Below are 115,343 nucleotides of genomic sequence, written 5' to 3' on the forward strand. Positions count from 1 at the left end.
TCTCCCGCCGCGACGTGACCACCGAACAGCCGCCGACTGTTGCCGCTCACAACGAAGATGTGGCGCAGACCACTACCTGAGGCCTGTTGCCTGCGGCCACCACCGGCGTGTCGGCCGTTCACAGCAAGGAAATCCGCGGTCCGACGCTGACGGCAACTTCTGCCTGCTGAGACGCGAGTCCATCAAGTGAGATCGATGCCACCTCCCGCGGCGCGCGCTCCGGCGAGATGGCGCGACGTGAGGCAGGATGGTGCCGTGGACCTCGGACTTCGCGATCGCATCTATATCGTCACCGGCGCCAGTGGCGGACTCGGCTACGCAACAGCGAAAGCCCTGGCCGCGGAGGGCGCCAAGCTGGTGATCTCCAGCCGCAGCGAGCAAGCGATCTCGCGGGCGGCCGCGGAGCTCGGCGAGAACGTCGTCGGCATCCCGGTGGACAACGCCGACCCGGAGAGCGCCGAGCGGCTGGCCGCGACCGCGATCGCCAAGTGGGGTGCTCTGAACGGCGCCCTGATCAGCGTCGGCGGGCCCCGGCCCGGCACTGCGATGGACACCGAAGAGGACGACTGGCGTGCAGCCTTCGACAGCGTCTTCCTGGGCGGCCTGCGGATCGCCCGCTCGGTCGCCCGGGCCGGCACCGACGGTACGTCGATCGCCTTCGTACTGTCGTCCTCGGTGAAGTCGCCGATCAACGGCCTGGCGATCTCCAACGGCCTGCGCCCCGGACTCGCGATGATCGCCAAGACCCTGGCCGACGAGCTCGGCCCGAACGGTGTCCGGGTGAACGGGTTGATGCCCGGCCGGATCGCGACCGACCGGCTCAAGGAGCTCGACGGCAGGTCGGCCGACCCGGACGCGGCCCGGCGTACGGCGGAGAAGACCATCCCGCTGCGCCGCTACGGCAAGCCCGACGAGTTCGGCCGGGTCGCCGCCTTCGTCCTCTCCCCTGCCGCGTCCTACCTGACCGGCGCCATCATCCCGATCGACGGCGGCGCGCTCCGCAGTCTCTGACGGCCGGAGTCACTCCTCCGAATCCGGCGCTGGGTCCTTGGGCCGGTCCCGGTCCTTCGATGGCTGGACGCGCTTCGGCTCGCCGGGCATCTTCGGGTACTCCGGTGGGTAGGGCATGTCGCCCTCGCCGAAGTCGCGTTCGTGCTTGGCGGACAGCTCCAGGAGCGATTCGAGTGAGAATGCCTTCTCGCCGACGGCCGCATGCAGGTCGCCGACCTCGGCGAACCGGGCCGGCATGGTGAGCACATCGAAGTCGTCAGGCACCACCTCGGAGACCTCCTCCCAGCGCAACGGCGCCGAGACGCGGGCCCGCTCGTTGGGACGGACCGAGTACGCCGACGCGATGGTGCGGTCGCGGGCCATCTGGTTGTAGTCGATGAAGACGCGCTCGCCGCGCTCCTCCTTCCACCAGTTGACCGTCACCTGGTCGGGCATCCGGCGGGACAGCTCGCGGCCGACGGCGATCACGGCACGACGGGCCTGGATGAAGTCCCAGCGGGGCTCGATCGGGACGTACACGTGCAGCCCGCGGCCACCCGAGGTCTTCGGGTAACCCTCCAGGCCGTGCTCAGCCAGCAGCTCACGCAGTACCGGAGCGACTAGCGCGGCGCTCTTGAAGTCGGTGCCGGGCTGCGGGTCGAGGTCGATCCGCAGCTGGTCGGGCGAGTCCAGCTCGGGGCGGCGTACGGGCCAGGGGTGGAAGGTCAGGGTGCCGAGGTTGACCGCCCAGGCGACCACGGCCAGCTCGGTCGGGCAGACCTCGTCGGCGGGCCGGCCGCTGGGGAACTTGATCGTCGCGGTCTCGACCCAGTCGGGGGCGCCCTTGGCGACCCGCTTCTGGTAGAACGCGTCGCCCTTGTTGTCCATCCGGGTGGACAGCTTCGCGCCCTCGAACCAGCCGCCGGGCCAGCGCTCCAGCGTGGTCGGCCGGTCCCTGAGCGCGCCCAGGATGCCGTCGCCGACCGCGACGAAGTAGTTCACGATGTCCAGCTTGGTGAGGCCCCGGTCCGCGAAGTACGGCTTGTCCGGGTTGCTCACCCGGACGGTCCGTCCCGCGATCTCCAGCTCGATTGCCTTGGTCGCCGCCATGGCGTGACGCTATCGCCCGGCGGGGACAAAATGCCGTCCGCAGCACAGGAAAGGGAACTTTTCTCAACCCCTGGCCACCCTGGGTAACTGGGCGGTAACGTGCCAGCACCTCGTTCCTGGGGCGTGAGGCCCCCGGGACACCCTTGAAGGAGCGCGAGGATGAACAAATCCGCCCTGCTCGCCGCTGCCACCGCAGTGGCGACCGCAACCGCCCTCGGGCTCACCGGCGCCACCACGGCCACCGGCGCGCCCACGGCCGACCCGGCCCCGACCCCCGCCACCGCGGTCGTCCGGGCCAAGGCTGCGATCTCCGGGAATCTCGGCACCCTGAAAGCCACCACCGCCGACGCCTTCATGGTGAAGGACGTCATCGTGGACGCCGACGGCTCCAGCCATGTCCGGCTGGACCGGACCATCGGCGGCCTGCCGGTGCTCGGTGGCGACGTCGTCGTGCACCAGGCGAAGGACGGCGCGTGGAAGGGCGCCAGCCTGACCCTCGACCGGTCCGCGAACGTCGGCCGGACCCCCAAGATCAGCAGCACCACCGCCCTTGCCAAGGGCGTCGCCGGCAGTCTCAAGGCCGAGGGCAAGCCGTCCCTGGTGATCGAGGCCCGCAAGGGCGCGCCGCGGCTGGCCTACCTGGTCACCAGCGGCGGCACGCAGGCCGACGGCACCCCGAGCCACATCACCACCACCGTCGACGCGCTGACCGGCGCCAAGCTGGTCAGCGAGCAGCACATCGAGACGGCCACCGGTGACGGCAAGAGCCTGTACTCCGGCACCGTGCCGCTCGACACCACCGCAGTGACGGGCGGGTTCAACCTGACCGACGCGGTCCGCGGCGGTGGCACCACTCTCGACGCGCAGAACAAGACCGACTCGATCTTCTGCCAGATCCTGCAGATCGGCTGCCCGGTCGCGGCCAAGTTCCTGGACGCGGACAACCACTGGGGCACCGGCCTGAACACCGACCGGGCCTCGGCCGCGGCGGACGCGCACTACGGCGCGGCGACGACGTTCGACTACTACAAGCTGGTGCACGGCCGGAACGGCATCTTCAACGACGGCAAGGGCGTCCCGAGCAGGGTGCACTACGGCACCAACTACGTGAACGCGTTCTGGGACGGCAAGAAGATGACGTACGGCGACGGCGACGGCGTCGTCGCGGGCCCGCTGGTCTCGATCGACGTGGCCGGCCACGAGATGTCGCACGGCGTCACCTCGGCCACCTCAAACCTGACCTACTCCGGTGAGTCCGGCGGCCTGAACGAGGCCACCAGCGACATCTTCGGCACCGCGGTCGAGTTCTACTCCAACAACGTCAACGACCCGGGCGACTACTACATCGGCGAGGAGATCATGAAGGACCGCCCGGCCCTGCGGTTCATGGACAAGCCGAGCAAGGACGGCAACTCCAAGGACTGCTACTACGCCGGCATCGGCGACATCGACGTGCACTACTCCTCGGGGGTGGCGAACCACTTCTTCTACCTCGCCTCCGAGGGCAGCGGCGCCAAGGTGATCGGCGGCCTGCAGCACAACTCGCCGACCTGCAACGGGTCGACCGTCACCGGCATCACCCAGGCCAAGGTGGCCAAGATCTGGTACCGCGCGCTGACGACGTACTTCACCACCGGTACGACGTACGCGCAGGCCCGGGCCGGCACGCTCAGCGCCGCCACCGACCTGTACGGCGCCAACAGCCCGGAGCGGGCCGCCGTGGCCGCTGCCTGGTCCGCGGTCAGCGTCAACTGATCCGCTGATGTCGCCGGGGCCTGTCCCACTGGGGCGGACAGGCCCCGGCGATTGCGGCTGTCTCGATTGCGGCTGTCTTACGTCACACCGGCCCGGCGGGGTTTTGGTTGACCGGCCGCCGATACTGGGGACATGACTGATAGCACCAGGCAGTACGCAGTACAGAAGTCCGATCAGGAGTGGCGGGCCACCTTGTCGCCGGCGGAGTTCCAGGTGCTTCGCAAGGCCGGGACCGAGCGGCCGTTCACGGGTGAGTACACCGACACCAAGACCGTCGGCGTCTACAAGTGCCGGGCCTGCGACGCGGAGCTGTTCCGCAGCGAGAACAAGTTCGACTCGCACTGCGGCTGGCCGTCCTTCTTCGCCCCGCTGGCCGAGGACCGGGTCGAGTACATCGAGGACCACGACCTCGGCATGAAGCGGGTCGAGGTCCGCTGCGCCAACTGCGGCTCGCACCTCGGCCACGTCTTCGAGGGCGAGGGCTACGGCACCCCCACCGACCTCCGCTACTGCATCAACTCGGTCAGCCTCTCCCTGGCCCCGGCCGAGTAACACCCCGCTGGCACATACTGTGCGCCATGTGGATCGAGAAGATCAGTGGTTTGCTGCCCGAGGTGACCTTTCGCGAGCCGGCTGAGGCCGAGGCGTTGGCGGCCTGCGAGAAGGCCCTCGGGCACGAGTTGCCTGATGCGCTCAAGGAGTTGTTGCTGGCCAGCGACGGCGTCCAGGGCGCGTGGAGTCTCGACGTCGTCTGGCCGGTCGAGCGGATCCAGGCCGACAACCTGTACTTCCGCGGCGACGCCGACTTCGCCGAGCTGTACATGCCGTTCGAGCCGTTGATCTTCTTCGGGGACGACGGCGGCGGCGACCAGTTCGCGTTCGTCCGCCGGGGTGGGCGGTCTGACGTGTTCCGCTGGAACCACGAGGACGACAGCCGCAAGTGGGTCGCCAACAACCTCGAGGACTACCTCAAGCGGGTCGGCGACGAGACGATCGAGGACTGACGGCTCAGATCGGGGTCGCGAGAGCGACCGGGTTGTTGTCGGGGTCGGTGACGTAGGCCTGGCGTTCGCCCCAGGGCATGGTGGCCGGTTCCTGGAGGATCGGGTGGCCGGCGGCGCGGAAGGTCTCGACGGTGCTCTCGACCGAGTCGACGTAGACGAACAGCTCGAAGCGGGCGGCGGTGCCGACGTTGATGCCGAGCTGGGCCTCGGGCCAGCTGGAGTCAGCGATGCCCAGCGATGACTCGCCGCGCTCGAGGCCGACGTAGTGCGGGTCGCCTTCCAGCGGGAACTGGTAGCGCGACTCGTAGCCGAGCAGGGCGTAGAACTCGACCGATCGCCGGACGTCGGTGACGTACAGGACCGGGAACGCCTTGCGCTCGGTGGTCACGCCAGGTTCGCGATCAGGTCACTCAGCTCGGTCCGCTTGCCGGTGTAGAAGGGGACCTCCTCGCGGACGTGCCGCCGGGCCGTCGACGCGCGCAGGTCGCGCATCAGGTCGACCATCCGGTGCAGCTCGTCGGCCTCGAAGGCCAGCATCCACTCGTAGTCGCCGAGCGCGAACGACGCCACCGTGTTCGCCCGTACGTCGGGGTACGAGCGCGCCATCTTGCCGTGCTCGGCCAGCATGAACCGGCGCTCCTCGTCCGGCAGCAGGTACCACTCGTACGACCGCACGAACGGGTAGACGCAGATGTAGCCGCGCGCCTCCTCGTCGGCCAGGAACGCCGGGATGTGACTCTTGTTGAACTCCGCCGGCCGGTGCAGCGCGAGCTGCGACCAGATCGGCGCCAGGTGCTTGCCGAGCCGCGAGCGGCGCAGTACGTGGTAGGCCTGCTGCAGCGCCTCCGAGGTCGGCGCGTGCCACCAGACCATGAAGTCGGCGTCGGCACGGAAACCCTCGACGTCGTACCAGCCGCGGATCACCACGTCCTGGTCGGCGCCGAGCTTGGCCAGCTGCTCGTTCAGCTCCGCGGCCAGCTCCTCGCGGTCGACCTCACCGAGTGGCGACTCCACCTTGAACACCGACCACATGGTGTAGCGGATCACATTGTTCAGCTCGCGCGCCTTCGGCTTCGTCTCGGTCACGCTGCCATTGTCGCCAATGCGTTCACGCCGCCTTGCACCCGGGTTGGCCCTAGGCTCCGCCAGTACAGGTACACGAGAGGAAATCTCCATGAGCAGACTGCCCAGAGCGGCGTCGGTCCTGATCTGGCTGGCCACCCTCGCCCAGGTTCTGCTCGCAGTCGCCGACTGGCGCGACTATGCGGTGTACGCGGACAATCCCCAGGACTGGGACTGGGAAGCCATCCGCGCGGCAGACGTGATCCCGAGCGCCGCCACCTTGGTAGCGGCCGTCGTGTTCATCGTCTGGCTGCGCCGGGCCCGCGACACCTCGGAGCGGCTCAGCACGGCGCCGCACCGGCACGGCCGCGGCTGGGTGATCGCCGGCTGGCTGATCCCGGTCATCTCGCTCTGGTATCCCAAGCAGATCGTCGACGACATCATCACCGCCAGCACTCCGGCGAATGAGGAGTCGCAGGCGGATTCCCGCGGGATCCAGATCTGGTGGGGCACCTGGGTCGCCACCGTGCTGCTCACTGCGCTCCCGCTCGACCCGTCCAACGAGCCGACCACCCGGGACCTCCTCCTGGCAGCACTGAACTCAACCGTCACAGCCGTCCTGACCGTGGTCTGTGCGGTCTATGCCGTCCGGGTGGTCCAGCTGATCACGAACCTGCAGACCGAGAGGCCTGCAGATGTGCCTGCACCCGGCCTGCAGCCTTTCCAGCACTAGCCACGCAGGCAGCGATCCCCACACCCCGGTACGCCGCTCCGCACACCGCAAGCCCCGGCTGATCGGCAACAGCCGCCTCTACTCGGGCAACCCGGTCCAGGTGCCCCACCGCGTACTGCGGAAGCCCACCACCCCACCTGGTCACCAGTGACCCAACTACCGGCGTCTGCAGGCCCACAGCAGTGCGCAGGTCAGCAGCAGCGAGTGCAGTCAGCTCTTCATCCGACCGCTGCAACACGTACTCCTCACCAAGCCGCCCGACCGAGCAGCGCAGTACTGCGAGGTCTCCCCCGGCGTCAGCGGACCACTGCCACTTGGCATGCGAGTAGGTGGACGCCTTAATCGTGCGCCCCTCCACCGACGGCACCAGGAAGCCAGAGCCAGTAGCCGTCTCCGGCCAGCCCTCCTTGCGTACTGCGAGCGTGACAATCGCCATACTCGCGTACTCGATCGCTCCCAGCTCCGCAGCCGCCTGCGGCACCACCTCGGCCAGCATCCGACCCGCTGGTGAGGCAGGGACGGCTACGACCACCGCATCCCCCTGCAGCAACGTCGGGGCCGGCACCGGTCCGGTCTCCAGCTCGTAGCCGCCTGCAGTACGACGGATGCGCCGTACCGTCGCGTTGCGATGGATCTGCACACCGCGGGCCAGCAGATCAGTCTCCAGCGCACTGATCAGCCGGTTGATCCCACCCTTGATGCCGGCGAAGACCGGAGTACCAGCAGCATTCCGCCTGTCCCCGGCCTCGCGCAGCTCAGCCATTGCCGCCAGCAAGCTCGGCGCGGTCCGCAGCTTCGCATACAGATCCGGTACCGCCGCCGCCAGCGAGATCTCCTCGGCGCGACCGGCATAGACCCCGCCCAGCAGCGGATCGACCAGCTTGTCGGTGACGGCTGCACCCATGCGCTCGGCAACGAACCGCCCGATCGACACGTCCTCGGTCAAAGCAGGTGCCGTCAGCTCAGGCTCCTGCGCGACTGCCGCAGCGCCGTCCTCCCCGAGGACATCGACCGTCGCGGCGGCATCCGACGGCACGCCCATCACCGTGGGCGGGATGACCCGGATGCGGTCGCCGATCCACAGCCCGGCCGAGATCGTTGCCGGGTGCACCACGTCGTCGCCCAGCCCAACGGCTCGGATCAGCTCGACAGCCTCCGGGCGGCGAGCGAGTACCGACTCAGCCCCGAGGTCGACCGGAATGCCCTCCAGCGAAGCGCCGGCCAGCTTCCCGCCCAACCGCGGCGACGACTCCAGCACGGTGATCTTCGGCGGATTCGCTCCGGTCGCCAGCGCGTGCGCCGCGGCCAGCCCGCTGATCCCGCCACCTACGACAACTACCGACTGACGCTCCACGACCCCATCAGATCAGACGGTCAACGACCGGCTGTAGGTGAGGCCCGGGCGACCGCCGTACTCCTTCTCCCCGACCTCGACGAAACCCGCCCGCGCCAGCACCGCGCGAGAGGCGGCGTTGGTGAGGTTGGTCCCCGCGCGCAACTCCTTCAATCCGTACTCACGCGCAGCCAGCTCGCACACCGCGAGCACACCTGCCGTGGCCAGCCCGCGACCGGTGGCGTGCTCAGCGATCCGGTAACCGAGCTCGGCCGAGCCGTCGGCGACGTCGACCAGATTGACCCGCCCGACCACCCGGCCGTCGTCCTCCACCAGAACGTGGAAGTGCAGCTCGCCCGCATCCTGATCGGCCAGCAGCTCGGCATGCCGGGTGACGAACTCCTCGAAGTAGGCGTCACCGCGATCGGAGACGTGCGAGGCGAAGTACGCCCGGTTCTCCAGCTCGAAGGCCAGCAGCGCGGGAGCGTGGTCCACCCGGAGCCTCTCCAGCTCAGGCACGCTTCGACTTCTGCTGGACCGCCTTGACGATCTTGTCCAGCACCTCGGGGTCGGTGGTCGGCGGGACACCGTGGCCGAGGTTGAAGATGTGCCCGGGCGCCGCCTTGCCCTCGGCCAGGATCCGGTCGATCTGCGGCTCGATGGCGTCCCAGCCGGCGATCAGCAGGGCCGGGTCGAGGTTGCCCTGGACCGGCTTCGGCGCGCCGCTCGCCGCCGTGATCCGGCGTACGGCCTCGTCCAGCGGCACCCGCCAGTCGACGCCGACGACATCCGCGCCGGCCTCGCTCATCAGGCCGAGCAGCTCGCCGGTGTTCACCCCGAAGTGCAGCCGCGGTACGCCGTACTGCGCGAGCGCGTCGAACACCTTCGCCGAGTGCGGCTGGACGAACTCCGCATAGTCGCGCGCCGACAAGCCGCCGGCCCACGAGTCGAACAACTGGATCGCCGAGGCACCAGCCTCGATCTGCACCGACAGGTAGGCGATCGCGACATCGGCCAGCCGGTCGGCCAGCGCGTGCCACAGCTTCGGGTCGCCGTGCATCATCGCCTTGGTCTTGGCGTGGTCCTTGCTCGGCCCACCCTCGACCAGGTACGACGCGACGGTGAACGGCGCGCCCGCGAACCCGATCAGCGGAGTACCGCCGAGCTGCTGGACCAGCTCCTGCACCGACTCGGTGATGTAGGAGACATCGGCCGGCGTCACCGGGCGGACCGGCTCGAGGTCGGCCAGTGACTTCACCGGCGAGGCAACCACCGGGCCGACGCCCGGCTGGATCTCGAGGTCGACACCGACGGCCTTGAGCGGCAGCACGATGTCGGAGAAGAAGATCGCCGCGTCGACGCCATAACGGCGTACCGGCTGCAGCGTTATCTCTACGACGAGGTCGGGCCGCATACAGGACTCGAGCATCGTGGTGCCTTCGCGGATCGCCCGGTACTCCGGGAGCGAGCGACCCGCCTGGCGCATGAACCAGATCGGCGTGTGCGGGACCGGCTCACCTCGGGCGGCCCGCAGGAAGGCGGACTGCGTGGCAGCCGAGGAAGGCTGCGGGAGAGCATCGGTAGCGGTCAGTGAATGAGCAGGTTGCGTCGCGGGCACAAGGACGATGATCCCATGCCCGCAAGCTGTTACCGGCGCGTCGTCACCGGCGTCGGTGAGTAATCAGTCGTAGGCTGCGAAGCATGGGTGCCCGCAAGCAGGTCGACGCGCCACCCGCGGAATTTGCCGAGGCGCTCACGCAGTTGCGTGAGGCCCGGTTCAGGCCCGAGGTGTTCGTCGAGGAGATGCCCGCCCCGCAGCGGATCGCACCGCATGCGGCAGCGGTCAGTGCTGACGTGACTGTCGATGGCGACGATGTCGCCACCGGCCGCTTGGTCGTCCTCTACGACCCGGCCGGCAACGACGCCTGGCAGTCGACCTTCCGCTGTGTCGCCTACGTGCGCGCCGCGGTCGAGCCGGAGATGGTCACCGACGCGCTGCTCGGCGGCGTCGGCTGGACCTGGCTGATGGAGGCCCTGGCCGACCAGGGCGCGGAGTTCGTCGCCCCGAGCGGTACGGTCACTCGCGTGGTGTCCGAGAGTTTCGGCGGGATGGCCGATGACGAAGCGACGGCGGAGATCGAGATCCGTGCGTCCTGGAGCCCTGTCCCGGGCCCGGACGGGATGGCCGACGTGAGTCACCATGCCGAGGCTTGGGGCGAGGTGCTCTGTACAGCCGCGGGACTCCCGCCGGTTCCGCCGGGGGTGGTCGCGATGCCGACCCGGCGCGGTCAGCGGGGCAGATGAGCCCGGCCGATACCCAGCAGCAGCCCACGCCGGAGGATCCGGCCGAAGACCTCCCCCTGCTCGAACTGCGTGACGGACTGTCCGAGGTCATCGACACCGACCCGGCCCTGGCCGAGGTGGTCGAAGCCTTCCGGGCCGGCACCGGTCCGGTGGCCGTCGACGCCGAGCGCGCGTCCGGCTACCGCTACTCCCACCGTGCATACCTGGTCCAGCTCCGCCGCGAAGGTTCCGGCTCGGCACTGGTCGACCCGATCCCGTTCGGCGACCTGTCCTCGCTCGGCGACGCGATCATCGACGCCGAGTGGATCATTCACGCCGCGAACCAGGACCTGGCCTGCCTGGCCGAGGTCGGCATGGTGCCGCGCACCGTCTTCGACACCGAACTGGCCGGCCGCCTGCTGGGATACCCCAAGGTCGGACTGGCCTCACTGGTGGGCGAGGTCCTCGGCTACACGATGCGCAAGGAGCACTCGGCGGCCGACTGGTCGACCCGTCCGCTGCCGGGCCCGTGGCTGATCTACGCCGCGCTCGACGTCGAGATGCTGATCGAGCTGCGGAACGCGATCGAGGCCGAACTGCGCCGCGAAGGCAAGTGGGAGTGGGCCCAGCAGGAGTTCACCGCGATCCTCAACGCGCCGCCCCGTGAGCCGAAGGCAGACCCCTGGCGGCGTACGTCGGGCATGCATCGCGTGCGGAACCGCCGCAGCCTGGCCGTGGTACGGGCGTTGTGGGAGGCGCGCGACCAGATCGCGGCGTCGGCCGACATCTCCCCCGGCCGCATCCTGCCGGACGCGGCGATCGTCGAGGCCGCGGCAGCGATGCCGGTCGACCGCGACGCGTTGCAGCGCCTGACAGCCTTCAAGGGCCGCGGCGCGCACCGCCACATGCGCACCTGGTGGGAGGCGATCGAGCACGCTCGCCGCCTGCCCGACACCGAACTCCCCAAGCAAGGCCCCCGGTACGACGGACCGCCGCCGGCTCGCGCCTGGGCAGACCGTGATCCCGACGCGGCAGCACGCCTCTCGGCAGCCCGCTCGGCTGTCAGCGAGATCGCCGAGGCACACCGGCTGCCGACGGAGAACCTGCTCTCCCCCGACACGATCCGCCGGCTGGCCTGGACTCCCCCGGCCGAGGTGGACCTGACCTCGGTGACGACGTTCCTGCGCGAGCACAACGCCCGCGAGTGGCAGATCGGCCTGACCGGCGAGATCCTCACCGACGCGATCGCGACGGAAGCAGCACCGGCCACACCGCTCGAAGAAGAAGCCGACGACCCCACCGAATAGGTGACGCCGCCGGCCTCAGGCTGGTGGGTCAGGCGGGGAGCTGGGCCTCGATCGCGCTGACGACCTCGTCGGACTCCGGCAAGGTCTGTGGGCGGAAACGCGCCGCGACAGTGCCTTCCGGGGTCACCAGGAACTTCTCGAAGTTCCACTGCACGTCACCAGCGGCGCCGTCGGCGTCGGGAGTCGCGGTCAGTTCGGAGTACAGGGCGTGCCGGCCGTCGCCGTTCACCTCGAGCTTGTCGAGCATCGGGAACGTCACGCCGTACGTCATCGAGCAGAAGCTCTCGATCTCCTCGTTCGTGCCCGGCTCCTGGCCGCCGAACTGGTTGCAGGGCGCGCCGAGCACGGTGAAGCCGCGGCTCTCGTAGCGCTTCTGCAGGTTCTCCAGCCCCTCGTACTGCGGGGTCAGGCCGCACTTGGACGCGACGTTCACGACCAGCACTGCCTTGCCTTGGTAGTCGGCGAGCGAGGTGTCGGCGCCGTTGAGGGTCTTCAGCGAGATGTCGTACAGGCTCATCAAAATCCTTCGGTGGTAGGCAGGTGGCGGTTCAGGAAGGTTTCGGTGCGGTTCCACGCGAGTGCTGAGGACTCGGCGTGGTGGAAGGCGGGCATCGGGTTGTCGAAGGCGTGCCCGGCTCCCGGATAGCGGTAGATCTCGTTGTCCGGCCCGTCGACGGCCGCGATGATCTGGTCGACCTCGGCAGGCTTGAGGTACTCGTCGGCGTCGCCGAAGTGGTGCAGGCTGACCGCGTCCACGTCAGGTGCGAGCTCCAGCAACTGCGGCAGGGCAGATCCGTAGTAGCTGACCAGCAGATCGGCGGACGACGCGGCAGCCACGTTGAACCCCAGGCCGCCACCGAAACAGAGGCCGATGATCCCCACGCCCTGCTCGCGGCTGCGCAGGTAGTCCAGCGCGGCGACCGAGTCCGACACGGCCGTCGGCCAGTCGAGCCGCTGCACCAGACCGACCGCCTGGTCCAGGAGATCGGGCGCGGACTCGTCCAGCTCGGCGTCGTCCAGGCGCCAGTAGATCTCCGGCGCGACGACGTAGTACCCGAGGGTGGCCAGCTCGAGGCCGCGCTGCTGGATGTAGTCGGAGACCCCGAAGATCTCCTGGAGCAGCAGCAAACCCGGCCCGGTGCCGTCGGCAGAACCAAATTCCTGGGCGGGCATCAGCCCCGAGCCGGTATCAATCTCCAAGGTCACCCTTGGAGCCTACTGCGCTCTCAGCGACTCCCGCTGGTCAACCACCGCAGGTGCGGGGATCCACGCCTTGCACTCCTCGATGGCCGCGTTGAGCAAGTCGTAGAGCCGCCCGTCCGGGTTGGACACGCAGGCCTGCGAGATGCCCTCGACAGCGCAGGAGACAGCCCGTGGAGCCGTCCGGCGCGCGTAGTCCGGCGTACCGCGGTGTGGTCGGGCGGTGAACGTCCGGGCCCACTTCGCAGCCGCCGGCACTGCGTCGAGCGCCGCCTGGGCATCTGGGCGCAGACTGTCGAGTGGCCTGCCGTCCAGCGCAGCCAACTCGCGCTCCCCAACCAGCAGCGCGACAGCCAGGATGTACTGCCGCTCCTGCGACACCACCGGCAGCGCGTGCTCGATACAGATCGCCGTCACCCGCGGTACGACGTGTAGGTCGTCCGGGGTCAGACCGATCACCGATGGGATCAGTGGCGCCAACCGAGCTCGGCCGGCATCCGTGGTGCAGTCGTTGACGTCGCGGGCCACTCCGGCCAGCAGCGGATGGGTGCAGGCCGGGTGATCCGACCACGGCTCCCCCGCCAGATAGGACGCGAACTCCATGAAGCAGGCGCCCTTACGCGGATTACGGTGTTTGCCCCGCGACAGGACCGGGACGGAAAGTTCGATGTGATTCATCTGCGGCTCCAGAGACGCTCTTCGTCCCAGAATGCGCCCGATCGCCGCCCGATGCCACGGGTTGCGGCGATCTGCTTGTGAGCAGGGGCACAGGCGTGGCGGGTTGGGGTGATGTGTTACCGACGGGTAGCATCGTTCCTGCTCCCAGTCCTGAAGCACAGAGGAGGGCCTCGTGCCCCGTGAGATCCGCGATGTCGTCTTCGTCGACGGCGTTCGCACCCCGTTCGGAAACGGCAAGGCCACCGGTCTGTACGCCGAGACGCGCGCCGACGACCTGGTGATCAAGTGCATCCGGGAAATTCTCCGGCGCAACCCGTCGCTGCCGCCGGAGAAGGTGGAGGAGGTCGCCATCGCGGCCACCACCCAGATCGGCGACCAGGGCCTGACCATCGGCCGGACCGCCGCCCTGCTGGCCGGTCTGCCGAACACCACTCCGGGCTACTCGGTCGACCGGATGTGCGCCGGCGCCCTGACGGCGGTGACGACGCTCGCCTCCGGGATCGCCTTCGGCGCCCAGGACGTGGTGATCGCCGGCGGTGTCGAGCACATGGGCCGGCACCCGATGGGCGAGGGCGTCGACCCGAACCCGCGGATCATCTCCGAGAAGCTGGTCGACACCAGCGCGCTGGTGATGGGCTCCACCGCGGAGAACCTGCACGACCGGTTCCCCTCGATCACCAAGGCGCGCACCGACGCCTACGCGGTCGCCTCCCAGGAGCGCGCCGCCAAGGCGTACGCGAACGACCTGATCCAGCCGGACCTGGTGCCGATCGCGATCCGCTCGGCCGAGCACGGCTGGGGTCTGGCCACCGCCGACGAGCCGATGCGCCCGGGCACCACGCTGGAGGACCTGGCCAAGCTGAAGACCCCGTTCCGGCCGCACGGCCGGGTCACCGCGGGCAACTCCGCCGGGATCAACGACGGCGCCACCGCCGCCCTGCTCACGTCGGCCGAGGCCGCCGAGGAGCTCGGCCTGAAGCCGAAGATGAAGCTGGTCTCCTACGGCTTCGTCGGGGTCGAGCCCGAGGTGATGGGCTTCGGTCCGGTGCCGGCCACCGAGAAGGCGCTGAAGCTGGCCGGCCTGACCATCGACGACATCCAGGCCTTCGAGGTCAACGAGGCGTTCGCCGTCCAGGTGCTGGCCTTCCTGGAGCACTACGGCATCGCGGACGACGACAGCCGGGTCAACCCGTACGGCGGCGCGATCGCCTACGGCCACCCGCTGGCCTCGTCCGGCATCCGGCTGATGACGCAGCTGGCCAAGCAGTTCGAGCTGCGGCCCGAGGTGCGCTACGGCCTGACCACCATGTGCGTCGGCCTCGGCATGGGCGGCACCGTCATCTGGGAGAACCCGAACTTCGAGGGGAACAAAGCATGAGCGACCTGCAGAGCCTCATCGACGAGGCCGTCGCGATCGAGAACGACGAGCTCGTCACGCTCGCGCCGAGCCGCGACGTGGTACTGCCGAACAAGGCCGGCCTGCTCGCGCTGATCACCCTCGACAACGGTCACGACCACACCAAGCCGAACACCTTCGGCCCCAAGGGTCTGGCCGAGCTGAACAAGGCCATCGACGCGGCGCTGGCCCGTGAGGACGTGGTCGCGATCGGCGTCACCGGCAAGCCGTTCATCCTGGCCGCCGGCGCCGACCTGAGCGGGGTGCCGAAGCTGGCCGGCCGCGAGCAGGCGCTCAACCTGGGCAAGATCGGCCACGGCGTGATGCGCAAGCTGGTCGACGGCGGCAAGCCGTCGTTCGCCTTCGTCAACGGCGTCGCGCTGGGTGGCGGCCTCGAGGTCGCGCTGCACGCGCAGTACCGGACTGTCTCGGTGGCGGCGGGGATGCTCTCCACCCCGGAGGTCTTCCTCGGTCTGCTGCCGGGCTGGGGTGGCAACTTCCTGCTGCCGAACCTGATCGGCGCGGACAAGGCCGTCAAGGTCGTGGTCGAGAACGCGCTGAACCAGAACAAGATGCTGAGCGGCCCCGAGGCGGTCAAGCTCGGGATCGGCGACGTGCTGCTGGACTCGGCCGACTTCCTGGAGCAGTCGCTGATCTGGGCCAGCAAGGTGCTCACCGGCGAGATCACCGTGGAGCGACCGGAGATCGACCGCGGCGAGGCGTGGGACGCGGCCGTTGCCCGCGGCAAGGCGTTCGCCGACCTCAAGGTGAGCGGCGCGGCGCCCGCGCCGTACCGGGCGCTGGAGCTGATCGCGGCGGCCAAGGACAACGACCGTGATCGTGGTTTCGCGGCCGAGGACGAGGCGCTCGCCGACTTGATCATGAGCGAGGAGCTGCGCAGCGGCCTCTACGCCTTCGACCTGGTCAACAAGCGCGCCAAGCGGCCGGCCGGGGCGCCGGACAAGTCGCTGGCCCGCCCGGTCAACAAGGTCGGCGTCGTCGGCGCCGGTCTGATGGCGGGTCAGCTGGCGCTGCTGTTCGCGCGCCGGCTCGAGGTGCCCGTGGTGCTGACCGACCTCGACCAGGAGCGGGTCGACCGCGGTGTCGGCTACGCGCACGGCGAGATCGACAAGCTGCTCGGCAAGGGCCGGATCCGCCCCGACAAGGCGAACCAGCTGAAGGCGCTCGTCACCGGCTCGGTGGACCGCGCGGTCTTCGCGGACGCGGACTTCGTGATCGAGGCCGTCTTCGAGGAGCTGCAGCTGAAGAAGACGATCTTCGCCGACCTGGAGAAGATCATCCGGCCGGACGCGATCCTGGCTACCAACACCAGTTCGCTGTCGATCACCGAGATGGCGGCGGACCTGGCGCACCCGGAGCGGGTGGTCGGGTTCCACTTCTTCAACCCGGTCGCGATCCTGCCGCTGCTGGAGATCATCCGCGCCGGCCAGACCGACGACGCCGCGCTGGCGACGGCGTTCGCGGTCGGCAAGAAGCTGAAGAAGTCCTGCGTGCTGGTCAAGGACGCGCCGGCCTTCGTGGTGAACCGGCTGCTGACCCGCTTCCTCGGCGAGGTCAGCGCGGCGGTCGACGAGGGCACGCCGATTCCCGAGGCGGACAAGGCGCTCTCGGCGCTCGGCCTGCCGATGCCGCCGTTCGTGCTGCTGCAGCTGGTCGGCCTGCCGGTCGCGCTGCACGTCGCGGAGACGATGAACCGGGCGTACCCCGACCGGTTCGCGGTCTCGGAGAACCTCGCCAAGGTCGTTGCCGCTGGCAAGAGTTCCTTCTACACCTGGAGCGCCGAGGGCAAGCCGTCGGTCGACCCTGAGGTCGCGGCTCTGGTGACTGTCGGCGACAAGCCGTCCGGCGCCGAGGAGCTGCGCAGCCGGGTGCTGACGGCACTCGCCGAGGAGATCCGGATCATGCTCGACGAGGGTGTCGTGGCCGAGGCGCAGGACATCGACCTGTGCCTGCTGCTCGGGGCCGGCTGGCCGTTCCACCTCGGCGGCATCACGCCGTACCTGGACCGCAGTGGGATCGCCGAGAAGGTCAACGGCAAGCGGTTCCTGGCCAAGGGCGTCGCCGGCGTCGCGTAGTACCTCAGACTGCTGGGGGTCGGTGCGGTGCCGGAAGCCCGCTCCGGCCCCCAGCATTTTCTTCTCATCGCAACACTGTGTGCGGAACTTCCACGGTCGGTCACCAGTTGTCTCTTGTGGACGTCACCACAGCTGGGGAGAAGATGAGCAAGCGCGAGGAACAGAAGTCTCAGGCTCGGGAGAAGGCGGCCGCACTCGCGGCCACCCAGGCGCGGGCCGAGCGCCGCCGGCGGTTGATCCTCGCGATCGGCGCCGTCGTGGTCGTGGTCGTGGTGATCGGCGGACTGGTCGCCGTCCGCCTCGCCGGTGGCGGCAAGAAGGACGAGGCGGCCAAGCCCTCCGGCACGGCCGACACGAACCTCATCTCCACCATCGCGGGCATCCCGGCCGAGACCTTCGCCGCGGTCGGCAGCGACGGCGTACAGGCTGCGCCGGCGGCCATCACCGCCCCGGCCCTGACCGCCGGCGGCAAGCCGAAGGTGCTCTACATCGGCGCCGAGTTCTGCCCGTACTGCGCCGCGGAGCGCTGGCCCGTCACGGTCGCGCTCTCCCGCTTCGGCACCTTCAGCAACCTCGGCACCACCCACTCGGCCGCCGCCGACGTCTTCCCGAACACGGCGACGCTGTCCTTCCACGGCGCGAGCTACACCAGCCAGTACCTGTCCTTCACCGGTGTCGAGACGACCACCAACGAAGAGGTCAACGGGCGCTACGCCCCGCTGGACACGCCGACCGCCGAGGACCAGAAGACCTTCGACACCTACAACAAGCCGCCGTACGTGCAGAGCGGCGGGTCGATCCCGTTCGTCGACCTCGGCAACAAGTTCGTCTCCTCCGGCGCGACCTACACCCCCGAGGTGCTGGCCGGGAAGACGCAGGCCGAGATCGCAAACGCGCTCAAGGACGCGAACAGCCCGATCGCCAAGGCCATCGACGGCTCGGCGAACGTCTACACCGCCGCCCTGTGCAACCTGACCAACAACCAGCCCGCCGCCGTCTGCTCGACCGACGTGGTCAAGGCGGCGGCCGGCAAGCTCGGGAAGTCGTGAGCTCGACCGCCCGGCTCACGACGGGTCGCAAGCCGCTGGGCTGGATCTCCTGGGCCACCTTGGTGCTCTCGATCGCGGGAGTCGCAGTCGCGGCGTACCTGACGTACGAGCACTTCACCGCCGGTACGACGCTCGCCTGCCCCGACACCGGGGTGGTCAACTGCATGAAGGTCACCAGCAGCGAGTACTCCAAGCTGTTCGGCATCCCGGTCGCGCTGCTCGGTCTGGGGTTCTTCGTCGGGATGACCGCGTTGTCCGTGCCACCGCTGTGGCGGACGGCGTCACCGTGGCCGAGCCGGCTGCGGCTGGCGGCGGTCGTCGTGGGCGTCGTCTTCGTCTGCTACCTGATCTGGGCCGAGCTGTTCCAGATCGACGCCATCTGCCTGTGGTGCACGGTGGTCCACGGACTCACGCTCGTGCTGTTCGGCCTGGTGGTCATCCGCCAGGCGCTGCCACCGCTCGAGGACTAGCCCCGGAACTTCTTGACCGCGTTGACCAGCTCGGCCGGCGTCTTGCCCGTGTGCTTCTTGATGATCGCCGCGTACGCCGCCGGGCTGGTGTCGTGCAACGCCAGATCGGTGTAGAGCGACGCCATCCCCTTCACCCCTTCGGTCGACACCAGGTACTCCGTCGCCCACCAGGCCTGCCCGTACGACCGGTCGCCGTCCGCGTCGAACTGGGCCTCCCCCGGCAGCACCTTCATCGACGGCAGGTACTTCGTCCTCACCGTCTTGCGATACGGGTCGACCGTCCAGTTCGGGTCGTCCTCGATCGACCGGGCCCGCACGTACTCCGCGACGCCCTCGACCAGCCAGACCGGCGTCCGGACCCCGATCGGCACCGTCGCGACATGGGTCATCTCGTGCACCAGCAGGTCCTCGTCGAGGGTCTTGCGGACGGCCGGGTTGATGACGATCCGGCTGCCGACCGGCGCGACCGCCTTCACGCTGAGCGGCTCACCGTCGTACAGGGTGACGGCCTTGGCCGCGATCGTCCAGCCTGCGCCGGTACCGGCGGTCCACAGCATTGACATCACGTTCGGCTCGGACATCGCGACCACCATCACCGCGCCGTTCCAGGGTCTCGGCCAGTGCCGGCGGACGGCGGCGACCGCGGTCTGCGAGACCCCGCCGATCGTCCGGCCGAGCGCCGACTCGGTCTTGTCGACCACCACGACCACCTTGCCGCGGCGGATCACGGCGATCGGCTGGAAGTCCCACGGCTGCCGATGGCCGTCCTCGCTCAGCGTCTCGTCGATCGCGTCGTCGGCGACCAGGATCCAGCGATTGCCCTGGGCTACAAAGGTGTAGCCGAGATCGGTCTGCACCGGCTTGGGATCCAGGCCGGCCAGCTGGTAGCGCATCATCACCCGGGTGGAGAAGGCGCTCTTGCCGTACTTCGCCACCATCGCGGGCGCGGGCCGCTCGTCGGCGGCGAAGTACCGCAGGGTGGTGAAGCGGAACTGCCTGAGGTTGCCGAAGAGGACGCGCTGCTCGGCCACGAGTTTGGGTTGCCTGGGGTCGACCGAGGCGAGGAACGCCTTCAGATCCCCTTTGAGGACGGCGGTAGCGCGCTGGGCGAGGATCGCGTCGAGCGCGCTCTTGCGCGACTTCGCCGGGCCGGCGCTGATGCTGCCAGGGGCTTCGGCGGCGGCCGCAGTACCGCCTGGGACTGCGCCGTGATCCGGCCTGGTCGCGACGACGACACCGGCGGCACTCGCCAGCACCAGCGCGGCCGCGCCCGCGAACAGGCGTCCCCGCTGCATCACCATGCCCCGCTCCTCACCCCCAGGCCGGTCGGACGATATTACTCCCCGAACGACCGAAAAGGCCGCGTCCCCGGAACGAGGACGCGGCCTTTCAGAAGCGGTCGAGCGTCAGGCCTTGGTGCTCTCGCCGGTCCGCTCGGTGTGGCCGACCCGGCTCTTGCGGTAGCCGTAGACCGCGTAGACGATGAAGCCGAGCGCCATCCAGACCAGGAACCGGATCCAGGTCTCCAGCGACAGGTTCAGCATCAGGTAGATGCAGATCAGCGCCGCCAGCAACGGCACCACCGGGTTGCCCGGGACCTTGAACGAGCGCTGGATGTCCGGCCGGCTCCGGCGCAGCAACGGCACCGCGATCGAGACCAGCGTGAACGCGGCCAGGGTGCCGATGTTCACCATCTCCTCCAGCTTGCCGATCGGGGTGACGCCGGCCACGATCGCGACCGTGACGCCGATGCCGATCGTCAGCCGGTACGGCGTACCGAACTTGGGGTGCGTCTTGCCCAGCTTGGCCGGCACCAGGTGGTCGCGGCTCATCGCGAACACGACCCGCGCGGCGCCGATCATCAAGGTCAGCACCACGGTGGTCAGACCGGCCACCGCGCCGGCCGAGATGAGCGTCGCGAAGCCCGGCTTGCCGACCGACTTGAACGCCTCCGCCAGCGCCGCCTCGCTGCTGATGTCGGTGTACTTCACCATGCCGGTGATGACGATGCAGACCAGCACGTAGAGCACCGTGCAGATCGCCAGCGAGCCGATGATGCCGCGGGGCAGGTCGCGCTGCGGGTTCTTCGCCTCCTCCGCGGTCGTCGCGACCACGTCGAAGCCGATGAACGCGAAGAACACCAGCGAGGCGCCCGAGATCAGGCCCATCACGCCGAACGTCGACGGCGCCCCGGTGATCCACTGGATCAGCGGGGTGGTGATGTCGGCCTCGCCGCTCTCGGCCGGGATGCCCGGCGGGATGAACGGGCTCAGGTTGGACGCCTTGACGTAGAACAGGCCGGCGATGATCACGAACAGCACCACGAAGAGCTTGACCGCGACCAGCACCAGGTTGACCCGCAGCGACTCCTTGATGCCGATCGTGGCCAGGATCGTCAGCACGATCACCAGCAGCATCGCGAGCACGTTCACGTGACTGTCCGGGCCGATCGACTCGGGCCAGCCCAGCCCGATCTGCTCCAGGAACAACGCGGCGTACGTCGACCAACCCTGGGACACGACGCTTGCCCCGAGCATCAACTCGAGCAGCAGGTCCCAGCCGATGATCCAGGCGAAGATCTCGCCCAGCGAGAAGTAGGAGAACGTGTACGCCGAGCCGGAGACCGGCACGGTGGAGGAGAACTCCGCGTAACACAACGCGGCCAGCCCGCAGCAGATCGCCGCGAACACGAACGACAGCGCGATGCCCGGACCGGCGAACGCGTGCGCGGCCCGGCCGGTCAGGGTGAAGATACCGGCGCCGATGATGACGCCGATGCCGAAGACGGTCAGGTCGAGGGCGGTGAGGCGTTTCTTGAGCTGGTACTCCGGCTCGTCGGTGTCCGCGATCGACTGCTCGATCGTCTTGGTTCGCAACAGACTCATCTGTACGCCTCCTCAAACTCGGACGGAACCCCCCGAGCCTGCCAACCTGACGGCCCGAGGTCAAACCGCCACTCAGCGTTGAGGCTCGTACTCCTTGAGGTAGATCCAGAGTGTCGCCTCGGTGAACCCGGTGCGGGTCAGCAGGATCCGGTCCCGCGACGCCTGATCGGTACCGTGCCTGGCCAGATCCTCGTACAGCTCCTCGACGTCCGCCAGCCCCAGGCGCTTCACCAGGAAGCGGACGGCCAGCCAGCTCACGCCGTACACGTCGGTGGTGCTCTGGTAGAAGCCCGCGTCCGACGGCAGGGCCGTGAGCAACGGCAGCGCGTCGTCGATGACCTCCTGCTCCCACTTGCCGACCTCGTTGGGTCCGCTGATGGCTTCGATGCCACGCCAGGAGACGTACTCCGCGGCGCCCTCGGCCAGCCAGAGCGGCTCGTAACCGCCCAGGTCGGCGGTCGCGACGTGGGTGATCTCGTGCGACAGCAGGATCTCGTCGACGTCGTCGCGCTGGTTCGGGTTGATCACGATGTAGGCGCCGGCGACCGTACCGTCGGCGGTGTCCTGACCGGGCAGCGAGGAGAAGGTCGAGCCGGCGCTGGCCGCGGACTCGATGTCCTCGTCGGCGAACCGCGCGTCCCGGACGTCGGTGTCGTCGAGGGCCGCGATCAGCACGGTGCCCCGCCACTTGCGCGGCCAGTACGCGGTCACCTCGCCGAGCGCCTCGGTGGCCTCGGCAACGATCGACCGGCCGCGCTGGGTGTCGCCCTTGTCGACCAGGACCAGGACGCGCGGCGCGCGATGCACCTCGAAGCGGCCGAGGTCCCACGGCTCCTGATGCGCGCCCGGCCCGAGGTCCTTGTCAAGGTCGTTGTCGTCGGCCATGATCCAGCGGCCGCCACGGTGCACGAAGGAGTAGCCGAGCTCGGTGGTCACCGGGGCCAGGTCGACCTCGTGGATCTGGTAGCGCATCAGCACCCGGACCAGGTACGTCGTGGGACCGTGCTCGCGGACCGCCGCCTGGTCGAACCGCTCCTCGGCCTGGCTGTAGCCGATCTCGTCCAGGCCGAGCTCGACCAGGTTCGCGAACAGCACCTTCTGCGCCTGCCGCAGTTTGGTGTTCGCCGGGTCGACGTCCTGCAGAAACAGCTTCTCGTCGACGGTCCGGACGGCCTTGGCGCGGCGGAGCAGGATCGTGTCGACGGCCAGCCGGCGAGCGGCGATCGCGGCGGCCGTCTTGGACTGCGGCCGGCCGGTCTGGCTCGGCTTGGTCGTCGGCGGCTTGGTGAAGGGCGCGCTCGGCCTGGCCCGGGCATCCCGCTCGCGGTCGTCGACCGCGTAGATGACGCCGGCGGAGACCACGGCCACGGCAACAAGCAGGCCCAGCCAGCGGCGGGGCCCGTGGGGCGGAGCCTCAGCGCCGGACGGAGCGGCGCTAGGTGGTGTCGAACTCACGTCGGGTCGATTCCTCCGGTCCGCCCGTCTGCTACAGCCCGGCTACCCTACTCGGTCCTGCGAATTCCACCACCGACACGCCGGGTATACAAGTTGCCCCAGTTTGCCCCGACCTGCCCTAGCGCTTGGCGGCGGCTTTCTTGAGCTCCAGGAAGAGGCCTGCCTCGGTGATTCCGAGGTGCTCGATCATGATCCGGTTGCGCTCGGCCTGGGTGGCGCCGAGGGCGGCCATCTCCTGGTACAGGGTGCCGAGCTCGGTCCCGCCGTACTTCGTGAAGACGTAGTCGACCGCCAGCCAGGACATCGGGTAGGAGACGGCCGAGTTCTTGAAGAACACTCCGTCCGCGGGCAGCGCCTTGGCCTTCGCCAGGTAGCGCGTCTCGACCTCCTTGCGGTACTTGTCCAGCGCAAGGTCCTTCGCGCCGTCCATCGGCAGGAACTCGACGTACGTCGCCGCGCCCTCGACCAGCCAGCGCGGCGCGTAGGCCCCGTACGGCGCGGTCGCGACGTGGGTGAACTCGTGCGCCAGCGTCCGGGCGTCGACCTTGGCCCGGTTACGCGGGTTGATCACGACGTACGAGTCGGCCCGCTCCCCCAGCGCCGTCTTCTCCCCCGGCAGCGTCCGGTAGACCCAGGTCGCCATCGCGAGCGCGTCCTCGGCGTTCTTCGGCAGGGTGTAGTCCGCGCCGCGGACGATCTTGTCGTCCAGCGCGATCACCACGCCGGAGCCAGTCCAGCCGCCGGGCCAGCTCTTGCTCACCGCCTGGACCGCGCTGAGCGCCTTCGCGGCCAGCCCGTCGGCGAGCTTGTCCTGGTCGCGCTCGACCACGATCAGGACCCTCGGCACCCGCTTGACCAGGATCTCGCCGAGGTCCCACGCCTCCTGGTGCGAACCGCGCGGCAGCAGCCGGTCCATGTCCGAGTCGGAGACCAGCAGCCACTCGCCGTTGGCCTTCTGGGTGAACGTGTAGCCGAGCATCGTCCGGACGGGCTGCGGGTCGATGCCCTTGATCTGGTACGTCATCGCCACCCCGACCAGGTACGTCGAGGGGCCGTACTTCTCGACCAGCCGCTCGTCGAACTGCTCCCGGAGCTGGTCGTAGCGCAGGCTCTGGAAACCGAACTGCTGAAGGTTCTGGAACAGCAGCTTCTGCCGGGCGACCAGCAGCTTGTTGGCCGGGTCGACGTCGCGCAGGAACTCGGCGGCGTTGTTCTGGCTGACCGCTTGGGCACGGCGGACCAGCACCTTGTTCACTCCGGCGGCGCGCGCGGTCTCGTCGACCTCGGGCGCGCCGGTCTTGGCCGACGTGACGCCGGCACCGCCGGCCTTGTCGGCGCTGGACCTGTGCAGGGCAAGACCACCGGCGACAGCACCGGCTACGAGAACCAGCGACAGCAGCACCGGCCAGAGCCGGCGCTTGCGGGGAGCCGCGGAGTGACGTCCCCTCGCTGGTCCTCCGTCAGGCCCCGCTCGGCCTGCCGCTCGCGGTGTCTGACTCACTGGTGATCGCGTCCCCTTGCTTGGCGATCATCTCTATCACGTCACGGGCCAGCCCTTGGCCCGTCAATCCGATCCGCTGCAGGATGACGTCCCGCTTGGCGTGGTCGAGGAACTCCTGCGGGATTCCGAAGTCGCGCACCGGGGTGCTGACCCCGGCGTCGCGCAGCGCCTGCGAGATCGCCGCGCCGCAGCCGCCGGCCCGGCCGTTGTCCTCGATCGTGACGACGAACTTGAACTTGCCCGCCAGCTCGATCAGCTTCGGGTCGACCGGCTTCACCCAGCGCGGGTCGACGACGGTGACGCCGAAGCCCTGTTGTTGCAGCCGGGTCGAGACGTCGACGGCGGTGGCGGCCATCGAGCCGATGCCGATGATCAGCACGTCGGTGCCGGTGCGCACCAGCACGTCGCAGTCGCCGACCCGGTCGATCGCGTCGATGTCGGGGAACACCTCGCCCTTCGCGTACCGCAGTACGGTCGGGGCGTCGTCGACCTCGATCGCCTCGTTCAGCAGCTCGCGCAGGCGGCTGCCGTCGCGCGGCGCGGCCAGCCGCAGACCCGGCACGATCTGGAGCAGCGACATGTCCCACATGCCGTTGTGGCTCGCGCCGTCGTCACCGGTGACCCCGGCCCGGTCGAGCACGAAGGTGACACCGCACTTGTGCAGCGCGACGTCGAGCAGCAGCTGGTCGAAGGCGCGGTTCAGGAAGGTGGCGTAGAGCCCGACGACCGGGTGCAGGCCGCCCATCGCGAGGCCGGCGGCACTGGTGACCGCGTGCTGCTCGGCGATCCCGACGTCGAAGATCCGGTCCGGGAACTCCTTGGCGAACGGCGCCAGGCCGGTCGGGTGCAGCATCGCGGCGGTGATCGCGACCACGTCGGGCCGGCGGTGGCCGATCTCGACGATCTCGTTGGCGAACACGTCGGTCCAGCCCCGCGGCTTGGTCTTCGGCCGGACCTGGTGGAAGTTGTCCTCCTCGTCCTGCTCGGCGGCGGCGTACCCGAAGCCCTTCTGGGTGACCGCGTGCACGATCACCGGGCCGCCGAACGCCTTCGCCTTGGCGAGCGCGTCCTCCATCGCCTGCCGGTCGTGCCCGTTCACCGGGCCGACGTACTTGAGGCCGAGGTCCTCGAACATGCCCTGCGGGGCCAGCATGTCCTTCAGCCCCTTCTTCACCCCGTGCAGCACCTCGTACATCGGCGGACCGACGTACGGGGTCCGGCCGAGGTTGGTCTTCACCAGGTCGAGGATCTTCTCGTACCGCGGGTTGGTGCGCAGGCTGGTCAGGTGGGTGGCCAGGCCGCCGACGGTCGGGCTGTAGGACCGCCCGTTGTCGTTGACGATGATGACCAGCTTGAGGTCCTTGGCCGCGGCGATGTTGTTCAGCGCCTCCCAGGCCATCCCCCCGGTCAGGCCGCCGTCGCCGATCAGCGCGACCACGTGCCGGTCCTCGCCCCTCAGCCGGTACGCCTTGGCCAGGCCGTCGGCGTACGACAACGAGGTCGAGGCGTGGCTGTTCTCCACCACGTCGTGGTCGGACTCGCTTTGACTCGGGTACCCCGAGAGGCCGTCCTGCTGACGGAGCGTGTCGAACTTGCCCGCTCTACCGGTCAGCAGCTTGTGCACGTAGGTCTGGTGCCCGGTGTCGTAGACCAGCCGGTCACTGGGCGAGTCGAACACCCGGTGCATCGCCAGCGTGATCTCGACCATGCCCAGGTTCGGCCCCAGGTGCCCACCGGTACGAGACACCGTCTCGACAAGGACGTCACGGATCTCCGAGGCCAGCTCACGCAGCTGAGAATCGGTCATTCCTTTGAGGTCCGCCGGGCCATCGACGGTCTCCAGAACGCGCATCGAGCTCCTCCGCAGGTTGTCCTCGAAGTCTTGAGTCTATGCACGGACAGCGACGATTCCGAACTCAGCCGGGGCGAGAGGTGCATTTCTCACACTCCTCCAGGCTCACCGACTCAGCTTGCTCGCTTGTGATGCGGGGGTCACCTAAAGTCATCCTCATGAAGATGGTGAGGACACTCTTCTGCAAGTACGACCGCACACCCCACCGCCTCCTGGACTCCATCCACCTCGGCGAGGACGAACACGGCCTCTGGGTAGGCTCCCTCCCCGGCTCCCGCGGCCAACGCGCCGACGGCACCTGGGTCACCATCGACCACCACCGAGTCCGCCTCTACCCCCGAGGCCAATGGTGGAGCGCCCTCTTCAACGACACCCCCCACCCCACCCAGATCTACTGCGACATCACCCTCCCCCCGGAGTTCGGCGTCGACTCGGTCACCGCCGTAGACCTCGACCTCGACGTCCGCCTACTCCGCGACGGCACCATCAAGGTGATGGACGAAGACGAGTTCCTCCTCCACCAAAAGCTCTACGCCTACCCACCCCAGGTAGTAGCCACCGCCCAGGCAACCTGCGACTGGGTAGTCGCCAACATCGCGGTCACGGAACCGTTCACCACGACATACAAGACCTACCTGGAGAAGCTCCGCGCGCTGGCCGTCTGACCTCCACGGCGTCAGATGGCCAACAGTTTCTCGTCGTACCAACATCCTCATGACCTGGCGCGATTAAGAACCGCCACCCCGGCGGCAACGCCAGTTACTTCGACACCTCCGGCCGCCACGCCCTCGGATGCACCCATCAACCTCCACCGGCTGTGCTCCAAACCGCCAGCACAGGTCACTCGCCTGGTCCCTTTGAGACCAGGCGCACGTTCTTCTTCATTGAACAACGCGGAAGTCAGGCACCTCCACAGTTCCCCATAAAACTCGCACACCACCATCTGCAACGAGCGCCTTATTTGAACCCAAGCCCCACAAGCAACAGTCGCACCAGAACCAGGCCAGACCAATATCGTCACTCATTGATTCCACCTCGAAGTACAAGTGTAAATTATGGTGAAAACAATTCGGGCACACTAATTCGTCGACCAGGGACGGCGCCAGATACGCAGCCTGAAAGCTCTCCATCCAGGCATCGCGGTCAGCGCCGCGCCCTACGCACAAACAATCGCTAGTGATTGTCCCACCACCGGTTCTCAAAGTTTGGCGGCCTTCTCGTACGCATCCCTCTGCCCGGCTCCCGCAGCCAACGCGCCGACGGCACCTGGGCCACCATCGACCACCACTGAGTCCGCCTCTATTATGATGATTCCCCGGCACCCGCTCGGTCGAGATTCCGGTCAGGGCGAATAGCGACTTCCAGCAAGATCTCAACAGCTTGGTGCAGCACCAGGAGCATGTGCATCTCAGTCAGTGCCCCTATCCGTTTTTCAGACGGCACGGCACATTGTCTCCATACTCGCCCGCACCATCTTTCCCGCGCGCGAACCCAATGCAGCCTACGACAAGGGCATCACCACCAGACTGAAGGGCCAACGAAGTACTCAACGCGACGACTCCGCTCGACATTCGGCATGTCCTCCGCACTGCTGCCAAGCGTCGCATACAAGTCGACATCTAGATCGTTGGCCGCCGAATCTCATTTGAAGATGTCGATTGACGCCGCCCGCCCCGGACCACTGCCTTTCATGACGGCCCACCTAGCGGCCTCTGCACGGACACAAGCAGCGTCACCAATCGCTTACTGGCCCGGCCTATGGGCGCAGGCCTACCCGCCTGGCCCGCAGTCGAGACTTCGGCGCCCTGTCCGCAACAGTCCTCCCGGGAGAGGATTCGCCCGGCTCTTTGCATGCTGCGTTCGCCGCATGGGTAGCGCTGGCAACTCCTCGGTGTTCAAGAGTTGGGTATCCAGCCGGCTCTCCCAACCTACAATGAATGCCAAACGTTCAGCGCGATGAACTACATGATCGGGTCACGGGGGGGCAGTAGCACATCCGCTACAGGCGGGAATATCTGGTTCGAGTCTCAAGCTAACTTATATAGCCGACGACATCTATAAACTACTGTCGTCAATACGAAGATACTTCAATCGCTATATTTAATCCTTCAGCGTCAACAGGCTCTCGTCGTACCAAACGTCCTCATAATCCGGCGCAATCAAAAAACGCCATCCCGGAGGAAGAGCGAGGTACGGCAAAGCCACAGGACACCAGTCAGCTAGGTGACTAATATGCAAAGGCAGGAAGAAATCGGCGTCCGTCGAGAATTCCTCACCGGCCCAAATGTACCAGCCGCTAGTATCTCCTTCGAGCGGATGCCGAAGGCCGTTCAGCGGCAGTACGGACTTACTGCGCACATTCTCCGAGATACCAACTTTAAGATGCACGGGCGCCGCGACCGGCTGAACATTAAATCGCCGACAGACAGCCAACTGCTCCGGGAATACGACAAGATCACTCAAAGTCCCAAACCTCTCGCATGCCCATCGAATACTTTCTCATCTCGACACTCTGAATGCCGGAACACGCCGGACACTGCGGCTGAACCGCATCAACACTTCGCATTCTCGCTAGATCAATGGTACCAGTCTCATACCACTCTTTCACTAGCGGATACTTGTGGTCGGCTATCATCTTACCGGTTCTACCACAGTCGACACATGTCAAGCCCTGAACAATTCGCCGCTGCGTATTTCCCGTAGCGCTCGGTGGGCGCGAGTACTTGCCGGGCGGTCGAATACCATTCAGATCTGTCGCGACTCCGCGACTGTCTACCGCAAACCGCGAGGCAAGCTTTGCTGCAGTCTCTGTGGCGGCTGCCGCTTCTGAAGCAGTTCCTGCGGTGCGGGCAGCAGCGGAGGCAGTCGTGCCGATGCCTTTACTGCCGGCCAGAATCTCTGCACCGAGCCAGATGACCTGGCCGGTGGCTTGGCCCCAGTTGCCGGACTTGGCGTTCAGGATGATCGGGTCGGTGGTTCCCTTCACCAGCGTCTGCCCGAGCATCTGTGGGGTGCGGCTGATCGCCACGAAGTTCTGGATGCTTGCCGAGCAGACGGCGCCGGTGAAACTCATGGTGCACTCGTGAGTCGCCCGGACCATATCGATGCTGCCACTTACGGAACCCAGCATCCCGGTGCCGATGCCGCGGCCGATCTGGCTTTGGACGTCCGGGCGGCTGCCGTCGTCGAGCCGCTTCTGGAGCTTCTTGAAGAAGCCAGAGACGCCACCGCCACCGTCGTTGTTGTGGTCCGATCCGCCGGCGCCGTGGTCGGAGCTCTGGTCACCGCCGGTACCACTTTGGTTTGTGCCGCTCTGGCTGCCGCTGGTCGACGTTCCGCCGGTGCCATCACCGGTGCCCTCACCATCGCCAGTGCCATTGCCGGCCGAGGTCGATGTGCTGGGAGTGCCGTTCTCGCTCTTGACTATCAGACCGGTTGGGTCCGACATCGAGGTTGGGTTGTTGTTGCCGTAGGTGTAGCCGAGCATCTGCTGCGGGTCGCCGGTCGACATCACCGGGTCGACGCTGATGAAGCGGCCGATTGTCGGGTCGTACTCCCGGGCTCCTACGTGCGTCAGGCCCGTGACTTTGTCCAGCGGCTTGCCAAGGAAGCCATGGTTGTCCGGCCAGTTGGTCGGGTCGATGCCGCGGGACTCACCGAAGGGAGTGCTGTAGCGGGTGACCGTCGCCAGGGTTGTCGAGTCGACCGAAACCTGAGTCGTCTCGTGGTGATCGGGGATCAGCCACTTGCGGTCGGTGACAGTTGACTTCACGGCAACCGCCTGGCCGCCGAGGGAGTACTCGCGCTTGGAGGTCACTGCCTTTGTCGCCGTATCCAGCGTCAGCTCCAACGAGCCGATGTAGAGCGTTGTCTTTCCGGGGCTCTTGCGGAGGAGCAGACTGCCGTCGGCGTCGTAGACGTATGACGTGTCGCCGGCCGTGGTGCTGAGCTTCTCGAGCTTGCTGTCCGCGTTCCAGGTCAGCGTCTGTGCAGGTGTGCCGGTCGGGCCGGGCCTGGCCGTCGTGTTTCCACCAGCGTCGTACGCATAGGTTGCAGCCGGTTTCGGTGCAGCGCCCGTTGTCGCGATCGACTTCACCGTGTGCGGCTGAGCGGTGTCGTAGGTATACGTCTCCACTGTGTCGCCCAGCGAAGTGTGATCGGTCTGCGTCTTCCGCAGGCCGTTCGCGGTGTAGCTCCACGACTGCCAGTACTCCGCCGGGCCGCCGAGCGCCGCCGTCGACCGAGGAGCGGCGCAGTTGGCGTCGGCCGGGGTCCAGGCCTCGGTGAGGCGCCGGTGACCGTCATAGGAGTAGCACTGCGCGTCTCCGCCGATCAGGTTGTTGTCCTTCAGCAGGTTGCCGGCCGGGTCGTACTCGTAGTTGTGGTTGGCAACGATGTTCACATCGCCGGCCAGCGTCTGCGTCAACCGACGCGTGCCCATCTCAAACGCGTTGACGACATACATGTCCTCGTTCGATCCCAGCTCGTACCGCTCGGGATCGCCCAGTTCCGTGTACTTCACGTCCTTGACGTAGACGCCGTCGCCGCTCTTCATCGAGACCGGCAGACCCTGCGAGGTGTAGGTGTAGTTCAGAATCTCGGAACCGAGCGTGCCGCCACCCGGTACGTCGGTGAAGTCGATCGTCGACGCGTCCGGCGCGTAGCCGATCATCGTGTCGTAGATGCCGTCGAGTTCGCGACCCTCCGCGGCCGGGATCATCACGCTCGTCTGCGTAGGCTTGTACAGCACGTTCCGGGTGGTGATCGTCGACTTGTACGCCGGTCCTGTCTTGCCGGTGGGATACCGGGCCGACTGGTAGAGCTGGCCCAGGCTGCCCGCCGCGTCGTAGATCCAGCTCGACCTCAGGTTGGCGTCGGTCTTCGATCCCTCGTGCAGCGCGACCTTACGATTCAGGTTGTCGTAGGTCGTGAGCTGCTTCTTCTGATTCGCGTTGGTCACTGAGGTGACCCGGTCGACCGCGTCGAACTCATAGGTCGTGGTTCCGGAATCGGGGTCGTTGACCGTGGTCTGGCGTCCCAGAATGTCGTGTCCGTAGGTCCAGGTAGCTCCCGCGCTGGTCAGTGCGGTGAGCTTGCCGGATACGTCGTAGGCGTAGTTGGTCTTGATGAATCCAGGCGTCTGGACATTGCTGTCGTACTCCCGCCGCTCGACCACATGGCCGACCGCGTCCTTGATCTCCGTGGTCGCCGCCGCGCCATTCGGCGGCAGTGTGGTGATCGCGTCACCGCTGTAGAGCGTTCTGGTCGACCACTTTGCCTGCCGCGAAACGGCGAAGGTGGACATCGTCACTCGTCCGACGCCGTCGTACGTCGTCTCGGTCTCGTTCGGGACCTCGGCGTCGAGGACGCTGAGCATGGTGCCGGCGGGCGCCGAGTTGTTCCACAGATCCTTGTTGTTGATGATCGCCAGACCACGCGAGTTGTACTTGGTCTCGCTGATCAGCCGACCACCGTTCGCAGCGACTTCCTGACTCTGCCGCGGCCGCAGCAACGAGTCGTAGATCGCGTACCCGGACAGATAACCATTCGCCAGAATATTGAGTGAGTCCGTCCGCACATACGACGGCGCGGTGCTCGACAGGCTGTAGACGTACTTCGTGTTCGGCAGCTTGTTGTCGGCCTTCGACTGGTTCGGCAACCACACGCTGGTCAGACGTCCGAGGACGTCGTACTCCAAGCTCGTCAGCTTGCCGTTCGGGTCGGTGACCTGCGACGCACTCCCCCATTCAGGCAGGAAGGTAGTCTTCGTCTCGAGACTCTTGGTCCCCGCATCGGGCGTAACCACGGGCGGTGTCTTGCTGATGGTCTGCGTCAGCGCCCCAGCGCCGGCCGGTGTGTAGGCCACGGTCGAGACGCGTCCGATCGCGTCGGTCGTCGAGGTGGTCCGTCCCAAGGCGTCATACGTCGACGTCCCCACCGTCTGGTACGTCGGCTGCCCCGACTGGTAGCCACTCAGGCGCTGAGTAGTGGTGACCTCACCCTTGGTCGGCGCCGCGCCGAGTGCGCCACCGTCGTAGAAGGTCCGGTTGTCGACCATGGCCCGGCTCTCCGGCGGGAATGCCGAGGCGGCATCACACCGGCCTTCCGAGGTGACGATTCTCGACGGAACGACCATCCCCGTCGTGGTGTTCTTCGCGTACGACGTGAGCGTGCAAGTCTCGTCGACCTTTGCCGAGTCGCCTTGATCCTCGGTCTGCGTCACGAGGCCCGTGGCCGGGTCGTATTCGGTCAGCGCTATGTGGACGAGGTCCGTCCGGCCGGCATCACGGGCGATCCGGCCCGCTACCGCAGAGGGCTTGGCAAAGTTCGCTCGCCGGACCAAGCCGGTCTCGACAGTCTGAGCGGCAGTCTCCTGGACCCAGTAGTCGGTCAGATTGCCGGAGATCTCGGTATTGCTGCCGTCCGCCGCATAAGTGATCGCCTCGCGGACGAGTCCGTTGAGTGCCGGTAGATCGGCGCGGGTTCCACCGAGCGTGTCGGCCACACTGACCGATTTCGTACCGCCCGCCTTGAGCTTGTCACCATGCATGCCGCGGAAGTACGACGTCACGACTCTCGACCGTGGGCCGGGCTGGGACGGGTCTCCGGACGACGTCGTCACCGTACGGAAGCCACGCCAGTCCGACCAGTTGCGCTCCTTGACAGGAACCAACGGGCTTTCCGAGTAGTGCCAGGCAGCGCCGCCGCCGTAGGTGTAGTTGGTTACCACTGCGTCCGCGCCACCGGTGATGTCATTGACCCGAACTTGGGTCACCACGTGCCGGTGGAACCAGTCTTCGCGCTCAGCCTCGAGCGGCGGCGCCCACTTCACCGGATAACAACGCATGGTGTTCGTGTCGGCAGAGGCCGGCATATGCCCGGCCGCACACTCGGGATCGGCGTAGTTGACGGTGACCTGTGCGCCGGTCTCGGTCCAGATGTTCCCGACCCTGATCTTCATCATCGGCCCGATGCCATCGGTGTCGGTGTCGACCCGGTTCGGCAGCGGCTTCTTCCCGAAACTCACCGTCAACGGCACCGCAGCCGTCGGCGCGACAGCCTTGCCCGTATGCGTAATCGACTGCAACCACAACGCCCGACCCGACATCGGATCCCCCGGCGACGGGAAATCCTGCGACAGCGTCCAGCCATCAACACTCTGGTACGCCGTACCCTTCAGCACCTGCGTCGTCACCTGCGTCAACCGACGCCGCGAGAAGAAGCTCGGTGAGGTCTTGGTACAGGTCGCACCCGACGCGCAGATTTGATCTAACGGCACATCAGGCCAGTTCGCCTTCGTCGCGGCCGTCAACGACGTGCAGTTGGTCAGACAACGCTCCGCGGTGTCGAACAGCACCTGCATCGGTGCGAGCGCGGTCATCGTGTCCGAACGCTGCCCATACAGAACCTTGCTCAGGTAACCACCACGGTCGTAGACCTTCGTAGCGGTCGTCGCACCGTTCTTCGCGTAGAAGTTGGTCTCCTTCGCGTACCACAAAGACATCGCGTTGCCGTGCGGATCGACCACATAGTCCAGGTTCCAACGCCACGCCTGGTTGTCGCAGAACGACGTAGCGAAGGTCGAGCCATTACACGGCTCACCGGCATCGTCTCCGGCCACCGGCACCGTCCAGACAGAGTTCTGCCCAGCGATCAGTTGGCGACCGAAGAAGTACTGCGTACCGTCGAGCGTGGTGACCTTCCACGCCTCGTTGTCGTTGTCGCCATTGGCCACCGGATTAGTGACCTTCTCCACCTTCGAACCGTCGTCGTTCTTCAACCGCCAGCCATTCGCGCCCTTCACCAACTCCGACGCCTGCCCGTTCAGCACCACAGTCGCGTTGTCGTACTTCCAGCACAGGTCGAACTTGCCGGCCTGCCCGTCGTCCTTACACGAGGCGTACTTACGCTCGACGTACGACTCCGTCAAACCGAACCCCTCACCGACCCATGACGACTGGTTGTTAGAGGCTGCGGTCTTGCCGTCGACGGATTGTGCGGAGTAGTCGATGGACAGCGTCGGCGTCGGACCAGCCGGCGCGGGGGGCACTCGCAGCGGATAGTTCCAAGTGAAGTCACCGCTGGATCGTCCCGCAGACCACGAGGCAGCCGGCGAAAGCGACGTCGCGGCATAGTCGCCGCTACTTCCGCCGGACGCGGCGGTCACGGCCATGACCCGCTCGGTGTTGCCTACTGACACCGGAGCAGTCAGAGTCTGCTTCTCCATGTTGTTGACCGCACCGACCTCGGTCGGCGTCAAGCATCCCTGTACCCGCGGCGTGGTGAGCGCACAAGCCGGCAGCGAAACCAACTTGAGCCGGGACGCCCAGTCGCCTCCTGAGGCCTCGGCGAAGCTCGAGTAGTCGACGGTGAGCTGAGCCGGTCCTTCGCCCAACCCCTGATCCGCACGCGTCAGACCAAGCAGGAACCCGGACACATCAGCCGCGGCAGCCACCTTCTGATCAAGCACGCGCACCCGAGTCTTCGCCGGCGTCGCCAGGGCACCTTTGGCTCGGATCTGCGGAGCCCCAAGCTGGATCACCGAGCCTGCAATCGGGCCGAGTGTGACCACCCGGTCGGCGGCAACAGGCCACGTCGCAGCCTTGGGCTGCGGAGCACGAGCCATCTCGCGAGCTCTCTGCTCCACCGACTTCTTCGCCGTCGCCACTTCCAGTGCCCGGACCTTCGCGTCCCGAGTCTTCGGCAACGGCGGGATCTTCGAGGTCGTCGCCGCGGAGCTGGTCTGCGCACCGATGACCGGCAAGCCGCCGGCCAGCAGGGCACAAGCCGAGACTGTGACGAGGACCGCGGTACGAACGGCAGCTGTTCTTCTCATCGCTCTGTTCCTCTTGTCAGTCATCGGTCATTCCGCCGGCACGGGGCAGTTGCCCACGCCATCGAATTCTTGGCAGATCGCGTCGTCCAGCAGCGGCCCGGTGTACAGGCGGAAGTCGTCGAGCTGGCCCGCGAACTCCGCGCCTGGGGTCCTGCCCTTTCCGACCACGGTGCTTCCCAGCCGGTACGGCTTCACGTATTTGTCCCGGCCTTCCGCTGTCGCCCTCTTGTTCACAGTGACGCCGATCTCGCCCAGCTGGCCGGAGCCAGTTGCATCCTCGGCAGAGGCGTCATAGGTGCCGACGACGAGTTGCCAGTAACCGCTGACGCTGTCGATGCTGGCGTCGAAGACGGCTGTCGCTGCTTCGCTCGAGTCCGACGGCGTTCGCGAGAAGGTCCACTGCCCGGTCAGCGCGTTGATCGGCTTCCATTCCAGCCGCCAGGCATCGCGGTCCGGCCCGGCCTGACGAGCGATCACTGCCGGTTTGGTCGCGTCGTCGAGCTTCACCCAGACCGCTGCGGAGAAGCTTGTCCCGCCGTCAACCACCGCGCGCGGCAATGAGAGCGCCTCACTGGCCGCGCCGCTGAACTGAAGAACCCGGCCCTGGTCATCGTCTTCGACGAACGCCGCCGAGGGGTCGGTGCCGGCGCCGAAGCCCGAGATCGCCATGTTCGCGCCATAGATGGTGTCCTCCGTGCGCCACACCTGATCGGCACCGAGCGTCGCGCCGTCCAAAGGCCAGCGAGCCGCTCGGCTGGCGACCACCTTGTCAGCTTTGCGAATCTCGACCTCGGACATCACTGCGTCGGGGCCCAGCGGCCGCTGCCAGATCCGCACCGCGTCCAGTGAGCCGGCGAATCGACTGCCGAAGACGTCGTTGTACTGCCCCTGACCGACGCTCAACGCGCCGGTCGCCTTCCAGGCCGAGTCCGGGTAGGCCACGTTGCCTGCCGTTTGCAGACGACCGTTGATGTAGAGCTTGATCGTCGGCGCCACCGGGTTGGCGTCGTACACGCCGGTGACCAGCGTCCAGGCACCGAGCACAGCGGGTTCGTCGGACAGTGCTTTTACGGTGACCGGCGACATGGTGTCGGTCTTCATCCGCATGAACACCCAGCGGTTCAAGGAAGCCGAGTAGTAGAGCTCGAAAGCGCTACCGATGTTGCCTGCGGCACCGACCACCACTGCTTCTTTGGCCGAAGTCAATCGAGCCCACGCCGATACGGTGAAGCTCTGCGACGTGTCCACCACCGTTGTCGGAGTCTCCGCGTAGTCGTCAACCCCGTCGAGCTGGATCGAACCACCATCGCGACCCGCATCGTCGAACGTTGTGCCACCGGAAAGCGTCAGCGGATGAGCCGGCGTGGCGGCATCCCCGGCGGTGACTCCGGTGCCGCCATCGTCGAAGGACCAGGCGCCTACCGGTGGCGCCGCACTCTTGAGGTTGATCATGAAGAGAGTCGGCGTACTGGCATGTCCAGCGGCGTCATAGCTCACCGCGTACAGCGTGTTGTAGCCATTTGCGGTCGGCACAAGATTCACCGTGACGGTGTTCCCGGTCACCTTCGACCGGGCCGCCGCGCCCTGGAAGTAGTACTCGTGGCGGATGACGTCCGCCACCGCGCCCTTGATCGTGTACGAGACCGTGCCCCCGTAGGGAACGACCTCCTCGCACGTGGCAGTTGACTTCCAGCAGTTCGCGAGGGCGACGGATCCGTACTTCGCAGTGACGATCGGCGGCGGTGGAGCGAACCTGTCAACCTTGAAATAACACCAGATCGTGTACCCGGAGGTCAGAACGCCTCCGTTGTACGGATACAAGGTGCGTGCCCTGAAGTGATAGGTGACTTGATCGGGGAACTCCGCGATCGGAATCGTCAGGGTCAACGGCGTTCCCTGACTGTCCAGAGCAGTCTGTCTCGTGATGAACGGGTTCCCGGACGAGCTGTAGATCTGCAACTCGGCGCGAACCCGATTGCCAGGGTCATTTGCCGTCAACATCGGCATGACCCCGAACTGCAGATTGGCCGAATCGACCGTGTCCGGGGATGCGGCTGTCCCACAGCCGACCTCGGGATCGGTGAGTCCGAGCCTCCGCGGGACCGCCGGCTGGGACAGGTAGCTGATCTGCAACTCGCCGAACGAGCTGAACTGCTTCCAGGCGACACCGTCGGTCTCATCGGTCGCGCTCAACCGGAACGTCGAAGTGCTGTATCCCTTCGCTGCCGTGTCCACCATCGAATTGGTGACCGGGATCTCGACGTATGCGTCCGGGCAGGACGAGTTGTAGCCATTGGCGAAGCTCTTGCTACCGGCCGCGAGTTGGACTGCCGGCTGGTTGTTCCAGGTCGTCGCTGCAGAGATGGGCGCGGTACGAGTGACTGTCACCGAACGGGCCACGCAACTGGCCGAGTGCGTCTCGTAGGTTCGCAGCGTCGCGCCGAAGATCTTCTTGCCCGCGTAGACGGCCGTGTTGAACTGGAAGAACGACCGGACGATCTTGTGCTGTTCGTAGTTCTCGTAACCCACGCCGAGACTGTGGGTCGTCTTGTAGAAGGAAGTCGTCGGGTAGAGCTGCCAAGCTGCGGCCCAAGCGGACCTGGACGGAGTGGAGATCACCGGGTCGAGCACGAGCGGGTAGACCGTCGAGGCGGCAGTGAGCAGCGTTGCGTTCGGCACGACAGTCAGGCCGCTCGCGTCACCCTTGAGGTCCATCTTCGCGACATGCGCGCCACGCGGTCCGTCGTCGACGAGCTGCGCGGAAGACGCCGACTGGGCCGCCTTGGCCTGCGGGCCAGGCTTGGCCGAGTCCCACATGATGGCGCTGCCGGCCATCATCACCAGGCGCCCGTCCTGGGCAACGTAGGCCGGTCCGCCTGGCCTGTTGGCACGAAGCGACAGACCGGTCGAGGCGACCGGGAAGTGGATTGACTTCAAGGCAGGGTTCACTGCGGCTTCGCGACTCTTCACGACCAGGTTGTAGGTGAAACCGTCGGTCGTTGCTTCGGTCACCAGGTCCACGCCGGCGATCACGTCGGGATAGGTGGCTTTCGAGCCCGACAAGGTCGGACGCGACAGGGACCAGGGCGACTGCAACTGCAAGGTGCCGTCCTCGACGCCGACCTTGGCCAGCAACCCTTGGCCGCCGCCGGACAGAGTGATGTCGGACAGTGCCGCCTTCGGACCGACACTTCCGTCCGCGCGGAACTCAAGCGTCGTATCGACCGCGCGCCAGTTACCGTCCTGCCGCACGCGAACCGGGCTGTTCGACACCTTGTCGGTCAGCGAACCGTCCGGGTTGGCAAACGTCTGGGAGGTCTCTGTCGTCCGGTCCGGGATCTCGACCGGCTCACCGGTCTGCACCGCGCGTGCGGCGGCGTCCGCCTCGGTCCGTACGGCAGCGGGTGCCGGAGCAGCGACCGCCTCGTTGCCTGTGACAACCCTCGCCCCAAGCGATGCCACCACGCTGACAGCGGCGAACAGTGTCACCGCCCGCCGCCCAGCACTGTTCCCCGCGATCCAACCAGCCACGATGCCCTCCCCGGCAAACGCCAGCCGGGCCTCACGCCGGGCGGCGCCCAATTCTTGAGTCGGGGGATACTCCGCGTCTAGGTGACCATCACAACTTGCAACAAGCTGCAATTCTTGTAACACGTCGCCGAGTCGGCACGGCGCTGAGGAGGATCCTTCTGCTCACCTAGCTTGGCTTCGCCACCATGACTCGTCGCGGCCGGCGTCCTCGAACGCCTCACTCATCGCGATCACGTGTGAGACAAAAGGCTCTGGAGGCCTTACTTGGTGGTCGACGAGATAGTGGACGAGGCCTTCAGGCCAGACGTACACCCCGTCGCTCAACTCCAGGTCGCCGTTGGTTACCGAGTCACAGAGCCGGCAGGGTGAACAGCCCATGTAGGCACGAACCACGAATCCGCGGCGCAGGTAGTCAGCGACCCGGTCGCGCTCGTGGTCGTCCCAGGTGGCGTCGACGAAGTCAGCCGGATCGGGCCAGCCCGCCGCGGCCTCCGGGCCGTGCCAGTAGCCGATCAGAGTCAGGTTGGAAAGATCCACCGGGTCTCCTTCTATTCCGGTTGGATCAGATCGTAAGCGGGTCGGTGATTGGCTCCGACCGGCGCGGTGGGAAGGTCCGCGCGGATGACTGCCAGACAGAGGAACAGGCCGCGGAGGCAGGCGCTGCACCAAAGATGCGCATCGCCGCTGCCGGCACCTGGTGTGTAGACCTCGAAGGTCAGGGTCAGTTGCCGCTCACCACAGCTGTCGCATTTCAGCCGTGGGACGGACGAAGGGTTTCGCCAACCTTTCTCGTAGGTGGCGAGCCAGCGCGAGTACTCCGCGCCGCGAGGCATCTCAGCGGCCGAGGAGTTTGTACTTGGCTTCCGTCGACGACTTCTGGGGTTTCCACCACGCGGCGTTTTCGCGGTACCAGGTGATGGTGGCCGCCAAACCTGCCTCGAAGTCGTAGCGCGGGGTCCAGCCGAGTTCGGTGCGGAGTTTGGTGGTGTTGTTGGAGTAGCGGAGGTCGTGGCCGGGGCGGTCGGGGACGTGGTCGTAGGCGGTCGGGTCCTGGCCCATCAGGGTGAGGAGTTGGGTGATGATCTGCTGGTTGCTGCGTTCGTCGCCGGAGCCGATCAGGTAGGTCTCGCCGATCTGGCCGGCGGTGATGATGCGATGGACCGCGGAGTTGTGGTCGGTGACATGGGTCCATTCGCGGACGTTGGCGCCGGCGCCGTAGAGCTTGGGTTTGTCGCCGAGCAGGATGTTGGTGATCTGGCGTGGGATCAGTTTCTCGACGTGCTGGTAGGAGCCGTAGTTGTTGGCGCAGTTGGAGATGGTGGCCTGGACGCCGTACGAGCGGACCCAGGCGCGGACCAGCATGTCGGAGCTCGCCTTGCTGGCGGAGTACGGGCTGGAGGGGTCGTACGCCGTTTGCTCGGTGAACTGCTCGAGGGAGTCGAGCGGGAGATCGCCGAAGACCTCGTCGGTGGAGATGTGGTGCAGCCGCACCTCATGCTTCCGGACCGCTTCGAGGAGGGTGAAGGTGCCGACGATGTTGGTCTGGATGAACGGCGACGGGTCGTTGAGGGAGTTGTCGACGTGTGACTCGGCGGCGAAGTGGACGACGACGTCGGTCGCGGCGACCAGACCGTCGACCAGCGAGGCGTCGCAGATGTCGCCGTGCACGAAGGTGACGGGGACGCCGTCGAGGTTGCGCTGGCTGCCGGCGTAGGTCAGCAGGTCGAGGACCGTGACCTCGACGTCCGGGAACCGCCGGAGGGTGTCGTGCACGAAGTTCGAACCGATGAACCCTGCCCCGCCAGTGACCAGCATCCGCCGCATGACCAGCAGGATAGCCAGAGTGACCGGCGGCGCCGGTACGGTGACGGCATGCGGAACGTCCGGGTGGTCTATCGCAAGTACGACGAGAAGCTCCACTGGCACCAGTGGATGCAGTACCTAGGCGAGGACCAGTACGGCGTCTGGCTGGGCGCCCCGGCGAACTCGGTCTCCCAGCGCGGCGAGGAGCCCGAGCTGCACCACGAGCAGGCGCACGTCCAACTGTTCCCGCGGGACCGATGGTTCACCGCGATCTTCAACGACGAGCCGCGCTCGACCGAGATCTACATCGACGTCACCACACCGGTCGAGTTCAGCGACGGCCAGGTCACCATGATCGACCTCGACCTGGACGTGATCCGCAAACGCGACGGCACCGTCTACATCGACGACGAGGACGAGTTCACCGAGCACCAGGTCAAGTACGGCTACCCCGCCGACGTGATCGAGCAGGCCCGGACGACCGCCGACTGGCTGGTGACGGCGGTCGTCTCGGAAGAGCCGTTCCTGACGGTCTTCAAGACCTATCTGGACAAGGTGCGTTAACGGACCCGGCGCAGCTTCAGCGACACGTCGTCCAGCCGCAGTGAGCTGGGCACGGTGCCGTTCTGGCCGGCGAACATGTCGGCGACCGGCGAGACGGTCAGGAACAACGTCTTCCCAGCCGGTACGTCAACCGCGATCCCTGGCAGGTCGACAGTCCGCCGCGCGCCACGCACCGGACTCTTCTCCCGCAGCGGCATCGTGTTGTTCTGCACGATCTTCGCGTCCAGCGGCGTCGTACCGACACTCAGCGCGAAGAACGCGGCCGCGTTCGGCAGCAGGCTGCTGACCTTCGCCTTGAGCTGCGGCACCCCCGCGACCGTGATCGGCCCCTTCGCCAGCACCGTGGTCGTGCCGGTCACCTTCCCCAGCCGGTACTGCGTGTTCGCCGCCAGCTGCCGTTGCGTCAGGCAACGACCGTCGGCGGTGGCCAGGTGGTAGCTGCCGAAGCCGCTGAGCCCCGTCCGCTGCCCCTTCAGATTGAGCGCCATGAACCGTTGCGCCAGCGCCGCGAAGGACGGCGAGCCGAGCGCGATCGAGCACGGGTCACCCGGCGTCACGAAACCCGGCGGCAGGACGCTCGGCAGCGTGTGGCCGGCGTTGTAGCCGACGAACAACGACCTCGACCGAGCCCGGCCGGTGAGCGCCTGGTCGAAGTTCTGCAGCCCCTCGTTGAGGTTGAAGAGGTTGTCGGACAGCCCTTGGCCGATGATCACCGGGATGTTGAGCTTGCGCCCCTGCTTGACGTGCCAGGCAGGCCCGTTCTTGGCGAAGAAGGCATCCAGGTCGCGGCCGGCCTGACCGGTCGGCCACAGACCAGTGGTGAACAGGCCGATGAAAGCAGCCTGGACCGACGGTGGGAGATGCGACCCGCCCCCGGCGTACAGGCCGGCCAGCCATTGAGTCCGGGCTGCCTCCGACGGCGCGAGGCTCTGCTTGAGATCCCACCAGGTGATCTCGGGCGCCAGCGCGTCGAAGCGGGTCCGGCCCTTGTCGCGCAGCTCGGTGAAGGCGCCCGCGAACTGGTAGCCGCCGCCGTACGAGCCGCCGATCGCACCGATCAGCGGGTCACCCGGCCGTTGCTTGGTCACCCAATCCAGACCGGCGACCAGGTCGACCAGCTTGATCACGTCGCGACCTTCGAGGTCCGGGTTCATCACGTGCGCGACCCCGGTCGACTCCCCGAAGCTGCGCTGGTCGAAGCTCAGTACGCCGTACCCGGCGTCGAGGTACGACTTGAAGGCGGCGGCGTCCTTGGTGCGGCTGCCACCCCACCCGTGGCTGTGGAAGATCAGCGGCACGGTCCGCGCCTTGGAGGCGCCGGCCGGCTGGAAGAGCGAGTAGCAGATCCGCACCGGCGTGGTCGTGCCAGGCTCTGGCACGCTCGCCACGCACGCGTTGGTGGTGGTCACGGTCTCCGCCGCGGTGGCGGCGGACGGCAGCAGGGCTGGTGTGACGAGAGCCAGGACGGTGGCCAGACTGACGACGGTACGGCGGTGCATGTGACCCCCTGTGAGCGAACTGATCCGGTTCGCACACGCTAGATGATGCCACCGACAGACAACAGGCCGCGTACTCCGCTGTCGGCGAACCGGGCGGCAACCGCAGCCGCGGCCTGCGACACTGTGCGCGTGGATATCGCGATCGAGATCGTTGCTCTCGTCGCCGTGGTCGCGGCAGGAGCCGCGCTGGCCCGGCGGATCGGGGTCTCGGCTCCCCTCCTGCTGGTGGTCATCGGTGTAGCAGCGTCGTACCTGCCGTTCGTCCCCCGGGTCGAGCTCTCCCACGAAGTCGTCCTGGTCGGCTTCCTGCCGCCGCTGCTGTACTCCGCGGCGATCAAGACCAGTCTGGTCGACTTCTCGCAGCACCGCCGGTCGATCGGTCTGCTGTCCGTCGGCCTGGTCGCCTTCACCGCGGTCGGCGTCGGCCTGGTGGCCTACTGGCTGCTCGGTCAGGGCGCGGTCGGCGACGGTCAGGAGCCGCTGCCGTTGTGGGCAGCTTTCGCGATCGGCGCCGTGGTCGCGCCGCCCGACGCGGTGGCGGCCACCGCGATCGCCAAGAAGGTCGGCCTGCCCCGCCGGGTGGTCACGATCCTCGAGGGCGAGAGCCTGCTCAACGACGCGACCGCCCTGGTCTGCCTCCGTACCGCGATCGGTGCCGCGCTGATCGCGCCGACCTTCCTGCACGTCGGTCTCGACTTCCTCCGCGCGGCCGGCGGCGGCGTACTGATCGGCCTGGTGGTCGCGATCGTCCTGGCCAAGGTCCGCAGGCGCTTCACGGACCCGGTGCTGGACACCACCCTCAGCCTGACCGCGCCGTTCATCGCGTACGTCGCGGCCGAGAACCACTACGTGCACGCCTCCGGGGTGCTCGCGGTCGTGGTGACCGGCCTGCTGCTCGGCCACAAGGCGCCGATCATCCAGTCGGCCGCCTCGCGGATGTCCGAGCGGACCAACTGGCGCACCTTCCAGTTCCTGCTGGAGAACACCGTCTTCCTGCTGATCGGCCTGCAGACCCGGTGGATCCTCGACGACCTGTCGGAGAGCCCGCTCTCGGCGATGACCATCGCGGTGGCGACGATCGGCGTGTTCCTGGCGACTGTGTTGCTGCGCCCGATCTGGCTCTTCCCGGTCACTTTCCTGTCGCGGCGCATCCTCGGCCGCTCGCGCCCGGGCCCGGTCTCCGTCCAGGCTCTCGTCGTCGTCTCCTGGGCTGGGATGCGCGGCGTGGTCACTCTCGCGGCGGTCTTCGTGCTGCCCGAGGACACGCCGCACCGCGAAGTACTGGTGTTCATTGCCCTCGTCGTCACCGCCGGGACGCTGCTGCTCCAGGGCTCGACCCTGCCGTGGCTCGTACGCCGGTTGAAGCTGCCCGGCCCTGACCCGGCCGAGGACGCGCTGCAGGAGGCCGCAGTACTGCAGGGTGCTCATCGGGCCGCGGAGGTGACGCTCAACGAGCTCGTCACCCCGAACGACCCGCCGGAGGTCGTCGCCCTGCTCCGTCAGCGTGGCGAGTCGCGAGCGCACGCCGCGTGGGAGCGGCTCGGCCGTTCCGAGACGGATTTCGAGACGCCGAGCGAGGCCTATCGCCGGCTGCGGATGGCGATGCTGGAGACCGAGCGGTCGCACATCCTCAAGGTGCGGGACGAGGGCCTGGTCGCGGACGAGGTGCTGCAGCGGGCCCAGATCCAGCTCGACATCGAGGAGTCGATCCTGGACCGGGCCGAGGCGGACGACGTCGGCGGCCAGTCCGAGAACCTGACCGCTCCCCCGTCCCAGGCCGCCGAGTGCGAGCACCTCGCGTCGGCGCCGTGCGTGATCACCCCGAACACCCCCGACGGGTGCGAGGAATGCCTCGCCGACGGCGGCACCTGGGTGCACCTGCGGCTGTGTCTGGACTGCGGTCACGTCGGCTGCTGCGACTCGTCGCCCGGGCGGCACGCCGAGAAGCACTTCGACCAGACCAAGCACCCGGTGATGCGCAGCTTCGAGCCGGGCGAGACTTGGCGCTGGTGCTTCGTCGACGAGAAACTGGGCTGATGGCGGACTGTCTCTTCTGCGCGATCATCGCCGGTACGACGCCGGCGCACATCGTCTACGACACCCCTGAGGTCCTCGGCTTCCTGGACATCAGGCCGGTCTTCAAGGGCCACACACTGCTGGTCCCGCGCGAGCACGTCGACACGCTGGTCGAGCTGCCCGACGAGCTCACCGTGCCGTTGTTCGGCGCCGCCCGATCGGTGGCGGCAGCCGTGCGTACGGCGTACGACGCGCAGGGGTCTTTCGTTGCCGTCAACAACGTGGTTTCGCAGTCGGTTCCGCACCTGCACGTGCACGTCGTTCCGCGGACCAAGGGCGACGGGCTGCGCGGCTTCTTCTGGCCGCGCACCAAGTACGCCGACGACGCGGAGGCAGCGCAGTACGCGGAGAAGCTCCAGAGAGCGGTCTCTGGAGCTTCCGGCCCGGCGTAAGGGTCAGGGGCGCTCGATCTCCCACGCGATCGTGTCGGGAGCCGTCGCCGCAGTACGGAGGGTGGCGGCCGGCGGGGTGTCGGCCGTCTGCTGCAGGCCGGGATGCCGGTCCTCGATCGTGAACTGGGCGCGGGTGAAGACCTCGGCGTCCTTGCTCTGGACGGCGCGGACGCAGCGGAAGTCGGCGACCAGCGACTCCCGGGTGATGGTCGTGTTCACGTAGCCGCGGAGGTTGTTCTGGAACCGCAGGTGCGGATTCCAGCGCAGCCACGGATGCGTGCCCGAGGCCGAGTCGGCGCCGTCGCCGCCGGTGGTGATGGAGGAACAGACCAGCTCGGAGCCGACGGTCCGCGAGGTCGGGTCGTCGTAGTTCAGCTTCAGGTCGGATGCCCAGTGCGCGTGCACATCGCCGGTCAGGACGACAGGGTTCCGCACCCGCGCGTCGACCCAGCCCCGGGTGATCCGGTCACGGGAGGCGACGTACCCGTCCCAGGCGTCCATCGAGGTCAGCTTCACCGGCCCTTCGGTGTTGTCGCGCTGCGCGAAGAACACCTGCTGGCCGAGGATGTCCCAGCGCGCCTCGGACCGGCGGAACCCGTCGACCAGCCACTTCTCCTGCCGCTCCCCCGTGATGGAGCGCTGCGGGTCGACCGCGGCCGGGCAGTCCTTGTAGCCGTCGCCGCAGCCCTGGTCGTCGCGGTACTGCCGGGTGTCGAGCATGTGGAACGTTGCCAGCTCACCCCACTTGACCCGGCGGTAGAGCTGCATGTCGATGCCGCGCGGCTTCGAGGTGGCCCGCAGCGGCATGTTCTCGTAGTACGCCTGGAAGGCCGCGGCGCGACGCTCCAGGAAACCCTCCTCCGGCTTCTCCGGAGTCTCGTCGGCCCAGTTGTTGTCGACCTCGTGGTCGTCCCACACGACCAGCCAGGGTGCGACCGCGTGCGCTGCCTGCAGGTCCGGATCACTCTTGTACTGCGCATGCCGCTGCCGGTACGACGCCAGCGTGGTGGTCTCCGGCCCGTCGTGGTCGCGCACGTTGCCACCTGGCGCGACATACGTGTCTTTCGTGTACTCGTACTGGTAGTCACCCAGGTGCAGCACCAGGTCGGGGCGATCCTGTGCCAGCCGCCGGTACGCCGTGAACCAGCCGTGCTCGAACTGCGAGCACGACACGAACGACATCGCCAACTCGCGCGGCGTCGTCCCTCGGGCCGGCGCCGTCAGTGCCCGGCCGACCCGCGACACCCGGCCGTCGGCGCGGAACCGGTACCAGTACTCGCGGCCCGGGCGGAGGCCTTCGACGGTCACGTGGATCGAGTGCGCGTGCTCCGGCCGGGCCACCGCGACACCGGACCGGACGACGTGGTGGAACCGCGCATCACTCGCGACCTGCCACTGGACGGCGTACGGGCGACTGGGCATGCCGCCGAGGCCGTTCTCGGCGAACGGGTCGACAGCCAGCCGGGTCCAGAGCACGAACCCGTCCGGCCACGGGTCACCGCTCGCGACGCCGAGGGTGAACGGGTCCTGTGGGATGGGCGTGGCCGCCGCGGTGGTCGGCGTGGTCAGGCCGGCCAGACCGGCGACGGCCGCGGAGGAAGCCAGGCCTGCTTTCAGGACAGATCTACGGGAGGTTTCCATGCCGCGACGCTTCCCGCCGCGGGCGGCTAGTGACTTACGTCCAGGTGACCATCGGGTGACAGCGACTGACGAAGAGAGCTTTAAGGGTTTCTGAAGGCGTCTGCCCAGCATGTGAGGGACAAGTCCAGACAACGGGGGGAACCACCATGCGTAACCGAAGACTGTTCACTGCCGGAGCTTCGGCTCTGGCCCTGCTGGCGGCGATGACCGCTCAGCTGCCGGCGCAGGCAGCTGAGCCTGATCCGACACCGACACCGAATCCGACCGAGCAGCGGCTGATCGACGAGGCCGGCCAGGAGGGTTCGGTCCGCGTCATCGTGCAGGTCGACCGACTCGGCGACAAGCAGAGCGTGCTGGACAACATCGACCAGGGCACGGCGGACGTCAACCAGACCTACCGCTCGTTCCCGCTGCTCGCGCTGGACGCGGACCAGAAGGCACTCGAGGAGCTGGCCGCCGATCCGAACGTGGTCGCGATCCACGAGGACAAGGTCGGCTCACCGTCGCTGGCGTCGAGCATCCCGTTCATCCGGGCCGACCGGGTCCAGCAACTCGGCTTCACCGGCGCCGGCCAGACGGTCGCGATCCTCGACACCGGCATCGACCGCGACCACCCGTACTTCGCCGGCCGGATCGTCTCCGAGGCCTGCTACTCCAGCGTGAGCGACGCCGCGAACCAGGCCTCCCTCTGCCCGGACGGTACTGCGGCCCAGACCGGCGCGGGCGCCGCCGATGCGGAGACGGCCCAGTGCCTCAACGGCGCCACGAACATCTGCCGGCACGGCAGCCATGTCGCGGGGATCGCGGCCGGCAGCGGGACCGGCGTTACGGGTGCCCCAGGCAACGGAGTGGCACCGGGCGCGAACATCATCGCGATCCAGATCTACCACCGGGTCAACAACGGCTGCGACGGCAATCCGCCGTGTGTGCAGTTCTTCACGTCGGACTTCATCGCCGGCATGCAGCGCGTCTACGACCTGCGCAACTCGTTCACGATCGCCTCGGCGAACCTCAGCGGTGGCGACGACAGCAACAACGCAACGGCCTGTGACACCAGCTCGGCCAAGGCGTCGATCGACCTGCTGCTCTCGGTGGGCATCACGACGACGATCTCGGCCGGCAACGAGTCGCATCCCGCGGGCGTCGGCGAACCAGCCTGCGTCTCGACTGCGGTGACGGTCGGCGCGATCGACGCCAACGGCAGCGGCAACGACGTCGATACCCCGGCCGCCTACTCCAACCGTGGCTCGCTGCTGGACGTTTTCGCACCTGGTACGTCGATCGACTCGGCGGTGCCGGACGACGCGTGGGCCAATCTCCAGGGGACGTCGATGGCCGCGCCGCATGTCGCCGGAGCGATCGCCGCACTGCGGCACGCCTACCCGACGGCGACAGCAGCGACACTGCTCGCCTATCTGCGGGACACGGGCGTCGACATCACCTATGCGACGAGTCCGACGACGAATGTGACGACGCCGCGGATCGACCTGCTCGGCGCGCTGCAGGAGGGCAACAATCCGCCGACCGTCAGCGCCGACGCCGGAACAGTCAGCGTGAACGAAGGATCGGCCGCGTCCATCGCGGGTGGCTTCGGCGATCCCGAGGGCCGTCCGGTCGCGCTCACCTCGTCGCGCGGTGTGGTGACCGATACCGGCGGCGGGCGGTGGTCCTGGAGTCTCGGGACCAATGACGGTCCTGGCCAGAGTGGTGCGGTGACGATCACGGCCACCGATGACAAGGGTGAGACGGCGTCGACCACGTTCCAGCTCACTGTCGCGAACGTTGCCCCGAGCGTCGGTATCGATCCGGCTCAGCCGACGACGATCACCGAGGGTTCGGTGCTGGCGGCCAAGGCGTCCTTCGCGGATCCGGGGTGGGGTGACACGTACTCGTCGGAGATCTCGTGGGGCTTCGATGCTCCGACCTCGGGGTCGCTGATCCTGACCAACGACGGGCCGCCCGCCGATCAGGGCACGGTGACCGGGTCGCGGACCTATGGCGACAACGGGTCCTTCACGGTCGGGGTGAAGGTGAGCGATGACGACGGGGGCAGCCAGACCGCGTCGTTCCCGTTGCAGGTCACGAATGTCGCGCCGACGGCCGTGATCGACGAGACCGGCGCGACGGTGGTCAACGGCGTACCGACGTTCGTCGCGCACAGTGGGCAGCCGGTGAGCTTCAAGGCGCGGTCGACCGATCCGGGCAGCGATGACCTGGCGCTCAGCTGGAGCTGGGGTGATGGGCCGCCTTCGCCGGACGTCACGACTAGCTACCCGGTCAACCCGCCGGGGACAGATCCGGCGACCAGCCCAAGTCTGCAACCGCGCGATGTGACTGACAGCAAGTCGCATGTGTTCGGGTCGGCGTGCAGCTATGACGTCGGCTTCGGTTCAAAGGATGACGACGGCGGTGTGGCGGCGGACTCGGCGAGAGTAGTTGTCACCGGCAACGCCCGGCTGACCAGGATCGCGCCGCTGTGGTTCCTGCAGACCCGGGCCGGGTTGCGGGTGCCGCCGATCGACCTGCCGGTCAGCACGCTCAACTGCTACCTGCAGGTGGTCCAGCACATGAGCCCGGTCTTCTCGGAGGCGAAGGACGTCTCCACGATGGCGAAGGCGAACAGCGTGCTGAACATCCAGTTGCTGAACCCGAAGGCCGAGTTCGACCGTCAGGCACTCGCAGCCTGGCTGAACTTCGCCGACGGCTCCTTCGACCTCGGCACCCGGGTCGACACCAACCTCGACCTGCACCTGGACAGCACCTTCGGCGCCGTGATGGCGCAGGCCGAGTCGATCCGCCTCAACCCGGCGTCGACCAACGCGCAGCTCCGGCAGCAGACCCTGCTGCTGGAGAAGCTCAACCTGCTCGGGCGGTAACAGACAGCGTCCCGGTGGGCCGTAGCGGACCCACCGGGGCGCGCTGTCAATCCAGCTCACGATCCAGTCGTTTGGCCAGCCGGTCCAAAGCCCGATCAACAGCAGCCCGTACTGCGTTGTCCGGGTCGTCACGCAGCGGTTTGAGCGCCTCAGCGTGCTCGTACTCCCCCGCCGCGCCCACAGCCCGTACTGCGGCAGCCCGCACTCGCGGCAACTCGTGATCAAGCATCGGCAGCAGCCCGTCGACCAATTGCCCGAGCTCGCGCTGCGCAGTGATGCGAGCGACGTGCTCGCGGACCCGCCAGGCAGGGTCGTCGACAACCGATAGCAGCGCAGACACGACGTCGTCGCGCCAGATGTACAGGAAGGCTCGCGCCGCCCAGACCCGGATCCAGTAGAAGTTCACCGGATCGACCGGTGCCGCCCACCCACCCGGATTCGCCGAACCGGTCAGCGCCACCAGCTTCGGCAAGTCAGGCCCGTAGGCGTCCTCGCCCGAGATCTCGCCGGTCAGGAACGCGACGCACCAGTCGATCACCACGTCCTCGCCGTACTGCGCGCAGGCCGCCTCGATCACCTCGCATGGATGCTCCCGCTCTGCCATGCCGGACAGTCAACACCGTCCCGCCGACAGTTTTCAGCCCCGCGCCAGCACCTCGATCATGAACGCCTTGATCGTGCCGACACTCGCCTTGCTCCCCGCGCCGGAGGCCTGCACCCCGGTCAGCACCCCGGCGTGCTCGACCACGGCGTACCAGATCGGCACTCCGCTCACCGACGCCCCGATCGCGAATCCCTGGTCGCCGACACCCTCGAGCAGCTTGCGGCCACGCGCCTTCTTCGCCTTCGCCTCGGCGACCACCTTCTGCGAGTACGCCGTGTACAGCGCGCCGTCGCCGCGGGTGATGCTGACGACGCCAGGACCGTCGACCGGCTTCACGGTCGCCCAGGTGCAGGTGACGTAGCCGCCGCTCTTGGTCATCACGGCCTTGCGGACCGGCAGGCCGAGCGTCGCGCTGATCTCCGCGGTGGTGAAGATCTCGCACAGCGGCTTGGCCGGCGTCTCGGTCGGCTCCTCGATCACCGGCAGGGTGTCCTCGGGCACCGGCGCGGAGGTCTTCGGGCGCACGGTCGGCCCGGCGGTGGTCGGTCCGTAGGTGGTCGGCTCCTCGGCCGCGCACCCCGCGACCAGCAGGACCACCGCGAGTACGAGTACTGGGTAACGCACGTTTCCCCCCGGAAATGAGGCCCGGCCCGCCCGGCCGATGCATCGACAGCTAACCAGGACTGTATTACGGCGGGCAACCCGTTCGATGAACGGCTCCGAACACAGCGGTACGGCGTACTGCGAGCCTCAGCCCGCGGTACGCCGTACCGGTGGTGTCTGGATCAGTTGGCGATCAGCGAGCGCAGCACGTACTGCAGGATGCCGCCGTTGCGGTAGTAGTCCGCCTCGCCGGGGGTGTCGATCCGGACCACGGCGTCGAACTCCTTGACCTCGCCGTCGGTGCCGGTGACCTTGACGTGCACCGTGCGCGGGACCGTGCCGTCGTTCAGCGCGGTGACGCCGGTGATGTCGAAGGTCTCCTCACCGGTGAGGCCGAGGGACTCCGCGTTCTCGCCCTCGGGGTACTGCAGCGGCAGCACGCCCATGCCGATCAGGTTCGACCGGTGGATGCGCTCGAAGGACTCGGTGATGACGGCCTTCGCGCCGAGCAGCGCCGTACCCTTCGCGGCCCAGTCGCGGGACGAGCCCGAGCCGTACTCCTTGCCGGCCAGGATGACCAGCGGAGTACCGGCGGCGAGATAGGACTCCGAGGCCTCGTAGATCGACGTGACGGGCGCGTCGTCCTTGGTGAAGTCGCGGGTGAAGCCGCCCTCGGTGCCGGGGGCGATCTGGTTGCGCAGCCGGATGTTGGCGAACGTGCCCCGGATCATCACCTCGTGGTTGCCACGACGCGAGCCGTACGAGTTGTAGTCCTTGCGGTCCACGCCGTGCTCGGCGAGGTACTTGCCTGCCGGGCCGTCGGCCTTGATCGAGCCGGCCGGGGAGATGTGGTCGGTGGTGACCGAGTCGCCCAGCTTGGCCAGCACCCGGGCGCCGGCGATGTCGGTGACCGGCGACGGCTCCTTGGCCATCCCGTCGAAGTACGGGGGCTTGCGCACGTAGGTCGACTCGGGATCCCAGTCGAAGACCTTGCCCTCGGGCGTCGGCAGCGACTGCCAGCGCTCGTCACCGGCGAAGACGTCGGCGTAGTCCTTGGTGAACATCTCCCGGTTGATCGAGGAGGCGATCACCTGCTCCACCTCGTCGGCGGTCGGCCAGATGTCCTTCAGGAACACGTCGTTGCCGTCGGTGTCCTGACCCAGCGCGTCGGTCTCGAAGTCGAAGTCCATCGTGCCGGCCAGCGCGTAGGCGATCACCAGCGGCGGCGAGGCCAGGTAGTTCATCTTCACGTCCGGGTTGATCCGGCCCTCGAAGTTGCGGTTGCCGGACAGCACCGACACGACCGCGAGGTCGGCTTCCTGGACCCCGGCCGAGACCTCCTCGGGCAGCGGGCCCGAGTTGCCGATGCAGGTGGTGCAGCCGTAGCCGACCAGGTGGAAGCCGAGCTTCTCGAGGTACGGCGTGACGCCGGCCTTGTCGTAGTAGTCGGTGACGACCTTCGAGCCCGGGGCCAGCGAGGTCTTGACCCACGGCTTGCTGGTCAGGCCCTTGTCGACCGCGTTCTTGGCGAGCAGCGCGGCGGCCAGCATCACCGACGGGTTCGAGGTGTTCGTGCAGGAGGTGATGCTGGCGATCACGACGTGGCCGTGGTCGAGCTCGACCTCCTGGCCGTTCAGGCTGATCTTGGTCTTCTTGACCGGCCGGCCCGCGGCACCGGCGCCGTGCGGCACGTGCGGGTTGTCGTCGGTGTGGCCGTGACCGTTCGGCGCGTCACTGGCCGGGAAGCTGCCCAGCTCGGACGGGTCGACGTCGGCCTGGTCCTCGTTGGTCGCGTAGTCGGCCAGCGCGCCGCGGAAGCCTTCCTTGGCCTCGCTCAGCGCGACCCGGTCCTGCGGCCGCTTCGGGCCGGCGATCGACGGGACGACGGTGGACAGGTCCAGCTCGAGGTACTCCGAGAAGCGCGGCTCGATGTCGGCGTTGTGCCACAGGCCCTGCTCCTTGGCGTAGGCCTCGACGAGGGCGACCTCGTCGTCGCCGCGGCCGGTCAGGCGCAGGTACTCCAGGGTGACGTCGTCGATCGGGAAGATCGCGCAGGTGGAGCCGAACTCGGGGCTCATGTTGCCGATGGTGGCGCGGTTGGCCAGCGGCACCGCGGTGACGCCGTCGCCGTAGAACTCGACGAACTTGCCGACCACCCCGTGCTTGCGCAGCATCTGGGTGATGGTCAGCACGACGTCGGTCGCGGTCGCGCCGGCCGGTACCGAGCCGGTCAGCTTGAAGCCGACCACCTTCGGGATCAGCATGCTGACCGGCTGGCCGAGCATCGCGGCCTCGGCCTCGATGCCGCCGACGCCCCAGCCCAGCACGCCCAGGCCGTTGACCATGGTGGTGTGCGAGTCGGTGCCGACACAGGTGTCGGGGTACGCCTGGCCGTTGCGGACCATCACGGTGCGGGCCAGGTGCTCGATGTTCACCTGGTGCACGATGCCGGTGCCCGGCGGGACGACCTTGAACTCGTCGAAGGCCGACTGACCCCAGCGCAGGAACTGGTACCGCTCCTTGTTCCGGCCGTACTCCAGCTCGACGTTGCGCTCGAAGGCGTCTTGGCGGCCGAAGACGTCGATGATGACCGAGTGGTCGATCACCAGTTCGGCCGGCGCCAGCGGGTTGATCTTGGTCGGGTCGCCACCGAGCTCGGCGACGGCCTCGCGCATGGTGGCCAGGTCGACGACACACGGCACCCCGGTGAAGTCCTGCATGATCACCCGCGCCGGGGTGAACTGGATCTCGGTGTCGGGCGCCGCGTTCGCGTCCCAGTTGCCGAGCTTGCTGATGTGCTCGGCGGTGATGTTCGCGCCGTCCTCGGTGCGCAGCAGGTTCTCGAGGAGCACCTTGAGCGAGTACGGCAGCGTCTCAGCGCCCTCGATACCCGCCAACCTGAAGATCTCGTACGACGTTCCGTTGACCTCGAGTGCACCCTTGGCACCGAAGCTGTCGACGCTGGCCATCAACCTGCTCCTCTATCCGGTCCTGTATCCGCTGACCCCATCCTGCCGAGTCCCCCACACGCTCAGCAGGTCAGGCTGCCCTAACCTCCGGGCAACAAACTCTCTCGACATCAAGATACACGACATCGAGCCACTTCGGCGCGTTGTCAGGAGACCTGGGGAAGAACCTCCGACGCGATCAGGTCGAGGTGGTCGAGGTCGGTGAGGTCCATGATCTGCAGGTAGAAGCTCTGGGTGCCGACGTCGGCGAAGCGCTTGAGGTGGGCGACGACCTCGCCCGGCGTACCGCCGACGCCGTGCTGCTGCAGTTCGTCGAGGGTCCAACCGGCGGCTGTAGCCCGGCGCTGCACCTCCGCGGCGTCCTTGCCGACGACGACTCGATGGGCTGCGGAGAGGGTGAGGGTCTCGGGTGCGCGGCCGATCGACTCGCAGGCACGGCGTACGCGGTCGAAGAGGACCTTGGTGTCCTCGACGGACTTGAAGCCGGCGTTGAACTCCGCGGCGTACTTCGCAGTGAGCTCTGGCGTGCGCTTCTTGCCGGCGCCGCCGATGATGATCGGTGGATGCGGCTGCTGGACCGGCTTCGGCAGTGCCGGGGAGTTGGTCAGTTGGTAGTGCTCGCCTTGGAAGTCGTAGGTCTTGCCGGACGGCGTGTCCCACAGGCCGGTGATCACCTCGAGCTGCTCCTCCAGCAGGTCGAAGCGGCCGGGCGTGTCCGGGAAGTCCAGCCCGTACGCCGCGTGCTCGGCCTCGAACCAGCCCGCGCCGAGCCCCAGCTCAGCCCGCCCGCCGCTCATCTGGTCGACCTGGGCGACCGTGATCGCGAGGACGCCCGGGTGGCGGAAGGTGGCCGGGCTGACCAGCGTGCCGAGCTTGATCCGGCTGGTCTCGCGCGCCAGGCCGGCCAGCGTGATCCACGCATCCGTCGGACCCGGCAGGCCGTCGCCGTCCCCCATCGCGAGGTAGTGGTCGGAACGGAAGAACGCGTCGAACCCGCACTCCTCCGTCTTGCGGGCGACCGCCAGCTGATCGTCGTACGTGGCGCCTTGCTGGGGTTCGGTAAAGATCCGGAGCTTCATGCGGACAACGCTATCTCGCGCTGATGTACAACTTCTCCAGGTACGACGGTTGCCAGTCCGGGCCGCGACCGTTCAGCCTGCGCACCAGGCCGTCTACGTCGAGCCGCGCCTCGATCGGGTTGTCCCACCAGTCAGGCACGCTGTCGTACCAGCGATCGATCCGCAGCGTCCGGCCGGCGACGTCGATCCGCGCGAACAACCAACCACCCTGCTCGCTCTCGGACTCCGCTAGCCAGAGGTCGCCTAGCAATTCGGCCAGCAGGTCTTGGCCGTACTCCGGGTCGTCGACCTGCGGCGGCTCCAGGTCGAACCGGTAACTCGGCGCTGCGGGGTCGAGCACCTGCACCTGGATGGTGAAGCCGGAGGGAACGATCTTGGTGCGCGCTCGGCACCAGTCGTGCAGTGCGTCGAAGGCTGCGGTCTTCTTGGGGCGCGGCCGCGGTCGCTCGACCTCGGCCCGCATGGCTTCCTCGATCGATCCTGGCTGGGAGTCGATGCGTGGGCTGTCGCCGCCGACCACGCCGAGCCCCGGGATGGCGACTGCGCCGCCGCCGTCGTCGGGCACCACCAGCTTCTCGGGTCGCTCAGCTGGCGGCTCCTCGATCTGAGGTTGAGCCTGGCTTTGTGCTGGGTGTTGCTTGTCGTCTTGCGGCTCGACATCTCGAACGGCTTCCAACTGAGCAGTGACGTCGACCGCAGCAGGCTCACCCAGCTGATCTGCCGTCCAGTCAGCGTCGCCAAGGATCTGGTCATGAAAGTCCTCTAGACCAGGCCGATAGTCGAATTCATCCAACGGCTCGAGACTGCTGAACCCGCCCGGCGGGATGTCCCGCGCCTGCGATGAGGCAGGCGAGCTACCGCCTGCGTAGTACTCACTCTCCGGGTCTTCCTCAGAGATCGCCGCAATCTCAGCCGTAGGAGCATCATCCTCAACCTCACCTTGAGGCTCCTCAATCAGCTGATCGTCAACAGGCACCCCGATCAACTGATCATCAAGAGGCACCCCGAGCAACTGATCCTCGCTCGGCACCCCCAGCAACCGCTCCTCAGCCGGTACGACGCCCAGCCGCTCCCCCGCCGGTACCGCGCCTGGTCGGTCTTCCGCCGCCGCCGCGCCCGGTCGGTCTTCCGTCGGCGCCGCGCCCGGCTGATCTCCCGTCGACGAGACGTCCGGACGAGCGTCCGCCGACACCTCGCCGGGCTGCTCGCCCGCCTGTGCCGCGCCCAGCCGGACTTCTGGCGGCACGACGCCCTGCTGCTCCCCCGTCGACGCGACGTCCGGACGAGCCTCCGCCGGTGGGACGCTGGACCGCTCTCCCGCCGGCGCCTCGCCAGCCTCCGCGCCGAGCGCCGGCCCGGCTACCGGCACCTGCTGTGCAGCCTGCTCCCCCGACGCCTCAACCCCGAGTTCTTGCTCGTTGCTCGGCACCCCTCCGCCGTGCCGCTCGGACTCGCCAGCGCCGCGGTCCTCGGCCAGTGCATCCTCAGCCTGGTGCTCCAGCCGCCCGTCATCCAGCGACCGGCCGTCAGCCCGCCCGTACTCGACCGGACCCTCAAGCGCGTCGACATCGAGCACCCGCTCTTCCGTCGACGGATGCTCAGCCGAAGCCCCGAGCCCGTCGTCGCCATCGAGCGCGCGCTCGTCAGCCTGAGGCTTATCCGCGGAACCCTCGCGCCCCTCAACATCGAGCACCCGCTCCTCGGTCGGCGGATCCTCAGCGGCCTCCTGGAACCCATCGGCCTCGGCCGCGCGCACTTCCTGCTGTGAGTCGTCCGCGGCTCCGTCGAAGGCCTCGACGTCGAGCACCAACTCCTCGGTCGGCGGGTCCTCCGCGAGACTGTCGCCACCCCGCCCGTCGAAACCGCGCCCGCGGTCTTGCGTCAGCGCATGCTCGGTCGGGCGGTCGAACTCCTCGTAGTCGAGGACGCGCTCCTCGGTCGGCGGCTCCTCGATGAGCGTCCCGTCGACGAGCGGCTCGTCGGTGAGTGCCTCGTCGATGCGCTGGGCGACGGCCTCGGTTCCTGAGGCTTCCTCCTCGGCAGCCTGGGCGGGCCCGGCGGCGTTCTGGGCTTCGAGGTACGCGGCAACGTCCTCGATCCACACGCCGTTGATCCAGGCGCCGCCAATCCACTCGCGCTTCGCGACCGCAGGTGCCGGCCTCGGCGCAGGTTCCGGCACGACCTCGGGCTCAGCCACAACCTCAGGCTCGGGCAAAACCTCCAGCTCGGGCTCAGCCTCCGGCTCAGGCTCAACCTGCGGCTCGGCCTCGAGCTCCTGCGCAACCACCGGCGCGGCCGCAAGGTCCGGCTCCAGCGCAACGTCCGGCTCCGGATGCATCTCCGCAGCCAATTCGCGCCCGTCGAGTACCTCGGGCCGAGCGTCCGTCCGGTAGTCAGTTCCCGTACCGGATCGCTCGTCAGCGACAGACGCGTCGGAGAGGGCAACCGCATCAGTCTCGGCTAGCGCCGCGTCGCCCGAACCAGACCGGGCGTCCGACTGGGGTCCGGCGTACTCCTCGTACTCCGTGCCCGAACCGCGCTGGACGTCCGTCTCGTAGGCGGCGTACTCCGTGGCCATCCCTGCTCGGGCGTCCGCCTCGTACTCCGTGGCCGCGTCCGACTGGGTGTCTGGCCCGGATTCGGTGGCCCGGTTCGGCTGGGGACCTGCTCCGTACTCCGTGGCCCGCCCCGGCCGGGCACCCAGCTCGTACTCCGCGCCCGGTCCCGACTGGGCGCCTCGCTGGTACTCCGTTGCCTGTCCTGGTTGGGCACCCGGCGCGGACTCCGCAGTGTGCCCCGGCTTACCGCCGGGCTGGTGCTCCGTGGCCTGCTCGGAGCGGGCGTCTACCTCGTACTCGGTCGCGCTTGGGAGGTGGGCGTCTGCCTCGTGTCCGATGTGCTGCTCGGGCTGGTTGGCAGGCTCGCGCTCGGTGGCTGAGTCGGGTAGGCCAGCAGGCGTGCCTGGCTGGCCTGCAGGCTCGCTGCGGTGGTCCTGGAGTTGAGGTGCGCCGAGTGAGCCTGCGGCATACGGCTGCTGGGCTTGAGTTGAGTCAGCTGGCTGCGAGCCTTCGCGCACCTCTGCCGGCTGCACTGGGGATGCGCTGTCGTCAGCGTCTGGGATTGGGGTGATGACGCCGGTGTCGTCGGTGGCCGACAGGTCAGAGCCGTGGGAGGCGAAAGAGCCGTCGCGGTCGTCAGCAGCCGGGGTTTGGAGGGCGAGAGAGCCGTCGCGGTCGTCAGCTGCCAGGTCGTTGGCGGCGAGGGAGCCGTCGGACCCATCGGCGGCGAGGTCGTCAGGGACTGCTGCGATCTCGCTGGTGGCGTCGTCGGCTGACCAAGGCTGCTGGTCTGCGGGGGTGTTGCGGACTACGTCCGGTACGTAGCTTGCGGCTGCTGGGGCGTCGGCGAAGAGGCTGGCGTAGAAGTCTTCGCCGTCGTCTATCGGGCCGCCGACTCTGGGTGGTTCGGCGGACGGGAGATCGCGGGCGTCGCCGGAGTGGTTGCGGATGGCGTATTGGCCGGCGGCAGGCGCATCGTCTGCGGGCTGGCCGGGAGCGGGCTGCGCGCGGTACTGGCCGGGGGCAGGCGGTGCGCCGGGCTCACCGGGACCGGGCTGCTCGCCGTTCTGGGCGGGAGCAGTCGGCGCGCCGTACGTCGGAGTCGGCGAACCGGCGGAGCGCCGCTGCTCGGTGCCGGACTGCGGCACGCTGGAATCACTGCCGGGTTGCGGCGCATATGGGCCGGTGCCGGACTGCGGCGCGTAAGAGGCGTTGCCAGGCTGCGCATACGGGTCAGCACCAGGCCGCTGCGCATGCGGGTCAGCGCCAGCCTGCTGCGCATACGGATCAGTGCCGGACTGCGGCGCGTACGGATCAGCCTCAGGCTGCGGCGCATAAGGGCCAGCGTTCGGGCGGTCGACAGGGGCCTGGGGGTTGTACGGCGCGGCATTGGACCAGCTGCCGCCCTTGGGGGCTGGCGGCTGCGGGTCCTGGTTCTCGTGTTTGCGGCGGCGGAAGAGGCGTGGCTTCTTGGCTACTACGCCGTACGCGTCCGGGGTGTCGTCCGGCTGGTACGGCGGGTCCGGGGCGGGGCCGGGTGTGAAGGGTGGCTCGGGGGCGGGTGGCTGGGGCTCCGGAGCGAAGGGTGAGTCGGGGCGGAACGGTGGTTCGGGGGTGAACGGTGGTTCCGGGGCGAAGGGCTCGGACGTGCCTGCGGACGACGCCGAGGAGGCCTCAGACGCATACGGGTCAGCCGAGTAGGGCTCACCCGCAGCAGGCCCAGCCGGATACGGCTCGTTGACGCCGGCGTACGGGTCGGGGCCGCCAATAATCAGATTCGCGTCGTCGGCGCCGATCGGCTTGCCGGTGAACGGGCTGATCCCCGGCGGGACAGCGACGGACTCCTCGTCGTCCTCGATCGGCGGGAAGGCTCCACCAGGGGAAGCATCGGTATCAGCATCATCCGAAGAAGCAGCAGCAGGAGCACGCCCAGAGCCAACAACAGGCGCCGGCACCGGCTGGCTGACCGTGCTTCCATCAAACTCAGCCGCAGCCGCCAGCGCAGCCTGCAGGTCAGGCTGCTGAGCAGAGTGTGGCCCAATCCCCAGCGCAGTGAACAGCTCCTGCAGCGCCTCCACCGTGATGCCAGTAGTCGCGACAGTGCGGATCAACCGCACGCCGACCGGCAACACCTCGTCTAGGCCGCCCAGATAGTCGGCCCACTCCGCGGCCCACTCGATCATCTCGCGGGCGGCTTCTTCGTCCGAGGTGATCCACTCGCCGATCGGGAGGAAGCCGTCGTCCAGCGGCTGCCACGGATCGCCCGGGTACGACGCTCGCGCCCAGGTCCCGTTGAAGCTGCCGTAGACGAAGCCCAGCTCCCCCGCCGCCATCCGGCGCTTGACCTCGGGTTGCCCGATCCACGGCGGCGCCCCGGCGAGCAGGTCGGCCTCGCCGGTCTGGGTGTGCTGGGTGTGGAACCCGAACAGCACCGCCCGGCCGCCGTCCAGCCGGGCCATCCGCAGGTCGCTGCCGGTCTCGTCCTGGTGGTACCAACCGTGCGCGTCGGCGTACCAGCGGCGGTCGTAGCCGGTGGCGTGGGCGACCGCGGCGAGGGCGCTCCAGCGGGCGCGCAACTCCTCCGGGTCGTCCAGGTCGACGAGCGGCATCGGGTCTCTCCTGCTCAGTGCCAATCCGGCACGTTCCATGCCGGACAGATCCGGGCCAGAACGCTACCCGAGACGACCCGCCGGAACTAGCTGGGTCGCGGTTCGAGCACAGCCACGCACTCTATGTGATGTGTCATCCCGAACAAATCGAACGCCCGCAGCGAGCTCACGCCGTACCCGAGCTCGCCGAAGGTCTTCAGGTCCCGCGCCAGCGCCGCCGGGTCGCAGGCGACATAGGCGATCTTCCGCGGTGACAGTGCCGCGATCCGCCGTACGACGTCCTTGCCGGCCCCTGTCCGCGGCGGGTCGAGCACGACGAGGTCGACCGACTCCATGCCCTTCCCGGCCGCCATGTTGAGCACCTTGGCGACGTCCCCTGCCTCGAGCGTCACCGACGGCAGGTCGTGCAGGTTCCGCCGGGCGTTCTTCACTGCGTCCTTACTGCCCTCGACAGCCAGTACTGCGCACCCCGCCTCCGCAAGGAAGGCCGCGAACAGTCCCACCCCGGAGTACAGGTCTAGCGCGGTCTCCCCGGCTTGCGGAGTCAACCCAGCCAGTACTGCGTCCACCAGCGTCTCGGGAGCAGCCGGGTGAGCCTGCCAGAACCCATTGGCCTCCACCCGGAAGCGCCGGTTGCGCACGACCTCCACAACCCGTCCACCGGACTTGTCGTCGGTCAGTACGGCCGTCTTGCCCTCCGACGACACCACTGCCTTCACCGACGAGGCATCCGGCCACTGCTCGTGCAGCACGTCCGGAGTCCCCGGGTGGGCGATCAGGCACTTGTCGATCTGGATCAGGTCATGCGACCGGTGCGCGTACATCCCCGGCCGGCCGCCCACCACGGCGTACCGCATCCGGGTGCGCCAGCCGAGGCCGTCGTCACCGGGCGACTCCATCACGATGGCCCGCTCGATGCCGCCGATCCGCCGCAGCGTGTCCGACACCACGGTCGCCTTCAGCCGCCGCTGCTCGACGATGTTGGCGTGCTGGAAGTCGCAGCCACCGCACCGGCCCGGCCCGGCGAACGGGCAGGGCGGCTCGATCCGCTGCGGCGAAGGCGTCAGCACCTGTACCACGTCGGCCCGAAGGTACTTCGTGGTCTGTTCGGTCACCCGGGCGTGCACCAGCTCACCTGGTAGCCCGTGCCGGACGAAGACCACCTGGCCTTCGTGGCGCGCGACACAGTGCCCGCCGTGCGCTACCGGCCCCACCTCGAGCTCCAGCAGCGTCCCGACGATCTGCTCTCCCGTCACCTGTCTCCTGAACTCTTGCGCGCGCCGCGCCGTACCTGGCCGGCTACGCGTTCCTCCCGGTCCTGCCGCTCCTCAGCTGCCTGGGACGAGATCAGCTGATACGGCACGGACGTCACCATCACACCCGGCGTGAACAAGAGCCGGCCCTTGAGCCGTAGCGCGCTCTGGTTGTGCAGGATGTGCTCCCACCAGTGCCCGACGACGTACTCAGGGATGTAGACCATCACCACATCCCGCGGCGACTGCCGGCGGATATCTCGAACGTACTGCACGATGGGGCGAGTGATCTCCCGGTACGGCGACGCGAGGCGCTTGAGCGGCACCGGGATGTCCCGGGCCTCCCACTCGGCCTGCAGCAGCTCCGACTCGTCCCGGTCGACGTCGACCGTCACCGCTTCGAGCATGTAGGGCCGGGCCGCCTTGGCGAACGCGAGCGCCCGCAGGGTCGGCTTGTGCAGCTTGGAGACCAGCACGATCGAGTGCACCCGGGCCGGCAGCATCAGCTGGTCGCTGGCGTCCACGGCCATCTCGCGGCCGACCGTGTCGTAGTGCTTGCGAATGCCCTTCATCATCACGAACAGCACCGCCATCGCGATGATCGCGATGTACGCGCCGTGGGTGAACTTGGTGACCAGCACGATGATCAGCACGATCCCGGTCAGGGTCAGGCCGATCGCGTTGATCACCCGCGAGCGCATCATCTTGGCCCGCTTGACCGGGTCGGTCTCGGTCTTCAGGTGCCGGGTCCAGTGCCGGATCATCCCGAACTGGCTGAGCGTGAAGGAGACGAACACCCCGACGATGTAGAGCTGGATCAGCTTGGTCACCTCGGCGTCGAAGGCGATGATCAGGCCGATCGCGCACAGCGCCAGCAAGATGATGCCGTTGCTGTAGGCGAGCCGGTCGCCGCGGGTGTGCAGCTGCTTGGGCAGGAAGCCGTCCTTGGCCAGGATCGAGGCCAGCACCGGGAAGCCGTTGAACGCGGTGTTCGCGGCCAGCACCAGGATCAGCATCGTCGCGCCGATCACCAGGTAGAAGCCGGGTGGGAAGTTGGAGAAGACCGAGTCGCTGATCTGGGCGATCACGGTCTTCTGGTTGTACGAGTCCCCCACCGGCTCGCCGTTGCGGTAGAGCTGGCTGCCGGGGTCCTCGGCGAACCGCAGGTGGATCTTGGAGGCGAGGTACAGGATGCTCATCAGCATCGTGATCGCGATCGTGCCGAGCAGCAGCAGCGTGGTCGCCGCGTTCTTGCTCTTCGGCTTGCGGAACGCCGGTACGCCGTTGCTGATCGCCTCGACCCCGGTTAGCGCCGCGCAGCCCGACGAGAACGCCCGGGCCAGCAGGAAGGCCGCGGCCACCCCGCTGAACACCTCGTGGCCGGGCTCGGGCCGGACGTCGAACTCGGAGCTCTCGGCCAGCGGCAGGTTGCCGATACCGAGCCGGATGACGCCCCAGATCGCCATTCCGATGATCGCGGCCATGAAGATATAGGTCGGGATCGCGAACAGCGCGCCGGACTCCCGGACCCCGCGCAGGTTCAGCGCGGTCAGCACCAGCACCAGCCCGACCGCGAGCGGCACCTCGTGGCCGGCCAGGAAGGGCAGCGCGGACTTCGCGTTCTGGACGCCGGACGAGATCGACACCGCCACCGTCAGCACGTAGTCGACCATCAGCGCGCTGGCCACCGTCAGTCCGGCGGTCGGGCCGACGTTGACCGTGGCCACCTCGTAGTCGCCGCCGCCGGACGGGTACGCATGCACGTTCTGCCGGTACGACGCGACCACGATCAGCATCACGAAGGCGACCAGCAGGCCGATCTTCCAGGAGAACGAGTACGCCGCCAGACCGGCCAGAGACAGGGTCAGGAAGATCTCGTCGGGCGCGTAGGCGACCGACGACAGAGCGTCACTGGCGAACACGGGCAGCGCGATCTTCTTCGGGAGCAACGTCTCGCCCAGCTGCGTACTACGCAGCTTGCGTCCGATCAGGATGCGTTTGCCGATGTCGCCTAGAGCGGGGGTCACACGGTGATGTTAGAGGCAGCCCCGGTCCGGTGTAGCGTCTATCCCTGCCGACACCGATGCCAGCGGCCCCAGGCGGGGCAAGGAGTGATCACGGAGTGCACGTCGTCATCATGGGCTGCGGCCGCGTCGGGTCGACGCTCGCCCGGACCCTGGAGAAACGCGGCCACACGGTCGCGATCATCGACCAGTCCGCCGACTCGTTCCGCCGGCTGAGCGCCAACTTCTCCGGCCGCACCGTCACCGGGATGGGGTTCGACCGCGACGTCCTGACCGAGGCCGGGATCGAGGAGGCCGAGGCGTTCGCGGCGGTCTCCAACGGCGACAACTCCAACATCCTGGCCGCGCGTGTCGCCCGGGAGAACTTCGGCGTCGGCAATGTCGTCGCCCGGATCTACGACCCCGGCCGCGCCGAGGTCTACCAGCGCCTCGGTATCCCCACCGTGGGCACCGTGCGCTGGACCGTCGACCAGATGATCCGGCGGTTGCTGCCGAGCGGTTCGGAGCCCGAGTGGCGCGACCCGTCCGGTACCGTCCGGCTGGCCGAGGTGCACGTGAACTCCGGCTGGGTCGGCCGGCTCGCGCTCGACATCGAGAAGGCCACCGGCGCCAAGGTCGCGTTCCTGACCCGGCTCGGCGAGGGCCTGATTCCCAAGGCCGACACGGTCATCCAGGAAGGCGATCTGGTCCACGTGGTGATGCTGGAGCGCGACGCCGACGCGATCGAGTCCCAACTGGGCACCAAGCCTGAGGAGCTGTGATGCGGGTAGCCATCGCCGGCGCGGGCAACGTCGGACGGTCGATCGCCGCGGAGCTGCTGGAGAACGGCCACGAGGTGCTGCTGATCGACAAGGACCCGCGGGCGATCAAGGCCGAGTCGGTCCCCCGGGCCGAGTGGCTGCTGGCCGACGCCTGCGAGCTGTCCTCGCTGGAGGAGGCCGCGTTGCAGCGCTGCCAGGTGGCGATCGCGAGCACCGGTGACGACAAGACCAACCTGGTCGTCTCGCTGCTGGCCAAGACCGAGTTCGGCGTACCGCGCACCGTTGCCCGGGTCAACCACCCGCGCAACGAGTGGATGTTCAACGAGGCCTGGGGCGTCGACGTCTCGGTCTCGACGCCGCGGATCATGTCGGCGCTGGTCGAGGAAGCGGTCTCGGTCGGCGACCTGGTCCGGCTGTTCACCTTCCGCCAGGGCGACGCCAACCTGGTCGAGCTGACGCTGCCCGAGGACTCCCCGATGATCGGCCTGCGGGTCGGCGACATCGACTGGCCGATGGACACCGCGCTGGTGACCATCATCCGCGAGGGCCGCGTCCTGCGCCCTGACCCGGAAGGCACCCTCGAGCTGAATGACGAGCTGCTGTTCGTCTCGGCGGACGAGACCGAGGAGCAGCTCGAGGACATGCTCTCCCCGCACCACCGCAAGTCGCAGGACGGCAAGTAACGCAGTACTGACCGGATACGGTCATACGAGGCCCGGGCGGTTCCGCCCGGGCCTCGTCGCCGTCTAGCTTCTTGCGTTATGAATCGATTCAGCCGGACGGCCTTGTTCATGGCGATGGTGTTCATCCTGGGGAGTCTGATGACGGACGCGACCGCCGCGACGGGCAAGCTGAGCGTCGGCGGACTGACCGTCGACAACACGGTCAACCCGCTGAGCACCGACAATCCGAAGCCGGCCTTCGGCTGGAAACTCGGTACCACGGTCAACAACGAGCGCCAGTCGGCGTACCGGCTCCTCGTCGCCACCGACCCCTCGCTGCTCAAGCAGGATCGCCCGGATGTCTGGGACAGCGGCCGCGTCACCAGCGACGAGTCGGTCGCCCTCCCCTACGGCGGTCGGGCACTCGATCCCGCGCATCGCTACTACTGGGCTGTCGAGGTCTGGGACTCGCGCGGCGGCTCGACGAGGTCGACCGAGACCGCCTGGTGGGAGACAGCCGTCACGGACTGGAAGGGCGCGCAGTGGATCAGTCCTGACACCGGGAGCCTGACCTGGGACGACTTCACCCTGGACATCGACTTCACCATCAAGGCGGCGGCCGCGAGCGTGGTGTTCCGCGCCAAGGACACGGCCAACTTCTATCTCTGGCAGATCAACGCGGCCATCCAGCCGGGCAAGGTCTTCCTCCGCCCGCACGCCAAGGTCAACGGCGGCTTCACGAACCTCGGCGAGATCGAACTCACTGGCTTCGACGCCGCGGCCCGGAATCACCTGAAGGTCCGCGCCGAGGGCAGCACGATCACCACCTGGATCGACGGCAGCCAGGTCAACCAGCTCACGAACACCGCCCTCAGCAAGGGAACCGTCGGCTTCCGCTCGTCGACCACGGGTGGCGTCCAGGAGCGAGCGGCGTACGACAACCTGGTCATCCACAGCCTCACGTGCGAAGAGTTGTACCGCGACGACTTCGAAGGTGAGCTGGAGCCGACCGGCGACCCGACTCTGATCCAGCGCGACCCGGAAGCCCCGATGCTGCGCCGCGACTTCGCGCTCGACAAGCGCGTCGCCCAGGCTCGCGCCTATGTCTACGGACTCGGCTTCTACGAGCTCCACCTGAACGGCAACAAGGTCGGTGATCGCGTCCTGACCCCCGCCAGTACGCCGTACGGGCAGCGCAGTCTCTTCGACACCTATGACGTGACCGATGACGTACGCCGTGGCGCCAACGCCGTCGGGGTCTGGCTCGGCAACGGCTACGGAGCCAACTACAGCCAGTACGGCTTCCGCTGGCTCGGCCCGAAGCAGGCGATCGTGCTGATCGACGTCACCTACACCGACGGCAGCCACCACACGATCAGCACGGATCCCAGCTGGAAGTGGTCGACCGGCGCGATCGTCGGCGACGACATCTACAACGGCGAGACGTACGACGCACGCCTGGCGCAGCAGGGTTGGGACCGGCCCGGCTTCGACGACTCGCAGTGGCAGCCGACCAAGGCGGTCGCCGCGCCGAGCACCGACCTGGCGCCCAACACGATGCCGCCGATCCGCCTCGCCGAGACGCTGCGACCGATCGCTCTCACCCAGCCGAAGCCCGGCGTCTTCATCTACGACCTCGGCCAGAACATCGCCGGCTGGACCCGCCTCACGGTCAAGGGCCCGCGCGGTACCGCGATCAAGCTGCGCGCCGCCGAGGAACTCGGCCAGGACGGCCTGCTCGACACCTTCACCAACCGCGGCGCTGCGGCAACCGACACCTATGTCCTGAGCGGCAACGGCACCGAGGTCTACGAACCCCGCTTCACCTACCACGGCTTCCGGTACGTCGAACTGACCGGCTTCCCGGGGCAGCCCACGCTCAGCACTCTCCAGGGCCGGGCGGTCCACGCCGATCTGGAGTCGACCGGGACCTTCGAGTCCAGCAGCGACCTGCTCAACCAGATCTGGCAGAACAACCGCTGGAGCATCCTCAACAACTCGATGAGCCTGCCGACCGACACCCCGGTCCGCGACGAGCGGACGCCACCCACGATGGATTTGCAGGCGTACCGCGACGCGTCGATCCGTGAGTTCGGAATGAACGGCTTCTACGCGAAGTACCTGCGCGACCTGCCACCCGGTACCGCGCTGCCCAGCGACGCGGCCAAAGCGCAGTACCCGGACATGGCCGGTGGCCAGATCACCTTGGCCTGGACGCTTTTCGAGCAGTACGGCGATCGCGCGACGCTCGCGGCGACCTATCCGAAGATGAAGGCGTTCGTGGACAAGAACGCGACCGACGTGCCCAGCCACATCTGGCCGGCGGATCAGGGTTTCGGCGACTGGTGCCCGCCCGACCACGGGCCGGAAGCCAACGACGGGATGGGGAGCCCGTCGGCCGGTGACTGCTTCAGCGAGGTGTCTCTGGTCAACACTGCCTTGTCGTACCAGCAGGCGCTCAACTTGGCCAAGGCCGCGCAGGTCGTCGGTACTGCGGACGAAGTACGCCGCTACACCGAGCTGGCTGACAGCATCCGGGACGCTTTCAACGCGCACTTCCTCAGCGCGGACGGTTCGCAGTACGGGAGTGGGCGGCAGACCACGAGTGTGTTGCCGCTCGCCTTCGGACTGGTGCCTGCCGAGCACGTGAACGCCGTCGGCGACCAGCTGGTCGAGACGATCCTGACGAAGAACGGCGGCCATCTCGACACCGGCATCTTCGGCACTCGCTACCTGGTCGACGCGCTCGCCAAGGTCGGCCGGATCGATGTCGCGATGACGGTCCTGCAGAAGCGGACCTACCCGTCGTTCGGGTTCGAGATCGACCACGGCGCGACCACGTCCTGGGAGCAGTGGCTGTACACGTCAGGGATGGAGACGCACGACCACGCGATGTTCGCGGGGATCAACGCCTCGCTCTACACCGAGCTGGCCGGGATCAAGCTCACCTCCCCCGGCTACCGCACGGTGACCATCGCGCCGCAGATCCCGCCGACCCTGGCAAGCGCGTCGGGCACGATCGAGACGGTCCGCGGCCGGATCGTGTCGCGCTGGACGCAGACCGACGAGTCGATCCGGTTGGTGGTCACCATCCCGGTCGGCACCACGGCGACCGTCGTACTGGGCGGCGTCAGCCACCCGGTCGGCTCAGGTCACTGGAGCTTCACCAGCAAGAAGAAGTGAAAGCTGCCGGGCGGAGCTGCTACTCCGCCCGGCAGCGGCTTGGTTACTTCAGTCCGAACGCGCGGGTGATGGTCTGATCAACCCCGGCGCCCTGGCCGTCCTCGGCGTGCACCCGCAGGCTCACAAACGCTGCGGATCGTGGACCGTCGAGCCTCGTGCTCCAACCGGCGGCAGTACTACGAAGCGTCGCGCGCTGCCACGTCTTGCCGTCGTCGTAGGAGACATCCAGCAATGGCGTGCGCAGCCCGGCTGCCGTAGAACTGACCGCCCACTTGGGCGAGATCGACAGGTCGTCGTGCCGACCCGCCCGACCTGTTGAGTCAACAGTGATCGCATAGTCAACCTGGATCAAGTCAACAGGTTGATCAACAGTTGACTCCGACGTGAAGCTCCACTCGGTGCGGGTCACGGTCGAGTACGGACTCGGCCAGGTGCCCCGGGTGTTGTCGACAACGAGCCGGTACGGCAGCGACTCGGGCTTGAGGCCGGTCACGGTCAACTGGTCGCGATCATCCTCGGCCACCAGGGTCGAGCCCTGGAACAGACTGGTCTTCTGGGTCACGTCGAAGTTGCTGAACGCAGTACCGACGTGGTTGCCGCCGCCATCACTCCAGCCTGGTGCGACCACCGCGAGCTGATCGTTGTGGCGGACCGGCGAGAGCGCCTTGCTCAGCCGCGGCCGCTGGATCGGCCCGAACCACTCGATCTCGGTCCGGCTGCCGGCCTGGTACGCCGTGTACTCCGGCTCGGCCTGCTGCGTCTCGCGCAGGATCTGCGCCTGTGCCTGGTAGGGCACGCCGGCCATCACGTAGTCCGCGCGCTCGGCGATCAGCGGCATCCCGGTGGTGTTCATCGCCGATTCCCAGTCGCCGTTCCAGATGTCGAAGCGGTTCTCGATACCGCCGCCCTGGCGGAAGTTCCGGTAGGACACGTTGAGCCGCGCCAACTCGCCGGTGCGCACCCGGACCGACGGGTCGGCCGGGAAGTGGTCCCAGAACTTCGACAGGTCATACGTGTAGTCCAGCGTCGGGTTCGAGGTCACCGTGAGGCTCGCCCGACCCTGCTGCAACTGACCGATCAACTGCTCGCCCTCGTCCTGGGTGAGCGTCGCGATCGTCACCGGCGGCGGGTTCGGCGGCAGGTAGATCGAGTCTCCCCAGGCCACCAGCTTCCCGGGTCCGTCGTTCACGACGACGAGCAGCTTGGCGCCGGCCGCCGCAGCAGCAGCCGCCTGCTCCTCCACCGATCCACCGTCGTTGTTGCGTACGACAACCGCCTTGCCCTGCTGGTCTTTCGCATCGGCGAGCACCGCGTCGAGCACGTGCTTGCCCTTGGCCAACGGCGTCGCGCCGCGGCGTACGAGGGTGTCGTCGAAGGTCCGCGTCGACGAGCTGACCGTCAGCGCCGGCTGCTCCAACCGCCAGCGAGCGCCGGTCGTGAACTCACCACTCTTCGCCGTGCCGGTGGGGAGTTCCCAGACACTGTCGTAGGCAGGGCTCGGCCACCGCGACGACCCGACCGAGAAGACATCCCGCCCGAAGTCCCGATAGTTGTTGACCCGTACTTCGCCGAGCGTCGTCGCCTGCGGAGCGGCCACCGTGAGCTGCCGCGCCTTGCGAGCGTCGTACGTGACTGTGCGGTCCTTGTCGAGGTGGATGTCGAGCAGAGTCAGTACTGCGAGCCCCTGCGACGACGGGCCGTTCGCCCCTTCGACATCGGCGGTGATCCAGGTGGTGTAGTCCCCCGGAGGCAGGCGGAGCGAGGTGCCGCCCTCTTCGACGTAAAACTGGCCGTACGTCTTGCCGCCGATCAGGATCGCGTCGCCACCGAGCGGACGACCACTGCGGTCCTTGGCCTCGAGAGTCAGCTCGTAGCGCTCCCCCTCGCGCCCGATGCCGATCAGCGTGCTGACCTGCGTGCCGTCAGCCTTCTTGGCAATCAGCTGGCCGGACAGTTGCTTGTCGGCCGGAGCGTCGTCGACCGTCACCGACACCTTGACGGTCGCAGTGCCATGCGCGGGCACCGTGACGGTCGGCGCCGAGAGCTTGAAAAGCCCGGCCGGTGCGTCGGCGACCTGGGCAGTGAGGTCCAGTACGACGGGCTGGTCGCCAGAGTTGGTGTAGGTCACGTCGCGATCGGCGACCTGGCCCGGAGTCACCGGCCAGCTGTAGTGACCGGAGTACGCGGTCGGTGTGGCGAAAACGGTCGCCTTGCTGGTCGCGGCGATGTCCAGCCGGCCGTGGCCGCCCTGGTAGGGGTTGTAGTCCGGGGTCGGCTTGGCGGTGCTCACGATCGCGCTCTTGAGCTGCGGCCCGGTCCAGTCCGGGTGCTGCGCGGCGAGCAGCGCCACCGCGCCGGCCACGTGCGGCGTCGCCATCGACGTACCGCTCATCAATTGATAGGCACCGGAGCCCTCGGCCGCGTACTGCGAACGCGCGGCCAGGATGTCGACGCCCGGAGCCGTGATGTCCGGCTTCAACCCGCCGTCGCCCACCCGCGGTCCCCAGCTCGAGAACTCGGCCAGCTTGTCGGCGCCGTCCACGGCGCCAACAGTCAGGGCCGACTCGGCGATGCCCGGAGCACTGGCGGTGTAGTAGCCCGGCCCAGCGTTGCCTGCGGCAACGGTGAAGAGCGCGCCGGTCTCGGCGGACAGCTCGTTCAGCGATTGGCTGATCGGGTCGCTGCCGTCGGTCGGACCGCCGCCGAGGCTCATGCTGACGACCTTGGCGTGCTGGTCGCGAGCGGCCCACTCCATCCCGGCGATGATCCAGGACTCCTGGCCGCTGCCCTCGTTGTCGAGCACCTTGCCGATGTGCAGCCGGGCGCCCGGCGCGACGCCCCGCTCCAGACCGTCGGAGGCCTCACCGGTGCCGGCGATGGTCGAGGCGACGTGCGTGCCGTGCCCGTGCCGGTCGGTGACGTCGAGCTCGGGGACGAAGCTGGTCGAGGCCGCCACCCGGTCGTCGAGGTCGGGGTGCTGCAGGTCGATCCCGGTGTCCAGCACCGCGACGTCGACACCTTGGCCGATGTTGCCGCCCCGCCAGACCTCGGGCGCGCCGATCTGCGCGGTGCTGTCGGCCAGGTCGGCCTTGAACTTGCCGTCCAGCCAGACCTTCTTGATCCCCGCGGCAAACCCGGTCGGCGCCTTGCCGCGAGCAGTGCTGCCCGCGGTCAGCGAACGCCAGAAGTCGGCGGGACGATCTGCGGTCAGGGCGGCGCCCTTGATGCTGGTGAGCGTGCTCTGCTTGCGCGCGCCGGCCGGGACGGCCTGGGTACGAGCCTTCGCCGCGGCGTCGGTGTAGGTGACGATCAGCGGCAGCGCGTCCTCGACGTATCCGTCGGCCAGCAGCTTGGTGACGTTGAACAGATCCTCGTCGAGCAGCTTCGCCCCGAGGAACCGGGCCGCTGATCGCGGGTAGACGTAGGTGTTCGCCCCGTCGACCCGCACGTCGTGGTCGGCGAGCCGGCCGTCGGGTCCGGTCACGGTGTAGTTCTTCTTGCCGTCGGCGCCGACGGTCACCTTGACCACGTCGCCGGTGATCAGGGTGATCGTCTTCGGCGCCGCGGCGACCATCGGTACGGCGTACGCGCCGTCCGGACCAGGTGGCGACGCGGCGGCGATGCCACCGCTCAAGGACACAGCGGCAGCCAAGAGCGCCGCCGATAGGGCCGGCAGTCTCCGACCGCGGCCAGGGCGTGGTGTCACGGGTGCCTCACAGAGGGTCTACGAATGAGTCGCCAGATCGTAGGCCGGTGAAAGCACGCGAGTTCACCGATTCAGCTGGCCACTCTCCGCCGTGTCACGTTTGCGACACCGCGGAAAGTAACCCCGTACTACGCCCCGCGCACCGGCGTCGGCGCCGGCTCGATCGGCGGGTACGGCGACTCCTCCAGACCGAGGTTGCGCCAGACGAAGCGCGGCACCCGGGCCAGGAAGCCGCGCAGGAACTGCGAGCTGTGGCCGATCACGTCCTGGCTGTGCACACCGGTCTCGAACCAGGCCCAGCCGTCGACGAACTCGAAGGTGGCCGGCGGATTGGCCATCAGGTACTCCATCTGCCGCGGGTGGATCACGTCGTAGGCGTACTTCGTGTCCTGCGCGTGCACCGCGAACTGCTCGTTGAACGCGCCGCTCTCGAAGCTGATGCCGCGCCCGATCCCCCGCCGGCCGACCTTCAGCGGCGGCATCCGGGTCGGCAACTGGAAGCCGAGGATGTGCTCGGTGTGGTGGTCGGTCACGGTCCGGGTCTGCGACCGGCCCTCGGAGTCGGTGTAGGTCTCGGTACGAGTCGTCTTCCACTCGTGCGTGAACGCGACGAACGGAGGCCCGTCGCCGTCCCGGCCGCGGATCACGTTGCTGGTCGTGTGACCGTGGCCGGACCGCGTCGCCGGCGTGGTGTGCAGCAGGCTGTCGTCCTCGCCGATCCAGTGCCAGTCCGGGTGGTGGTAGAAAGTCAGGCGAGGCGGGGGCTCCGGCTGGATCCAGTGGTCCAGCGGGGTGGCGTCGATCGCTTCGGCGAGGGAGGCGAGCTGCTCCAGCCAGGGCGCGAGCAGGTCGGGATCCTTGCGCGGCGGGTCGAGCACGACCAGCTGGTCGCCGTCGATGCTGATGTTGAGACCCGGCTGCGAAGCGGCCATCGCGGCCAGTTGCCCGCACACCTGCGAGGACAACGCCTCAGCGGCGTACGCCGGGTCGAGCGCGCCGATCTGCCAGGCGTCGCCGAGCTGCGGCGGCGACGGCATCCGGGTGGCGGCGACGCCGTACCGGGGCCGGGTCTGGCCGCCCATGATCCAGAGCTCGGGCAGCCGGCGGGACAGCGTGACCATGCCGACCCAGCCGCTCCAGTTCTCGGCGGTGTACTCGATCACCTGGAAGGCGCGGCCCGAGCTGGTCCGGCCGGTGATCTGGTCGTCGGGATCACGGCGGAAGCCGACCCCGAACGGCGGATTGCTGAGCCGGGCCACGGTCTCGAAGGTCGGGCTGCCGTTGAAGATCCAGCCCCGCTCCCGCAGCGACCTGATGTACCGATCACGGCGCACGATCAACGCGACACCGATGGCGACCGCTACCGCGACCACCACCACGACGATCCAACCGGTCTGACTCACGCTCTCCCCTTTGGTTCGCGGTGTCTCCGCGCGGCTCGATTGTCGCCTATGACGCGGGTGACCCCGGGGTGAGTTCCCTCAGCAGCGCCTGAATCGCCGGGCTCGCGTCGGCGCTCCGCCGCCAAGCAGCCTGTACTTCGCGCGTCGGCCGGCTCGCGAGCGGTCGGGCGACCAGGTCCTCCCCCAGCGCTGGGCGGGCGAGCCGCGGGATCAGGCCGATCACTTCGCCTGTCGCGATCAGGGCGAGCTGGGTGGCGAAGTCATCGACCAGGTGACGTACGTCGGGGTCTGCCGGCCCGTCGGCGAACAGGCGGCGAAACCACTGGTGACAGACGGTCCCCGGTGGGCTGGTCACCCAGGCGTGACCGGCGAGGTCGGAGGCGTCCAGTGGCGAGTCACCGAGGGCCAACGGGTGCGTGCGGCTCATGACGACATCGCCGACGTCGGTGTGCACGGCGCGCTGCCTCAGGGACGGCGGCAGGGGCGTGGGGAGGCCATCGGCGTCGTGGACGAGCGCCAGGTCCGCAGTACCGGAGTCGACGCTGTGGAGCGCCTGGTCGGGGTCCTGCTCGGTGATGCGCACAACCAGGTCGGGGCAGCGCGTCGACAACCCGGCGAGCGTCGGCGCGAGCAGCCCTCGGATGGCGGTGGAGAACGCGACCACCCGTAGTACGCCGCGGGGCGCTCCTTCGGCGACCAATTGCGCTGCCTCTGCGCAGCGCTCCAAGGCCTGGAACACCTCAGGCGCCGAGTCGACGATCGCCTGCCCGGCCGGAGTGAGCACGACCCCGCGTCCCGCCGGGGCAAGCACCGGTACGCCGACCTGTCGCTCCAGCCGCTTGAGTTGCTGCGACACCGCCGATGCCGTGAAGCCAAGCTCGTCGGCCGCCTTCGCGAGCGTCCCGAGAGCAGCCACCGATCGCAACGCGCGCAGGGCGCCGACCTCAATCATGCAGCGAGCCTAATCATTATTAGCAAAAAAGCATCGCTGGACCATGGCAATCGCCTCGGACACGATCGCTGCATGACCCGCCAACTCTTCGGCACCAACCTCGTCGCCATGGTGACCCCGATGAACCCCGACGGAACGCTCAGCGAGCCAGGCCTCACCAGCCTCGTCGACCACCTGCTTGCCACCGGCTGCGACGGCCTCGTCGTCGCCGGCACCACCGGCGAAGCCCCCACCCTGACCGATGCCGAGACGACTCAACTCATCCGAGCAGTCACCACCCAGGCTGACGGCCGCGCCCGAGTCATCGCCGGCATCGGCACCTACGACACCGCCGCCACCATCCGCCGGGCCCACGCAGCCGAGGAGGCCGGCGCAGACGCCCTACTGCTCGTCACGCCGTACTACTCCCGCCCGACCCAAGCCGGCGTCGTAGCCCACTGCCTGGCAGTAGCCGACGCCACCAGCCTCCCCGTGATGCTGTACGACGTCCCCGCCCGTACCGGCCTTGCTATGGACGCCGCAACGCTGATCGAGCTGGCCGCCCACCCCAACATCCGCGCCGTCAAAGACGCCAAGGGCGATCTCTTCGAGGCGATGACCGTGATGGCCGGGTCGCCGCTCGCCTACTACTGCGGCATAGACGACCTCAACCTGCCCTATCTGGCCTCCGGCGCCGTCGGAGTAGTCAGCGTGATCGGCAACCTCGTCGCCGACCGCAACGCCGCGCTCATCGACGCCGTCCACACCAGCGACCTCCCCAAAGCCCGGGAGATCCAGCGCTCCCTACTCCCCCTGACGGCTGCCATCATGCAGACCGCCCAGGGCGCCACCCTGACGAAGGCCGCGCTCACCGAGCTCGGCATCATCCCTCACGCGACGCCGCGTCTCCCCCTCCTCGAACCTCCGGCCCCTCAGCTCCGGCGATTGGCACAGGTTCTGGCCTCCCACCCGGAGATCGGCAACCGAACCACGCGTCCAGTGCCGCGTCGTCTCCCAACGACCCGAACCTCGTCGGTCCACGCTCCAGCATCCTGAGGAACGCGACCAGCCGACGCCCCGTCTCACCCAAATTCCCCACCCCCCTCAGAACGTTGTATCGGGCAACTAGCCCGGAACGTTTCACGAAGAGGGGTGTGACCTACTTCTTGCCGCCGCGCAGCAACCCGGTGATGTGGTCACGGGCGTCGTCCCACTTGTCGTCAGGGAGCGAGCCACGCAGTACGGAGTACGCGAGCCAGAGCGCCAGCGCGTAGAGCGGGAGGCCGAGTCCGATCTTGGCGATCCCCAGCGCGTTCAGCTGATGGGTCAGGTAGAGCGGGATCTGGATCACCAGGCGGACCGCGAACAGGCCGGCGAACACCAACGTGGCGCGATTGAAGCCCCGGAACATGTCCGGGTCGCGACGCCACTCGCCGCCGGTCTGGGTGATCAGGCCGTAGATGGCGCCGAACAGCGGCCAGCGGGCGACGATCGAGATGCCGTAGATCGCCAGGTAGACGCCGCTGAGGATCATGCCGGGCAGGTAGACGTTCTCGGCCTTGCCGCTGCGGGCCGCGACCCAGGCGGAAAAGGCGACGCCGATGAAGCCGCCGAGCACGTTGCGCAGCGGCTGCTTGCGGACCAGCCGGAGCAGCGCGACCGCGCCACCGCAGGCGACCGCGACGATCAGCGCGAGCTTGAGGTCGTGGTCGGAGGCCGCGTAGACGATCATGAACGCGATCCACGGCAGGCCGATGTCGAGCAATGCGCCCCAGCCGCCGAGGGCGCGGAAGAAGTCCTTGTCCGTGGTCGCCTCGGGCTTGGCCGGACCGCCGTCGGACGGCTGGGCCGTCGAGGTATCGGCGGTGGTGCCCGCGGTGGTGTCGTCGGGGTGAGGCGGCACGGTGCCGGCGGCCTCGAACTCGGGTTTCAGAATCTCTACCAGCTTCTCGTTCAGGTCTTCGTCGAGCTGGTCTCGGTGGCTGCCGTGCGGGTCAGCCATGCGCGGCCGTCGGACGGAGTTCGTACCGGGGGTTGAACATCACCCGGTCACCGTCCACCACACCGATGCGTCCCGACGCGATCAGCTCCGAACCAGGGTGGATCCCGGCGATCTTGCGCCGGCCCAGCCAGACCAGCTTGACCGTGCCGGTGCCGTCGTACAGCTCGCCCTCGAGGGCCGGTACGCCGCCGCGCGGGCTGAAGGTGATCGTCCGGAGCGTGCCGTACAGCGTCACCATCTCCCGGTCCTGGCAGCCGGTGATGGACCGCGCGCCACAGTCGTGCGCGTAGTCCTGGAGCACCTCGGCGTCCTGCTCGTCCCGGTCGCCGGCCAAGCCCCGGAAGGCGCGCTTCCACATCCCTCCGGTCTTATCACTACCCATGGGGCCAGTGTAATCCGCTCGTGAGCGTGCTCGGCCGGTATCCGGACATGTCGAGTCAGGCCTCTTCTTCGGTGGCTGCCTGGGCCCCGGCCGGCAGTTGCAGGGCCAGCGACTCGCGCGGCGCCATCGGCTCGGTACCGCGGACGACGACCACGTCCCGCAGCGCCTGCTCCATCGGCGGCGCGGCGTCCGGCTCGACCGCGGCGCGGCCCAGCACGGTGGCCCGCAGCAGCCAGCGCGGGCCGTCGACGCCGATCACCCGCGAGGTCTGGCTGAAGATCTGCCCCTCGGGGTCCTCGACCGGTACGACCAGCACCAACTCGGTGCCGAACGGCCCCTCGGTCTCCGACGCGGTGCCACCCATCCGGGTCGCCTCGCCGGCGATCTCCTGCCGGACCTCGGACCAGATGCCGCTCGTCTTCGGCGCGGCGAACGCGCGCAGCTCGAGTGCGGAGTCCTCCAGCACCAGCAGGATCGCCTGCACCTGGCCACTGGCCTCGTCGACCTGCAGCCGCAGCTCCATCCCGGGCATCCCGGTGATCACCAGCGCGCCGAGGTCGATCCGGTCCTCGCCCTCGAGGGTCGAGGCGTCCACCTCGGTGGAGTCGAACGGCCCGGCGCTGCGACCGACCGGCGTACCGGCCTCGGTCTCGGCGGCCTCGGTGTCAGCGGCCTCGTCATCGCCGAAGAAACCGCCGGTCGACTCGGCCTCGTCGTTCTTGCCCTTGCGACGGAAGATCACTGCTCTTGCCCCTGCTTCCTTGAAAAGCTGTCCGGCCGCGACACCGCGTCGTGGCCCGCCGTAGTCTCGCGCATGCCGCAGGTCAGCGGCGTGCACCTGATCAGCGTGTCACACCACCGAAGCCACCGGTCGAGCCGTGCCCGCCGGTACCGCGGTCGGACCCGGGCAACGTGGTGACCTCGACGAACCGGGCCTTCTCGACTCGCTGGATGACGAGCTGAGCGATCCGGTCGCCACGCTTCAGGGTGATCTCGGCGGCCGGGTCCAGATTGATCAGGCACACCTTGATCTCGCCACGGTAGCCCGCGTCCACGGTTCCCGGTGCGTTGACGAGCGTCACCCCGTGTTTCGCGGCCAGCCCGGAGCGCGGGTGCACGAACGCGGCGAACCCGTCCTGCAGCGCGATCGCGATCCCGGTCCCGACCAGTCCGCGCTCCCCCGGCTTCAGGGTGATGTCGGTGGTGGTGACCAGGTCGGCGCCGGCGTCACCGGGATGCGAATAGGCCGGTACGGGAAGGTCCTCGTCGAGCCGCTTGATCAGTACCTCAGTCATGGGAGGTGACCCTATCGACGGGCCTCGGCACGCCACGTGCCAGGCTGGTGCCGTGGAGCAATATCGGGAACGACTGAGCGTGCCAGTGAGCTGGTGGATCATCGCGACCGCTGCAGTGGTCACGCTGTTCGTCATCACGGCCGTCCCCGCCGGCATCTGGGCGGGCGTGGCAGTCGCGGGGATCGCCGCAGCCGTGCTGATCACCCTGTTCACCCGGTACGGCGGTGCTGTGGTCGCCGTCGACTCCGAGAAGCTGCGGGCCGGCAAGGCCGCCATAGAGCGTGAGTACCTCGGCAAGGTCGAGCCCCTCGCCGGCGAGGACGCCCGCAACGCCTTCGGCCGCGACTGCGACCCCGCGGCGTACCTGGTGCTCCGCAGCTACCTGCGCGGCGCAGTACGGGTGGAAGTCACCGATCCGCAGGACCCAGCGCCGTACTGGTTGATCGCCACGCGCCACCCGGACCGCCTAGCAGCGGCCCTGACGGCCGACTCCGTGGCAAGATCCTGAAGTGTCCGGGGACCTGTACTAGGAGGTAGTCGTGGTCGGAGCCAAGATCGGCTGGAAGCTCGTGCTGATGGCGTTCACCATCGTGGTGTCGCTGGTCGCGAACAAGGCGGTGACGACGGCCTGGAAGATCGGGTCCGGCGGCAAGCCACCGAAGGGCAACCAGGCCGGCTACATCGAGATCGTGACCTGGGCCGTCGCCAGCGGCGCCTCCGCGGCCGCGGCGAAGCGCTTCGCCGAGGACCGCGCGGCGAAGTACTGGCTGAAGTCGACCGGCAGCCTGCCGCCCGGCTACGAGGACAAGCCGAACTCCTGACGCAGCGCCTCGGCCACGAACCCCTGTGGCCGATCCCGGCGGATCCCGTCGACGTACACGTCCAGTACGTCGTCGTAGAACGCCACCAGCCCGGCCAGCTCCCGGACCTCCTTCAGCGGCTCCAGGTAGCTCCACAGGAGGTTGTCGCGGTAGTACGTGGCCGCGCCCTTGTAGGCACAGAAGGTCTGCAGCTCGGTCGGCGCCAACTCGACGCGGATGTCGTCGCGCGGTAGGTAGAAGCGCGTCGGGAGGTTCGTTTCGAACACCAGCGTCGGCCGGCTGCTCTCGGCCAGCACCTCACCGTCCTGCTCGATCCGGACCGTCCGCGAGCTCGGCCGGGTCGCTACCCGGTGATACGGCTCCCGCGGATGCGACACCAGCCGCTCATCCTCCTCGTACCACTCGTCGACGGCCGCGAAGTCCAGTACGACGTACTCCGCGAGCTCTGCGTCGTCGGGCCGGAAACCGGCGCCTACCAGCCCGTCGACATCCACCACCTCGCCCGCGCAGGAGTGTGCCGCGAAGGGGATGCCCGGGTGCAGGATGGTGTCCGGCGCGGGTGTCGCCGGTGCCGCCGAGGCGGTCAGCGACGCGCGCAGCTCAGCCACCGGTACGGCGTACGAGGGCACTACTCGTCGCGGCTCCCACACCAGCACGGCCCCGGTTGGTGTCGACCAGCTCCCGGCCGCCTGAGCGGGCCCTGAGGCGCATCTCGGTCGGTTCGTAGCGCAGCAGCCCCAGTCCTGCCGCCCACAGTTCGTTCATCTGCTTGCTCATACCGCCAGGCTAGGAGCCGGCCGGCGATCGGGACATCGGCAAGAACTGCCTATTCGAGGACATGACAACGGGACCGGCCCCTCTTGCGAGGGGACGGTCCCGTTAGCCGGTACGGACTCAGCCGAGCAGGGCGACGGTGCTGTTGTTCAGGCAGCGCAGTCGCGGCAGATCAGCTGTCCGTTCTTGCTGTTCGCGAGCTGGCTGCGGTGGTGAACCAGGAAGCAGCTCGAACAGGTGAACTCGTCGGCCTGGCGCGGGAGGACCCGCACCGCCAGCTCTTCGTGGCTCAGGTCGGCGCCGGGCAGCTCGAAGCTCTCGGCGGCTTCGGCCTCGTCCTCGTCGACCTTGCCGGAGTTCTTGTCGTGACGGCGAGTCTTCAGTTCCTCGATCGACTCTTCGCTGGAGTCCTCGTCCGTCTTGCGCGGGGCGTCGTAATCAGTCGCCATGGTGTTCCCTGCCCTCTTCGTACCCGTGGTGTTGCCTGCTGAGCCCAGAACGGATCAAGGCGCCGAGAAATTCCGTACCGGAAGCTCTCTTCGCCCGAAACCCTTGACAGACAGGCTGGCAGCGGCATCAATACCGCCCCCGAGGAGGGGATTGTGCCCTATCGACGGGCCTTCGCGCGCGTCGGGGTCCACCTTTCGGCCCGCGTGTCGCGGATTGAGACAGGACCGAACAATGGTTTGCTCATTAGTGCGCGATAGCACGCACTAATGAGCAGTTCTACGATCTGAGCGGGTTCGCTGCCGCGAGAGCGTCGTGCAACGCGCCGAACACGGAAGGTGTCGCCGCGATCGACATTTCGGGCGAAACCGGTGCTCCGTGGAGTCCACCGACCTGCGCGCCGGCTTCGCTCGCGATCAGCGCGCCCGCGCCGTAGTCCCACGGGTTCAGGCCCCGCTCGTAGACCGCGTCCAGCCGGCCGCAGGCGACGTAGCACAGGTCGATCGCGCCGACGCCGATCCGGCGGATGTCGCGGACCTTGGCGATCAGCGCCTGGATCACCTCGGCCTGCACCTCCCGGCGTACCGGGTCGTAGCCGAAGCCGGTGCCGACCAGGGCCTTGCTCAGGTCCGGGCAGTCCGAGACCCGGATCGGACGGCCGTCCAGGTATGCCCCGCCGCCCAGCGTCGCGGTGAACATCTCCCCCTTCGGCGCGTCCACGACCACGCCGGCCACCGTCCGGCCGTCGTACTCGACCGCGATCGAGACCGCGTACGTCGGGATGTCGTACAGGTAGTTGACCGTGCCGTCGATCGGGTCGACGACCCAGCGAACGCCACTGGAGCCGTTGACGTCGTCGCCCTCCTCGCCGAGGAACGAGTCGTCCCTACGGGCAGCCAGCACCCGGGCCCGGATCAGCTCCTCCGACTCCCGGTCGACCGCGGTGACGATGTCCGTCGTAGTGCTCTTGGTGTCGGCCACAGTGACCGTCCCCCGGCGCCGCTCGACGATCAGCTGGGCTGCCTCGGTCGCGACCTCGACCGCCAGCTTCAGCAGGTCCTGGGGGTTCTCGGAGCTCATACAGATTCCTTCGCTGCCGGTGCGGCGGGTTCGTGGTCTGCTGGTTTTGGGGCTGCTGGGTTCTGAGCGGGGGATGCTCCGGGACGGCGGAGAGCGGGGCAGCAGTCGGGGCGGCAGTTGTCCCAGCCAGGGCCGAGCTTGCCCGCGCAGGGCCGCGGCGGCTGCTCGCCACGCTCAGCGGCGGCCCGCTCGATGACCAGGTCGCGCAGCATCGTCACGAACCGCTCGTCGGTACCGGGGGTCGCCGCGCGGGCCATCGGGAGGCGCAGCTTCTCAGCGGTCTCGGCAGCCTCGGTGTCGAGGTCGTAGATGACCTCCATGTGGTCACTGACGAACCCGATCGGTACTACGGCGACACCGGGCACCCCGGAGGCCGCCAGCTCCCCCAGGTGGTCGTTGACGTCCGGCTCGAGCCACGGCACCTGCGGCGGCCCGGAACGCGAGCAGTAGACCAGGTCGGTCCTGCGCTCGACCCCTGTACGCCGCTGCAGTTCCGCGGTGATCTCGGCAGCCACGTCCAGGTGCCACCCGACGTACCCGTTGCCGTCGGGTCCGCTGGTCTCGTTCATCTTCGTCGGGATGGAGTGCGTCACGTAGGCGATCGCGGAGCCTTCAGGCAGCTTGCTGAGCGCCTCGGCGGTGGACTCGACGAAGGAGCCGATGAAGCCGGGGTGGTTCGCGTAGTGCCGCAACTTGTCCAGCACCGGCGCCCCCTCGACCGCCGCAGTCGCGTCGGCCAGGTTCTCGCGGTACTGCCGGCAGCCGGAGTACGACGGGTAGGCGGACGTGACGATCACCACAGCACGCCGTACGCCGTCGGCCGTCATCTGGCGCAGGGTGTCGGTCAGGTACGGGTCCCAGTTGCGGTTGCCCCAGTAGAGCGGCAGGTCGAGGCCGACCTCGTCGAACGACGTCCGGAGCGCCTTGAGCAGGTCCCGGTTCTGGTCGTTGATCGGGCTGCGGCCGCCGAACGAGTAGTAGTGCTCGCCGACTTCCTTCAGCCGCTCGTCCGGGATGCCACGGCCACGGGTGACGTTCTGCAGGAACGGCAGCACGTCCGCGGGTCTCTCGGGACCGCCGAAGGAGAGCAGCAGGACGGCGTCGTACGGGTTCGGATCTGGCGTCGGTTCGACGGGCATACCTCGATGATCCCAGGCGCACCGAAACCGGGTGCGTGCGGTCCCTGGGCCGGCAGCTAGGGTGAGTCCGATCTCCATGCTGAAGCCCTACGTACACCTCATGCGCCGACCCGGCGCCCGTGCCTTCTTCGTCGCCGGGATCGTCGGCCGGATGCCGATCTCGATGATCGGCCTCGGCATCGTCATCCTGATCGAAGCGCAGACCGGCTCGTACGGCCTGGCCGGCGCGGTCTCCGGCGTCGCCGTGGTCGCCGGCGCGCTCACCGGACCGATCCAGGGCCGCCTCGTCGACCGCTTCGGCCAACGACTGCTGCTGTTGGCCGGCACCGTCCTGTGCACGATCTCCCTCGCCGGCCTCCTGATCGCCGTCCGCGCCGACGCCCCGTCCTGGACCCTGTACGCCATCTCGTTCGTTGCCGGAGGCACCCGTCCCCAGGTCGGCTCCTTCGTCCGCGCCCGCTGGACCCACCTGCTAGGCCGCGGCCGCGCGCTACAAACCGCCTTCGCCCTCGAGGCAGTCGGCGACGAGGTCGTCTTCATCATCGGCCCGGTCGTGGTCGCCGCCCTGGCCACCCAGATCAGCCCGTACCTAGCCCTGGCCGTAGCCGGCGTACTCGGCCTCAGCGGAGGCATCTGGCTCGCCGCCCTACGTGCCTCCGACCCACCCGGCCGAGGCAAGTCGAACGGCGCCGAGAAGTCCCCCCTCCCCTGGCTCTCACTCCTGCTACTCAGCATCATCGGCCTAGGCCTAGGCGCCACTCTCGGAAGCGCCGAGGTCGTCACGGTTGCCTTCACCGCCGAAGAGGGCCAGCCCGGTATGTCCGGTGTAGTACTTGCCGTCTGGGCACTCGGCTCCCTGCTAGCCGGCCTCTGGTACGGCTCCGTCCACTGGAAAGCCCCCGTCGAGCGCCGCCTCCTGATCGGCACGATAGCCCTGGCCATCACCCTGGCCCCGCTCCCCTTTGTCGGCAACATCCTGGTCCTCGGCGCTGTCCTTTTCGGCGCCGGCCTCACTATTGCCCCGACGATGGTCGCTGTCACCGCTTGCGTCGAAGAGTGGGTCCCACCGCAGCGCCTCACCGAGGCGATCACGTGGACTGTCACCGGCCTGCTGCTGGGCGTTGCCCCCGGCAACGCGGCGGCCGGGCATGCGGTCGACATCTGGGGCTCGTCAACGGCGTACTGGGTGCCGGTCACCATCGGCATCACTTGCGCCCTGATCGCGAGCGTCTCCGTAACCTTCGCCCGCCCACGCACCCGCTTCGCACACAACTGAGGTTGGTGGGAAGGCTGTTGCCCCACCCGTGCTCAGATCTCAGCTCCCGCGGCGTGCCCACCCAGACCGCAGGGGGTGACCCGCTGCAGGTCTGTGACCGTCGGCTCTTCGTTACGTCGCCTTGCCAGCCTTTCGCGTGCCTACCCCTCACCGGCGCCAGCGCAGGTTGGGAAGTGCTGAATCCGGCTACTCATTGGCGTCCGCACAACTCCGCCGAGCTCATACTCGTCAGGTCTGCGCCCGGGTCTCCGCCCGCTATGGCAGCGATGCCTACAGCTTTTTCTGGATCTTCCGGTGTGAAGTTTCCTCTTGTGGATAAGGGAAAACTGGCTCGATGTTTGTCGGTGGAATCATCTAGCCTTTGAGGTATGAATGATCGTGCGGTGGTGTTGATGAGCGGCAGCGAACTGCTGTCCGCCTACGACGCCCTGCACGAAGAGACCGAGGAACTCAAAGCCCGCCAGGCCCACATCCTCAACCGCCTCGACCAGCTCGGCTACGCCGCCGAAGTCGGCGCCCACGACACCGCCCGGCTGCTGACCCACCGATACAGGCTCGATCCCACCGAAGCCCACCGCCGCGTCCACTTCGCAACCAGGCTCCACAAGTACCCGGTCGTCGCCGCCGCGCTCGCCACCCCCTACCTCGACCGCACCACCGACGACGATGACAGCGACGCCCCCATCGACGGCGACTGCGGACACAGCGACAGCGACGAGAGCGCAGTGGTGCTGCACATGGGCCAGGCCGAAGCCATCGTGTCCGCCCTCGACAAAATCCCCGCCCGAGCCAACGTCGACGTCGAAGACCTCGCCGAAGCCGAACTCCGCATGGTCGAAGCCGGCGAACACCTGTCCCCGTCCGGTCTGCGGACACTCGGCGTCCAGGTCCGCAACCTCCTCGACACCGACGGCCCCGAACCCCGAGAAGACGCCGCCCGGCGCCGCGAAGAACTCTGGACCAAGAAAACCGACGACGGCGGCATCCGCTTCGGCGGCTTCTACGCCGCCGAGAACGCCGAAGCCCTGGAAACAGTCCTCCAGGCGGGCGCGAAACCCCACAACACCGACGACGGCGACCCGGACCCGCGGTCTCGCGGGAAGCGCCAGGCTGATGCGTTGATGGACGCCATGACCATCGCCCTCAACACCGGCGATCTGCCGGCCCGCGGCGGCATCAAACCCCACATCACCGTCACCATCGACCTCAACGACCTGCTCGGGGCCGGCAAGCACGCGACCGGTGACTTGGCCTTCGGCGACGGGTTGTCGGCGGCCGCGGTCCGGCGCCTGGCCTGTGATGCCGGGATCATCCCCGTCGTGTTGGGCTCCGCCGGCCAGCTTCTCGATGTCGGCCGCGAGCATCGCTTGGTCACGCCTGCGATCCGCAATGCGTTGAATGTCCGTGATCGAGGCTGTGTGGTCTGCCACGCGCCGCCGATCTACTGCGATGCCCACCACGTCGTCAGCTGGGCCGAGGGAGGTGACACCAGCCTCGCGAACATGGTCCTGCTCTGCCGGGTCGACCACACGTCGCTGCACCAGGGCCACTGGACGGTCGCGATCGAGGACGACCAGGTCCAGGTCACCCCACCCGCCTGGGCCAACCGCCCGTCCGGCAGACACCGAAAACCAGCCACGCCCAGCCACCCTGCCCCCGCACTGATTGCGGCGACAGACGCTGACACCTGCCCACCACCCGCAAAGCCGACCACCGCAGCCGCAGCCATCTGCCACTCACCTGAGGACGCGGCGGCGAACGCCACCAGCCCTTCACCCGCCACAACCAGCACCGGACCTGCCCCGTGCACCACCGCTGGTACCGATCCGGCACCTTGCACCACCGCTGGTACCAATCCGGCTCCGTGCACCGCCGCTCGTACCGAACCAGCGCCTTGCACCACCGCCGGTACCGTTCCTACGCCGTGCACCACCGCTCGTACCGAACCAGCGCCTTGTACCACCGCCGGTACCGTTCCGGCGCGCACCGCTGGCGCTGACCCAGCACCACCTACACCCACCCGCCGCTGGCCGCACACCGACGACGTCACCTGGATCACCCCCGAAGAAGCCGCCACCTATAACCCGTGGCCCGACACCGCGTGACGTTTCCGCTAGCAGGCAGGGGCACTCGATCGAGCGTCCGCGCTTGCGCGGTCGTGACCCCGGCCGTCGGACCGCGGACCCGCCCCCGGATCCGATCGGGATCGGGATCGGCAGGACCGGAGTCTGGTCGGTATCTCAGTCGCGGGATGACCTCGAGCGGACCCCGACATCTCTCCCGCGGTGAGCTCAGCCTGCAGTCTGAGCGCTCGAAACCTCATTGCGACAGCTAGCTCCTAAGCTCCCCAACCCGCCGATGCAGACAGCGAGCGGAGAATCTCGCGATCCTGCGACCAGCTGCAGTAGCGCCCTTCCGCGGCGGCATGCTCTACGAGACCGTCACCGGCTACGCCCAGGGCGCGACCGCTGGCAGCTCGAAACCCGAGGAAGCCGTCCTCCAGCTCCTCGCTCCAACTCCTCGGCCAGGGCTCAGCTCATCTCATCTCCATCCGCCGAGCACCTACCAAAGCTCCCTGCGACACCTCAATCAGCGCCACCGCTGGTGCCGCACTCGACGGCGTTGATCTCGCCTGCTGGGAGCGCAGTTGAAGCCAATCCGCCGACTAGTCACCCACCAACCAACGCACCTACAACCGAACCGCGACGGCCACCTCCGCGGGGTCACAGTGGGCACGCCTCTCCAGCCCGAGACTCAACCACCTCCCCACCACCAGCCCCCTTGCATCTCCCCCCACAGGAGACCCCAGGCTGGAACCCATGAACGAGCTCTTCCCCATCGGCGACCTAGCGCGGCATACCGGGCTGACCGTCAAAGCCATCCGCCACTACTCCGACCTCGGGCTCGTGCCACCCACCGACCGCAGTCCCGCCGGCTACCGCCGCTACGACCTCGCCGCCATCGCCCGCCTTGATCTAATCCGCTCCCTGCGTGAGCTCGGCTTCGATCTCGGCACCATCCGCCAGGTCCTCGACCGCGAGATCGCGCTCTCCGACGTAGCCGCCGCGCACGCCGAGGCGCTCGCGATCCAGATCCAGACCCTGCGACTGCGGCGCGCGATTCTCACCGCGGTGGCCGAGCGTGGCTCGACTCCTGAGGAGCTGAAGCTCATGCACCGCCTGGTCAGACTCTCCGAGACCGAACGACAACACCTGCTCGACGACTTCCTCGACAACGTCTTCGGCAGCGACCCGCTGTTCGCGGGGCTCCGCCAAACGCTGACCGCTCAAACTCCTGGATCACCCAACCACCGAGCAGCTCGAAGCGTGGATCGAGCTGGCCGAGCTCTCCCAGCAGGACGACTTCCGCGAAATCGTCCGCGGGATGGCTGCGGACTACTCAACGGCGATGAGCCGACCCAGCACCGGAGTACTGCGTGAGCGCGTCGCCGAGCTGCTGCGGGCGGAGGTCGATCCGCGCTGGACCCGCTACCTGGAGCTGCTTGCCGTGGTCAACGAACTACGCCATCCGGGGTAGCGGCGCGTTCCAGCCCCGGCGGATCGCGAAGAGCCGGATCACGAAGCAGACGATCGCGGCCGCGAGCGTGGTCCAGGACGCGTGATAGTTCAGCGCGTCCACGACCACCACGATGCCGGCGCCGAGGAAGGCCGGGGTCGCGTAGATCTCACTCCGCAGTACGACGGGAACGCGGCCGGACAGCAGGTCGCGGATGACGCCGCCGCCGATGCCGGAGATGGTTCCGACCAGCGCAGCCGACAGCGGCGGCAGGCCGTACGCGAGCGCCTTGGTCGCGCCCGTCACGCAGAACAGCGCGAGGCCGGCCGCGTCGAAGATGTTCACCAGGCGCTCGACCCGCCCGATCCCCGGGTGCAAGAAGAAGGTGATCAACCCGGCGGCGACCGGCACGACGAGGTAGCGCCAGTCGACCAGCGCGGCCGGCGGGGTCGCGCCGATCAGCACGTCGCGGATGAACCCACCGCCGAGCCCGGTCACCAGCGCGAGCACCTGGATGCCGAACACATCCAGCTTCTTCCGTACGCCGACCAGCGCCCCGGTGATCCCGAACACGAAGATGCCCACCAGATCGAGCACCTGCAAAGGCCATCCACTCACCTGCGCACGGTACCGCCCGGGCGAGCGAAATTCCGCAGCCCTCGCCACGGTGGACGATTACCCTTCGGGTCATGAGCGGAGCACCCCTTGTCGACTACACCGCGACCTCGGCCCGGCCACCGTGGAGCGCTCTCCCCGACTCCCTCCGTACTGCGCTGGCAGTTGCCCTAGGCACCGAGATCGCCGCGGCCGGCCCGTCGGTCACCTCCGGCTTCACCGGCGGCTTCGCGGCTCCCCTGTACCTCGCCGACGGCCGCGAGGTGTTCGTCAAAGCCGCCGAGAACTCACAGCACGCGTACTCCGCCTACCAGCGCGAAGCCGAACTCGTCCCGAACCTCCCCGCCGCCGTGCGCGCTCCCCGAATCCTCGCCACCGCCCACGCAACAGCCCCCACCCACGCCAATGTCTCTGGCACCGCCGAACAGCCCGCCGCAGCCCTCGCACCCGACAACGAAGCCCGATGGTTCGCCGTCGCCTCCGAGCGCGTCGACGCCCGGATGCCAGGCATGCCCTGGACCAGGGAAGACTTCGCCACCGTCACCAAAACCTGCGAAACCATGGCCGACGCACTCACCCCCACCCCCTTCACCGACCTCGAACCCTTCACCGCCCAGATGGAAAGAAACGCCTTCCCCCGCCACGCCCCCGCCGAGATCCTCGCCGGCCAAAGACCCCTCCCCGACGGCTTCCACCCCTGGCTCCCCGACCGTCTCCAGGAACTCCAAGACCTGATCAACCTCTACCCCACAGCCCTCCAAGGCGACTCCGCAGTACACGGCGACCTCCGCCCGGACAACCTCTTCATCGACTCCACCAACACCTGCTGGACCGTCGACTGGAACTGGCTCTCCCTCGCCCCACCATGGTTCGACTGGGTCGGCCTCCTCCCGCTCGCCCACCGCGACGGCATCGACACCCTCGCCGCGATCAACGCGAGCCCGCTCACCAACGCAGTACCGGCCGACGACCTCGACTGCTTCGCCGCCACCATCGCCGCCTACATGATGGACAAACTCGACGCCCCACCCCCGCCCGGCTGCACCCCAGAACTCCGCCGCCACCAGCGGAACTACGCCTGGGCGTTCCTCGACTGGCTAGCCGTCCGCCGCGACTGGGTGTGAGCAACTAACTTGGAGGTATGAGCAAAGGCCCAACCACCCGATTCAAGGTCGAGGTCCAGGACGGCGCCAAGACGTCTCGCCGCGAGGACGTGGTGGTCACCGAGGAGCCGCTCGAGCTTCGCCTCGAGTGGCCCGGCCGCCCAGCCGAGCCGCTCGTCGTTACCATGCGCACCCCGGGCGCGGACTTCGAGCTGGCGGCCGGCTTCTGCCTCGCCGAAGGATTCGCGGTACGGCCGGACGCGATCTCGACCGTCGCCTACTGCACCGACGTCAAGCTGACCGCCGAGCAGCAGTTCAACACCGTCACGGTCAGCTTCGACGGTCCGCCTGACCGCGAGCCACCCCAGCGGTACGGCGTCACCTCCGCCGCTTGCGGGGTCTGCGGCCAGCAGTCGCTCGACGAGCTCGCCGAGCGCGACTACGACCCGGTCGACCCGGTGCAGGTCCCGCTCGACGTCGTACTGCGCCTGCCGGATCTCCTGCGCGAGGCCCAACCGACCTTCGGCCGCACCGGCGGTCTGCACGCGGCCGGTCTGTTCACCCCCGACGGCCAGAAGGTCGTCGTACGCGAGGACGTCGGCCGCCACAACGCGGTCGACAAGGTGGTCGGCTGGAGCGTGCTCAACCAGCGCAGCCGTAAGGGTCTGGCGCTCGTCGTGAGCGGCCGGATGGGCTACGAGATCATCCAGAAGGCGGTGGCGGCCGGCCTCGGCATGATCATCGCCGTCGGCGCCCCGTCCAGCCTCGCGGTCGACCTGGCCCGGCGGTTCAATGTGACGCTGGTCGGCTTCACCCGCGGCGAGCGTTGTGTGATCTACAGCGCACCGGAACGCGTCCTGCGCTGACCCATCCACCGGCGGCCCGGCTCCGAAGACCAGTTGTCCAGAGCCACCGACCCGGAGGATGCGACCTGTGAGCGAGGAGACGGCCTTACCTTGGCCGCGGGTGGTCGACCCGTCCGCGAGCAGTCCGGCCGACCTGATGGCTCGGGTGGCGCGCGGCGACTCGGACGCGTTCGCCGAGTTGTACGACCAGATGGCGCCCCGCGTCTACGGGCTGATCCGTCGCGTACTGCGCAATCCGGCGCAGTCCGAGGAGGTCACCCAGGAGGTGATGGTCGAGGTCTGGCGGACCGCCACCCGGTACGACGCCGACCGCGGCTCGCTCACCTCGTGGGTCCTGACGATGGCGCACCGCCGCGCGATCGACCGGGTCCGCTCCGAGCAGTCCTCGACCGATCGGGAACAAGCGGTCGCGGCGGCGAGTTCGACCACGGAGTACGACGAGGTCTCCGAGACGGTGACCACGAACCTCGAGGTGGAGCAAGTCAGACACTGTTTGTCCTCGCTGACCGAGCTGCAGCGGGAATCGGTAACGCTGGCCTACTACGGCGGCTACTCGTACCGGGAAGTGGCGGAGTTGCTCGACGCCAAGCTCGCGACGATCAAAGCACGCATGCGTGACGGCCTGATCCGGCTGCGCGACTGCCTGGGTGTGACGGGGAGGTGAGGGCCATGACGACACCGGAAGTGCACGCGCTGACCGGTCCCTACGTACTGAACGCTCTGCCCGAGGACGAGCGGATCGGGTTCGAGGAACACCTCGCCGACTGCCAGTCCTGCAGCGCGGAGGTCGCCGAACTGCGTGAGGCAGCCAACAAGCTCGGTACCGCGGTCGCCACCGAACCGCCGCCGGCGCTGAAGTCGCGCGTGCTCGCCGAGATCATGACGACCCGGCAACTACACCCGCTGGTGAAGCCCGACGAACCGATCGCCGAGCCGATCCCGATCAGGCGCAAGGGCTACACCCGGCGCTCGATCTTCAGCCTCGCGGCGGCCGGTCTGCTCGTCGCCGGCGCGGGCGGCATCGCGATCGACCAGTACCGCGACAACTCCCAGGCCCACCAGCAGAACGACCAGCTCGCCGGCCTGCTGGCCGAGTCGGACGCCCAAACCGTTCGCGGCAACCTCAAGAACGGCGGCCAGGCCACCGTGGTGATGTCCCCCGCCAAGGACCGCGCCATCGTCCTGCTGCACGACATGCCCAAACTGCCCGACGACAAGACCTACCAACTCTGGCTGATGGACAAGGGCCAGACGATGCACTCCGTCGGCCTGGCCGGCGGCGACACCGCCAAGCTCATCCAAGGCGGCATCTACAACAAGATCGCCTTCGGCCTCACCGTCGAGAACAAGCCCGGCGCCACCCAACCCACCCTCACCACCGCGACCGTCATCCCGATGGTCTGACACCCACCAGCCCGCCGGCGGGCGAGACGGCGCACCCCTCCGTCAACCCCGCCGGCGACTCCACCTACTGACGTTCTGGGGAGTCGGCAAGCAATGTATCGATCTCTTGGCGGGTGGCTTCCGGGAGTGGGCCGAAGGAGACAGCGGCGGCGTGCTCCGTCGCTTGCTCGGGAGTGCGGGCGCCGGGGAGCGGGATGATGACTGGGTCGAGGGACCAGAGGTAGGCGAGGGCGCCTTGGGTGAGGGTGCGGCCGTCGACCGTCAAGAGGTCCCGGACGGCATCGAGGCGGCGGAGCCAGTCGGCCATCGCGTCGTCGTCGAAGTACGTCCACCACGGGGTGTCTCGGCGGACGTCGTCCTCGCCGGGGCGGTTGGTCAGGTTGTACTTGCCGGTCAGCAGGCCCATCGCGAGTGGGGTGCGGGCCAGTACGGCGAAGTTGTGCTCGTGCGCCGCCGTGAGGACCTCGGGGTTGTGGCCGAAGACGTTCAGCTGGGATTGGACGCTGATCGCCGACGGCGACTTGCCGAACAGGGCGATCATCCAGGGCTTGTCGTCCGCTGTGCCGAAGTTCTTGACTTTGCCGTCGGCAACTAGTTCTTCGAGGGTCGCCACCACGTCCTCGGCGGCGGACTGGGTGTCCGCACCGCCGTGGAGCTGCGTGAGGTCGAGTGCGTCGACGCCGAGGCGCCGCAGGCTGCCGTCGATCGCGTCCCGTACTACGGCAGGCGTTACCTCCTGCGTCCCGCCGACGCGAGTCCTCTCGTCGAAGCGGTTGCCGAACTTCGTCGTCACGATCACCTCGTCCCGCACGTTCGCCGGCAGCCGGCGTAACGCCTCGCCGATCACCGCCTCGCTGTGGCCGGCGCCGTACACGTCGGCAGTGTCCAGCAGCCGGATCCCGGCATCGATCGCGGTGTGGATCATCCGGATGCTGACCTCGTCGTCGACCGCACCCCAGCCAGCCGGGCGCCCGTCGGACACCCACGGTCCCCCGATCGCCCAGCAGCCGATCCCCAACGCACTGGTACTCCGGTCTCCAAAACGCTTGTCCAAAGTCATTCTCGTAATCTCCTCAAGGCATGCGGAATCACGGCATCGCACCAGCGGCGGATGCCTGAAAAACGGTTCAGGTGTTCAGTCCCGAGGCGGCGGGTCGAGCCCGTCCTCGGCGGCCTGGTAGGCCGAGATCTTCCAGTCGATGACCTCGAGGTCGGCCTCCAACTGCTCCAGGTCAGCGGCCACCTTCAACCGGTGCTCCCGCAGCAGCGCCAGCCGCCCGGCGCGATCGCGATCCCCGTCGCGCACGTGTTTGGTGAACCGCCGGACCTGCTCGATCGGCATTCCGGTCCGCCGCAGCCGGATCAGCACATCCAGCAACCCGATGCTGGGCTCGTCGAACCGCCGCCGCCCACCACCGTCACGCGGCAGCTCACCGAGCAGCCCCTCGCGGTCGTAGTACCGCAGGGTGTCGATCGACAGGCCGGTCAACCGCGCCGCCTCGCCGATCGTCACGCCGCCTTCCGGCACCTGGATCAAGGTCATGCCTCCACTCAACTACCTGGAGTGCACTCCAGGTCAACCCCTAATCCCGCCCGAACTCCTTGGTACCGCGCGACTCCCCAGCCCGTACGCCGCGCGCCCGCGCCTCAACCGGAGCAGCTCGCCCCACCTGCGCCATGCCACCGAACGCCTTCGCCATCGCCAAGTCGGCCTCCCGCCCCGGCGGAGCCGCACCTTCCACATACTTCGCAAAGTCCTGCCCGAACACCGGCACCCAGACCTCAGCACGAGTGCCCTCCGGATCCACCCGCAACGCCTCACTCAGCCTGTCCCGATAATCACGAATCCCAACCCGGAACTGCTGATAGTCCTCCACCTTCCACCGATGATCGAAGTTCACCTCCGGCCGGCTCGGATCCACGATCCGCGGCTTCTCGTCCGGCGAAGCCGTCGCCTCGCACAACCCATCGACCAGCTGCGACAGATCGCGTGTGAGCCCCGTCTCCCGAGTGATCTCCGTCGACCGCCTGATCTGCTCACCCAGCAAAACCGTCAGCGAGATCGGCGCACACGACAGCTCCCCGTCCATCGCCTTCGCATACTTCAGCAACCGCACCGCCGGCCGCAGACTCCCACCCGACCGCTCGTCCTGCTGATCGATCCACTCCGCCATCCCCGCCGGATCGACCGGCTGAAAAGCATCCTCGTCGAAATTGACGATCGCCTTCTCCCCCGACGGCAGCACCACCATCGGTACGACGTCCACGTGCACCTCGCCGGGGAAGTCGATCCGCACGTTCCGGCTCTGCCGCTCCACCGCCTCAGCGCCGACACCGCCCTCACGCACAGCCCGCTCGGCCTCGGCCAGATAGCGCTGCGGGTTCCAGTCCGCCCGATACGGAAGCTCGAGCAGTACGTCGACATCAAGCCCTCGCCCGGCGACCGGCTGGATCGCAGTACCGAAGAAGCAACTCCCCTGCCCGAGCAGCCGATTCTCATGAGCGGAGAAGACAGCGTCCTCAGTGAAGGCCCGATGCACCTGAGCGACCCGCTCGCCCAGCACGCGATAAGCATCAGCCGACAGGTTCACCTCGGAGTCCAGGAACCGCAGCAGGGCCCGATCGATCCCCGACACCTGGTTGCCACGCAACGCAGCGCTCTCCGGCGGCCGCGGCAACACCGGCGGCGTCACCCGCAAGACGTCCTCGTACGAACGCCGCCCCAGCCCAACCTCAGCCCCAGCAGCAACCGGCGTCATCGGCAGCGCACCCTGCCCAACGATCTTCCACCGCTCCCCCCGATCAATATCCGGCGGCTCGAGCTGCTCCTCCCGCAGCCCGAACACCGCCGGCGTCACCTCCCGCCCCAATTGCCCCTGCCACCGATCGGTCCAATCGGCCAACCCAGGAAAGGTCTCGTTCATCAACGCCTTGCGAACGAACCCGTACTTCGGATGCCGATAGTCATCGAGCCCATGCGACGGATCACTCTCGAACCTCTCCCGCACCCGCCGCACCATCTCGTCGGAGCTGATCACCAGATCGACATCACTCGGCTGCTCCAGCCCCAGCCGATACATCGCATCGAACAACCGGGACCGCGGCCGATCCGGATCATCCCCGAGCCACTTGTCGAGTCGCGCCTTCGCCTCCGGCTGATCGGCCAGCGACGCCGCCGTCGGCATCGTCTTGCGCTGGTTGCCGAAGAACGTGACGCTCGATCCCTTCACGAACACGTCGACCGAGTTCACCGCGATGTCGTCCTGCCGCAGCGCATCCAGCAGACTCGACCGGAACTCGTGGAACTGCGCCGGCGTCAACCCGTTCGGCGCGACCTTGTGCTGCCACCACCCGAGCTGCTCCCGCGAGTACCCGAGGAACTCGAGATCCCGCGGCCGGACCCGATACCCGTTGGCCGGATCGACCGGGAACGACTCAGAGCTCTTCATCGAGCACGACGCCCGCGGCAGCAACAGCATCCCGTACGACGCTCCGCACCGACTCCAGCATCTCGTCAGTCGGCGGTTCGCCTTGATACGTGAGCACGAACGACCAGCGACCGTCCTCGCGATACAGCCGCAGCACCACTGGCGTACCGGGTGTGTCCCGCAGCCGCCGGACGCCGAACTCCTCGGAACGATCGTCGTCGAGACGCCCACGCGCAGCCAGCCCGCTGACCTCGCGAAGCCGATCGAGGGACTCGGCGGTGAGCCCGTCGGAGAAGCGAGCGACGTACGCCCGAACGACCTGCAAACTCATGCGCGCGACGCTACAACGTCAGGCGGTCAGCTTGATGTAAGTGGCCTTGGGCACGTATTCGTAGCGGTCCGGCATACAGGTCAGGATGATGACCTGCCCGTGATCGCCGGCCCGGCCGAGCAGCGCGCCCATGTCGCGCAAACGAGCCTTGTCGGACCAGCCGAGCGCGTCGTCGAAGATCACCGGCACACTACCGTCGCCGGTGCTCACCAGGTGGCTGATCGCCAGCCGGGTGATGATCGCGAGTTGCTCCTGAGCACCCGTCGACAACGCGTCGATGCTCAGCCGAACACCATCCAACTCGCGCTCGGCAACGGCCAGATCGTCGTCCAGCCAGACCCGGAACGACGGCCCGTACACACTGCGCCCGAGCGCCTCGATCCGCGTCTGCAACGGCTCCGAGTACTTCGTCTGCGCCTCGGCGCGGTGCCGTCCCAGCGTCTCGTGGACCCGGCGAGCCGCATCGGCGCGACGCTTCAGACTCTCGTGCTCCAACCGGATCGCCGCCAGATCCAGCTCCGCGGTGTCGCGTCGAGTCGCCAAGCCGTCCCGCCCGGACTGCTCCAGCCGACCTTCGGTCGTCCGCAACGAGTCGCGCAGTACGTCCCGCTCGGCCTGCAGCCGGGTCGCGACCGTCAACGCATCCGCCAGCTCACCCGCGACTCGATCTGCGCCCGCCGCGTCGACCTGCTCCTGTACTGCGGTCAGCTCTTCGAGCACCGCCTCGACCTCACCGGTCGCCTCGACCTCGGCCACCTCGACATCGTCATCGGCCAGCACCGACCGCGCGGCCTCCAGCGCCTCGACGGCAGCGGCCAACCGCTCCCCCGCCAACTCGGCCCGGGCCCGCGCCTGCTGTGCCTCCGACCGGTCCTCGTCGGCCGCCTTCCGTGCCTGCGCCGCCGCGAACTCCGCATCTGCCAGCAACGACTCCGCCTCGGCCAGCCCGGTCCGCGCGTTCTCCAACCGCCGTTGCGCGACCGCCAGCTCGCCGACGTCCATCGGCTCCGGAACCTCGAAGTCCTCGAAATCAAAGGCGTTCTCGTCCGGCTCGAACTGCTCGAACAGCGACATCTGACCGGGCACGCTCACATCGGCAGGCTGTTTCGCCGCCGGCTCCTCGAGCTCTTCCCCCTCGACGAACCCGAGCCGCGAGGTCAGCACCGCGATCCGCTCCGCCGGGTCACCGCCGGACGTCAACGACCGCTCGGTCCGCCGCGCCTCCTGCAGCTCGGCCGAGGCCAGATCACCCTTGCGCAGCAGCTCGCGCGCAGCCGGCAGATCCTTGACCCGCGCCTTCTTCAGCAGATCTTTCTCGCGCCGGACCGCCTCATCCACCGCCGCCCGCAGCGTCGCCGCCTCGCCACCCGCGCGAACCCGGACCTCCACCGCACCCGGTACGCCGACCACCAGCTCGCCGGACACCAGCAACTCGATCGAGCCGTCTTCACCCAACGACGAAGGCGCCTTCTTGCCCGCCCCGGCATCCAGCCCGGTCCCCGACAACTCGACCGCCTCGCCGCCCAACCGCCGTACCGACACCTCCGGTACTCCGGCCGCCAGCGCCGCACGAGCCTCGACCATCTTCGCCCGCGCGTCTTCCAGCGCGTTGACCACCGCGTCGTCGACCAGGATCGCGTCGAGCACCGCCCCGGCCGCGGCGATCCGGGCCCGTACGTCGAGCAACTCGGTTTGCTGACCCAGCAACCGGTCGAGCTCAGCCCGATCCATCAACGAGGTGACGAGCCGCTCGACGTCCTGGACCTCGGCCCGCCGCTCGTCCTTCAGCTCGACAACCTCCGCGAGCGCGGCCTCGGCGGCGTGCACGACTTCAGCTGCCTTGCGTGCGACGGTTTCAGCATCCGACCGTCGCGCGGCGAGATCGACGTCGGCCTTGGTGAAGCGCTCGACATCGACCAGCAGCCGCTCCCGGTCGAGCCGCGTCCGGGTGTGGTTCTCCAGCCGGGCCCGAGCGGTCTCGGCGCGGCTCCTGATCGAGTCCCGGCGGAGCAGGATCTCGTCGGTCGCCTTCTTGCGTTCGCGCAAGTCCTCGACCGACACCAGATGCGACTCCAGCCGCCCGGACAGATCGGCCAGGTCGAGGGCGAGCCGCTCGGCGCGACGAATGTCGGCGAGCACCTCGTCCATTGCCTTCAACGCCTGCTCGGCCGCCAACTCGGCTGCCGCGACGTGCTGGGCTGACTTGGCGAAGTCGCCGGTCGGGCGGCCGCCCCGCGTCCAGTAGCGCAGGAACTCGTGCTCCACCGCCGTGACCAGCGGCATCGAGGCGCCGTCGACCGGAGTACCGGATTCTGCTGTCACCGCGGTGATCAGCGGCTCGGCGTCGGCCGGGGTCGGCAGGATCAGCGACTGGCCCTGGCCGACCATCAACGTCTGCCAGAGCACCGGATCGACGTTCTCGGCGAACAGCCGCTCGGCCTCGTTGTGCGCCTCACGACCGGTGAAGGTCTGCCGCCGGCCGTCCTTCTCGACCACCGACAGCTCGGTGGAGCGGTTCTTCAGCCAGCGCTTGGTGTAGGTCAGCTCACGGCCGCCCAGCGTCAGCTCGACCGTCACCTCCGGCGAGACGTCCTGACCGACCGGCTGGATGTCGCGGATCCGGGTCGACTTGGAGTCGTCGGGGAAGTCGAAGACCAGCGCGAAGGCCTCGACCAGGCTGGACTTGCCGACCTCGTTGTCGCCGACGATCACTGTGGTACCGATGCCAGGCAGGTCGACCGTACGGTCCTTGACGCCACGGAAGTTCCGCAGCGTCAGGCTGTGAAGTCTCACGGCAGCCTCATCCCGCGTCCCGGGCCAGTCTGTGCATCAACGTCAGGGCCGCGCCGGCGCCCTCGTCGCCACCGGCCAGCGCCTGCCGCAGCTCCTCCATCGCGGCCCGCGCGGGACCGCTCAACTGCAACGCGTCCAGGTCCGCGGCGTCGGGCGCCGGCCGGACCGTCCAGAACTTGGCCCACCGCTCGACGCTGGCGAAAACCTCGCCCTGCGCGTCGACCATCGCGTCCAGCCGGCTCAGCAGCGGCAACGGCAGCGACCCGTCGGCGGCGAGCCGGACGTAGGTGCGCTCCTTCTCCGGCAGCTCGGCGAAGAAGTCCTCCAACGCGGTCAGCGACTCCTCGTCGTACAGCTCCGCGTGGTGCTCGACCATGTGCCAGGCGCCGACCCGGATCGGCTCGACCTCGACCGACTTCGCGCCGAGCGTCACCTTCAGCACGTTGCCCGGGTGCGTCTCCTCCGGCGCGGTGACCTCCTGCGTCCCGGAGAACCAGATCCGCTCGGTCACCTCGGTGGTCGAGTGCCGGTCGCCGAGACCGACGTAGTGCAGCCGCCCATCGGCGACGGCCGCTTCGAGCGCCGCCTGGTCGATCGTCGGTACGTCGGACATGCCGCCGCTGAGGCTGGTCAGCTGCCCGTGCGCGAGCAGGATGCGGGTCGTGCCGGCCGGAGCGGGTTTCAGCTCGGCGTACCCGGGAGCGGCGGGGTCGGAGACCGGTCGGCGGGACCGCCAAGGCGCGCCGACGATCTCGACGCCCGGGACGACCTCGAACGGCCGGCTGTCGGTCACCACGACCACGTGCTCGGGCGCGTGTCCCGACCACTGCGCCGACGACCAGAGCGAGCCTGGCTCAAGCGCGTCGTGGTTGCCCGGCAGTAGCACCACCGGCACCTCGATCCGCTTCAGCGCTTCACAAGCTCGCAAGATCGTCTGCCGCTCGACCTGGTTGTGCTCGAAGACGTCCCCGGTGACCACCACGAAGGCCGCGCCGGTGTCCTTGGCGACGTCCCCGATCCGCATGACGGCGTCCAGCCGCGCCTGAGCCCACCGGGCCTGACCGTCCGGCCCCAGGAACCGGCGCATCATGCCCAGCTGCCAGTCCGAGCTGTGCAGGAAGGTGATCGAGTCGTTCATCGCGCGAGAACGCTAACCCGCCCCGCTCACCAGCACCCAATCAACACTCCCAGAACACTCCGAGTGCCCGGCATTCGAACACGAAATCGAGTTGATGCGGCCCGGCCGGGTCGCGAAGATCGGTGCATGGACATCTATCTCGAGACCGAGCGGCTGGTGCTGCGGCGGTTCACGGCCGCCGATGTCGAGCTGCTGGTGGACCTCGACTCCGACCCCGAGGTGATGCGGTACCTGACCGGTGAGCCGACGCCGCGGGAGGAGATCGAGCGCAAGGTGCTGCCGGAGATCCTCGCCCGGTACGAGACGCACCCGCGGCTGGGGACGTTCGCGGCGCACGAGAAGTCGAGCGGGCAGTTCCTCGGCTGGTTCGGGTTGCAGCCGAGGAGCGAGGCGGGGACGGTCGACGTCGGCTACCGGCTGAACCGCTCGGCCTGGGGTCAGGGGTTCGCGACCGAGGGCACCCGGGCGCTGATCGACCTGGCGTTCGGGGAGCTGGGGATGGCCAGGGTGGTCGCGGACACGATGGCGGTCAACACGAAGTCCCGGCGGGTGATGGCCAAGGCCGGGCTGCGGTTCGTCCGGATCTTCCACGTGCACTTCGACGACCCGCTGCCGGGGACGGAGTACGGCGAGGTCGAGTACGCGATCGAGCGCAGTACCTGGGAAGCTGGGGCCCGTGCCTGATGACCAACGCCCGTACGCCGTACTGGATATCGACGCGACGCTGTCCGACACCAGTCAACGGATCAAGTTCCTGGACAAGAAGCCGAAGGACTGGGACTCGTTCTTCGCGCACGCCAAGGACGACGCCGTACTGGACGAAGGCCTCGCGGTCGCGACCACACTCGCCGCCGACCACGACATCGTCTACCTGACCGGCCGCCCCGAACGGCTACGCCGGGACACCGTCAAATGGCTCAAGGACAACGGCTTCCCCGACGGCTCCAAACTGCTGATGCGCGGCAACAACGACCGCCGCCCGTCGGCGATGATGAAGCTCGCCCGACTGCGGACGCTGGCGCAGGAGCGGCCGGTCGCCGTCCTGGTCGACGACGACGTCAAGGTCTGCACGGCGGCCGAGAAGGCCGGCTACACCGTGATGAGGGCCGACTGGGGACTCGATCCCGAGACCCAGCCGACCCTCTTCGAAGCCCAGGAATCCGAAGGCCGGACCTGAGCCGCAGGTACTACTTGCTGAGGCCGACGATCAGCGTGTTCGGGTACGGCGGGTAGGGCGGCAGGTAGAAGTTCTGCACCTTCGAGCCGTGCAGGAACGCGTTGCGGGCGTAGATCAGCGGAACCAGCGGCGACTCGGCCAGGATCTGCTTGTCCAGCGCGCCCCACTGACCGGCCGCCTTGCCGCGGTCCGACTCGGCCGTCGCCGCGTTGATCGCGGTGTCCACGGCCGGGTTGGAGTAGCGGGACAGGTTGTACCCGCCGTTGCCGATCTCCGAGGTCGCGAACAGCGGCTGGATGTTGCCGATCGCGCTCGGGAAGTCCGGCAGCCAGCTCGACACGGCCAGGTCGTAGTCGCCCTTGGCGCCGGTGACCAGTTCGAGCCACGCCTCGTAGCCGAGCGGCTTGAGGCTGACGGTGATGCCGGCGCGCTTCAGGCCCTGCTGGATCGCCTGGGCGACCGCCGAACCGGTGGGCTGATCGGAGTCGACGGCCAGGACCAGGTTCAGGTTCTTCACCCCGGCTGCGGCGAGCAGTGACTTGGCCTTCTCCGGGTCACCGGACGGCGGCGCCGGGTACAGGTCGTACTTGCTGTAGCCGTTCATCCCCGGGGTGATCAGGGTGGTGGCCAGCTCGCCACCGAACTCCGGCCCGCCCTCGGCGACCTGGACGGCCTGCTTGTCGACCGCGTACTGGATCGCCTTGCGGACCTCGACGTTGGCCAGTGCCGGGCGCTTGTTGTTCATCGCCAGGTACTGCAGCGCGCCGGACGGTGAGGTCGCGACGCGCGCCTTCACCGCCGGGTCACCCGTGACCCGCGGGATCAGCGCGGCCGGCACCGAGGCGCCGGTGGCGCCGGCGAACTTGTCGTCACCGGCATCCGCGATCAGCCGCTGGTTGACGACATCGGCCTGCAGTCCCATCTCGAAGACGATCGCGTCCGGCAGCCCGGTCCGCGCCGGGTCGCTGGCCTTGTCCCAGTTCGGATTGCGCTCGAACTCGACCTTCGAGCCCGGCGCGAACGACTTGACCTGGTAGGGGCCGCTGGCTACCGGCTTCTCGCCGTAGTGCGCCGGGTCGGTGTCGGCCTTCTTCGGCACCGGCGAGAAGGCCGGCATGCTGACGATCCACGGCCAGTCGCCGGAGGCCTTGTTCAGCTTGAAGACGATGGTGGTGTCGTCCGGCGTCTCGATCGAGGCGAGCTCGCCACCCTTGTACGGACCGCTGTACTTGTCGCCGCCGGCCAGCAGCGACTTGTGGTAGCCGAGGCCACCGGACAGCTCCGGTGCGAACGACCGCTCGATCCCGTACTTGATGTCACCAGCAACGATCGTCGACCCGTCGGAGTACTTGAGGCCGGGCTTCAGCTTGTACGTCCAGGTCTTGCCGCCGTCGCTGGGCTGACCGGAGTCGGTGGCCAGGTCGGGCACGATCTCGGCAGCCTTGTCGGTGGAGGTCTTCCACGACGTTAGGCCCCGGTGCACCAGGTGGATCGCACTGATTCCGAGGCTCTGGCTCTTGGCCGGGTCGTAGTTGATCTCCTTGCTGGTCAGGAGAACGTGGAAGGTCCCGCCCGCCTCCGCGGCCGCTGTACTGCCGCCGCTCGAAGCCGATTTGTCGTTGGCGTTGCAGGCGGTGGCCGCCAACGCCAGGGCGGCCGCGACCGCGACCGCTCGGGTAGTGCGCTTCATGGTGTCCTCTCAGACAGTGGGGGGTTCGAGAGTGTGGATGGGGGCGGGTTCTGGGAAGTGGCACGCGACGCGCTGGCTGCCACCGGGGACCGGCTCGAGCACCGGCCGGGTGACCGCGCAGATGTCCTCGGCCTTGTAACACCGGGTCCGGAACGGACACCCGGTCGGCGGATCGATAGGAGTCGGGACGTCCCCGGTCAGCACGATCCGTTCGCGGACCGCGCCAGGCTCAGGCACCGGTACCGCGGACAGCAGCGCCCGCGTGTACGGATGCGCCGGCGACGAGTAGACCTCGGCCGCCGGGCCTTCCTCCACGATCGTGCCGAGGTACATCACCGCGAGCCGGTCGGCGACCTGACGGACCACCGCGAGGTCATGGGCAACCAGCACATAGGACAAGCCGAGCTCGTCCTTCAGATCGGCCAACAGGTTCAGCACCTGAGCTTGGACCGAGACGTCCAACGCCGATACCGGCTCGTCGCAGACCAGCAGATCAGGCCTCACCGCAAGGGCTCTCGCGATCCCGATCCGCTGCCGCTGGCCACCGGAGAACTCGTGCGGGTAGCGCTCCAGGTGCTCCTCTGACAGGCCGACCTGAGTGAGCAGCTCGACCAGTTGCGCCCGCGTCGGACGGATCTTCTGCGCCCTGAAGGGCGTGGTGAGGATCGTGCCGACCGACTGCCGCGGGTTGAGCGAGGCCTGGGGATCCTGGAAGACCATCTGGATCTTCCGCCGGACCGGGCGCAGCTTGCGGCCGCGCAGCCTGGACACGTCCTGACCGCCGATCGAGACCTTGCCGGCGGTCGGGTCGAGCAGCCGGGTGGAGAGCCGGGCCAGCGTCGACTTGCCCGAGCCCGATTCGCCGACCAGGCCGACCGTTTCGCCTCGGCGTACGACGAGAGAGACGTTGTCGACGGCTTTGACCGACTGCGATCGCTGCCAGGGCGCAGTACCGAGTCCGAAGTACTTCTTGACGCTGTCCAAGCGGAGGAGTTCGTCGTTCTCCGTCATGGCGCCACCTCCTCCGGGCGGCGGCCGAGATGGCAGGCTGCCTCGTGATAGCCCTCGCCCGGTCGCGGCGTGAGCTCGGGGCGCTCTGTGATGCAGCGCTCCCCCACCCGCGCGGTATAAGCGCAGCGCGGCTGGAACGGGCAACCGGTCTCGATCGACCCCGGCGACGGCGGGCTGCCGGGGATCGTGGTCAGCCGATGCCGAGGCGGTACGTCGACCCGCGGCATCGCGCCGAGCAACCCGAGGCTGTAGGGATGCGCCGCGCGGTAGAACAGGTCCTTCACCGAACCACGCTCGGCCGCGCGCCCGGCGTACATGACCAGTACGTCGTCCGCGACCTCGGCGACCACTCCGAGGTCGTGCGAGATCAACACCAGCGCAGTACCGAACTCGGCCTGGACGTCCTCGAGCAGGCGCATGATCTGGGCCTGGACGGTGACGTCGAGCGCCGTCGTCGGCTCGTCGGCGATCAGCACCTTCGGGTCGTTCACCAAAGCCATAGCAATGACGACCCGCTGCCGCATTCCCCCGGAGAACTCGTGTGGATAGTCCTTCGCCCGCTGCGCCGCGGCCGGGATGCCCACCAGATCGAGCATCCGAACCGCCCGCTGGAACGCTTCCTTCTTGGAGACCGCGTGGTGCAGCCGGTACGCCTCGGCGACCTGCCAGCCGACCGAGTAGTACGGATTGAGCGCGGAGAGCGCGTCCTGGAACACCAGCGCGATGTCGTTGCCACGGATCTTGCGCAGGTCGTCGCTGGGCAGGCCGACCAACTCGCGGCCGTCGAGCAGTACTTCGCCGGACACCTCGGCATTGCTGGGCAGCAGGCCCATCACGGCCGCCGACGAGACGCTCTTGCCGGAGCCGGACTCCCCCACGATCGCCAGCGTCTTCCCTGGCGCCACCGCGAAGTCGATCCCGGCGACCGCCGGAACCGGACCGCCTTCGGTCTTGAACGTGACGTGCAGGTCGTGGACCTCGAGGATCGGTTGGTCAGCCATGCGTCACCCTCGGATCCAGTACGCCGTGCAGAAGGTCGACCACCAGGTTGGCCAGGATCACCAGGAACGCCGAGAACAAGGTCACGCCGACCACCACGGCCACGTCGACCTGCCCGACGGCGCTGATCAGCAACTCGCCGAGCCCCTGCATGCTGAACACCTTCTCGGTCAGGATCGCCCCGCCGAGCAGACTGCCGAGGTCGAGTCCGAAGATCGTCACGATCGGCACCAGCACGCCGCGCAATCCGTGCACGACCACGACTCGACGCTCGCCGGCGCCCTTGGCCCGCGCGGTGGTGACGTGGTCGAGATTCAGCTCCTCCAACATCTGCGCCCGGGTCAGCCGGATGTACGACGCGGAGGAGAGCGCGGCGAGCACCAGCCACGGCGTGATCAGGTGCCAGGCCCAGTCGATCGGGCTCTCGGTGAACGGCACGTAGCCGCTGACCGGGACCATGTTCAGCCAGAACCCGAAGACCAGGATGGCCAGCAGGCCGACCAGGAAGGACGGCGACGCGACACCGATCAGCGCGATGCCGACGGCGAGCTTGTCGAACAGCTTGCCGCGCTTGAGCGCAGCGCCGACGCCGAGCGAGACACCGACCACGAGCCAGATCACCGCTGCGCCGATCGCGATGGACGCGGTGATCGGCAGCCGATCGAGGATCAGGGTGGTGACCGGGCGGGCCAGCGGGAACGAGTAGCCGAAGCAGGGTGCGTCGCAGTGGATCGCGGCAGCGCCGTCGCCGAAGGTCCGGCCGGCGAAGATGCCTTTCAGAAAGGCGAAGTACTGCTGGATCGTGGACTGGTCGAGTTGCATGAAGTGGCGGGCCTGCTCGAGGCGGTCCGGCGTACAGGGTTTGCCGCAGCTGAGCCGGGCTGGGTCGGCCGGGAGGGCGTAGAAGACCAGGTAGACGGCCAGACTGAGCGCGAGCATCACCAGCACTGTCGCGAGCAGCCGGCGGATCAGGAACCAGACGAGGTCGGGCATCAGTTCGCCCTCCGCAGCCGGACGTCGAAGGCATCGCGGACGCCGTCGCCGAGCAAGGTGAAGCCGAGCACGGCGATGAAGAGCATCGTGCCCGGGAAGAGCAGGAACCAGGGGTCGGTGCCGGTGTAGACCCAGACGATCGAGTCGGAGATCGACCGGCCCAGGCTGGGGGTCGGCGGTGGTACGCCGACACCGAGGAAGGACAGCGCGGCCTCGAGACCGATGTACCCCGGGATCGCCATGGTGGCGACGACCAGCACCGGACCGAGCAGGTTCGGCAGCAACTCGCGGACGATCACGTGCCAGGCGCTCGACCCCATGCTGCGGGCGGCCTCGACGAACTCGCGGGTCACCAGAGACCTGGCCTGGTTGCGGATCAGCCGCGCGAGACCGGCCCAGCCGAAGACGCTGATCACCAGGATCAGCAGCAACCACCGAGGGAACCGCGGCGGCACGATGATGCCCAGGGCAATCATGAAGACGAGCTGCGGGAAGCCGAAGAGGAAGTCGAGCACCCGCGAGACGATCGCGTCGTACCAGCCGCCGAAGTACGCGGCACTGATCCCGACCAGGGTGCCGATCACGGTGGTCACCAGTGTGCAGACCGCCGCGATGAACAGCGAGGTCCGCAGGCCGAGTACGACGATCGAGAACAGGTCCCGGCCGGTCAGCGGCTCGACCCCGAACCAGTGGTCGCCACTGACCCCGCCGGCCGCACCGCGCGGCGCGTTCCCGCGGACCGGATCGAGCAGCCCGATGTTGTAGGTGTAGGCATCCTGGCCGGCCAGCTTGACCAGCAGCGGCGCGGCGGCCGCGACCACCACCAGACCGATCACCAGCCAGGCCCCCAACCGTGCGCTCCGGTCCCGCCGGACGCGGCGCAGAGCCTGACGGGTCGGCGAGACGGCCGCAGGGACCGAGGTACTCACGTGCACTCCTGACAACGATGGACTCAACTCAAGCCGGGACGACGGTAGGCCAGAGTCTCCCACCGACCGCACCCATCTTGAATGATGAGAATGTCAGTCCATCCACACGGGTTTGCGCACTGTGCGGTGTGTCGGGCGAGTTACTCCTCGTCGATGAGTTGCCAGCGGCGGCGCGGCACGTACCGCAGGAACAGGTAGGTGACGGCTGCGCCGAGGAGGAAGCCGGGGATCGACCAGCGCCAGCCGAGGAGGGGCTTCTGTTCTGTGCGGAGGGTGGTGGCTGTCGGGGTGTCGTCGACGGCGGCTACCTCGGCTGGGGTTTGTGGGGCCGGCTGCGGCAGCGTGGTGGGGCCGCCAAAGGTGCCGCCGTCGGTGCTGTTGCCGCGCAGGCCCATCGTGTCCAGCAGTTCGGTCAGTCGGGCGCCATTGCTGGCGCGGTGCCAGGTCGGTTTGGCGGCCAGTCCGCCGGTGCCGTCGGCGTCTTCGGTGGTGGCGATCCACGGGCCGCCGGGAGCGTCGGGGTAGATCACGTCGAGTCGCCAGGGCGTCATGTCGTGGATCAGCCAGGTCGCCCGGACGAAGTTCCCGACGTCGTGCTGCTCGGGGTCCGTGCTGGACTGCGAGCTGAGGAGCGCCAGCAGTTCCTCGTACGTCGGGTCTTGGTAGCCGGCGGCAACCACTTTGCCGTTGTGGGGCGAGCTGAGCAGCACGCTGGTCGGGCCGCCGGCAGCGGCCGGCAGGACGCCGGTCCCGAGGATGCCCAGGGTGATCAGCAGGAAGGTACGGCGTACCCAATGCAACATGTCGCTCTCCTGTCAGCGGGCGAGCTCGACAGCGCGGTCCTGCTCCGGCACGCCTTCGAGCCGGAACGTCAGACCGTTCCGCACCCAGACCAGTGTCGGCCCCGCCACGCGGACTGTCTGCTCGACACCGGTCTTGTTCACCAGGACGAGCTCGTGCGGGGTGCTGAACCAGTAGCCGTCGATGGACGCCACATAGTCGATCTCTGTGTAGTACTTCTTGAAGTACATCGGCGAAGGCTCCGCCTCGAACTGCTCCAGCCGTACTCCGCCCCAGCTCATCGCGACGAACCCGCTCGACGCCTCCACGCCCGTCGGCTCGCCCAGCGCCGCCAGAGCCGTCGGAGTGAAGCCGGCGATCCGCGCCGCCTCCTCCACGCTCAAGCGACCAACGACAGCAGGAGGAGTCGGTGCACTCGTCGGCCCACTGGGGACGCGCACTGCCTGCACTCCCCCGATGTCGAGCCACTCGGCCACAGCAGCTCGCACTGGTGGCGTGACGAGCGCTCCTACCAACAGGACAGCCAGCAGCGCGACCAGCGAACGCCAGCGACTCCGCAACGCCTCGCCGAAGGTACGGCGTACAGGCGGCTCTGCTACTCGCTCCAGCACAGCAGCGGCCAAGGTCTGCGCGACAGGCGGCACGACAGCGCTCCTGCCGAGCCCCCGAAGCTCATTATCCAAAGCACTCATCGCTGCACCTCCCTGTCCGGTAGTTGCGTCCGTAGCCGACCAAGCGCCCGATGCAGCCGAGACTTCACCGTCCCCCGCGGCCAACCCAGCACTGTCGCCGTCTCCTGCTCGTCAAGCTCCAGCAGATACCGACACGTCACCACCAGCCGGTACTGCGCCGGCAGCCCCCGTACTGCGTCCAGCAACTCCCCACGACGCTCAGCAGCCACCGCCTCCTCCGCCGGATCAAACAACTCGTCCGGCAGTGCAGCCCACTCCTCCCGCCTCGCGCGCCGCCCCCGCACCCGCACCGCGTTGCGAGTCTCGTTGGCTACGATCCGCAGCAACCACGGCCGAAACGCAGCCCCCTCCCGAAACTCCCCCAACGCCCGGAAGGCCTTCACAAACGACTCCTGCACGACGTCATCCGCATCCGCCGCGGCCCCGAGGAACAGCGCAGTCCGCTTTGCCACCGAGGCATGCAGCACCACCAACTCGCCGTACGCGGCGGTCTCCCCACCACGCACCCGAGCCAGCACCGCCGCCTCGTCGATCCCGCTGATGCCAACCTCCCCTCCGCCCCGCACACCTTCACTACACCGCGGAACAACGACAGGTTCCACGCGCTGCAGCATTCGGTGGGTTGGAGTTGCTTCTACTGGCGGGGTTTGAGGCGTTTGGTGGGTGGGGCGGTCAGCGGGTCTTCCGGCCAGGGATGGCGGGGGTAGCGGGCGCGGAGGTCGGCACGGACCTGGGGGTAGCCCTGCTTCCAGAAGGAGGCGAGGTCGCTGGTGATCGCGACCGGGCGTCGGGCAGGCGAGAGCAGGTGCAGCACGACCGGTACGCGGCCGTCGGCGACCACCGGGGTTGTCGTCCAGCCGAAGACCTCCTGCAGCTTGACCGCGAGGACCGGCGGCTCGGCGCCGTCGTACGCGAGTCGCACCTGAGAGCCGGACGGTACTGCGAGACGTTCCGGCGCGAGTTCCCCGAATCGGGTCGCAGCCGGCCATGGCAGCAACCGCCGCAGCGCGGTCGCGACGTCGAGGTGCGCGAGATCGCGCGCACCACGGACGGAGGAGAGATCGAGCCAGTCATCGAGACTCGCCAGCAGCGCCGCGTCGTCGACCGCCGGCCATGGAGCCCCGAGGTGGGCGTGGCAGAACGCGAGCCGGTCACGCAACGCGCCGGCGGCCTCGGACCAACGCAGTACGCCGAGACCGCTGCGGCGCAGACCGTCTCTGACAGCCGCTTGGACGAGCAACGGGTCGGGCTTGGTCAGCGGTACGTCGGTGAGCACGATCGCCCCGAGTGTCTGCAGCCGTCGCGTCACGATCCGGCCGTCGTCCCAGCGGATCTGGTCGGAGAACGAGACCAGATCACCCGCGACATCACGCGCCGTCGCCTCGTCGATCGGCGCCGCCGAGCGGATCCGCGCATCGGCACGACCCGGGGCCCGATCGGCGACCGCGATCGCCAGCCAGGGCGTCGTCCTCAGCGGCGACTGCGGGTCGAGCGCGGCGCCGGTGCCACCCGACATCTGGTACGTCGCGGAGTCGGCCTCGCGAGCCCGCGCGATCCGATCCGGATACGCCAACCCGACCACGATGCCCGCGGCGAGGTCGTCCGGCACGCCTGCCCCATCACGTCCAGCCGGTACGCCCGACCCAGTTGCCGTTCCGCCACCAACCGTCCCCGGCGCCTGCCCGCCTTGCGCAGAAAGCCGATCCGCTGCACCACCAACCGCAGGCTCCGACCCACGTCCCAACCGCTTCGCTTCCTCCCGCCACCGAGCGGTGGCCCCGCGATCCACACCCCGCCGCAGCGCCCGCCACCGCGCAGGCAAATCATCACCGAAGTCCCGCCCGGAATCCTCCGACAACATCGCCACAATCTCCCGAGCCCGCTCAGCCCCAACCCGTGGCGTCCCATCCAGCAGCGCCCGAGCCAGCCGCGGATGCGCACCGATCGCCGCCATCCGCCGCCCCCGCTCAGTGATCCGGCCACCTTCATCAATCGCGTCCAACCGAAGCAGCAGCTCAACAGCCGCACTCATCGCCACCACCGGCGGCGCCTCCAGCAACGTCAGCCCATCACCACCCGGCGCACCCCAAGCAGCAAGATCCAGCGCAAACGCAGCCAGATCAGCAGTAGCGATCTCCGGAGCAGCATGATCGTCGAGATGCGCATGATCAGTCGCAGACCAGCACCGATAGACCCGCCCAGGCGCCTCCCGCCCGGCACGACCAGCCCGCTGATCAGCCGACGACTTCGACACCCGGCAAGTCACCAACGCACCAAGCCCGCGCGACTGATCGGTCCGAGGCTCACGAGCAAGCCCAGAATCAACAACAACCCGCACGCCCGGCACCGTCAGCGAACTCTCCGCCACCGACGTAGTGACCACGATCCGCCGAGCAGCCCCCGGCGCCAGCGCACGATCCTGCTCCGCCCGCGTCTGCCGCCCGAACAACGGCAACACGTTCAGCTCACCCAGCCGCCGCGCCACCCCATTGATCTCCGCCTCCCCCGGCACGAACACGAGAATGTCCCCAGCGTTCTCGTCCATCGCCCGCCGGACAACCGCGGCCACGTGATCCAGCAACCGCGGATCGACCCGCCCACCCGGCAGGATCGGCACCGGCACAGGCGGCGGCGCCCATTCGACCTGTACGTCGAACATCGCCGCCGACGCGGTCACCACCGGCGCCGGCTGCTCAGCCCCCAAGGCCCGACTCAACGTGACCGTGTCCGGGGTCGCCGAAGTCGCCACGATCGCGAGGTCCTCACGCAGGTTCGCCCGGATATCCACACAGAACGCGAGCAGCAGATCCGCGTCGAGATGCCGCTCGTGACACTCGTCGATCACCACCGCGGCGACGCCTGGCAACTCCGGGTTGCGCTGCAGACGCCGTACGAGCAAACCGGTCGTCACCACCTCGACCCGGACGCCCTTGCCGCCACTGCGCTCACCACGCATCGCATACCCGATGCGTTGACCGAGAGGTTCGCCGACCAGCATCGCAAGCCGACTCGCGGCGGCACGAGTGGCCATCCTGCGCGGCTCGGCGACCAGCACGGTCCCGCCGAGCGCGTCGGCGAGCGCGAGCGGCAGCAGCGAGGTCTTCCCCGATCCAGGCGGCGCGACCAGGACCGCCGTGCCGTACCGGCGTACGGCGTCAACGGTGGCCGGCAACACGGCACGAACCGGCAGATCAGCCCCGGGCACGGACGAATCAGGCAGCAACACGGGCAGATCAGGCAACGGCACGCCCCGACGCTAACCGACCGCCCGTCTTGAGCCTCACTGCCACCGCTGCTTCGTACTCCGCTGGTTGCTCACGGCCGCGCACCCGCTCACGTTCTGTCCGATCTGCGCACTGTCTCTACACCGCCACGGCCGTTCCGCTACCGAGCCGGTCCGATGTCATAAGGTCGAACTCGTGCCAGAAGTCGATGCTTCGTTCCTAGCCCTGCCCCGGTTCGAGTTGGCCAATGCCGCGTTGCGGCGGGCCGCCGATCTGGGGGCCACCTATGCCGAGTTCCGGCTCGAGCGGATCCGGGCGGAGGCGATCTCGCTCCGTGACGGCGTGCTGGAGAGCGCTCACGACGACGAGGACCTCGGGCTGGCGGTCCGGGTGATCCACGACGGCACCTGGGGTTTCGCCGCCGGGGTCGCGCTGACCACGGACGAGGCGGTCCGGGTGGCCGAGCAGGCAGTCCATCTCGCGCAGGTGTCGCGGCCGATCAACTCCGAGCCGATCGAGCTCGCCGACGAGCCGGTGTACGACGACGTCAGCTGGGTCTCGTCTTACCAGATCGACCCGCTGAGCCTGCCGCGCGCCGAGAAGGTCGCGCTGCTCACCGACTTCAGCAACCGGCTGCTCCAGACGCCCGGGGTCACACACGTGACCGCCCGTGTTGCCTCGATCAACGAGTGCAAGTTCTACGCGAACTCCGAGGGCACCGCCACCACCCAGCAGCGGATCCGGATCGGCCCGAAGATCCAGGCCACCGCGATCGATCCCGAGACCGGCCGCTTCGACACCATGGCCAGTTGCGCGCCGCCGGCCGGCCGCGGCTGGGAGTACATGACCGGTACCGGCTGGAACTGGGACGAGGAGCTCGCCCAGCTGCCCGGCTGGCTGGCCGAGAAGATGGCCGCCCCGAGCGTCGAGGCCGGCCAGTACGACCTGGTGATCGACCCGACCAACCTCTGGCTCACCATCCACGAGTCGATCGGTCACGCGACCGAACTGGACCGCGCCCTCGGCTACGAGGCCAACTACGCGGGCACCAGCTTCGCCACCCTCGACCAGCTCGGCAAGCTCGAGTACGGCTCCCCGGTCATGCACGTCACCGGCGACCGGACGGCCGAGAACGGCTTGTCCACCGTCGGGTACGACGACGAGGGCGTGGCCGGCCAGCAGTGGGATCTGGTCAAGGACGGCATCCTGGTCGGCTACCAGGTCGACCGCCGGATGGCGAAGGTGAACGAGGACGTGCTCGGCACCGATCGCTCCAACGGCTGCGCGTACGCCGACTCCTCCGGGCACATCCCGATCCAGCGGATGGCCAACGTGTCCCTGCAGCCCGCCGCGGACGGCCCCTCGACCGAGGAGCTGATCAGCAGGGTGCGGAACGGCATCTACATCGTCGGCGACAAGTCCTGGTCGATCGACATGCAGCGGTACAACTTCCAGTTCACCGGCCAGCGGTTCTACAAGATCACCGACGGCAAGCTGGACGGCCAGCTGCGCGACGTCGCCTACCAGGCGACCACCACCGACTTCTGGGGCTCGATGGAGGCCGTCGGCGGTCCTGACACCTACCTGCTCGGCGGCGCGCTCAACTGCGGCAAGGCCCAGCCCAGCCAGAGCGGCGCCGTCAGCCACGGCTGCCCGTCCGCCCTGTTCCGCGACGTCCGCATTCTCAACACCACGCAGGAGGCCGGCCGGTGACGATCGCCATTCAGCTCAGCCCGCAAGACACCGTCGAGCGCGGCCTGGACCTGGCTGCGGCCGCAGGCGCCACGGGTTGCGTCGTACTGGTCTCGGAGACCTCCAGTGCCAACCTGCGCTGGGCCAACAACACTCTGACCACCAACGGGGCCATGCGCGGCTCCCAGGTCACAGTGATCGCCACTGTCGGCGCAGGCGAAGGTACTGCGGCAGGCGTGGCCGGCCGGTCGTCCACCACCGACCAGAGCATCCAGCAGCTTGTCGAGGCCGCAGTGGCCGCTGCACGCGAGTCCAGCCCGGCCGAAGACGCCCAGCCGCTCGTGGAGGGCACTGTCGGCGAGGGCTGGGCGGAGGAGCCGGACGAAACCTCTGTCAACGTGTACGCCGACTTCGCCCCGGCACTCGGCGAAGCCTTCGCCCGGGCCGGCAAGGAGAGCCGCTGGCTCTACGGCTTCGCGGACCACGAAGTCACCACCCTGTACGTCGGATCCTCTACCGGACTCCGGTTGCGGCACAGCCTGCCCCGCGGCTTCGTCTCGGCGACCGGCAAGAGCGGCGACCTGAGCCAGTCGGCCTGGGTCGGCGCGGCCACAGCCGACTTCAGGGACGTCGACCCGCTCGCCATCGACACGGAGCTGACCCGCCGCCTCGGCTGGGCCACTCGCACGGTCTCGGTCGAAGCCGGCCGGCACCCGACCGTGCTCCCGCCTGCCGCGGTGGCTGACCTCGCGACCTTCTTGTTCTGGGAGCTGGACGGTCGCGACGCCTACGAGGGCCGCAACGTCTTCTCGAAGCCGTCAGGCGGCACCCGGGTCGGCGACGTACTGTCGCCGCATCCCGTCGTTCTGCGGTCGGATCCCAACCTGTCCGGCCTGGAGACCCTCCCGTTCGCGTCGGCGCGCAGCTCAGGTGGCACGTCCAGCGTCTTCGACAACGGTCTGTCCCTCAGCGCCACCGACTGGATCCGCGGTGGCAAGCTCGAGAACCTGATGCAGAGCCGCTTCACCGCCGGCCTCACCGGCGCCCCGGCGGTCACGCCGCTGGTCGACAACTACGTGCTGTCGGTGGACGGCGCGACCGGTACTACGGACGACCTGGTCGCCGGCCTGGATCACGGCCTGCTGCTCACCTGCCTGTGGTACATCCGCCCGGTCGACCAGCAGACCCTGCTGCTCACCGGGCTGACCCGCGACGGCGTCTACCTGGTCGAGAACGGCGAGGTGACCGGTGCCGTGAACAACTTCCGCTTCAACGAGAGCCCGGTCGACCTGCTGTCCCGGTTCACCGCGGCCGGCGCGACGGTGCCGTCACTGTCGCGCGAGTGGGGCGACGACACCACCCGTACTGCGACGCCGCCGCTGCTGGTACCGGACTTCAACATGTCCAGCGTCAGCCAGGCGTCCTGAGCCTCGCGGCAACGAGAAGGCCCGGCACCCCGTAGTACGGGATGCCGGGCCTCCATCACGGTGCCCCCACTGACCGGCGTCTCTCAACCAGGCTCGCGGGATCGCGTGGGGTGGATCAGGCCTGCGGGGCCGGCGGGTAGCCCGGGTAGCCCGGCTCGCCACCGGGACCGAAGCGCTCAGCAGCCTTCGGGTCCGGGCCGTACGCGTTGTCGCCGGCGTTGCCCTCCTGGGCAGCGAAGACGATGTAGACGATGAACCCGATGCAGGGCACCAGGTTGATCAGCAGCCACCAGCCGCTCCGGCCGGTGTCGTGCAGACGACGGATGCCGACGCCGATGGACGGCAGCAGCACGGCCAGCGAGTAGATGGTCGACAGCACACCGGAGGAGTTGCCGGAGCCGTAGGTCAGACCGAGGATCCGGTCCAGGATGCTGATGATGATGGAGATGATCACGCTGAAGAGCGTGAACATCCAGAACTCCTTGCGCCGGGCGCGGCCGCTGAACACGGCGTACTTCTTGATGACATCTGTGTACCACTGCATTGGTGTTTCTCCGATGGTCGAAGGTGAGACGCGGACCGAGCCTGTCGGAACCGAACGGATCAGTCAATCCAACTATTCGCATTGGTAACCACACCGCAACCTGCCGCGCCGTAGTTAGAGCCGACTTCAGGTTTTGAACGGGTGATCGGAGCCTGCTTCAGGTTGCGGGCGCGGGTTTCGCTTGGGTAACGCGCCACAGACTGTGGCCGTTCTCCTGATAGGCGTCGGCGGCACCGAGTTCCCATCGTTCGGCCAGTTCGTGCACCAGGTCGAGATCGAAGAACCGGCCGGCGAACCCGTCCTTGGCGTACAGGCCGTCACCGATGTCGGCGCACTTGCCGAAACAGCTGTCGCCGGTCGACCAGACGGTGTAGACGAAAAGCCCGCCCGGCCGCAGGACCCGGCGAATCTCGTTGACCAGGGCCCGTAGTTCGGTGCGCGACAAGGCCATGTTCAGCAGCACGTTGGCGTACACCGCGCCGACGGTGGCGTCGGCCGGTGGCAGCGGATCGCGGACGTCGTGCAACGCCGCGGTGACCCGGTCGTCCAGTCCCTCGCGCTGCGCTTCCAGCCGGAGCCGGTTCAGCGCGGATCCGCTGAAGTCGGTGGCGTGCACGCTGAATCCCTGCCTGGCAAGGTAGAACGCGTCCCGGCCCTGGCCGGCGCCCAGCTCCAGCACGTCATCGATGCCCGCGGCACCGAACAGCTTCGCCGTCCAGCGGGCCGCCGCCGACGGCGCGGTCCCGTGCAGGCTCGAATGCTGCTCGTAGGCGGTCTGCCATCGCTCCTGCTGAGCCCTTGCGAGCTCGACATACCCAGTCTTCATCTTGCTCCCCGTGGTCGCCTCGCCGGTCTGTTCGAACGGCAGACCCGCAGCAGCCTACGCGACGAACTTGAGTAGACGTACTCAAGCGCCCCCGCGTTCCACCTGGCGATAGTGAGGGTGACCGTCGAGGAGGACGCCAGATGAACGCCCAGCCCACTGACCTGCAGTGTCCCGTCTGCCGCACCGCGCTTCATGTGGACGTCCAGCTGACCGCGGTACCGTCACCCGTAGTACCGCGACCGGCACAGCAAGTTCCGCCGGCGTTTCCGCCTCTGGTGACCCCAAGGCCTGCTACACAAGGAAATTACCCGGCCCCGCCGCCGCGGGCAGTCCCGCCGCAGCCGCGGCCTCGCCCACCGCAGCAGATCCGGTTGCCTGCCTATCAGAGCTCACTGCGCCAACCGCCGGAACCGAAGGTCCGCCGCCAACGCCGACGCTTGAGCCCGCAGGCAACTCTGCTGAGCCTGGGCGTCCTGCTCCTGCTCGCAGCCGGCGTCACCTTCCTCGCCGTCACCTGGGACAGCCTCCCGGTCGCCGTCCAGGCATCGATCATTGCCACCCTGGCTGCCCTCTCGATGGCTTCCTCGGTCCTTGCCGCACGCCACAAACTCGCCGGTACTGCGGAAGCCCTCGCCATCCTCGGCAGCGGCCTGCTCACCGTCGACCTGTACGGCGCCCGCGCCCTCGGCCTGATCGGCCCCGACACCGTTGACGGCTTCACCTATTTCGGCCTCGCCGCCGCAGTAGTTGCCGCGACCAACCTCCTGCTGTCACGCATCGCGCCTACCGTGATCACCTACGGTGTCGCCGCCGTGATCATCGGCCAACTCGCGCTGCCCTTCCTGCTCGCCGATCGGGTGCCGCTGGCCCCTTTCCTGTTCGCTTTGCTGGTCCAGGTCGCAATCACCCTGATCTGGTCGACCAAGGGCACCAAGGTCATCCGCGGCACCGGCGCGATCTGCTCGGCACTCGTCTTCTGGGCCCTGATGATCACCGGCTGCGTCCGCGTCTTCCTCAGCCTGGTCGCGCACTACTCGACCCGAACTCGCCCAGCGCTCAACGACCTCCTGGACGGTTCGGCGACAGCCCTCGCCCCGGTCCTGGCGACCACCGCAGTCCTCTGCCTCGCCGCAGTCACCGGCATCACCTTGGTCCGCAAGGTCTCCCTCCCCCGCACGCTCCCACCCGCTCTCGCCGAAGCCACCT

At 68.2% G+C, this 115,343-nt stretch carries 94 protein-coding genes (2 of these 94 cut by a window edge); 36 read left to right on the forward strand and 58 right to left on the reverse strand.

The features are described 5' to 3' along the window. On the forward strand, positions 1–80 hold the final stretch of the coding sequence (locus AB0P21_RS03340) for an SURF1 family protein (protein WP_363693440.1). The gene continues 697 nt to the left of window position 1, outside the view; 80 of the gene's 777 nt are visible here — the last part of the coding sequence; its start codon lies off the left edge, out of view; it ends in the stop codon at positions 78–80. Between the two features lie 175 nt (positions 81–255). Further along, positions 256–1,011, forward strand: a complete 756-nt coding sequence (locus tag AB0P21_RS03345) for an SDR family oxidoreductase (RefSeq protein ID WP_363693441.1) — start codon at positions 256–258, stop codon at positions 1,009–1,011. Between the two features lie 9 nt (positions 1,012–1,020). Here the strand turns inward: AB0P21_RS03345 and ligD are convergent, their stop codons facing one another. Then, complete coding sequence (gene ligD, locus AB0P21_RS03350) at positions 1,021–2,100, reverse strand: non-homologous end-joining DNA ligase (protein ID WP_363693442.1); 1,080 nt, start codon at positions 2,098–2,100, stop codon at positions 1,021–1,023. 159 nt (positions 2,101–2,259) lie between these two features. On the opposite strand from ligD, the gene AB0P21_RS03355 reads away from it, so the two are divergent. From AB0P21_RS03355 to AB0P21_RS03365, 3 genes are all read left to right on the forward strand, one after another. Beyond that, positions 2,260–3,855 carry a M4 family metallopeptidase gene (locus AB0P21_RS03355; protein WP_363693443.1) on the forward strand — a complete coding sequence of 532 codons (1,596 nt, stop codon included), beginning with the start codon at positions 2,260–2,262 and terminating at the stop codon, positions 3,853–3,855. A 132-nt stretch (positions 3,856–3,987) separates the two neighbouring features. Beyond that, complete coding sequence (msrB, locus tag AB0P21_RS03360; RefSeq protein ID WP_363693444.1) at positions 3,988–4,407, forward strand: peptide-methionine (R)-S-oxide reductase MsrB; 420 nt, start codon at positions 3,988–3,990, stop codon at positions 4,405–4,407. Positions 4,408–4,433: 26 nt separating this feature from the next. Continuing rightward, on the forward strand, positions 4,434–4,859 hold the full coding sequence (locus tag AB0P21_RS03365) for an SMI1/KNR4 family protein (protein ID WP_363693445.1): 426 nt from the start codon (positions 4,434–4,436) through the stop codon (positions 4,857–4,859). Positions 4,860–4,863: 4 nt separating this feature from the next. Here AB0P21_RS03365 and AB0P21_RS03370 read toward each other — a convergent pair whose 3' ends face one another. Together AB0P21_RS03370 and hemQ are read right to left on the reverse strand one after the other, a co-directional pair. Further along, positions 4,864–5,247, reverse strand: a complete 384-nt coding sequence (locus tag AB0P21_RS03370; RefSeq protein WP_363693446.1) for a VOC family protein — start codon at positions 5,245–5,247, stop codon at positions 4,864–4,866. Further along, positions 5,244–5,945, reverse strand: coding sequence for a hydrogen peroxide-dependent heme synthase (gene hemQ, locus AB0P21_RS03375; RefSeq protein WP_363693447.1), 702 nt, complete (start codon positions 5,943–5,945; stop codon positions 5,244–5,246). The genes AB0P21_RS03370 and hemQ overlap by 4 nt, the downstream gene beginning before the upstream one ends. A gap of 88 nt (positions 5,946–6,033) precedes the next feature. Between hemQ and AB0P21_RS03380 the strand changes: the two genes are divergently transcribed. Beyond that, the gene (locus AB0P21_RS03380) at positions 6,034–6,654 is read left to right on the forward strand and encodes a DUF4328 domain-containing protein (RefSeq protein WP_363693448.1); all 621 of its coding nucleotides are present in this window, start codon (positions 6,034–6,036) and stop codon (positions 6,652–6,654) included. Here AB0P21_RS03380 and hemG read toward each other — a convergent pair. From hemG to hemE, 3 genes are read right to left on the reverse strand one after another with little or no spacing between them, the layout of a single operon-like run. Then, positions 6,587–8,008 (reverse strand): protoporphyrinogen oxidase, encoded by a 1,422-nt coding sequence (gene hemG, locus AB0P21_RS03385; RefSeq protein ID WP_363693449.1) that lies wholly within the window; start codon positions 8,006–8,008, stop codon positions 6,587–6,589. The two genes, AB0P21_RS03380 and hemG, sit on opposite strands and share 68 nt — an antisense overlap. 12 nt (positions 8,009–8,020) lie before the next feature. Next, positions 8,021–8,506, reverse strand: coding sequence for a GNAT family N-acetyltransferase (locus AB0P21_RS03390; protein WP_363693450.1), 486 nt, complete (start codon positions 8,504–8,506; stop codon positions 8,021–8,023). Continuing rightward, a complete protein-coding gene (gene hemE / locus AB0P21_RS03395; RefSeq protein WP_363694413.1) occupies positions 8,499–9,578 on the reverse strand; it encodes a uroporphyrinogen decarboxylase in 1,080 nt (359 codons plus the stop codon). Before hemE ends, AB0P21_RS03390 begins: the two co-directional genes overlap by 8 nt. A gap of 110 nt (positions 9,579–9,688) precedes the next feature. On the opposite strand from hemE, the gene AB0P21_RS03400 reads away from it, so the two are divergent. Both AB0P21_RS03400 and AB0P21_RS03405 read left to right on the forward strand, forming a co-directional pair. After that, entirely contained in the window at positions 9,689–10,291 is a 603-nt protein-coding gene (locus AB0P21_RS03400; RefSeq protein ID WP_363693451.1) for a DUF3000 domain-containing protein, read from the forward strand. Next, positions 10,288–11,577 (forward strand): HRDC domain-containing protein, encoded by a 1,290-nt coding sequence (locus AB0P21_RS03405; RefSeq protein WP_363693452.1) that lies wholly within the window; start codon positions 10,288–10,290, stop codon positions 11,575–11,577. The genes AB0P21_RS03400 and AB0P21_RS03405 overlap by 4 nt, the downstream gene beginning before the upstream one ends. A 28-nt stretch (positions 11,578–11,605) precedes the next feature. Here the strand turns inward: AB0P21_RS03405 and AB0P21_RS03410 are convergent, their stop codons facing one another. Genes AB0P21_RS03410 through AB0P21_RS03420 form a run of 3 tightly spaced genes read right to left on the reverse strand, consistent with a single transcriptional unit; the run spans position 11,606 to position 13,455 of the window. Beyond that, positions 11,606–12,094, reverse strand: coding sequence for a glutathione peroxidase (locus AB0P21_RS03410; RefSeq protein WP_363693453.1), 489 nt, complete (start codon positions 12,092–12,094; stop codon positions 11,606–11,608). Continuing rightward, positions 12,094–12,783 (reverse strand): dienelactone hydrolase family protein, encoded by a 690-nt coding sequence (locus tag AB0P21_RS03415; protein WP_363693454.1) that lies wholly within the window; start codon positions 12,781–12,783, stop codon positions 12,094–12,096. The genes AB0P21_RS03410 and AB0P21_RS03415 overlap by 1 nt, the downstream gene beginning before the upstream one ends. Before the next feature lie 9 nt (positions 12,784–12,792). Beyond that, positions 12,793–13,455, reverse strand: a complete 663-nt coding sequence (locus AB0P21_RS03420; RefSeq protein WP_363693455.1) for a hypothetical protein — start codon at positions 13,453–13,455, stop codon at positions 12,793–12,795. A gap of 172 nt (positions 13,456–13,627) precedes the next feature. Between AB0P21_RS03420 and AB0P21_RS03425 the strand changes: the two genes are divergently transcribed. The 4 genes from AB0P21_RS03425 to AB0P21_RS03440 all read left to right on the forward strand — a co-directional run bounded on the left by AB0P21_RS03425 (position 13,628) and on the right by AB0P21_RS03440 (position 18,466). Beyond that, on the forward strand, positions 13,628–14,833 hold the full coding sequence (locus AB0P21_RS03425) for a thiolase family protein (RefSeq protein WP_363693456.1): 1,206 nt from the start codon (positions 13,628–13,630) through the stop codon (positions 14,831–14,833). After that, positions 14,830–16,947, forward strand: coding sequence for a 3-hydroxyacyl-CoA dehydrogenase NAD-binding domain-containing protein (locus AB0P21_RS03430; RefSeq protein ID WP_363693457.1), 2,118 nt, complete (start codon positions 14,830–14,832; stop codon positions 16,945–16,947). Before AB0P21_RS03425 ends, AB0P21_RS03430 begins: the two co-directional genes overlap by 4 nt. A 143-nt stretch (positions 16,948–17,090) precedes the next feature. Next, complete coding sequence (locus AB0P21_RS03435; RefSeq protein WP_363693458.1) at positions 17,091–17,996, forward strand: DUF929 family protein; 906 nt, start codon at positions 17,091–17,093, stop codon at positions 17,994–17,996. Continuing rightward, positions 17,993–18,466 carry a vitamin K epoxide reductase family protein gene (locus AB0P21_RS03440; RefSeq protein ID WP_363693459.1) on the forward strand — a complete coding sequence of 158 codons (474 nt, stop codon included), beginning with the start codon at positions 17,993–17,995 and terminating at the stop codon, positions 18,464–18,466. Before AB0P21_RS03435 ends, AB0P21_RS03440 begins: the two co-directional genes overlap by 4 nt. Here the strand turns inward: AB0P21_RS03440 and AB0P21_RS03445 are convergent. The 5 genes from AB0P21_RS03445 to dxs form a co-directional block, all read right to left on the reverse strand. Next, positions 18,463–19,767: a hypothetical protein gene (locus AB0P21_RS03445; protein WP_363693460.1), complete on the reverse strand. Its 1,305-nt coding sequence runs from the start codon at positions 19,765–19,767 to the stop codon at positions 18,463–18,465. The genes AB0P21_RS03440 and AB0P21_RS03445 overlap by 4 nt on opposite strands. Positions 19,768–19,872: 105 nt before the next feature. Next, on the reverse strand, positions 19,873–21,351 hold the full coding sequence (locus AB0P21_RS03450; RefSeq protein ID WP_363693461.1) for an amino acid permease: 1,479 nt from the start codon (positions 21,349–21,351) through the stop codon (positions 19,873–19,875). Between the two features lie 72 nt (positions 21,352–21,423). Then, the gene (locus tag AB0P21_RS03455) at positions 21,424–22,806 is read right to left on the reverse strand and encodes a hypothetical protein (RefSeq protein WP_363693462.1); all 1,383 of its coding nucleotides are present in this window, start codon (positions 22,804–22,806) and stop codon (positions 21,424–21,426) included. Positions 22,807–22,924: 118 nt separating this feature from the next. Next, on the reverse strand, positions 22,925–24,208 hold the full coding sequence (locus AB0P21_RS03460; protein ID WP_363693463.1) for a hypothetical protein: 1,284 nt from the start codon (positions 24,206–24,208) through the stop codon (positions 22,925–22,927). Positions 24,209–24,266: 58 nt separating this feature from the next. Then, complete coding sequence (dxs, locus tag AB0P21_RS03465) at positions 24,267–26,159, reverse strand: 1-deoxy-D-xylulose-5-phosphate synthase (RefSeq protein ID WP_363693464.1); 1,893 nt, start codon at positions 26,157–26,159, stop codon at positions 24,267–24,269. Positions 26,160–26,323: 164 nt separating this feature from the next. Between dxs and AB0P21_RS03470 the strand changes: the two genes are divergently transcribed. Then, entirely contained in the window at positions 26,324–26,824 is a 501-nt protein-coding gene (locus AB0P21_RS03470; protein WP_363693465.1) for a DUF402 domain-containing protein, read from the forward strand. 1,435 nt (positions 26,825–28,259) lie between these two features. On the opposite strand, the gene AB0P21_RS03475 is transcribed toward AB0P21_RS03470, so the two are convergent. The 5 genes from AB0P21_RS03475 to rfbB all read right to left on the reverse strand — a co-directional run bounded on the left by AB0P21_RS03475 (position 28,260) and on the right by rfbB (position 40,350). Then, positions 28,260–28,622, reverse strand: coding sequence for a hypothetical protein (locus tag AB0P21_RS03475; protein WP_363693466.1), 363 nt, complete (start codon positions 28,620–28,622; stop codon positions 28,260–28,262). Beyond that, entirely contained in the window at positions 28,615–34,995 is a 6,381-nt protein-coding gene (locus AB0P21_RS03480) for an RHS repeat-associated core domain-containing protein (RefSeq protein WP_363693467.1), read from the reverse strand. The genes AB0P21_RS03475 and AB0P21_RS03480 overlap by 8 nt, the downstream gene beginning before the upstream one ends. A gap of 27 nt (positions 34,996–35,022) precedes the next feature. Continuing rightward, entirely contained in the window at positions 35,023–38,526 is a 3,504-nt protein-coding gene (locus AB0P21_RS03485) for a LamG-like jellyroll fold domain-containing protein (protein WP_363693468.1), read from the reverse strand. 162 nt (positions 38,527–38,688) lie between these two features. Then, positions 38,689–39,063, reverse strand: a complete 375-nt coding sequence (locus tag AB0P21_RS03490) for a hypothetical protein (protein WP_363693469.1) — start codon at positions 39,061–39,063, stop codon at positions 38,689–38,691. A 297-nt stretch (positions 39,064–39,360) separates the two neighbouring features. Then, positions 39,361–40,350, reverse strand: a complete 990-nt coding sequence (gene rfbB / locus AB0P21_RS03495) for a dTDP-glucose 4,6-dehydratase (protein WP_363693470.1) — start codon at positions 40,348–40,350, stop codon at positions 39,361–39,363. Positions 40,351–40,398: 48 nt separating this feature from the next. Between rfbB and AB0P21_RS03500 the strand changes: the two genes are divergently transcribed. Then, on the forward strand, positions 40,399–40,893 hold the full coding sequence (locus AB0P21_RS03500) for a DUF402 domain-containing protein (protein WP_363693471.1): 495 nt from the start codon (positions 40,399–40,401) through the stop codon (positions 40,891–40,893). Here the strand turns inward: AB0P21_RS03500 and AB0P21_RS03505 are convergent. Beyond that, positions 40,890–42,392, reverse strand: coding sequence for a CocE/NonD family hydrolase (locus AB0P21_RS03505; protein ID WP_363693472.1), 1,503 nt, complete (start codon positions 42,390–42,392; stop codon positions 40,890–40,892). The two genes, AB0P21_RS03500 and AB0P21_RS03505, sit on opposite strands and share 4 nt — an antisense overlap. A 129-nt stretch (positions 42,393–42,521) precedes the next feature. On the opposite strand from AB0P21_RS03505, the gene AB0P21_RS03510 reads away from it, so the two are divergent. Continuing rightward, on the forward strand, positions 42,522–44,429 hold the full coding sequence (locus AB0P21_RS03510; protein ID WP_363693473.1) for a Na+/H+ antiporter: 1,908 nt from the start codon (positions 42,522–42,524) through the stop codon (positions 44,427–44,429). Further along, positions 44,429–44,860: an HIT family protein gene (locus AB0P21_RS03515; RefSeq protein ID WP_363693474.1), complete on the forward strand. Its 432-nt coding sequence runs from the start codon at positions 44,429–44,431 to the stop codon at positions 44,858–44,860. Before AB0P21_RS03510 ends, AB0P21_RS03515 begins: the two co-directional genes overlap by 1 nt. Before the next feature lie 3 nt (positions 44,861–44,863). On the opposite strand, the gene AB0P21_RS03520 is transcribed toward AB0P21_RS03515, so the two are convergent. Continuing rightward, complete coding sequence (locus AB0P21_RS03520; RefSeq protein WP_363693475.1) at positions 44,864–46,501, reverse strand: alkaline phosphatase D family protein; 1,638 nt, start codon at positions 46,499–46,501, stop codon at positions 44,864–44,866. Between the two features lie 146 nt (positions 46,502–46,647). Between AB0P21_RS03520 and AB0P21_RS03525 the strand changes: the two genes are divergently transcribed. After that, positions 46,648–49,377 (forward strand): S8 family serine peptidase, encoded by a 2,730-nt coding sequence (locus AB0P21_RS03525; RefSeq protein WP_363693476.1) that lies wholly within the window; start codon positions 46,648–46,650, stop codon positions 49,375–49,377. A gap of 46 nt (positions 49,378–49,423) precedes the next feature. Here AB0P21_RS03525 and AB0P21_RS03530 read toward each other — a convergent pair whose 3' ends face one another. From AB0P21_RS03530 to AB0P21_RS03560, 7 genes are all read right to left on the reverse strand, one after another. Beyond that, positions 49,424–49,981, reverse strand: a complete 558-nt coding sequence (locus AB0P21_RS03530) for a HEAT repeat domain-containing protein (protein WP_363693477.1) — start codon at positions 49,979–49,981, stop codon at positions 49,424–49,426. Positions 49,982–50,014: 33 nt separating this feature from the next. Then, positions 50,015–50,605 carry a DUF3558 family protein gene (locus AB0P21_RS03535; protein WP_363693478.1) on the reverse strand — a complete coding sequence of 197 codons (591 nt, stop codon included), beginning with the start codon at positions 50,603–50,605 and terminating at the stop codon, positions 50,015–50,017. A 161-nt stretch (positions 50,606–50,766) separates the two neighbouring features. Further along, positions 50,767–53,553, reverse strand: a complete 2,787-nt coding sequence (acnA, locus tag AB0P21_RS03540) for an aconitate hydratase AcnA (protein WP_363693479.1) — start codon at positions 53,551–53,553, stop codon at positions 50,767–50,769. 146 nt (positions 53,554–53,699) lie between these two features. Further along, positions 53,700–54,632 carry an LLM class F420-dependent oxidoreductase gene (locus AB0P21_RS03545; protein WP_363693480.1) on the reverse strand — a complete coding sequence of 311 codons (933 nt, stop codon included), beginning with the start codon at positions 54,630–54,632 and terminating at the stop codon, positions 53,700–53,702. 10 nt (positions 54,633–54,642) lie between these two features. Next, the gene (locus AB0P21_RS03550; RefSeq protein ID WP_363693481.1) at positions 54,643–59,799 is read right to left on the reverse strand and encodes a hypothetical protein; all 5,157 of its coding nucleotides are present in this window, start codon (positions 59,797–59,799) and stop codon (positions 54,643–54,645) included. 86 nt (positions 59,800–59,885) lie between these two features. Next, the gene (locus AB0P21_RS03555) at positions 59,886–61,055 is read right to left on the reverse strand and encodes a class I SAM-dependent RNA methyltransferase (protein ID WP_363693482.1); all 1,170 of its coding nucleotides are present in this window, start codon (positions 61,053–61,055) and stop codon (positions 59,886–59,888) included. Further along, positions 61,052–63,079: an APC family permease gene (locus AB0P21_RS03560; protein ID WP_363693483.1), complete on the reverse strand. Its 2,028-nt coding sequence runs from the start codon at positions 63,077–63,079 to the stop codon at positions 61,052–61,054. The genes AB0P21_RS03555 and AB0P21_RS03560 overlap by 4 nt, the downstream gene beginning before the upstream one ends. Before the next feature lie 95 nt (positions 63,080–63,174). On the opposite strand from AB0P21_RS03560, the gene AB0P21_RS03565 reads away from it, so the two are divergent. From AB0P21_RS03565 to AB0P21_RS03575, 3 genes are all read left to right on the forward strand, one after another. Then, on the forward strand, positions 63,175–63,837 hold the full coding sequence (locus tag AB0P21_RS03565) for a TrkA family potassium uptake protein (RefSeq protein WP_363693484.1): 663 nt from the start codon (positions 63,175–63,177) through the stop codon (positions 63,835–63,837). After that, positions 63,837–64,520 carry a TrkA family potassium uptake protein gene (locus tag AB0P21_RS03570; RefSeq protein WP_363693485.1) on the forward strand — a complete coding sequence of 228 codons (684 nt, stop codon included), beginning with the start codon at positions 63,837–63,839 and terminating at the stop codon, positions 64,518–64,520. Before AB0P21_RS03565 ends, AB0P21_RS03570 begins: the two co-directional genes overlap by 1 nt. A gap of 78 nt (positions 64,521–64,598) precedes the next feature. Further along, the gene (locus AB0P21_RS03575; protein WP_363693486.1) at positions 64,599–67,682 is read left to right on the forward strand and encodes a family 78 glycoside hydrolase catalytic domain; all 3,084 of its coding nucleotides are present in this window, start codon (positions 64,599–64,601) and stop codon (positions 67,680–67,682) included. Positions 67,683–67,725: 43 nt separating this feature from the next. Here the strand turns inward: AB0P21_RS03575 and AB0P21_RS03580 are convergent, their stop codons facing one another. The 3 genes from AB0P21_RS03580 to AB0P21_RS03590 all read right to left on the reverse strand — a co-directional run bounded on the left by AB0P21_RS03580 (position 67,726) and on the right by AB0P21_RS03590 (position 73,743). Then, positions 67,726–71,322, reverse strand: a complete 3,597-nt coding sequence (locus AB0P21_RS03580; protein WP_363693487.1) for a S8 family serine peptidase — start codon at positions 71,320–71,322, stop codon at positions 67,726–67,728. Positions 71,323–71,516: 194 nt separating this feature from the next. After that, entirely contained in the window at positions 71,517–72,791 is a 1,275-nt protein-coding gene (locus AB0P21_RS03585) for a hypothetical protein (RefSeq protein WP_363693488.1), read from the reverse strand. A gap of 46 nt (positions 72,792–72,837) precedes the next feature. After that, positions 72,838–73,743, reverse strand: coding sequence for a LysR family transcriptional regulator (locus AB0P21_RS03590; RefSeq protein WP_363693489.1), 906 nt, complete (start codon positions 73,741–73,743; stop codon positions 72,838–72,840). 72 nt (positions 73,744–73,815) lie between these two features. Between AB0P21_RS03590 and dapA the strand changes: the two genes are divergently transcribed. Further along, complete coding sequence (dapA, locus tag AB0P21_RS03595; RefSeq protein ID WP_363693490.1) at positions 73,816–74,778, forward strand: 4-hydroxy-tetrahydrodipicolinate synthase; 963 nt, start codon at positions 73,816–73,818, stop codon at positions 74,776–74,778. 103 nt (positions 74,779–74,881) lie between these two features. Here the strand turns inward: dapA and AB0P21_RS03600 are convergent, their stop codons facing one another. Genes AB0P21_RS03600 through dut form a run of 4 tightly spaced genes read right to left on the reverse strand, consistent with a single transcriptional unit; the run spans position 74,882 to position 77,401 of the window. Further along, the gene (locus AB0P21_RS03600; RefSeq protein WP_363693491.1) at positions 74,882–75,724 is read right to left on the reverse strand and encodes a DUF3159 domain-containing protein; all 843 of its coding nucleotides are present in this window, start codon (positions 75,722–75,724) and stop codon (positions 74,882–74,884) included. Next, positions 75,717–76,106: an OB-fold nucleic acid binding domain-containing protein gene (locus AB0P21_RS03605; protein WP_363693492.1), complete on the reverse strand. Its 390-nt coding sequence runs from the start codon at positions 76,104–76,106 to the stop codon at positions 75,717–75,719. Before AB0P21_RS03605 ends, AB0P21_RS03600 begins: the two co-directional genes overlap by 8 nt. Before the next feature lie 55 nt (positions 76,107–76,161). Continuing rightward, a complete protein-coding gene (locus AB0P21_RS03610; protein WP_363693493.1) occupies positions 76,162–76,944 on the reverse strand; it encodes a DUF3710 domain-containing protein in 783 nt (260 codons plus the stop codon). 4 nt (positions 76,945–76,948) lie between these two features. After that, positions 76,949–77,401, reverse strand: a complete 453-nt coding sequence (gene dut / locus AB0P21_RS03615) for a dUTP diphosphatase (protein WP_363693494.1) — start codon at positions 77,399–77,401, stop codon at positions 76,949–76,951. A 52-nt stretch (positions 77,402–77,453) separates the two neighbouring features. Here dut and AB0P21_RS03620 point away from each other — a divergent pair, with 52 nt between their 5' ends. Both AB0P21_RS03620 and AB0P21_RS03625 read left to right on the forward strand, forming a co-directional pair. After that, positions 77,454–77,909 (forward strand): DUF3093 domain-containing protein, encoded by a 456-nt coding sequence (locus AB0P21_RS03620; RefSeq protein WP_363693495.1) that lies wholly within the window; start codon positions 77,454–77,456, stop codon positions 77,907–77,909. Positions 77,910–77,940: 31 nt separating this feature from the next. Beyond that, positions 77,941–78,222, forward strand: a complete 282-nt coding sequence (locus AB0P21_RS03625) for a DUF4235 domain-containing protein (protein ID WP_363693496.1) — start codon at positions 77,941–77,943, stop codon at positions 78,220–78,222. Here AB0P21_RS03625 and AB0P21_RS03630 read toward each other — a convergent pair. The 5 genes from AB0P21_RS03630 to AB0P21_RS03650 form a co-directional block, all read right to left on the reverse strand. Continuing rightward, positions 78,198–78,830, reverse strand: a complete 633-nt coding sequence (locus tag AB0P21_RS03630; protein WP_363693497.1) for a DUF427 domain-containing protein — start codon at positions 78,828–78,830, stop codon at positions 78,198–78,200. The two genes, AB0P21_RS03625 and AB0P21_RS03630, sit on opposite strands and share 25 nt — an antisense overlap. Continuing rightward, entirely contained in the window at positions 78,823–78,999 is a 177-nt protein-coding gene (locus AB0P21_RS03635) for a hypothetical protein (RefSeq protein WP_363693498.1), read from the reverse strand. Before AB0P21_RS03635 ends, AB0P21_RS03630 begins: the two co-directional genes overlap by 8 nt. Before the next feature lie 146 nt (positions 79,000–79,145). Further along, the gene (locus AB0P21_RS03640) at positions 79,146–79,445 is read right to left on the reverse strand and encodes a DUF4193 domain-containing protein (protein WP_012921380.1); all 300 of its coding nucleotides are present in this window, start codon (positions 79,443–79,445) and stop codon (positions 79,146–79,148) included. 277 nt (positions 79,446–79,722) lie between these two features. Next, on the reverse strand, positions 79,723–80,523 hold the full coding sequence (locus AB0P21_RS03645) for an inositol monophosphatase family protein (RefSeq protein WP_363693499.1): 801 nt from the start codon (positions 80,521–80,523) through the stop codon (positions 79,723–79,725). Beyond that, on the reverse strand, positions 80,520–81,662 hold the full coding sequence (locus AB0P21_RS03650; RefSeq protein ID WP_363693500.1) for a ferrochelatase: 1,143 nt from the start codon (positions 81,660–81,662) through the stop codon (positions 80,520–80,522). The genes AB0P21_RS03645 and AB0P21_RS03650 overlap by 4 nt, the downstream gene beginning before the upstream one ends. A gap of 100 nt (positions 81,663–81,762) precedes the next feature. On the opposite strand from AB0P21_RS03650, the gene AB0P21_RS03655 reads away from it, so the two are divergent. The 4 genes from AB0P21_RS03655 (at position 81,763) to AB0P21_RS03670 (ending at position 86,475) form a co-directional block, all read left to right on the forward strand. Further along, the gene (locus AB0P21_RS03655; RefSeq protein WP_363693501.1) at positions 81,763–82,938 is read left to right on the forward strand and encodes an MFS transporter; all 1,176 of its coding nucleotides are present in this window, start codon (positions 81,763–81,765) and stop codon (positions 82,936–82,938) included. A 368-nt stretch (positions 82,939–83,306) separates the two neighbouring features. Further along, positions 83,307–85,043: a DUF222 domain-containing protein gene (locus AB0P21_RS03660; RefSeq protein WP_363693502.1), complete on the forward strand. Its 1,737-nt coding sequence runs from the start codon at positions 83,307–83,309 to the stop codon at positions 85,041–85,043. Between the two features lie 714 nt (positions 85,044–85,757). Continuing rightward, entirely contained in the window at positions 85,758–86,378 is a 621-nt protein-coding gene (locus tag AB0P21_RS03665; protein WP_363693503.1) for a MerR family transcriptional regulator, read from the forward strand. Next, positions 86,347–86,475, forward strand: a complete 129-nt coding sequence (locus AB0P21_RS03670) for a hypothetical protein (protein ID WP_363693504.1) — start codon at positions 86,347–86,349, stop codon at positions 86,473–86,475. The genes AB0P21_RS03665 and AB0P21_RS03670 overlap by 32 nt, the downstream gene beginning before the upstream one ends. Here AB0P21_RS03670 and AB0P21_RS03675 read toward each other — a convergent pair. Further along, positions 86,458–87,072, reverse strand: coding sequence for a trimeric intracellular cation channel family protein (locus AB0P21_RS03675; protein ID WP_363693505.1), 615 nt, complete (start codon positions 87,070–87,072; stop codon positions 86,458–86,460). The two genes, AB0P21_RS03670 and AB0P21_RS03675, sit on opposite strands and share 18 nt — an antisense overlap. Positions 87,073–87,143: 71 nt before the next feature. Between AB0P21_RS03675 and AB0P21_RS03680 the strand changes: the two genes are divergently transcribed. The 4 genes from AB0P21_RS03680 to AB0P21_RS03695 are packed head-to-tail and all read left to right on the forward strand — an operon-like array spanning position 87,144 to position 90,442. Beyond that, entirely contained in the window at positions 87,144–88,193 is a 1,050-nt protein-coding gene (locus AB0P21_RS03680) for a phosphotransferase (RefSeq protein WP_363693506.1), read from the forward strand. 17 nt (positions 88,194–88,210) lie between these two features. After that, positions 88,211–89,038, forward strand: coding sequence for a formate dehydrogenase accessory sulfurtransferase FdhD (gene fdhD / locus AB0P21_RS03685; protein ID WP_363693507.1), 828 nt, complete (start codon positions 88,211–88,213; stop codon positions 89,036–89,038). Positions 89,039–89,096: 58 nt separating this feature from the next. After that, complete coding sequence (locus AB0P21_RS03690; protein ID WP_363693508.1) at positions 89,097–89,702, forward strand: sigma-70 family RNA polymerase sigma factor; 606 nt, start codon at positions 89,097–89,099, stop codon at positions 89,700–89,702. 5 nt (positions 89,703–89,707) lie between these two features. After that, complete coding sequence (locus AB0P21_RS03695) at positions 89,708–90,442, forward strand: anti-sigma factor (protein ID WP_363693509.1); 735 nt, start codon at positions 89,708–89,710, stop codon at positions 90,440–90,442. 64 nt (positions 90,443–90,506) lie between these two features. Here the strand turns inward: AB0P21_RS03695 and AB0P21_RS03700 are convergent, their stop codons facing one another. The 6 genes from AB0P21_RS03700 to AB0P21_RS03725 all read right to left on the reverse strand — a co-directional run bounded on the left by AB0P21_RS03700 (position 90,507) and on the right by AB0P21_RS03725 (position 98,132). Then, on the reverse strand, positions 90,507–91,502 hold the full coding sequence (locus AB0P21_RS03700; RefSeq protein ID WP_363693510.1) for an aldo/keto reductase: 996 nt from the start codon (positions 91,500–91,502) through the stop codon (positions 90,507–90,509). Between the two features lie 75 nt (positions 91,503–91,577). Then, a complete protein-coding gene (locus AB0P21_RS03705; protein ID WP_363693511.1) occupies positions 91,578–91,985 on the reverse strand; it encodes a MerR family transcriptional regulator in 408 nt (135 codons plus the stop codon). A gap of 40 nt (positions 91,986–92,025) precedes the next feature. Next, the gene (locus tag AB0P21_RS03710) at positions 92,026–93,891 is read right to left on the reverse strand and encodes a hypothetical protein (RefSeq protein WP_363693512.1); all 1,866 of its coding nucleotides are present in this window, start codon (positions 93,889–93,891) and stop codon (positions 92,026–92,028) included. Then, positions 93,878–94,201 carry a hypothetical protein gene (locus AB0P21_RS03715; protein ID WP_363693513.1) on the reverse strand — a complete coding sequence of 108 codons (324 nt, stop codon included), beginning with the start codon at positions 94,199–94,201 and terminating at the stop codon, positions 93,878–93,880. Before AB0P21_RS03715 ends, AB0P21_RS03710 begins: the two co-directional genes overlap by 14 nt. An 18-nt stretch (positions 94,202–94,219) precedes the next feature. Next, positions 94,220–96,994 carry an AAA family ATPase gene (locus AB0P21_RS03720; protein WP_363693514.1) on the reverse strand — a complete coding sequence of 925 codons (2,775 nt, stop codon included), beginning with the start codon at positions 96,992–96,994 and terminating at the stop codon, positions 94,220–94,222. Between the two features lie 7 nt (positions 96,995–97,001). Next, positions 97,002–98,132, reverse strand: a complete 1,131-nt coding sequence (locus tag AB0P21_RS03725; protein WP_363693515.1) for a metallophosphoesterase — start codon at positions 98,130–98,132, stop codon at positions 97,002–97,004. 126 nt (positions 98,133–98,258) lie between these two features. Between AB0P21_RS03725 and AB0P21_RS03730 the strand changes: the two genes are divergently transcribed. Both AB0P21_RS03730 and AB0P21_RS03735 read left to right on the forward strand, forming a co-directional pair. Continuing rightward, complete coding sequence (locus AB0P21_RS03730) at positions 98,259–98,816, forward strand: GNAT family N-acetyltransferase (protein WP_363693516.1); 558 nt, start codon at positions 98,259–98,261, stop codon at positions 98,814–98,816. Beyond that, positions 98,809–99,309 (forward strand): HAD family acid phosphatase, encoded by a 501-nt coding sequence (locus AB0P21_RS03735; protein ID WP_363693517.1) that lies wholly within the window; start codon positions 98,809–98,811, stop codon positions 99,307–99,309. The genes AB0P21_RS03730 and AB0P21_RS03735 overlap by 8 nt, the downstream gene beginning before the upstream one ends. A gap of 10 nt (positions 99,310–99,319) precedes the next feature. Here AB0P21_RS03735 and AB0P21_RS03740 read toward each other — a convergent pair whose 3' ends face one another. From AB0P21_RS03740 to hrpB, 9 genes are all read right to left on the reverse strand, one after another. After that, complete coding sequence (locus tag AB0P21_RS03740) at positions 99,320–100,999, reverse strand: ABC transporter substrate-binding protein (protein WP_363693518.1); 1,680 nt, start codon at positions 100,997–100,999, stop codon at positions 99,320–99,322. A gap of 9 nt (positions 101,000–101,008) precedes the next feature. Beyond that, positions 101,009–102,010 carry an oligopeptide/dipeptide ABC transporter ATP-binding protein gene (locus tag AB0P21_RS03745; protein ID WP_363693519.1) on the reverse strand — a complete coding sequence of 334 codons (1,002 nt, stop codon included), beginning with the start codon at positions 102,008–102,010 and terminating at the stop codon, positions 101,009–101,011. Continuing rightward, entirely contained in the window at positions 102,007–103,011 is a 1,005-nt protein-coding gene (locus tag AB0P21_RS03750) for an ABC transporter ATP-binding protein (RefSeq protein ID WP_363693520.1), read from the reverse strand. Before AB0P21_RS03750 ends, AB0P21_RS03745 begins: the two co-directional genes overlap by 4 nt. Then, a complete protein-coding gene (locus tag AB0P21_RS03755; RefSeq protein ID WP_363693521.1) occupies positions 103,004–104,002 on the reverse strand; it encodes an ABC transporter permease in 999 nt (332 codons plus the stop codon). The genes AB0P21_RS03750 and AB0P21_RS03755 overlap by 8 nt, the downstream gene beginning before the upstream one ends. Next, positions 104,002–104,931, reverse strand: a complete 930-nt coding sequence (locus tag AB0P21_RS03760) for an ABC transporter permease (protein WP_363693522.1) — start codon at positions 104,929–104,931, stop codon at positions 104,002–104,004. The genes AB0P21_RS03755 and AB0P21_RS03760 overlap by 1 nt, the downstream gene beginning before the upstream one ends. A 140-nt stretch (positions 104,932–105,071) precedes the next feature. Next, a complete protein-coding gene (locus AB0P21_RS03765; protein WP_363693523.1) occupies positions 105,072–105,734 on the reverse strand; it encodes a hypothetical protein in 663 nt (220 codons plus the stop codon). Between the two features lie 12 nt (positions 105,735–105,746). Beyond that, the gene (locus AB0P21_RS03770) at positions 105,747–106,424 is read right to left on the reverse strand and encodes a hypothetical protein (protein ID WP_363693524.1); all 678 of its coding nucleotides are present in this window, start codon (positions 106,422–106,424) and stop codon (positions 105,747–105,749) included. Further along, positions 106,421–106,990, reverse strand: coding sequence for a sigma-70 family RNA polymerase sigma factor (locus AB0P21_RS03775; RefSeq protein ID WP_363693525.1), 570 nt, complete (start codon positions 106,988–106,990; stop codon positions 106,421–106,423). The genes AB0P21_RS03770 and AB0P21_RS03775 overlap by 4 nt, the downstream gene beginning before the upstream one ends. 68 nt (positions 106,991–107,058) lie before the next feature. Next, the gene (gene hrpB / locus AB0P21_RS03780; protein WP_363693526.1) at positions 107,059–109,671 is read right to left on the reverse strand and encodes an ATP-dependent helicase HrpB; all 2,613 of its coding nucleotides are present in this window, start codon (positions 109,669–109,671) and stop codon (positions 107,059–107,061) included. Between the two features lie 172 nt (positions 109,672–109,843). On the opposite strand from hrpB, the gene AB0P21_RS03785 reads away from it, so the two are divergent. Next, positions 109,844–111,361 carry a TldD/PmbA family protein gene (locus AB0P21_RS03785; RefSeq protein ID WP_363693527.1) on the forward strand — a complete coding sequence of 506 codons (1,518 nt, stop codon included), beginning with the start codon at positions 109,844–109,846 and terminating at the stop codon, positions 111,359–111,361. Beyond that, a complete protein-coding gene (locus AB0P21_RS03790; protein WP_363693528.1) occupies positions 111,358–112,767 on the forward strand; it encodes a metallopeptidase TldD-related protein in 1,410 nt (469 codons plus the stop codon). Before AB0P21_RS03785 ends, AB0P21_RS03790 begins: the two co-directional genes overlap by 4 nt. Positions 112,768–112,882: 115 nt before the next feature. Here AB0P21_RS03790 and AB0P21_RS03795 read toward each other — a convergent pair whose 3' ends face one another. Next, on the reverse strand, positions 112,883–113,311 hold the full coding sequence (locus AB0P21_RS03795) for a DUF805 domain-containing protein (RefSeq protein ID WP_363693529.1): 429 nt from the start codon (positions 113,309–113,311) through the stop codon (positions 112,883–112,885). Positions 113,312–113,468: 157 nt separating this feature from the next. Next, on the reverse strand, positions 113,469–114,137 hold the full coding sequence (locus tag AB0P21_RS03800; protein ID WP_363693530.1) for a class I SAM-dependent methyltransferase: 669 nt from the start codon (positions 114,135–114,137) through the stop codon (positions 113,469–113,471). Between the two features lie 371 nt (positions 114,138–114,508). Between AB0P21_RS03800 and AB0P21_RS03805 the strand changes: the two genes are divergently transcribed. Then, positions 114,509–115,343: the start of a hypothetical protein gene (locus AB0P21_RS03805; protein WP_363693531.1), read on the forward strand. Its footprint extends 1,073 nt past the window's final position; only the first 835 of its 1,908 coding nucleotides appear in the window; the start codon lies at positions 114,509–114,511; its stop codon lies off the right edge, out of view.

The sequence above is a fragment of the Kribbella sp. NPDC056861 genome (assembly GCF_040687575.1).
Classification (GTDB): Bacteria; Actinomycetota; Actinomycetes; order Propionibacteriales; family Kribbellaceae; genus Kribbella.

Excerpts from the sequence above, each read along its gene's own strand:
- AB0P21_RS03530 (WP_363693477.1), bottom strand. The coding sequence starts at position 49,981 with ATGGCAGAGCGGGAGCATCCATGCGAGGTGATCGAGGCGGCCTGCGCG.
- dapA (WP_363693490.1), top strand. The coding sequence starts at position 73,816 with ATGACCCGCCAACTCTTCGGCACCAACCTCGTCGCCATGGTGACCCCG.
- AB0P21_RS03730 (WP_363693516.1), top strand. The coding sequence starts at position 98,259 with ATGGACATCTATCTCGAGACCGAGCGGCTGGTGCTGCGGCGGTTCACG.
- AB0P21_RS03635 (WP_363693498.1), bottom strand. The coding sequence starts at position 78,999 with ATGAGCAAGCAGATGAACGAACTGTGGGCGGCAGGACTGGGGCTGCTG.
- AB0P21_RS03750 (WP_363693520.1), bottom strand. The coding sequence starts at position 103,011 with ATGGCTGACCAACCGATCCTCGAGGTCCACGACCTGCACGTCACGTTC.
- AB0P21_RS03545 (WP_363693480.1), bottom strand. The coding sequence starts at position 54,632 with ATGAAGCTCCGGATCTTTACCGAACCCCAGCAAGGCGCCACGTACGAC.
- AB0P21_RS03405 (WP_363693452.1), top strand. The coding sequence starts at position 10,288 with ATGAGCCCGGCCGATACCCAGCAGCAGCCCACGCCGGAGGATCCGGCC.
- acnA (WP_363693479.1), bottom strand. The coding sequence starts at position 53,553 with ATGGCCAGCGTCGACAGCTTCGGTGCCAAGGGTGCACTCGAGGTCAAC.
- AB0P21_RS03550 (WP_363693481.1), bottom strand. The coding sequence starts at position 59,799 with ATGCCGCTCGTCGACCTGGACGACCCGGAGGAGTTGCGCGCCCGCTGG.
- AB0P21_RS03445 (WP_363693460.1), bottom strand. The coding sequence starts at position 19,767 with ATGGTGATGCAGCGGGGACGCCTGTTCGCGGGCGCGGCCGCGCTGGTG.
- AB0P21_RS03380 (WP_363693448.1), top strand. The coding sequence starts at position 6,034 with ATGAGCAGACTGCCCAGAGCGGCGTCGGTCCTGATCTGGCTGGCCACC.
- rfbB (WP_363693470.1), bottom strand. The coding sequence starts at position 40,350 with ATGCGGCGGATGCTGGTCACTGGCGGGGCAGGGTTCATCGGTTCGAAC.
- AB0P21_RS03590 (WP_363693489.1), bottom strand. The coding sequence starts at position 73,743 with ATGATTGAGGTCGGCGCCCTGCGCGCGTTGCGATCGGTGGCTGCTCTC.
- AB0P21_RS03680 (WP_363693506.1), top strand. The coding sequence starts at position 87,144 with ATGAGCGGAGCACCCCTTGTCGACTACACCGCGACCTCGGCCCGGCCA.
- AB0P21_RS03795 (WP_363693529.1), bottom strand. The coding sequence starts at position 113,311 with ATGCAGTGGTACACAGATGTCATCAAGAAGTACGCCGTGTTCAGCGGC.
- AB0P21_RS03430 (WP_363693457.1), top strand. The coding sequence starts at position 14,830 with ATGAGCGACCTGCAGAGCCTCATCGACGAGGCCGTCGCGATCGAGAAC.
- AB0P21_RS03480 (WP_363693467.1), bottom strand. The coding sequence starts at position 34,995 with ATGAGAAGAACAGCTGCCGTTCGTACCGCGGTCCTCGTCACAGTCTCG.
- ligD (WP_363693442.1), bottom strand. The coding sequence starts at position 2,100 with ATGGCGGCGACCAAGGCAATCGAGCTGGAGATCGCGGGACGGACCGTC.
- AB0P21_RS03770 (WP_363693524.1), bottom strand. The coding sequence starts at position 106,424 with ATGAGTGCTTTGGATAATGAGCTTCGGGGGCTCGGCAGGAGCGCTGTC.
- AB0P21_RS03650 (WP_363693500.1), bottom strand. The coding sequence starts at position 81,662 with ATGCCCGTCGAACCGACGCCAGATCCGAACCCGTACGACGCCGTCCTG.
- AB0P21_RS03725 (WP_363693515.1), bottom strand. The coding sequence starts at position 98,132 with ATGAACGACTCGATCACCTTCCTGCACAGCTCGGACTGGCAGCTGGGC.
- AB0P21_RS03800 (WP_363693530.1), bottom strand. The coding sequence starts at position 114,137 with ATGAAGACTGGGTATGTCGAGCTCGCAAGGGCTCAGCAGGAGCGATGG.
- AB0P21_RS03365 (WP_363693445.1), top strand. The coding sequence starts at position 4,434 with ATGTGGATCGAGAAGATCAGTGGTTTGCTGCCCGAGGTGACCTTTCGC.
- AB0P21_RS03640 (WP_012921380.1), bottom strand. The coding sequence starts at position 79,445 with ATGGCGACTGATTACGACGCCCCGCGCAAGACGGACGAGGACTCCAGC.
- AB0P21_RS03450 (WP_363693461.1), bottom strand. The coding sequence starts at position 21,351 with ATGAGTCTGTTGCGAACCAAGACGATCGAGCAGTCGATCGCGGACACC.
- AB0P21_RS03355 (WP_363693443.1), top strand. The coding sequence starts at position 2,260 with ATGAACAAATCCGCCCTGCTCGCCGCTGCCACCGCAGTGGCGACCGCA.
- AB0P21_RS03515 (WP_363693474.1), top strand. The coding sequence starts at position 44,429 with ATGGCGGACTGTCTCTTCTGCGCGATCATCGCCGGTACGACGCCGGCG.
- AB0P21_RS03605 (WP_363693492.1), bottom strand. The coding sequence starts at position 76,106 with ATGGGTAGTGATAAGACCGGAGGGATGTGGAAGCGCGCCTTCCGGGGC.
- AB0P21_RS03755 (WP_363693521.1), bottom strand. The coding sequence starts at position 104,002 with ATGCCCGACCTCGTCTGGTTCCTGATCCGCCGGCTGCTCGCGACAGTG.
- AB0P21_RS03695 (WP_363693509.1), top strand. The coding sequence starts at position 89,708 with ATGACGACACCGGAAGTGCACGCGCTGACCGGTCCCTACGTACTGAAC.
- AB0P21_RS03420 (WP_363693455.1), bottom strand. The coding sequence starts at position 13,455 with ATGAATCACATCGAACTTTCCGTCCCGGTCCTGTCGCGGGGCAAACAC.
- AB0P21_RS03525 (WP_363693476.1), top strand. The coding sequence starts at position 46,648 with ATGCGTAACCGAAGACTGTTCACTGCCGGAGCTTCGGCTCTGGCCCTG.
- fdhD (WP_363693507.1), top strand. The coding sequence starts at position 88,211 with ATGAGCAAAGGCCCAACCACCCGATTCAAGGTCGAGGTCCAGGACGGC.
- AB0P21_RS03670 (WP_363693504.1), top strand. The coding sequence starts at position 86,347 with ATGAGCCGACCCAGCACCGGAGTACTGCGTGAGCGCGTCGCCGAGCTG.
- AB0P21_RS03470 (WP_363693465.1), top strand. The coding sequence starts at position 26,324 with ATGGTGAGGACACTCTTCTGCAAGTACGACCGCACACCCCACCGCCTC.
- dut (WP_363693494.1), bottom strand. The coding sequence starts at position 77,401 with ATGACTGAGGTACTGATCAAGCGGCTCGACGAGGACCTTCCCGTACCG.
- AB0P21_RS03705 (WP_363693511.1), bottom strand. The coding sequence starts at position 91,985 with ATGACCTTGATCCAGGTGCCGGAAGGCGGCGTGACGATCGGCGAGGCG.
- AB0P21_RS03745 (WP_363693519.1), bottom strand. The coding sequence starts at position 102,010 with ATGACGGAGAACGACGAACTCCTCCGCTTGGACAGCGTCAAGAAGTAC.
- dxs (WP_363693464.1), bottom strand. The coding sequence starts at position 26,159 with ATGCGCGTTCTGGAGACCGTCGATGGCCCGGCGGACCTCAAAGGAATG.
- AB0P21_RS03765 (WP_363693523.1), bottom strand. The coding sequence starts at position 105,734 with ATGTTGCATTGGGTACGCCGTACCTTCCTGCTGATCACCCTGGGCATC.
- AB0P21_RS03690 (WP_363693508.1), top strand. The coding sequence starts at position 89,097 with ATGCGACCTGTGAGCGAGGAGACGGCCTTACCTTGGCCGCGGGTGGTC.
- AB0P21_RS03575 (WP_363693486.1), top strand. The coding sequence starts at position 64,599 with ATGAATCGATTCAGCCGGACGGCCTTGTTCATGGCGATGGTGTTCATC.
- AB0P21_RS03570 (WP_363693485.1), top strand. The coding sequence starts at position 63,837 with ATGCGGGTAGCCATCGCCGGCGCGGGCAACGTCGGACGGTCGATCGCC.
- AB0P21_RS03655 (WP_363693501.1), top strand. The coding sequence starts at position 81,763 with ATGCGCCGACCCGGCGCCCGTGCCTTCTTCGTCGCCGGGATCGTCGGC.
- AB0P21_RS03715 (WP_363693513.1), bottom strand. The coding sequence starts at position 94,201 with ATGAGTTTGCAGGTCGTTCGGGCGTACGTCGCTCGCTTCTCCGACGGG.
- AB0P21_RS03435 (WP_363693458.1), top strand. The coding sequence starts at position 17,091 with ATGAGCAAGCGCGAGGAACAGAAGTCTCAGGCTCGGGAGAAGGCGGCC.
- AB0P21_RS03410 (WP_363693453.1), bottom strand. The coding sequence starts at position 12,094 with ATGAGCCTGTACGACATCTCGCTGAAGACCCTCAACGGCGCCGACACC.
- AB0P21_RS03500 (WP_363693471.1), top strand. The coding sequence starts at position 40,399 with ATGCGGAACGTCCGGGTGGTCTATCGCAAGTACGACGAGAAGCTCCAC.
- AB0P21_RS03505 (WP_363693472.1), bottom strand. The coding sequence starts at position 42,392 with ATGCACCGCCGTACCGTCGTCAGTCTGGCCACCGTCCTGGCTCTCGTC.
- AB0P21_RS03665 (WP_363693503.1), top strand. The coding sequence starts at position 85,758 with ATGAACGAGCTCTTCCCCATCGGCGACCTAGCGCGGCATACCGGGCTG.
- AB0P21_RS03660 (WP_363693502.1), top strand. The coding sequence starts at position 83,307 with ATGAATGATCGTGCGGTGGTGTTGATGAGCGGCAGCGAACTGCTGTCC.
- AB0P21_RS03740 (WP_363693518.1), bottom strand. The coding sequence starts at position 100,999 with ATGAAGCGCACTACCCGAGCGGTCGCGGTCGCGGCCGCCCTGGCGTTG.
- msrB (WP_363693444.1), top strand. The coding sequence starts at position 3,988 with ATGACTGATAGCACCAGGCAGTACGCAGTACAGAAGTCCGATCAGGAG.
- AB0P21_RS03710 (WP_363693512.1), bottom strand. The coding sequence starts at position 93,891 with ATGAAGAGCTCTGAGTCGTTCCCGGTCGATCCGGCCAACGGGTATCGG.
- AB0P21_RS03700 (WP_363693510.1), bottom strand. The coding sequence starts at position 91,502 with ATGACTTTGGACAAGCGTTTTGGAGACCGGAGTACCAGTGCGTTGGGG.
- AB0P21_RS03600 (WP_363693491.1), bottom strand. The coding sequence starts at position 75,724 with ATGGCTGACCCGCACGGCAGCCACCGAGACCAGCTCGACGAAGACCTG.
- AB0P21_RS03520 (WP_363693475.1), bottom strand. The coding sequence starts at position 46,501 with ATGGAAACCTCCCGTAGATCTGTCCTGAAAGCAGGCCTGGCTTCCTCC.
- AB0P21_RS03400 (WP_363693451.1), top strand. The coding sequence starts at position 9,689 with ATGGGTGCCCGCAAGCAGGTCGACGCGCCACCCGCGGAATTTGCCGAG.
- AB0P21_RS03645 (WP_363693499.1), bottom strand. The coding sequence starts at position 80,523 with ATGAGCTCCGAGAACCCCCAGGACCTGCTGAAGCTGGCGGTCGAGGTC.